General features: G+C 34.5%; 92 protein-coding genes and 1 tRNA gene (1 of these 93 running past the window's edge). 46 read left to right on the top strand and 47 right to left on the bottom strand.

The features are described from left to right. Positions 1-182: hypothetical protein (locus FA048_RS19835; RefSeq protein ID WP_205943498.1), on the top strand; the 182-nt coding region annotated here is incomplete at its 5' end. Positions 183-587: 405 nt separating this feature from the next. On the opposite strand, the gene FA048_RS14730 is transcribed toward FA048_RS19835, so the two are convergent. After that, positions 588-1,049 carry a hypothetical protein gene (locus FA048_RS14730; protein ID WP_205943497.1) on the bottom strand — a complete coding sequence of 154 codons (462 nt, stop codon included), beginning with the start codon at positions 1,047-1,049 and terminating at the stop codon, positions 588-590. Positions 1,050-1,176: 127 nt separating this feature from the next. Here FA048_RS14730 and FA048_RS14725 point away from each other — a divergent pair, with 127 nt between their 5' ends. Continuing rightward, the gene (locus FA048_RS14725; RefSeq protein WP_136842420.1) at positions 1,177-3,060 is read left to right on the top strand and encodes a TraB/GumN family protein; all 1,884 of its coding nucleotides are present in this window, start codon (positions 1,177-1,179) and stop codon (positions 3,058-3,060) included. After that, positions 3,002-4,426 (top strand): hypothetical protein, encoded by a 1,425-nt coding sequence (locus FA048_RS14720; RefSeq protein WP_136842418.1) that lies wholly within the window; start codon positions 3,002-3,004, stop codon positions 4,424-4,426. Before FA048_RS14725 ends, FA048_RS14720 begins: the two co-directional genes overlap by 59 nt. Before the next feature lie 557 nt (positions 4,427-4,983). On the opposite strand, the gene FA048_RS14715 is transcribed toward FA048_RS14720, so the two are convergent. Together FA048_RS14715 and FA048_RS14710 are read right to left on the bottom strand one after the other, a co-directional pair. Beyond that, positions 4,984-5,382, bottom strand: a complete 399-nt coding sequence (locus FA048_RS14715) for an endonuclease domain-containing protein (RefSeq protein ID WP_136842416.1) — start codon at positions 5,380-5,382, stop codon at positions 4,984-4,986. A 575-nt stretch (positions 5,383-5,957) separates the two neighbouring features. Then, on the bottom strand, positions 5,958-6,635 hold the full coding sequence (locus FA048_RS14710; protein ID WP_136842414.1) for an arylesterase: 678 nt from the start codon (positions 6,633-6,635) through the stop codon (positions 5,958-5,960). 104 nt (positions 6,636-6,739) lie between these two features. Between FA048_RS14710 and FA048_RS14705 the strand changes: the two genes are divergently transcribed. Further along, complete coding sequence (locus FA048_RS14705; RefSeq protein ID WP_136842412.1) at positions 6,740-7,429, top strand: ABC transporter ATP-binding protein; 690 nt, start codon at positions 6,740-6,742, stop codon at positions 7,427-7,429. Next, on the top strand, positions 7,422-9,962 hold the full coding sequence (locus tag FA048_RS14700) for an ABC transporter permease (RefSeq protein WP_205943496.1): 2,541 nt from the start codon (positions 7,422-7,424) through the stop codon (positions 9,960-9,962). Before FA048_RS14705 ends, FA048_RS14700 begins: the two co-directional genes overlap by 8 nt. A gap of 512 nt (positions 9,963-10,474) precedes the next feature. On the opposite strand, the gene FA048_RS14695 is transcribed toward FA048_RS14700, so the two are convergent. Next, positions 10,475-10,873, bottom strand: a complete 399-nt coding sequence (locus FA048_RS14695) for an endonuclease domain-containing protein (RefSeq protein ID WP_136842410.1) — start codon at positions 10,871-10,873, stop codon at positions 10,475-10,477. Between the two features lie 332 nt (positions 10,874-11,205). Continuing rightward, a complete protein-coding gene (locus FA048_RS14690; RefSeq protein ID WP_136842408.1) occupies positions 11,206-11,703 on the bottom strand; it encodes a very short patch repair endonuclease in 498 nt (165 codons plus the stop codon). A gap of 302 nt (positions 11,704-12,005) precedes the next feature. On the opposite strand from FA048_RS14690, the gene ku reads away from it, so the two are divergent. The 3 genes from ku to FA048_RS19755 all read left to right on the top strand — a co-directional run bounded on the left by ku (position 12,006) and on the right by FA048_RS19755 (position 14,054). After that, on the top strand, positions 12,006-12,779 hold the full coding sequence (ku, locus tag FA048_RS14685) for a non-homologous end joining protein Ku (protein ID WP_136842406.1): 774 nt from the start codon (positions 12,006-12,008) through the stop codon (positions 12,777-12,779). Positions 12,780-12,914: 135 nt separating this feature from the next. Then, positions 12,915-13,817, top strand: coding sequence for an SDR family oxidoreductase (locus FA048_RS14680; RefSeq protein ID WP_136842404.1), 903 nt, complete (start codon positions 12,915-12,917; stop codon positions 13,815-13,817). A 63-nt stretch (positions 13,818-13,880) separates the two neighbouring features. Continuing rightward, positions 13,881-14,054, top strand: coding sequence for a hypothetical protein (locus tag FA048_RS19755; protein ID WP_169306880.1), 174 nt, complete (start codon positions 13,881-13,883; stop codon positions 14,052-14,054). A gap of 23 nt (positions 14,055-14,077) precedes the next feature. On the opposite strand, the gene FA048_RS14675 is transcribed toward FA048_RS19755, so the two are convergent. After that, positions 14,078-14,437, bottom strand: a complete 360-nt coding sequence (locus tag FA048_RS14675) for a response regulator transcription factor (protein WP_136842402.1) — start codon at positions 14,435-14,437, stop codon at positions 14,078-14,080. 284 nt (positions 14,438-14,721) lie between these two features. Between FA048_RS14675 and FA048_RS14670 the strand changes: the two genes are divergently transcribed. Both FA048_RS14670 and FA048_RS14665 read left to right on the top strand, forming a co-directional pair. Beyond that, entirely contained in the window at positions 14,722-14,922 is a 201-nt protein-coding gene (locus FA048_RS14670) for a KTSC domain-containing protein (protein ID WP_136842399.1), read from the top strand. A 1-nt stretch (position 14,923) separates the two neighbouring features. After that, complete coding sequence (locus FA048_RS14665) at positions 14,924-15,673, top strand: DNA-formamidopyrimidine glycosylase family protein (protein ID WP_136842397.1); 750 nt, start codon at positions 14,924-14,926, stop codon at positions 15,671-15,673. Here the strand turns inward: FA048_RS14665 and FA048_RS14660 are convergent. Continuing rightward, on the bottom strand, positions 15,663-16,262 hold the full coding sequence (locus FA048_RS14660; RefSeq protein WP_136842395.1) for a hypothetical protein: 600 nt from the start codon (positions 16,260-16,262) through the stop codon (positions 15,663-15,665). The two genes, FA048_RS14665 and FA048_RS14660, sit on opposite strands and share 11 nt — an antisense overlap. A 133-nt stretch (positions 16,263-16,395) precedes the next feature. Here FA048_RS14660 and FA048_RS14655 point away from each other — a divergent pair, with 133 nt between their 5' ends. The 6 genes from FA048_RS14655 (at position 16,396) to FA048_RS14630 (ending at position 20,691) form a co-directional block, all read left to right on the top strand. Beyond that, the gene (locus tag FA048_RS14655) at positions 16,396-16,941 is read left to right on the top strand and encodes a YciE/YciF ferroxidase family protein (RefSeq protein WP_136842393.1); all 546 of its coding nucleotides are present in this window, start codon (positions 16,396-16,398) and stop codon (positions 16,939-16,941) included. 59 nt (positions 16,942-17,000) lie between these two features. Beyond that, a complete protein-coding gene (locus FA048_RS14650; RefSeq protein WP_136842391.1) occupies positions 17,001-17,672 on the top strand; it encodes a DUF6766 family protein in 672 nt (223 codons plus the stop codon). Positions 17,673-17,802: 130 nt separating this feature from the next. After that, positions 17,803-18,171, top strand: coding sequence for a SpoIIAA family protein (locus FA048_RS14645; protein ID WP_136842389.1), 369 nt, complete (start codon positions 17,803-17,805; stop codon positions 18,169-18,171). Positions 18,172-18,175: 4 nt separating this feature from the next. Further along, positions 18,176-18,610 carry a hypothetical protein gene (locus FA048_RS14640; RefSeq protein WP_136842387.1) on the top strand — a complete coding sequence of 145 codons (435 nt, stop codon included), beginning with the start codon at positions 18,176-18,178 and terminating at the stop codon, positions 18,608-18,610. Between the two features lie 24 nt (positions 18,611-18,634). Next, the gene (locus tag FA048_RS14635; RefSeq protein WP_136842385.1) at positions 18,635-19,195 is read left to right on the top strand and encodes a pyridoxamine 5'-phosphate oxidase family protein; all 561 of its coding nucleotides are present in this window, start codon (positions 18,635-18,637) and stop codon (positions 19,193-19,195) included. A gap of 29 nt (positions 19,196-19,224) precedes the next feature. After that, positions 19,225-20,691 carry a glycoside hydrolase family 130 protein gene (locus FA048_RS14630; protein WP_136842383.1) on the top strand — a complete coding sequence of 489 codons (1,467 nt, stop codon included), beginning with the start codon at positions 19,225-19,227 and terminating at the stop codon, positions 20,689-20,691. Positions 20,692-21,212: 521 nt separating this feature from the next. Here FA048_RS14630 and FA048_RS14625 read toward each other — a convergent pair. After that, complete coding sequence (locus FA048_RS14625; RefSeq protein WP_136842381.1) at positions 21,213-23,498, bottom strand: glycosyltransferase family 4 protein; 2,286 nt, start codon at positions 23,496-23,498, stop codon at positions 21,213-21,215. Between the two features lie 210 nt (positions 23,499-23,708). Between FA048_RS14625 and FA048_RS14620 the strand changes: the two genes are divergently transcribed. Next, positions 23,709-23,791 (top strand) — tRNA-Leu (locus FA048_RS14620). Between the two features lie 171 nt (positions 23,792-23,962). Here the strand turns inward: FA048_RS14620 and FA048_RS14615 are convergent. Both FA048_RS14615 and FA048_RS14610 read right to left on the bottom strand, forming a co-directional pair. Then, entirely contained in the window at positions 23,963-25,036 is a 1,074-nt protein-coding gene (locus FA048_RS14615; RefSeq protein ID WP_136842379.1) for a hypothetical protein, read from the bottom strand. Between the two features lie 244 nt (positions 25,037-25,280). Continuing rightward, entirely contained in the window at positions 25,281-27,188 is a 1,908-nt protein-coding gene (locus tag FA048_RS14610) for a DUF4365 domain-containing protein (RefSeq protein WP_136842377.1), read from the bottom strand. 457 nt (positions 27,189-27,645) lie between these two features. On the opposite strand from FA048_RS14610, the gene FA048_RS14605 reads away from it, so the two are divergent. Further along, positions 27,646-27,897 (top strand): FUSC family protein, encoded by a 252-nt coding sequence (locus FA048_RS14605; RefSeq protein ID WP_136842375.1) that lies wholly within the window; start codon positions 27,646-27,648, stop codon positions 27,895-27,897. 62 nt (positions 27,898-27,959) lie between these two features. Here FA048_RS14605 and map read toward each other — a convergent pair whose 3' ends face one another. After that, complete coding sequence (gene map, locus FA048_RS14600) at positions 27,960-28,718, bottom strand: type I methionyl aminopeptidase (RefSeq protein WP_136842373.1); 759 nt, start codon at positions 28,716-28,718, stop codon at positions 27,960-27,962. A 110-nt stretch (positions 28,719-28,828) separates the two neighbouring features. Between map and FA048_RS14595 the strand changes: the two genes are divergently transcribed. Together FA048_RS14595 and FA048_RS14590 are read left to right on the top strand one after the other, a co-directional pair. Further along, on the top strand, positions 28,829-29,659 hold the full coding sequence (locus tag FA048_RS14595) for a helix-turn-helix domain-containing protein (protein WP_136842371.1): 831 nt from the start codon (positions 28,829-28,831) through the stop codon (positions 29,657-29,659). A gap of 223 nt (positions 29,660-29,882) precedes the next feature. Continuing rightward, a complete protein-coding gene (locus FA048_RS14590) occupies positions 29,883-31,238 on the top strand; it encodes an alkaline phosphatase family protein (protein ID WP_136842370.1) in 1,356 nt (451 codons plus the stop codon). Positions 31,239-31,366: 128 nt separating this feature from the next. Here FA048_RS14590 and FA048_RS14585 read toward each other — a convergent pair whose 3' ends face one another. Continuing rightward, a complete protein-coding gene (locus FA048_RS14585) occupies positions 31,367-32,071 on the bottom strand; it encodes a LytR/AlgR family response regulator transcription factor (RefSeq protein WP_136842368.1) in 705 nt (234 codons plus the stop codon). A 16-nt stretch (positions 32,072-32,087) separates the two neighbouring features. Further along, complete coding sequence (locus FA048_RS14580) at positions 32,088-33,005, bottom strand: sensor histidine kinase (protein ID WP_205943494.1); 918 nt, start codon at positions 33,003-33,005, stop codon at positions 32,088-32,090. Between the two features lie 372 nt (positions 33,006-33,377). On the opposite strand from FA048_RS14580, the gene FA048_RS14575 reads away from it, so the two are divergent. Next, on the top strand, positions 33,378-33,833 hold the full coding sequence (locus FA048_RS14575) for a hypothetical protein (protein ID WP_136842359.1): 456 nt from the start codon (positions 33,378-33,380) through the stop codon (positions 33,831-33,833). 127 nt (positions 33,834-33,960) lie between these two features. Here the strand turns inward: FA048_RS14575 and FA048_RS14570 are convergent, their stop codons facing one another. Both FA048_RS14570 and FA048_RS14565 read right to left on the bottom strand, forming a co-directional pair. Continuing rightward, complete coding sequence (locus tag FA048_RS14570) at positions 33,961-34,665, bottom strand: M15 family metallopeptidase domain-containing protein (RefSeq protein WP_136842357.1); 705 nt, start codon at positions 34,663-34,665, stop codon at positions 33,961-33,963. A gap of 196 nt (positions 34,666-34,861) precedes the next feature. After that, positions 34,862-35,533: a response regulator transcription factor gene (locus FA048_RS14565; protein ID WP_136842355.1), complete on the bottom strand. Its 672-nt coding sequence runs from the start codon at positions 35,531-35,533 to the stop codon at positions 34,862-34,864. 92 nt (positions 35,534-35,625) lie between these two features. Between FA048_RS14565 and FA048_RS14560 the strand changes: the two genes are divergently transcribed. The 3 genes from FA048_RS14560 (at position 35,626) to FA048_RS14550 (ending at position 37,435) form a co-directional block, all read left to right on the top strand. Beyond that, a complete protein-coding gene (locus tag FA048_RS14560; RefSeq protein ID WP_136842353.1) occupies positions 35,626-36,027 on the top strand; it encodes a hypothetical protein in 402 nt (133 codons plus the stop codon). Positions 36,028-36,192: 165 nt separating this feature from the next. Further along, the gene (locus FA048_RS14555; RefSeq protein ID WP_136842351.1) at positions 36,193-36,663 is read left to right on the top strand and encodes a hypothetical protein; all 471 of its coding nucleotides are present in this window, start codon (positions 36,193-36,195) and stop codon (positions 36,661-36,663) included. Next, positions 36,653-37,435: a sensor histidine kinase gene (locus FA048_RS14550; protein WP_136842349.1), complete on the top strand. Its 783-nt coding sequence runs from the start codon at positions 36,653-36,655 to the stop codon at positions 37,433-37,435. Before FA048_RS14555 ends, FA048_RS14550 begins: the two co-directional genes overlap by 11 nt. On the opposite strand, the gene FA048_RS14545 is transcribed toward FA048_RS14550, so the two are convergent. The 13 genes from FA048_RS14545 to FA048_RS14485 all read right to left on the bottom strand — a co-directional run bounded on the left by FA048_RS14545 (position 37,436) and on the right by FA048_RS14485 (position 50,694). After that, positions 37,436-37,723: a DUF3817 domain-containing protein gene (locus FA048_RS14545; protein WP_136842347.1), complete on the bottom strand. Its 288-nt coding sequence runs from the start codon at positions 37,721-37,723 to the stop codon at positions 37,436-37,438. A 90-nt stretch (positions 37,724-37,813) separates the two neighbouring features. Continuing rightward, the gene (gene hscB / locus FA048_RS14540; protein WP_136842346.1) at positions 37,814-38,341 is read right to left on the bottom strand and encodes a Fe-S protein assembly co-chaperone HscB; all 528 of its coding nucleotides are present in this window, start codon (positions 38,339-38,341) and stop codon (positions 37,814-37,816) included. 88 nt (positions 38,342-38,429) lie between these two features. Further along, the gene (gene rseP / locus FA048_RS14535; RefSeq protein WP_136842344.1) at positions 38,430-39,824 is read right to left on the bottom strand and encodes an RIP metalloprotease RseP; all 1,395 of its coding nucleotides are present in this window, start codon (positions 39,822-39,824) and stop codon (positions 38,430-38,432) included. Between the two features lie 19 nt (positions 39,825-39,843). Beyond that, the gene (locus tag FA048_RS14530) at positions 39,844-41,010 is read right to left on the bottom strand and encodes a 1-deoxy-D-xylulose-5-phosphate reductoisomerase (protein ID WP_136842342.1); all 1,167 of its coding nucleotides are present in this window, start codon (positions 41,008-41,010) and stop codon (positions 39,844-39,846) included. A gap of 77 nt (positions 41,011-41,087) precedes the next feature. Beyond that, positions 41,088-41,306 (bottom strand): four helix bundle protein, encoded by a 219-nt coding sequence (locus FA048_RS20120; RefSeq protein ID WP_225872553.1) that lies wholly within the window; start codon positions 41,304-41,306, stop codon positions 41,088-41,090. 193 nt (positions 41,307-41,499) lie between these two features. Continuing rightward, positions 41,500-42,999, bottom strand: a complete 1,500-nt coding sequence (locus tag FA048_RS14520) for a GH3 auxin-responsive promoter family protein (RefSeq protein ID WP_136842340.1) — start codon at positions 42,997-42,999, stop codon at positions 41,500-41,502. Positions 43,000-43,102: 103 nt separating this feature from the next. Further along, positions 43,103-43,987: a glycerophosphoryl diester phosphodiesterase membrane domain-containing protein gene (locus FA048_RS14515; protein ID WP_136842339.1), complete on the bottom strand. Its 885-nt coding sequence runs from the start codon at positions 43,985-43,987 to the stop codon at positions 43,103-43,105. Further along, positions 43,984-44,952 carry a glycosyltransferase gene (locus tag FA048_RS14510; protein ID WP_136842337.1) on the bottom strand — a complete coding sequence of 323 codons (969 nt, stop codon included), beginning with the start codon at positions 44,950-44,952 and terminating at the stop codon, positions 43,984-43,986. Before FA048_RS14510 ends, FA048_RS14515 begins: the two co-directional genes overlap by 4 nt. 65 nt (positions 44,953-45,017) lie before the next feature. After that, positions 45,018-45,968 (bottom strand): glycosyltransferase family 2 protein, encoded by a 951-nt coding sequence (locus tag FA048_RS14505; protein WP_136842335.1) that lies wholly within the window; start codon positions 45,966-45,968, stop codon positions 45,018-45,020. 134 nt (positions 45,969-46,102) lie between these two features. After that, positions 46,103-46,657, bottom strand: coding sequence for a DUF4199 domain-containing protein (locus FA048_RS14500; RefSeq protein WP_136842333.1), 555 nt, complete (start codon positions 46,655-46,657; stop codon positions 46,103-46,105). Positions 46,658-46,674: 17 nt separating this feature from the next. Then, complete coding sequence (locus FA048_RS14495; RefSeq protein ID WP_136842330.1) at positions 46,675-47,349, bottom strand: hypothetical protein; 675 nt, start codon at positions 47,347-47,349, stop codon at positions 46,675-46,677. Beyond that, a complete protein-coding gene (locus FA048_RS14490) occupies positions 47,339-48,604 on the bottom strand; it encodes a dihydroorotase (protein ID WP_136842328.1) in 1,266 nt (421 codons plus the stop codon). Before FA048_RS14490 ends, FA048_RS14495 begins: the two co-directional genes overlap by 11 nt. Positions 48,605-48,633: 29 nt before the next feature. Continuing rightward, entirely contained in the window at positions 48,634-50,694 is a 2,061-nt protein-coding gene (locus FA048_RS14485) for a BatA domain-containing protein (protein ID WP_136842327.1), read from the bottom strand. 385 nt (positions 50,695-51,079) lie between these two features. On the opposite strand from FA048_RS14485, the gene FA048_RS14480 reads away from it, so the two are divergent. Next, the gene (locus tag FA048_RS14480; protein ID WP_136842325.1) at positions 51,080-51,853 is read left to right on the top strand and encodes a murein L,D-transpeptidase catalytic domain family protein; all 774 of its coding nucleotides are present in this window, start codon (positions 51,080-51,082) and stop codon (positions 51,851-51,853) included. 87 nt (positions 51,854-51,940) lie between these two features. On the opposite strand, the gene FA048_RS14475 is transcribed toward FA048_RS14480, so the two are convergent. Both FA048_RS14475 and FA048_RS14470 read right to left on the bottom strand, forming a co-directional pair. Then, positions 51,941-53,476, bottom strand: a complete 1,536-nt coding sequence (locus tag FA048_RS14475; protein ID WP_136842323.1) for a L,D-transpeptidase scaffold domain-containing protein — start codon at positions 53,474-53,476, stop codon at positions 51,941-51,943. Positions 53,477-53,512: 36 nt separating this feature from the next. After that, on the bottom strand, positions 53,513-55,093 hold the full coding sequence (locus FA048_RS14470) for a L,D-transpeptidase family protein (RefSeq protein ID WP_225872547.1): 1,581 nt from the start codon (positions 55,091-55,093) through the stop codon (positions 53,513-53,515). A gap of 271 nt (positions 55,094-55,364) precedes the next feature. Between FA048_RS14470 and hisG the strand changes: the two genes are divergently transcribed. The 10 genes from hisG to FA048_RS14420 all read left to right on the top strand — a co-directional run bounded on the left by hisG (position 55,365) and on the right by FA048_RS14420 (position 64,440). After that, a complete protein-coding gene (hisG, locus tag FA048_RS14465) occupies positions 55,365-56,216 on the top strand; it encodes an ATP phosphoribosyltransferase (protein WP_136842319.1) in 852 nt (283 codons plus the stop codon). A 68-nt stretch (positions 56,217-56,284) separates the two neighbouring features. Further along, the gene (gene hisD, locus FA048_RS14460) at positions 56,285-57,568 is read left to right on the top strand and encodes a histidinol dehydrogenase (protein ID WP_205943493.1); all 1,284 of its coding nucleotides are present in this window, start codon (positions 56,285-56,287) and stop codon (positions 57,566-57,568) included. Positions 57,569-57,650: 82 nt separating this feature from the next. Further along, entirely contained in the window at positions 57,651-58,691 is a 1,041-nt protein-coding gene (hisC, locus tag FA048_RS14455; protein WP_136842315.1) for a histidinol-phosphate transaminase, read from the top strand. Next, positions 58,691-59,824, top strand: coding sequence for a bifunctional histidinol-phosphatase/imidazoleglycerol-phosphate dehydratase HisB (gene hisB / locus FA048_RS14450; protein WP_136842313.1), 1,134 nt, complete (start codon positions 58,691-58,693; stop codon positions 59,822-59,824). The genes hisC and hisB overlap by 1 nt, the downstream gene beginning before the upstream one ends. Before the next feature lie 81 nt (positions 59,825-59,905). Continuing rightward, complete coding sequence (hisH, locus tag FA048_RS14445; RefSeq protein WP_136842311.1) at positions 59,906-60,499, top strand: imidazole glycerol phosphate synthase subunit HisH; 594 nt, start codon at positions 59,906-59,908, stop codon at positions 60,497-60,499. Position 60,500: 1 nt separating this feature from the next. Continuing rightward, the gene (gene hisA, locus FA048_RS14440) at positions 60,501-61,250 is read left to right on the top strand and encodes a 1-(5-phosphoribosyl)-5-[(5-phosphoribosylamino)methylideneamino]imidazole-4-carboxamide isomerase (RefSeq protein WP_136842309.1); all 750 of its coding nucleotides are present in this window, start codon (positions 60,501-60,503) and stop codon (positions 61,248-61,250) included. Positions 61,251-61,333: 83 nt separating this feature from the next. Further along, complete coding sequence (hisF, locus tag FA048_RS14435) at positions 61,334-62,089, top strand: imidazole glycerol phosphate synthase subunit HisF (protein ID WP_136842307.1); 756 nt, start codon at positions 61,334-61,336, stop codon at positions 62,087-62,089. A 46-nt stretch (positions 62,090-62,135) separates the two neighbouring features. Beyond that, positions 62,136-62,759, top strand: a complete 624-nt coding sequence (gene hisIE / locus FA048_RS14430; protein WP_225872546.1) for a bifunctional phosphoribosyl-AMP cyclohydrolase/phosphoribosyl-ATP diphosphatase HisIE — start codon at positions 62,136-62,138, stop codon at positions 62,757-62,759. Between the two features lie 86 nt (positions 62,760-62,845). After that, a complete protein-coding gene (locus tag FA048_RS14425; protein ID WP_136842305.1) occupies positions 62,846-63,742 on the top strand; it encodes a WD40 repeat domain-containing protein in 897 nt (298 codons plus the stop codon). A gap of 44 nt (positions 63,743-63,786) precedes the next feature. Next, positions 63,787-64,440: a YceH family protein gene (locus tag FA048_RS14420; RefSeq protein WP_136842304.1), complete on the top strand. Its 654-nt coding sequence runs from the start codon at positions 63,787-63,789 to the stop codon at positions 64,438-64,440. A gap of 164 nt (positions 64,441-64,604) precedes the next feature. On the opposite strand, the gene FA048_RS14415 is transcribed toward FA048_RS14420, so the two are convergent. After that, positions 64,605-65,015, bottom strand: a complete 411-nt coding sequence (locus FA048_RS14415) for a GxxExxY protein (RefSeq protein ID WP_136842302.1) — start codon at positions 65,013-65,015, stop codon at positions 64,605-64,607. A 208-nt stretch (positions 65,016-65,223) separates the two neighbouring features. Continuing rightward, positions 65,224-66,003, bottom strand: coding sequence for a C40 family peptidase (locus tag FA048_RS14410; RefSeq protein WP_136842300.1), 780 nt, complete (start codon positions 66,001-66,003; stop codon positions 65,224-65,226). Between the two features lie 98 nt (positions 66,004-66,101). Between FA048_RS14410 and FA048_RS14405 the strand changes: the two genes are divergently transcribed. Beyond that, a complete protein-coding gene (locus FA048_RS14405) occupies positions 66,102-66,545 on the top strand; it encodes a universal stress protein (protein WP_136842298.1) in 444 nt (147 codons plus the stop codon). Positions 66,546-66,675: 130 nt separating this feature from the next. Here FA048_RS14405 and FA048_RS14400 read toward each other — a convergent pair whose 3' ends face one another. Further along, positions 66,676-67,026: a 4Fe-4S dicluster domain-containing protein gene (locus FA048_RS14400; RefSeq protein ID WP_136842296.1), complete on the bottom strand. Its 351-nt coding sequence runs from the start codon at positions 67,024-67,026 to the stop codon at positions 66,676-66,678. A 77-nt stretch (positions 67,027-67,103) separates the two neighbouring features. On the opposite strand from FA048_RS14400, the gene FA048_RS14395 reads away from it, so the two are divergent. The 6 genes from FA048_RS14395 to dnaJ all read left to right on the top strand — a co-directional run bounded on the left by FA048_RS14395 (position 67,104) and on the right by dnaJ (position 72,999). Next, positions 67,104-68,123, top strand: coding sequence for an acyl-CoA reductase (locus FA048_RS14395; protein ID WP_136842294.1), 1,020 nt, complete (start codon positions 67,104-67,106; stop codon positions 68,121-68,123). 129 nt (positions 68,124-68,252) lie between these two features. After that, positions 68,253-70,181, top strand: coding sequence for a T9SS type B sorting domain-containing protein (locus FA048_RS14390; RefSeq protein WP_136842292.1), 1,929 nt, complete (start codon positions 68,253-68,255; stop codon positions 70,179-70,181). Between the two features lie 49 nt (positions 70,182-70,230). Next, positions 70,231-70,434 carry a fructose-6-phosphate aldolase gene (locus FA048_RS14385; RefSeq protein ID WP_136842290.1) on the top strand — a complete coding sequence of 68 codons (204 nt, stop codon included), beginning with the start codon at positions 70,231-70,233 and terminating at the stop codon, positions 70,432-70,434. A gap of 1 nt (position 70,435) precedes the next feature. After that, a complete protein-coding gene (locus FA048_RS14380; protein ID WP_136842288.1) occupies positions 70,436-71,119 on the top strand; it encodes a cell division ATP-binding protein FtsE in 684 nt (227 codons plus the stop codon). 128 nt (positions 71,120-71,247) lie between these two features. Beyond that, positions 71,248-71,820, top strand: a complete 573-nt coding sequence (locus FA048_RS14375) for a nucleotide exchange factor GrpE (RefSeq protein ID WP_136842286.1) — start codon at positions 71,248-71,250, stop codon at positions 71,818-71,820. 3 nt (positions 71,821-71,823) lie between these two features. Then, positions 71,824-72,999, top strand: a complete 1,176-nt coding sequence (gene dnaJ, locus FA048_RS14370; protein WP_136842285.1) for a molecular chaperone DnaJ — start codon at positions 71,824-71,826, stop codon at positions 72,997-72,999. Positions 73,000-73,114: 115 nt separating this feature from the next. Here dnaJ and FA048_RS14365 read toward each other — a convergent pair whose 3' ends face one another. Both FA048_RS14365 and FA048_RS14360 read right to left on the bottom strand, forming a co-directional pair. After that, a complete protein-coding gene (locus FA048_RS14365; protein WP_136842283.1) occupies positions 73,115-73,615 on the bottom strand; it encodes a hypothetical protein in 501 nt (166 codons plus the stop codon). Positions 73,616-74,016: 401 nt separating this feature from the next. Next, positions 74,017-75,393, bottom strand: coding sequence for a DUF3472 domain-containing protein (locus FA048_RS14360; RefSeq protein ID WP_136842281.1), 1,377 nt, complete (start codon positions 75,391-75,393; stop codon positions 74,017-74,019). Between the two features lie 345 nt (positions 75,394-75,738). On the opposite strand from FA048_RS14360, the gene FA048_RS14355 reads away from it, so the two are divergent. The 4 genes from FA048_RS14355 (at position 75,739) to FA048_RS14340 (ending at position 79,768) form a co-directional block, all read left to right on the top strand. Then, entirely contained in the window at positions 75,739-76,650 is a 912-nt protein-coding gene (locus FA048_RS14355; protein ID WP_136842279.1) for an ABC transporter ATP-binding protein, read from the top strand. Further along, positions 76,643-77,974, top strand: coding sequence for an ABC transporter permease (locus FA048_RS14350; protein ID WP_136842277.1), 1,332 nt, complete (start codon positions 76,643-76,645; stop codon positions 77,972-77,974). Before FA048_RS14355 ends, FA048_RS14350 begins: the two co-directional genes overlap by 8 nt. Before the next feature lie 175 nt (positions 77,975-78,149). Further along, the gene (locus FA048_RS14345; RefSeq protein WP_136842275.1) at positions 78,150-78,866 is read left to right on the top strand and encodes an SDR family NAD(P)-dependent oxidoreductase; all 717 of its coding nucleotides are present in this window, start codon (positions 78,150-78,152) and stop codon (positions 78,864-78,866) included. After that, positions 78,863-79,768 (top strand): Ppx/GppA phosphatase family protein, encoded by a 906-nt coding sequence (locus FA048_RS14340; RefSeq protein WP_136842273.1) that lies wholly within the window; start codon positions 78,863-78,865, stop codon positions 79,766-79,768. Before FA048_RS14345 ends, FA048_RS14340 begins: the two co-directional genes overlap by 4 nt. Positions 79,769-79,804: 36 nt before the next feature. On the opposite strand, the gene FA048_RS14335 is transcribed toward FA048_RS14340, so the two are convergent. The 12 genes from FA048_RS14335 to FA048_RS14280 form a co-directional block, all read right to left on the bottom strand. After that, a complete protein-coding gene (locus tag FA048_RS14335) occupies positions 79,805-80,374 on the bottom strand; it encodes a Maf family protein (RefSeq protein WP_136842271.1) in 570 nt (189 codons plus the stop codon). 75 nt (positions 80,375-80,449) lie between these two features. Then, a complete protein-coding gene (locus FA048_RS14330; protein ID WP_136842269.1) occupies positions 80,450-80,860 on the bottom strand; it encodes a hypothetical protein in 411 nt (136 codons plus the stop codon). Positions 80,861-81,034: 174 nt separating this feature from the next. Then, complete coding sequence (locus FA048_RS14325; RefSeq protein WP_136842267.1) at positions 81,035-81,562, bottom strand: KdsC family phosphatase; 528 nt, start codon at positions 81,560-81,562, stop codon at positions 81,035-81,037. A 35-nt stretch (positions 81,563-81,597) separates the two neighbouring features. Continuing rightward, complete coding sequence (gene iscX, locus FA048_RS14320; protein WP_136842265.1) at positions 81,598-81,843, bottom strand: Fe-S cluster assembly protein IscX; 246 nt, start codon at positions 81,841-81,843, stop codon at positions 81,598-81,600. 54 nt (positions 81,844-81,897) lie between these two features. Further along, positions 81,898-82,230 carry a 2Fe-2S iron-sulfur cluster-binding protein gene (locus FA048_RS14315; protein WP_136842263.1) on the bottom strand — a complete coding sequence of 111 codons (333 nt, stop codon included), beginning with the start codon at positions 82,228-82,230 and terminating at the stop codon, positions 81,898-81,900. 42 nt (positions 82,231-82,272) lie between these two features. After that, on the bottom strand, positions 82,273-83,031 hold the full coding sequence (locus tag FA048_RS14310) for a Rossmann-like and DUF2520 domain-containing protein (RefSeq protein ID WP_136842261.1): 759 nt from the start codon (positions 83,029-83,031) through the stop codon (positions 82,273-82,275). 2 nt (positions 83,032-83,033) lie between these two features. Further along, positions 83,034-85,496 carry a heme lyase CcmF/NrfE family subunit gene (locus FA048_RS14305; RefSeq protein ID WP_136842260.1) on the bottom strand — a complete coding sequence of 821 codons (2,463 nt, stop codon included), beginning with the start codon at positions 85,494-85,496 and terminating at the stop codon, positions 83,034-83,036. Continuing rightward, the gene (locus FA048_RS14300; RefSeq protein WP_136842259.1) at positions 85,496-85,912 is read right to left on the bottom strand and encodes a cytochrome c maturation protein CcmE domain-containing protein; all 417 of its coding nucleotides are present in this window, start codon (positions 85,910-85,912) and stop codon (positions 85,496-85,498) included. Before FA048_RS14300 ends, FA048_RS14305 begins: the two co-directional genes overlap by 1 nt. Positions 85,913-86,178: 266 nt before the next feature. Continuing rightward, a complete protein-coding gene (gene msrA / locus FA048_RS14295; RefSeq protein WP_136842258.1) occupies positions 86,179-86,820 on the bottom strand; it encodes a peptide-methionine (S)-S-oxide reductase MsrA in 642 nt (213 codons plus the stop codon). 397 nt (positions 86,821-87,217) lie between these two features. Further along, the gene (locus FA048_RS14290; protein WP_136842257.1) at positions 87,218-88,639 is read right to left on the bottom strand and encodes a Glu/Leu/Phe/Val family dehydrogenase; all 1,422 of its coding nucleotides are present in this window, start codon (positions 88,637-88,639) and stop codon (positions 87,218-87,220) included. Positions 88,640-88,784: 145 nt separating this feature from the next. Next, positions 88,785-89,003 carry a CcmD family protein gene (locus tag FA048_RS14285; protein ID WP_136842256.1) on the bottom strand — a complete coding sequence of 73 codons (219 nt, stop codon included), beginning with the start codon at positions 89,001-89,003 and terminating at the stop codon, positions 88,785-88,787. 4 nt (positions 89,004-89,007) lie between these two features. Then, positions 89,008-89,062, bottom strand: the 3' portion of a protein-coding gene (locus FA048_RS14280; protein WP_136842254.1) for a cytochrome c biogenesis protein. Its footprint extends 602 nt past the window's final position; 55 of the gene's 657 nt are visible here — the last part of the coding sequence; the start codon falls outside the window, past its right edge — the gene reads right to left on this strand; the stop codon is at positions 89,008-89,010.

Raw genomic sequence — 89,062 nt, 5'->3', positions numbered from 1 at the left:
TGAAAACGGAATTTGAACTGCACACTACCTTTCCATCCTATTCAACCGCTATTGGGCCCGTATGCAGGGCGATAGAAAAATACAATAACCTCAGGCTGCACCTGAGCTGTGATATGATGACACCGTCGGATCGGCACGGGCAGGAAATGAGGGAAGCACCACAACTTCACCAGGGGCTGTAAGGGCATTCCAGCTTGGAGAAAATGAAATGTAACGATATATCCGTTTATGTTTTTATAATTGTAAGTATTTAACCGTTTAACTATCCGCTTTTTGTAAGGGTAATCTAGTATAAGACATTCCGGACATTCGCAGACATTTTCGGACATTTTTAAAACCATTCCTTCGGTACTTCTTCGGTTGCTGTTCGGTCGCGCTTCGTCGTTTGTTCGGGTGGGCTTCGGTTAGGCTTCGTCTCTGCGTCGTGAAGTAGTCGTACCACAGTCGTGACTGCTTCGGTTCAAAGACGAAGAAAGGACGAAGGATGGTCGACCACAATAATACGCTGTTAGGATGCTGTTAGTATTCAGTCAAAACCCAAAGGCGAAAGAAACCCGATAACGAACCGAAGCTTGCTTAACCATCACTCAATTAATTGCGCAACCAGTTTGTTCAAATACAAACCTCGCCTTCTCATAATCAATAGGTACACTTTTGTCAAAAAAGCCTGAGCCCCATAAGGTCATCATTTCTCCAATGCCCATAGTTAAGGTGTTCTCTTTTTTTAATAAGGCTATAGGGTTTTTGTACCACTTATCTACCTTGTTTAACCTAAAAGAATAATAGCCCTTAAGCGTATCTCCTTTCATTACGGCTTTTACCAAGCCTTCATAGTGGTTTCCATTTTGATAAGTAAAGGTTAGCTCACCTAAAATATGCTGATTGGCAGTGTCTATCTTTAACCAAGCAGTGTCTCTTTGGTCTGTAGCGGTGTAGCAAATGGTGTGTTTGGCATCCATTTGGTGTTTAACAGCCTTTTGTTGGGTGCAGTTGCTCAATAGAAAAATAGCAAGGGTTATGGAGCATAGAAATAGTCGGTGTTTATTCATGAGAATTGGTTAGGGTTAAATGATTTGAACTAAGGATGCCAAAACCTAAACAATTGCATAATTTTTACCTATAAATTTAGTTTTTAAGACCAAATGTTTATCTTCACTTTTAAAAATTCGCTTTCACATGATCCTTAATCTTTACCGTCGCTCAATTTTAAAAATTGCTTTCCTACTCTTAACGTTTTTTGCAATTACCCAAAAAAGTTTTTCTCAAACACAAACTGGTTACACCCTCTTATGGGAAATTAAGGGTAAGGGCCTAACCAAACCTTCTTATTTGTTTGGCACAATGGATTTAAAAGATAAAAGGGCATTTAATTTTAGCGATTCTGTTTACATCGCTTTGGCCAATACTTCGGCATTTGCGATAGAAACGCATCCAGATTCTACTGCAAAATACATACCTCGTTCTGTTAAAAAAGCACCAAAAGCAAATGAGGATAACAATAACCAAGAGCCACCAAGAATGGCAGCAAAAGGAATTCATTCAATTTTTGCTAGTACTTACCTCTATGGTTTGGCCAAAACAAATAATAAAAAAGTTTTTGCCTTAGCAGAATTTGATATGAACGCTAATGAGGAAGAAACTGAAGCTGTTGATGAGGAAGAAGAATTGCAACAACAAGAAGACAAGGAAAGGCTAATTTCGGTCTATGCGAAAGGTAACCTTAATGAGCTTTGGGGAGAAATACGACAATATTATGAAGAAGATTATTTTACCGAACGTACTACTGAATTAAGTACAGAAATTGGTAAACTTTTACAAACGGAAAGTATATTTGCAACTATTGGCGCGGCACTTTTACCTGGCGAAGAAGGGCTAATTGCCAAACTCAAAAAAGCAGGTTATCAACTTCGTCCGGTTGGTGCCTCATTTACAGATTTAGCCAAAACCTATCAAATTGATTATACCAAAATGAACTGGTATACCCATAAAGATAACATCAACAATTTCAGTATTCAGTTTCCCTCAGCTCCCTTTACAGCTGAAAGTACTGCTGGACAAAAAATTGTAAACTACAATGATCCTATAAAAAATGTAATTTACACAGCTACAGCTTTATATACAGGACCACTAAACAATAATGTTGGTTCAACACAATATATAGATACTGTACTTAATAATTATATTAAACAAAGTAGCGCTAAATTGATTGCTTTAAATTATTTAGATTACAATGGTTTAAAAATTAGTGAAGCTCAATTAGAAAAAGATGGAAATTATTTTAGAGCAAGATTAATTCACACAAACAATACGTTTTACATACTTACCATTGAGAATGATGATAAAGATGTGTTACAAGAGAAATTTGCTGATCTCTTTTTTAATTCATTGCAGTTTACCAAACCTACTGCTATAGCTGCAAGCAATTGGATTCAATATCAAAATCCAGCAGGTGCTTTTAGTGTGAAATTGCCAATCGCTCCAGAAATAATTCAAAAAGAAGTTGCTAACCCTGTCTTAAAGGCCAGCCCGTACGTGATGAATATAGTGGTTGCAGCAGATAAAGTGAATTTAGTTAATTACATAATACGCTATAGTGATTACCCCACTGGGATGTATTTAGCTAATAAAGCTGCCGTATTCGATGCCATGTTTAAGGAGTTTGAAACAAAAGGTAAGGTTATTGGAAAGTCGAATACAATTTATAAAGATGGGTATGAAGGGAGAGCTACTAACATAATTATTCAAAATTTCTTAATGGAAGTTGTGGCGTATATTAAAGGAAATAGAACTTATTTACTTATACGTCAAAACATGAATGGAACTGAAAAACCTAAAAACGATCAATTTTTAGAGTCTTTTAGTTTTACACCGAATATGCCTTATAAGGAAGTGCCATTTAATTTAGGCAATATTACCTTAACTATTCCTGAGGATCCTTTGCTTATTGCCAAAACTGAGGAAGAAATAGAAGAGGAAAAAGCAGGAGAGTCGTTTTTAGCTGATGAGCAAACCTATTTCGCCGTTAACAAAAACACTGCCCTCAACCATTACCATAAGTAATAATAAGGGCTTAGAATTTATAACCACAGATAGTTTAGCGGGAACTAGCAAAAAGACTAGATTTTGGCTTCAGGGCAATAGTTTTTATTTGCAATCGCTCATTTCTACAAAAGATGAATTGACAAATGAACAAGGAAGTTCTTTTTTCAACTCTGTTAAAGCCAAAACTAGTGAACCTTTGTTCGACCTCAGCTCTTCTAAAGCGAAACTAATTGTTGCAGATTTAGCTAGTAAAAACCCAGAAACACATCAGAAAGCACTGGGTGCATTGTCTTTTTATAAATTTGAACTTGATGAATTGCCTTCTATTTATACGGCATTACAGCAACCTTATACAGATGATACCACTTCTAATGGTGCTCGATGTGTTTTGTTAGGAGAATTAGCCCAACTGAATGATGCACAGACACCTGCCTTTTTAAAAAAATTATATCAGGATAGTAAGGGCTTAGATTTAATACAAAGTCAAATTCTTGCAGTATTACCTGTTGCAGATTCGACAAGTTACGACTGGTACTTTAAAACACTAAGTGAGGCCCCAACATTTAAACTTAAAAGTTACTGGGACTTATTTGAGCCCTTAACAGACTCTATTTCTTTTGTTGCAGCGAACATAGATCAGGTTTTAAAACTAGGGAAAGAGGACAATTACAGACCAGTGGTTTTAGATTTGGTGGCTACCATGTTGGATAGTGACAATATCACAACTTACCAAGCCCTGTTAAATAGCAAAAAAGAAGTAATCACTGCACATACAATGCAAGATTTAGCCGCTGATTTTGTGAGGGTAAAGGAGGAGAAATATCCTGTTTCTCTTAATTATTACTTAGATATTTTACCAAAATTAAATGTACCGACCTTAACGGATAACTTTACTAAAAAAGTTATTGCATTAGATACTATCCCTTATTTAATAACCAATGCCGTAGCTGCTAGAATTAAGGCAAACTTGCCTGTAGACCCTAAACTACTAACATCACAATTGGATAGTTTAGACACAAGATATGCTATAATGCATGCTTATGAAAAAACGGGGAAAATTGCAGAGGTACCTTTAAAATACAGACAACATGATGAATTTGCAAAATTGTTGGTGTATGATTATTTTGGTGAAGAGTATGATTACCCGCAAGAAATTAAACTTTTAGGAAATATTAAGGAAGGAAAAGACAACTACTATGCTTTCGAATGCTTTTTTACTGAAGAGGGTGAAAAAAAATCTTATGTGGGTATTTGCGGGCCATTTGATAATGAAACCGAAAAGCTAAATTTTGAGAGCTATTACAGCTACTCGAAATTTGAAGCAAAGGAAAAGGATTGGGCCAAACAGGTTAAGGCATTAATTGCCGAAATGAGGGAGGAATAAATTATTATACTTGATAATCATCCAATGTCCTTGTAGGTTAGACGCCCAGTGTCCCCCGCTGGCGGGGGAATCAAAGGGGGTGGAATCTCAAAACTTTAGTTAAACTGTGATTGGGTGTAGATTCCTCCCCCAACCCCCTCCAGAGGGGGACATGCAGGGTGCAGATAGCATCTTGCACATAGCAAATCCCAATATTTAACGCTTGTAGGTTAGGCGCCCAGTGTACCCCGCTGGTGGGGGAATCAAAGGGGGTGGAATCTTTAAAAACTTTGCTACAAGGTGATTGGGTGTAGATTCCTCCCCCAACCCCCTCCAGAGGGGGACATGCGGGGTGTGGATAGCATCGTGCATAGAGCAAAATCCAATATTTATCGCTTGTAGGTTAGGCGCCTTGTGTCCCCCGCTGGCGGGGGAATCAAAGGGGGTGGAATCTAAAAAACTTTAAGTCCCAACTGCCATGATATCAATTCCTCCCCCACCCCCCTCCAGAGGGGGACATGCAGGATGCAGATAGTATAGTGCAAAAATCATGAAAATATTATAGCTTATAATAGGCATTATACATTCTCTTTTTGAAAATCTTCGATGTACACAATTATAGTTCGATTAACATTTTCCATGTCGTTTAAAACCTCGTCATCACGAAACCTTAGTACCTTATAGCCAATATTTTCCAATTGTTTTTGTCTAGCAATATCTTTTGGAATATTTTCTTCCCATTGATGTGTTAAACCATCACATTCAATAATGAGCATTAGTTCCTTGCACATAAAGTCGGCAATAAAATTAAGAACTGGCCTTTGTCTTCGAAACTGATATCCTAACATTTGACGTCTACTTAATAGATATTTCCAAATACAAGCTTCTGATTTGGTCATATCTTTCCTGTTAAGGTTTGCAAATCCTCTTAGGCTTTTGTTATAGTGCCATGTGTTATCTTTTTTGGCAGGTTCCATTAATTCTAAGATAGCATTATTTTTAGGCTTATTTAATTAAAATTCCTCCCCCAACCCTCCCGATGAATCGGGATAAACTCTCCAGAGGGGGACATGCAAGGTGCAAATAGCAAATTACATAGCAAAGATAAATACTAATCGCCTGTTAGGTAGGCGCCCTGTGTCCCCCGCCGGCGGGGGAATCAAAGGGGGTGGAATCTTTGAAAAACTCTAAGTTAAACCGTAACCAGGTGCAATTCCTCCCCCTACCCCCTCCAGAGGGGGACATGCAGGGTGCAGATAGCGAGTTGCATAGTAAAGTTAATTAATCGCTAGTTAGGTAAGCGCCTAGTGTCCCCCGCTGGCTGGGGAATCAAAGGGGGTGGAATCTAAAAACTTTAGTTAAACTGTGATTGGATGTAGATACCTCCCCCTACCCCCTCCAGAGGGGGACATGCAGGGTGCAGACAGCGAGTTGCATAGCATTTTTGGTTTTGAAATACTCAATTCCCTCCCAAACCCTCCCGATGAATCGGGATAAACTCTCCAGAGGAGAACAGGCAGGGTTCAGATAGTAAGTCGCATGAATTAGCTCCTTACAACACCCCTTTTAACTTAACCCACACATTTTCCGCTAAAATCTTATCGCCTTCTGCTGTTGGGTGAATGCCATCAGGCTGATTCAATTCGGGTATACCACCCACATTAGCCAATAAAAAAGGGATCAACTCCATGTTGTTTTTCTTGGCCAGTTTCGGGAACATCTCTTTAAAATCATTGGCAAAAGTACTACCCATATTTGGTGGCACTTGCATGCCTGCCAATACCATTTTTACATCCGGATATTTCGCCTTTACTTGATCGATAATAAATTGCAAGTTCTTAGTGGTTTCTGCTACAGCAATTCCCCTTAAACCATCATTCGCTCCTAATTCCAATACAAAAACATCAATCTTTTGTTTCAACAACCAGTCAATTCTAGCTTTCCCCGCAGCAGAAGTTTCTCCACTTAAACCTCCATTAATTACAGTATAAGGTAATTTTAAAGAGTCTATTCTTTGTTGAATTAATGCTGGGTAAGCTTCAGATGGGTCAAGACCGTAACCGGCAGTAAGACTCGTCCCAAAAAAAAGGATATTTTTCTTCACTACCGTTTTTGCAGCTGCCTTGGCGGTTGTATCTGAATTGGTTTGGTCGGTGTCATTTTTTGTATTTCCACACGCACTTAGCAAAGCGCACAAAACAATAATCGGCATAAAACGTTTTCGTAACATATCTATCTATTCTATCTCTAATTGTCAAATCCTATTATCTTTAACAGGTAATCAAACCAGCTATTTGATTTCAAATATAGCTAAAACTTAAATTAAGAAAGCCATTGGAAACGATACTCGATATTAAAAATGTAAGTAAAATTTATCAGAGTGGAAATCATTCACTCACTGTTTTAGATGATATTAATTTGTCAATTTCCAAAGGTGATACTGTTGCCATTACTGGTCCATCTGGTAGTGGTAAAACAACCTTGCTGGGTTTATGTGCAGGATTAGATCGTTCTACTACAGGTTCGGTTACTTTAAACGGTACAGCATTAGATTCATTAAGTGAAGATCAAAGAGCAGCGGTACGCAACCAATATGTTGGCTTTATTTTTCAGAATTTTCAATTGCTGCCTACACTTACCGCTTTAGAAAATGTAATGGTACCACTAGAGTTGCGAGGCTCAAAAAACAGCAGGGCCCAAGCGCTTGATTTGCTGGGTAAAGTTGGTTTGGCCGATCGTGCTGCACATTATCCGGTACAATTATCTGGCGGAGAACAGCAAAGGGTTTCTTTAGCAAGGGCATTTTCTAATCAGCCAGCCTTACTTTTCGCAGATGAACCTACGGGAAATTTAGATGCAGAAACCAGTGAAAAAATCATTAAGCTTTTATTTGATTTGAATACAGATGCGGGTACAACCTTGGTAATTGTAACACACGATTTAGATTTGGCCGCAAGAACAAATAGAATCATTAAAATAAAAGGTGGACAAATTATAGCCAACGAAAGCCCTACCTATGTCTAAGCACGAAATTCACCATCAGCCTATCGGTTTTTCTTGGCTATTAAAAATGGCTTGGAGAGATAGTCGCAAAAACCGCTCAAGGTTATTTCTTTTCATTTCTTCTATTGTATTGGGCATTGCGGCTTTGGTTGCTGTTTATTCTTTTAAAGATAATTTACAACGAGACATTGACCAACAGGCAAAAGAACTAACTGGCGCCGATTTAATTATAGAAAGTAGAAGAACAATTGCGACTCCAACCTTAAAAGCTATTGAAAACTTAGGAGACGAACGGGCACAGGAAAGAACCTTTGCCTCTATGGTTTACTTTATTAAAGATGGCGGAAGTAGGCTCATTCAAATAAAGGCCCTACAAGGGAAATATCCATTTTATGGGTCGATAGAAACTACTCCCGTTGCAGCGGCTAGCTCATTTCAGGACGGCAGAAACGCTTTGGTAGATCAAACATTAATGCTTCAATTTAATGCCAAAGTTGGCGATTCAATTAAAGTAGGTGAACTTCATTTCGCCATTGCTGGCATTTTACATAAAGCACCTGGGCAAACTGGAATTTCCTCAACCATTGCTCCTATTGTTTACATCCCCCTAACTTATTTAGAAAAAACTGGTTTAACTAAAATCGGCAGTCGGATTACTTATCGTTTTTATTATCAGTACCAAAATGCAGAATTACTTGCCCAAACCATTAAAAAGCTTGAGCCTAAATTAGAAAAAGAAGGTTTGGATATAGAAACGGTAGCTTCAAAAAAAGAAGAAACTGGTCGTTCTTTTAAAGACATGAGTAGGTTTTTAGCCTTAGCTGGTTTTATTGCTTTATTACTGGGTTGCATTGGTGTGGGTAGTGCCATACATGTATATATTCAAGAAAAGCTAAGCACCATTGCCACCTTACGCTGTTTAGGGTTAAAAGCTAGGCATGCTTTTTTAATTTACCTTATTCAAATTGCATTTATTGGTTTAATTGGAGCAGTATTGGGTTCCATTTTGGGTACTTTGATTCAGTTTTTGTTGCCTATGGTGCTCAAAGATTTTCTACCGATAGCAATCACTATGCAAATTTCTTGGTTAGCCATCATACAGGGTATTATTTTAGGGCTAATTATTTCTATTTTATTTACACTCCCTTCTTTATTGGCTGTTAGGAAAATTTCACCTTTAAATGCAATTAGGGCATCTTTTGAGCATACCACCTCTAAAAGAGATCCTGTAAAATGGTTGGTTTATTTGCTCATGTTAGGTTTTGTATTTGGCTTTACCTATTTACAAATGAAATCTGTAATACAAACCATTGCTTTTACAATGGCTATTGTTATTGCATTTTTATTGTTGATGCTTTTCTCTAAAATACTGATGTTTTTGGTACGTAAATTCTTACCAATGTCATGGAGTTATTTATGGCGACAAGGCTTTGCAAACTTATACAGACCTAATAACCAAACCTTAATGTTAACGGTTTCTATTGGTCTTTCTACAGCTTTTATTTGCACCTTATTCTTTGTACAAGGCATCCTAATTAGTAGGGTAACACTTTCATCAGGGGCAAATCAGCCTAATATGGTGATGTTCGATATTCAGAATACACAGAAAGAAGGTTTAAATACGCTTACCAAGTCGTACAATTTGCCTTTAATGAATCAAGTTCCGGTAATTACCATGCGGATTGAAGAGATTAATGGTAAAAAACTAGCCGCAGATAGTGGCAATGCTAGGGCTTTTAAGGGCGAAATTAGGGCAACTTATCAGGATACTTTAACTGCCGCTGAGAAAATTACGGCAGGAGTTTGGACAGGAAAGGTTGCTTCGGCTAATGCACCAATCTATATTTCACTAGATCAGGGTTATGCCAAAAGAATCAATGTTAAACTGAAGGATAAAATTTTGTTTAATGTACAAGGCATGTTGATTCCTACTATTGTAGGTAGTTTTAGGGAAATAAATTGGGGCAGAATGCAAACCAATTTCCGGGTAGTTTTTCCTGCTGGTGTTTTAGAGAAAGCGCCACAGTTTCATGTATTAATGACAAGAGTGCCTTCTAAAGAGGTATCGGCTAAATTTCAGGGCGATGTGGTAAAGGGTTTCCCGAATGTATCGGTTATAGATTTAGAGCTGGTGCTGCAATTGCTAGATGAGTTGTTGAGCAAAATTAGTTTTGTGATTCGTTTTATGGCTGGTTTTAGCATGGCTACCGGCTGGATTGTCTTACTTTCTTCTGTGTTAACAAGCAAAAACCAACGCATTAAGGAAAGTATTTTGTTGAGAACTTTAGGCGCAAGCAGAAAGCAAGTCTTAATTATTAATGCGGTTGAATATTTCTTTTTAGGTGTTTTTGCTGCTGGTGCAGGATTAATTTTAGCATTAAGTGGGAGTTGGCTCTTGGCTAAATTTAGTTTTGAAGCCTCTTTTAGTCCACCTTTATTACCAATTTTTGCATTATTTTCAATTGTAGTTGCTTTGGTAGTGGTTACTGGGGTTTGGAGCACAAGAGGTGTTTTAAATCAACCTCCTTTAAAGATTTTGAGGAATGAAGGGTAATTATTATTATTCATCGCTTGTAGGTTAGGCACCCAGTATCCCCCGCTGGCGGGGGAATCAAAGGGGGTGGAATCTTTAAACTTTAATTAATTTGATGCAGTTCCTCCCCCTACCCCCTCTAGAGGGGGACATGCAGGGAGCAAATAGCAAATTGCATAGCAAAGATAAATACTAATCGCCTGTTAGGTAGACGCCCTGTGTCCCCCGCCGGCGGGGGAATCAAAGGGGGTGGAATCTTTAAAAAACTTTAATTAAACTGTGATTGGATGTAGGTTCCTCCCCCTACCCCCTCTAGAAGGGGACATGCAGGGTGCAGATAGCGAGTTGCATAGTAAAGATGAATACTAATCGCCTGTTAGGTAGGCGCCCAGTATCCCCGCTGGCGGGGGAATCAAAGGGGTGGAATCTTTAAACTTTAATTAATTTGATACAGTTTCCTCCCCTGCCCCCTCCAGAGGGGGACATGCAGGGTCCAAATAGCGAGTTGCATAAGGCAATTTCATGGATAGGTATTATCTATTCTCTTTTTGAAAATCTTCGATGTACGCAATTATAGTACGGTTTACATTTTCTATGTCGTTTAAAACCTCGTCATCACGAAACCTTAGTACTTTATAGCCAATATTTTCCAATTGTTTTTGTCTAGCAATATCTTTTGGAATATTTTCTTCCCATTGATGTGTTAAACCATCACATTCAATAATTAGCATCAATTCCTTGCACATAAAGTCGGCAATAAAATTAAGAACTGGCCTTTGTCTTCGAAACTGATATCCTAACATTTGACGTCTACTTAATAGATATTTCCAAATACAGGCTTCTGATTTGGTCATATCTTTCCTGTTAAGGTTTGCAAATCCTCTTAGGCTTTTGTTGTAGTGCCATGTGTTATCTTTTTTGGCAGGTTCCATTAATTCTAAGATAGCATATTATTTTTAGGCTTATTATTTAAAATTTCTCCCCTCTAGATGGAGATATGCAGGTACGCATAATAAGTTATATAGTATTTGATTGATTGTAAGATATTCTATTCCTCCCCCTACCCCCTGCAGAGGGGGACATGCAGGGTGTAAATAGCGAATTGCATAGTAAAGCCAATATTTACAGATTGTAGGTTAGGCAACTAGTGTCCCCCGCTGGCGGGGGAATCAAAGGGGGTGGAATCTTTAAAATCTTTAATTAAAATTTGATACAGATTCCTCCCCCTGCCCCCTCTAGAGGGGGACATGCAAGGTGCATATCTTTATTCCTTAAAAGGTACAGTTGCAACTTTAGCAGATTCGATATATAGCATAACCTGATTTACACAAGCATTTAGGTTTGTTCTAACCTCATGTTCCCAAAACCGCATTACTGTAAACCCCATTTCTGTTAGCTGCTCGCTTACAAATCGATCACGTTGCATGTTACGCTCAATTTTTGGGATCCAGAAACTCTGGTTACTTTTTGGTTTCCGGATATGCCATTCGTAACCATGCCAGAAATCGCCATCTACAAAAACTGCCAATTTATATTTTTCGATGATAATGTCTGGCTTTCCCGGTAGGTTTTTGTTATGGATACGGAACCGCATGTTTTTTGCCCATAAGGCCTTACGCAATAAAAGCTCTGGAACGCTATTCTTCCCTCTAATTTTTGACATGGTTTTACTACGCTGTTTTGTAGTGTAAAAACCAGCACTTTCTTCAAATCTGGGGACTTGAATTTTATCTTTTTCTAAGGGATAGGATTTGACAGCCATGCTTAATAAACTGATTAAAATTACAAATTGTTTAAGTTTTATCCTTCGAGGAGTTCAGGATGACAGATTGTAAAGGATGACAACTTTAATCACTAAACAAACCCAAAGTCCATGTCACGTTGAGCCTGTCGAAACGTCTTATCCTTCGACAGGCTCAGGATGACAACTTCAATTACTAAAATAAACTTTGGGACTATGTCATGTTGAGCCTGTCGAAACGCTTTAATCCTTCGAAAGGTCCAGGATGACAAATCGTAAAACAATCAGTCTATAACCTTGTTTTATAGCTAAAATCGTTAATTATGAGATCAATTTGGAAAGGTTCTATTGGCTTTGGCTTAGTTAATATACCTGTTAAGTTATATTCTGGCGTTCAGAACAGCAATCTAGATTTAGATATGTTAGATGAACGGGATCATTCTAAAATTAAATTTCAACGGATTAATGAAGATACCCGAAAGGAAGTTCCGTATGAAAAAATAGTTAAGGGATACTTTCTTAAAGATAGATACGTCATTTTAGATGAGCACGATTTTGAAGAAGCTGCCCCTGAAAAGAATAAAATAATTGAGCTAGAAAACTTTGTAAACATTGCAGAGATTAACCCTATTTATTACGAGACTTCTTATTATACAGAACCCGAAAAGCAGGGCGCAAAGGCTTATGCTTTACTATTAAAAGCCTTAGAAAAATCTAAAAAAGCTGGAGTTGGCCGTTTTGTGTTGCGTAGTACAGAGAATCTTTGTGTAATACATCCAATGAATGGTGTGATTGTAATAACCAAAATCAGATTTCAACAGGAAATTAGGACAATGGATGAAATTAAAAAAGTAGATGACAAAGCCATTTCAAAAAAAGAAATGGAAGTTGGCTTGGCACTAATTAAACAATACAGCTCTGATTTTGATATCGCATCATTTAAAGATACTTATAGTGATGAATTACTTAAAATAATTAAGGCCAAAGCCAAAGGTAAACGTGTAGTTGTTAAAAAATTAAAACCTGAAAAAGCAACGAGTGATAATCTATATGATCAATTGATGAAAAGCTTAGGTGGCAGCAAGAAAAGAGCGTAAGCTATTCATCTGCCTTCAGGAGGTGATAATTAATTATGTTGCATAGGGCCTTATTACAATTAATTAAACAACATGGCATTTAAAGCGTTTAAGTATTGAAACACACTTAACATTGTTTTTTATAAAACCTACCTTATGAAATCGCAGAAAAAACAAGAAAATAAAGAAACTCCTGATACTAAATATCCGGTTCCTCCATTTCCAAAGCAAAAACAAGATCCACCAGGTACTGAAGCAGCATTAAAACCACTGGCAGATCATGGTGAAACTTCTTATAAAGGAAGCGGCAGATTAAAAGGCAAAAAAGCGATCATTACTGGTGGAGATTCTGGGATTGGAAAAGCAATAGCAATTGCATTTGCGAGAGAAGGTGCTGATGTATTGATTAGTTATTTAGGTGATGAAGAGACTGTAGATGCTAAAGATAGTGCAAAATGGGTTGAAGAAGCAGGGCAAAAAGCTGTTTTGGTAAAAGGCGACATTAGAAAAGAAAGCCATTGCATAAAAATTATAGAAAAGGCGGTTGCAGCATTCGGCCGAATAGATATTTTAGTTAACAATGCGGCTTTTCAAATGAGCAGGGAAACGATTATGGAAATCCCTACCGAAGAATGGATTAAGACATTTGATACGAATATACATCCGATGTTTTATTTAAGTAAGGCTGCACAGCCCTATATGGAAAAAGGGAGTAGCATTATCAATACTACCTCTGTAAATGCTTATAATCCTTCGGAAGTATTATTGCCTTATGCGGCTACAAAAGGTGCAATACAAAACTTTACAGCAAATTTAAGTCAGATTTTGTTGATGGAAGGTAAGGGAATTAGGGTTAATGCTGTAGCTCCGGGGCCTATTTGGACTCCATTGATCCCATCTACCATGCCTAATCCAGAAAAGTTTGGGCAAGACACTCCAATGGGTAGACCAGGACAACCTGTAGAAGTTGCACCAGCTTATGTTTTTTTAGCTTGTGATGAGGCAAGTTATATTTCTGGAGCAACCATACCTGTAACAGGAGGAAGAATAACAATTTAAAGCAGCAATAAACTACAACCCACCTAAGATTTCTTAGCTGGTAAAAAATTAATAAAAAATATTATGGAAAAGAATAAAAAAACAACCGAAAAAACCGTCGACAAAAGTAAAACTGCTGGAGATGCCAAAGGCAAAGCATCATTTGATCAGAATGGAGAAGGAGCATCACCAAGATACGGACAGGCAGGTGTAGATCCGAGTGAAACCAAAGAAGGTGCTAAAAAAGGAAAGATTTAAACTATTTAAATAGCCTGCAGAATTTAATTAAGCAACTTAGCTATTCTAGCTACTAAATCATCAATATCAAAGGGCTTAGCAATGAAATCATCTGCTAAGCTTTCTTTACTAATGTAATTTACATTGGTGTTTGCAGACATTAACAAAATGGGAATATCCTTGGTGGCTTCATTTCCCTTCACTTTATTGCCAACATCCATTCCATTTCCGTCTGGAAGCATTACGTCTAAAACTAGCATGTCTGGTTTAGCTACGGCAAACTGAGTATTAAAGTCTGTTACATTGGCAAAACCTGTAACAGCATATCCTTCGCTTTCCAGTAAATACTGAACAAGCTCTCTAATATCATCGTTATCTTCTACAACGTAAATATTTTTACTCAATGTTTATTGTTTTTAACTATTAGTTAAGTGTTATGTTTTACAAATATAAAAATATCAGCGTAGGTTGGAACAAAAACTAAAACCATTTTAATAAGATAATGTTTTCTAGCAAATACTAATGATCAGCACAATGGCAGAGCAACCTTTAAAACACGAAATAGCGAGGGATAGTGATACTAAAAGTCTTTGGCAAAAAACAGTTGAAAATGTAAATACTGAGGAAGCAAATGGAGTCTATTTTCGCCTCGCAAAAATTTAGAACAAATAGATATCAGTAAATAATTATGCCTTCTTCGGTAATTAGTCATTTTAGTTACGATGAAAAATCTAATACATTGAAAATCATCTTTGTAACTGGAATGGTCTATGCCTATAAAAATGTACCGAATAAAATTTACGAAATGTTAAAAGCGTCTGGCTCTAAGGGTCGGTATTTTAACTATTACATTAAAGATAAATTCAAGTTTAAAAAACTGGAGGATTAATATGCCAGAAGGACCATCGCTAGTAATTCTAAGAGAACTTGTTGAAGAATTGAAACTAGAAGGGAAAGAGATATTAAAGGTTACTGGAAATACAAAAATAGCTAAGGAAAGAATGCTTTACCAAAAGGTGGTAGGGTTTAAAACTTGGGGTAAGCATTTTCTAATTTGTTTTGATGGATTTGCCTTGCGTATTCACCTCATGATGTTTGGTTCTTACCGAATTAATGATAGAAAAGATGTTGAGCCTCGCATTGGTTTTGAATTTAAAAATGCCGAACTCAATTTTTATACTTGCTCACTAGAATTTATAGAAGGTGATTTGAATAAAGTGTATGATTGGCAAGTAGATATCATGTCTGATGATTGGGATACAAAAGCGACCATAAAAAAACTAAAAGCAGAGCCAGAAAGTTTAGTTTGTGATGTGCTTTTAAACCAACAACTATTTGCTGGGTCTGGCAATATCATTAAAAATGAAGTTTTATATCGAACTGAACTTCATCCTTTAAATAAAATTAGCTCACTTCCTGCAGCAAAACTGAAAGCTTTAGTTGTAAATGCAAGAGCTTATGCCTTTGATTTTTTGGAATGGAAAAGAGCATATGTTTTAAAGAAACATTGGCTTATTTATGGCAAGAAACTTTGCCCAAAAAAGCATGAGGTTCACAAAGAAGAGTTGGGCAAAAATAAGAGGATTACCTTTTTCTGCCCTATATGTCAAAAAAGATATAAGGTAAAGACTAGCGTTTAACCAGCCCCTCTGTTAAACCTTTCCACTGGGGATAAGAAAATCCCATTTTTGCGCCCCAACCAACTAATGTATTTCTTAAATTATCTACAAAAAAAGATGTTTTGTTATTGGGTGCTTCATTTCTACCATGCACTTCTGCATACACAGTATTTCCTTTTCGTTTAACCTGAAAAGTTGATGTTGCCTCACTCCAAAAAAAGTGAGCAGTTTCACTAAATGCTCGTAATGGATGATGCGAGGGTCTAACAGTTATACTTAAAATTTCTTCATCGCTAAATTCTTTTTCGGTAATGCTTTCCACTTTAACCCAATCATACCCCTCACCTATTTTTGTACCAGGACCAGGAATATTAATGCGGATATAATCATCTTCTTGTACCAGGCCTACAATTTCTTGTCCTTTTGCATTAATTAACCTAAACACAGATGAAGGTGTATTACAAATCTCATCCCACTGGTTTACATCTATTAATCTATTTTTCGCAACTTGAAAAAACAGCAATGCTTCTTCGATAGAATCACATACTGTACTCGAAAACAAGTCTAACTTGCTCCCTGTTTTCTGAGTGGGAATTAGTGCATTTTCCATTATCGTCGTGTTTTTGACTATAACAACGTAGACAAAAAATTGTTGAACAAATTGATTTTAAAAATCTTAAACCTTTTAAAAAATAAACTGTTCAAGCATTACAATAAGTAAAAAATATTAAAACCCTAATACCATGAAAACGACAACAAAAACTCAAAAACCAACCGGCAAGACAGGTAAGATGGAAGATTCGGAATTTCACGAATTCTTTGTAGATGAATTAAAAGACATCTATTGGGCAGAAAAGCATTTGGTTAAAGCTTTACCAAAAATGCAAAAAGCTGCAACCAGCCCTGAGCTAGCAGCAGCATTTGAAAAACATACCCAAGAAACACAAACTCACATTGATACCCTTGAGCAAGTTTTTGAATTGCTAGGAGAAAAAGCTGTAGCCAAAAAATGCGATGCAATGGCAGGCTTATTAGAAGAAGCTAATGGCATAATAGAAGATACTGATAAAGGAACAATGATTAGAGATGCAGGTTTAATTATAGCTGCACAAAAAGTAGAACATTATGAAATTGCAACTTATGGTACACTGCGCACTTTTGCAGAAAACATGGGACATACAGATGTTCAGAATTTATTGCAACAAACATTGGATAATGAAAAAAATACCGATGTAGCTTTAACAGAAATAGCAGAAAGTTTTGTAAACGAATCTGCTGCTCAAGAATAATAAAAAAAGGATGTCTAAAAATTAGGCATCCTTTTTATTTAAACTTAACTCTCTAAATTATGGCAAAAACAGGTAAAACTTTTTCATTTGTATATAGAAATAGTTTAACTATATTTTTCTTTTCGCTCTTTTTCATCACCCTCATCGCTCAAGCCTTAACAGGCTTTAATGTTCATAATCAAGAATTAGAAGAAGCTGGACATAGCGCATTAAACTTTAGCACCTATTTATGCTCTGGCCATTTCATTTCTGCAACTTTTGAGAATTTTGAAAGTGAATTTTTACAAATGGCAATGTATGTTGTGCTTACAATTAAGTTAAGGCAAATCGGCTCTGCTGAATCAAAATCACTGGACGAAAAAGAGGATGTAGATAGAGAACCTGTTAAAAGTAAAGATGCGCCATGGGCAGTTAAACAAGGTGGATGGATATTAAAAATTTATAAAAATTCTTTATCTATTTGTTTTATCACCTTATTTTTAATTAGTTGGTATTTGCATTTTTATGGCAGTTGGCAAGATTATAATGTAGAACAAGCATTAAAGTCATTACCAAAAGAAACCATGTTGGCTTACATAGGCAATCCCAATTTTTGGTTTGAAACCTTTCAGAACTGGCAAAGTGAATTTCTATCAGTTGCTAGTATTGTATTCTTTACTATTTTTCTCCGTCAAAAAGGCTCTCCTGAATCAAAACCTGTAGATGCACCGCACCTCGAAACTGGAAAATAATTTGCTTAAAGCACTATTTCTAAAGCTTAATTTAAGGTCTTAGGCAAGCTCAAAGATTGCTAAGCGAAATTCTAATCTAATAAAAACATTCACCTTAAAACTATTGTTATCCTTTAATAAAAATCAATCTATGCTATATGAGATAAAAAATCTTCCACCCTATGTATTTGGTGTTAAAGCAAGTGGTAAAGTTACCGCTGAAGATTTAAAAAACACTTTATTGCCAGGTCTAGAAGCTTTAAACAGCAAGTACAATGAAATATATTACATTTTGGTTTTAGAAACTGATGTAGAGAATTTTACTGCAGGCGCATGGTACCAAGACATGGTGGCTGGATTAAAACATTTAACAGCTTGGAAAAAAATGGCAATTGTAACAGACCAAAAAGCGGTAGAAAATTTTACAGATGCATTTAGTTATGTAACTCCTGGAGAAGCAAAAGGTTTTTCACTTGCCGAAGTAGAGGATGCAATTGTTTGGGTTAGTTTAAAATCATAAAATTATGGGCTTTATAAAAAATATTACCGCAGGTTTTGTGGGTTCTGTAGCGCTTACCGTTTTACATGAAATAGTAAGAAAAAATGCTACAAATGTTCCCAAAATAAACGTTTTAGGAGAAGAGGCTTTAAATAAAACACTAAGTAAATTTGGCACTCCAATTACTGATGAAGACGAATTATATCGTACAACTTTAAAAGCAGATTTAACCGCTAATGCCATGTATTATAGCTTAATAGGTGGTAACACAAAATGGATTTGGCCAAAAGCAGTTCTATTAGGTTTATGTGCAGGTATTGGTGCTTTAAAATTGCCAGAACCTTTGGGACTAGATCCTGAGCCAGTAACAAGAACAAATCAGACTAAGGCCCTTACCGTTGGTTACTACCTTTTTGGAGCTTTAGTAACTGGTCTTGTACTTAAAAAACTTTCAAAATAATTAATCTAATCATACCTAATCTATATGGAAAACAATGATAGCTCGCGTGACAGCTCAAACAACACGCAAAACACACAAGATCACATTAAAACACTTGAAGGAGCAGCAGCTGTAAAAAAGTTAAAAGATTTAGCTACTAGTGCAGAAAACTGCTTTTTCTGTACAAACATTAGAACTGGTTTACCTGTTTCTGTTAGACCAATGTCTGTGCAAGAAGTAGATGATGAAGGTAATCTTTGGTTCTTTAGTCAGATAGACAGCAATAAAAACGATGAAGTGGAGCGAGATCCTTTTACTCAATTATTTTTTCAAGAGAATAAAAATTCTGGGTTTTTGAGCGTTTATGGTATAACAGAAGTGGTAAAAGATCAAGCAAAAATTGATAAATTGTGGAACACATTTTTAAAAGTTTGGTTTCAAAATGGAAAAGATGATCCAAATCTTGTTTTGCTAAAAGTTATACCAACTAATGTTTATTATTGGGATACCAAACATGGCGAAGCAGTAGCCTTTATTAAAATGGCAGCTTCTATCATTACAGGTAAAACAATGGATGATTCTGTTGAAGGTAAACTTGAAGTATAGTTAAAACGATAATAATTTTTTTGTTAAGTATGAGAATTCCAATAGAGCGAAAGCACGTAAAAGTTTATCCAGATTCGAAAAGGGTAATTGCTAGATTTTTTTTTAACGGCGAGGAAAGAGCTAAAGACGTAATTACCAAGGTGCTTACACTGTCAAACGAACAGGTTTTTTCGATCATTTCTCCCTTATTACAAGAATATTCTAAAAGACACAGAAACATAACAAAAATTCTATCTAGACATTGCAAAAAGCTTAAATCACTTTTTGAGACAATGGATATCGATTACCATGAGTTAGAAACGCACCGAAAATTATTGATTGGGTCTTATTTTACACATGAATATTCGATTGAATCTGCTGCTTTTTTTAATCCTTCCATTGTAGAAGATCCAGATCAAACTGATTTAGAAGAAGGAGAAAAAAGATTAATCATCAGTTTTAGAGCTGTTGGCGAAGGCCATATCTCTTCAATTGTTTTTAGAAGAGCCCTAATTGACCGTCAAAATAACATTACTGTAATTCCGGTTGGCGATTATATTGATGAGGCCGAAGTAATTAGAAATGCTACTTACAATAAAAAGCTATTTCTAGCCAAAGGTTTAATGTCTTTGATAGATAAAGAGGTGCTCGATAAATTAGATGAGCAATTAGATGAGCAATTTGACTATGCTACCTTAAAAAAAATAATTGGTGAGGCCCAAGCATTATCAACAGACCCAGAGAAAGATGTAGAATTTGAAAAGGTACTTTGGTTATCTGATTCATATTATGAGATTATCTTTTCTATGGATACCGATATTTCTGATCGTGTTATTTTTCCGATTTCAGAATTCGAACGGAAAGGAATAGAAGATGCCAGGTTTACCAAGTTTACACATGATGATGGTAGTTTTGCCTATTATGCAACTTATACAGCTTATGATGGTCATATCATCATCCCTAAATTATTAAAAACAAAAGATTTTTATGATTTTACGGTAGGCCCTTTATTTGGCGATGGTGCACAAAACAAAAACTTAGCACTTTTTCCGCGTAAAATAAATGGGAAATATGCCATGCTTTCTCGTATAGATGGGATTAACAATTACATCATGTACTCAGATAAAATTAATATTTGGGAAAATCCGGTTAAGTTTCAAGAACCTAAATATAGTTGGGAGTTTGTACAACTAGGTAATTGTGGTTCGCCAATAGAAACTGAAGATGGTTGGTTGGTGGTTACCCATGCCGTAGGCCCAATGCGTAGGTATTGCTTAAGTGCTTGCTTATTGGATCTAGATGATCCAAGTATAGAAATTGGCAGATTATCTGAACCTTTATTAATTCCAAACCCTGATGAGCGTGAAGGTTATGTACCTAACGTAGTTTACTCTTGTGGTTCGATTATTAACAACGGCCAATTGATTATTCCTTATGGATTATCAGATTATTCGTCTTCTTTTGCTACTGTTGATTTGAAGGCCTTATTAGATAGGTTAAAAAATTCAACTGATTAACAACAATAATGTCACGTTGAGCTTGTCGAAACGACTTTAAAAATTATCCTTCGACAAGCTCAGGATGACACTTCAATAATAATGTCACGTTGAGCCTGTCGAAACGACTTAATCGTGATGGTGTTAAATTAAAAGACAAAGATCAAGAAGTTAAAGTATTGGACATTGCTGAAAATTACTGCAAGGGTTAATGAGCTTTAAATTCCAAACCGTCACTTCGAACGAATTCTTCATGAGGAGAGTCTCTATGTTATGAGCACAGGATCTAAAGCAACAGGAAAGAGATATCTCATCGCTGCGCTCTGTCGATATGACGACAACTTCGAAATTATTCTTCGACTACGCTCAGGATGACACTTCACTAATAATGTCACGTTGAGTTTGTCGAAACGCTTTAATAACTATCCTTCGACAAGCTCAGGATGACAACCCAACTAATATGTCACGTTGAACTTGTCGAAACGACTCTAAAGAATATCCTTCGACTACGCTCAGGATGACACCTTAATGCAAAAACAGCATTATTTATCAATTGTAATAAGCTTTACTTCCTTTTTCAAACCATTTAACTGGTTTTCATATTTTACAGCTTTAAGCACTGTTAAATGTGATATTAAATAAGCAAGTGTGCTTTCTGCTCCTTGATTTCTATTTACCCCTCCACTTTGTAATCCATCCGCACAACCTTTTGTGTCACTATCATACAAAGGAATTCTCAATGAATTTTCGCCCAAGAACCATAAATAGCTAGTAAACATTTTTTTCATGTATTCACTTTCTCTAGTAACTACATAAGCTTGGTGATACATCAATACCATAGCCATGATCTCAATAGCTTGCTGGTCATACATTGGGGTAACACTATTACCTCTAATGTGCCAACCATTGTTACCAACCGGGTTTACTGTACTTAAGCTAAACGTGATTTTCTCTAAATAAGAAAGCGATTCATGCGCAATTTTCAATACTTCTTCATTGCCAGTTATTTCTGCAGAATGAAATAGTGCAAGGGGGAATATGGCGTTATCATAAGTTAAATGATCTTCAAACCAATGCCATTCCTCATCTTTGGTATTTTGATAGGATGAGATTAATTTAGTTGTTAAGGTATTTAATTCAGCTAAAATCCTTTCATCATAAGGATGTGTTTTTAAATAATAACTCACCCCTGTTATTGCATTGCATATGCCACGCAAGTGCGTTAAATTTTTAAAATGTTGCACAGACTTAAAGAACAATTCGTAACCGAATTCTGTATAGGAACGATTTGGTGAGGCATTAATTAAATAACCCAATGCCCAAACTGTTCTACCAAATGAATCATCAGAACCCTCCTCATCTAAAAATTGTCTGCTAAAGCTGGTAAAGTTTCTAAAGTTTCCATTGTCTAGCTGTAGATCATGAATGTAGCTTAAATAAACAGGTAATAAATTTAATGCATCAGGGTTTTTATCTTCTTGATAAGACATTAGTGCCATAATCAATGCCCTAGAATTGTCATCTATGCAATACCCTTCTTTTCTATTCGGAATGCCAAATTTAGCATGCTGAAAAATTCCGGTATCATCAGTTAGTCGTTTTACATAAGACAAATCAAATTCAGGAATTAGACTTCTATCTATAATTTGCCTTAAAATCTTATCGCTATAATCTGGGTGTTTAGCTGCTTTTTCAATTACATCTATAAAAGATTTTCCAATTTTCGGCCACCTTAAGTTTAGTCCATATTGATATGCATTTCTTTTTAATGCTTTCAATTTATCTGGATGTTCTAATAATTGATTAACAATATTTGCCAAGCCAACATCGTCTTTAAAGTTAAATAAACGGCCTCTATTGTTATCTAATAATTCTTGTGCATGCCAATATGGGGTAGAAACAACAGCAGCACCTGCACCTACTGCATAAGAAAGTGTGCCACTAGTAATTTGGGCCTCGTTAAAATATGGAGTTACATAAATATCAGCAGCTGTTAAATAATCTATCAACTCTTCTTCCTCAACAAATCTATTCATGAAAATTAAATGCTTTGAAACATTTAAATCTGCAGCCAATTGTTTAAGGTAATCTCTGTATTCTTCTCCCGAATTTTTAACTACTCCAGGGTGTGTATTACCAAGCACAACATAAACTACATCAGGGTGGTTAGCTACAATAGCTGGTAAGGCTTTAACAACTGTCTCTAGCCCTTTATTTCTACTAATTAACCCAAAGGTTAATAATATTTTTTTGTTCTTTAATTCTTCAATTTGCTTAATCGGATTAACAGTTGGAGCTTCTAAATCTGGCACCCCATGTTCTATCACTTGTATCTTATCTTTAGAAATCTGGTAAATATCTTGTAAAAAGTTAACCGCTTTATTGCTCATTACTACAATTTTTGCAGAACGTTTTGCTATTTCTTTAATGATAGATTTTTGCAGATAAGTTGGTGCATTTAAAATGGTATGGAGAATTGAAATAATTGGTTTTTCAATTTGGTTGATAAATGGCAATACATAAATACCGCTTTCTCCCCCAAAAATTCCAAATTCATGTTGCAAAATGCAAGCATCTACATCACTTTCATTAATGAATTTTGCTGCTTGGATATAATCGTCTTGGTTATTTTGTCTAATTACGAATTTAACTTCTTTAGGGTAATTATATTCCTCAACATCGTCAGAATTATTCATAGCAATAACCATACTGGTTTCCATTAACGATTGATTTTCAAAATTAGCAGTTATTGCTTTAATCAAATTGTTGTTAAATGTTGCTAATCCACATTCACGGGGCGGGTAGGTAGAAATATATGCTATTTTCATATTGGAATTGAGCTAAATAATTAAGGAACAATTGCGTTAGACAGCTAGTTAACAACTATTAGACTGAGTTGTTTTTGAAAAAAGGCTGATATTATGATAAAATGACATTCCTAAAAGGAGAGAATTTTACTGCTTTTAAATATTTAAAAGAAAATAAGTTTGTTTTTTCGCTGTCTAAATGATAGATTTGCGTCCCGCTAAATAAGAAATGCCCAGTTGGCGGAATTGGTAGACGCGCTGGTCTCAAACACCTGTGGGAAACCGTGCCGGTTCGACTCCGGCACTGGGTACCAAGCCGGAGTTAGTTCTAATTTTAGTTCTAACTCCGGTTTTTTTATGCGATAACAAGCTGTTAATCTGATAGATAAGTTACACAGTAAGATTGACTTACCGGTTCGATCTTGCCTTTGTTTTCATTGTTGTAATTAATAGATATTTGCTGAAAATCTAAAAGCAGGCACTATCTAAAGATAAATTCCTCGCAAATCTTTGGCGAATTCTAAATCAGAGCCTGTCGGCGGATCACGGAACACTAAATCATCTGTTAATAGAGCTAATACTCCTATAAGCATGGCAGAATTTTTTCTATGTTGATCCATCAGCGTTTCAAAAATTTCACCAATTGGCGAAGTAGATAGATCGCTATCCATGTAACTATGAGGTTGTAGTTTGGAGACTCCCTTTTTATGATTAATTCCAGTTCTCAAATTATTCAGCTTCTCCAGCTCTTCCGGCTGAATAAATTTCCAGATAAACCCGAAATAAGGTTGGGCTTTAGCTTTTGGAGGTAATTTTAAATCAATGGCTTTAAGCTTTTGTTGATGTTTTTTATAAGTTTCGAGGTTTGTGACCTCGAAGGTAAATGCAAGTATTAAAACTATTTTTTCTACTGAGGATTTTAGGTAATTAATGATTAGGTCACATTCAGATATAGCATCCATTTCATAGATAGACAGTTTGGTTTCACCCTTTTTCTGTTGCACTTCATTCATGCGGCTTAAGAGCCTATGGAATGAACTAGCGATTTTTTGCTGAATCAGCAAAGTATCATAAATGTATGCGATAAGTTCATCCGCCTGGGGATGTTTCGCTTGACGAATAGAATTAAAGGTGAAATTCTCCTGTAACTCTATAGCAAACAACATTGAGACAACGGGAATCTTCAAAATCATTGGAATGCATAACGAGCATATCATCGGATTGTAATGGACAAGTTGCAAATTCAAATATTTATTTGTACCCACGACTGCATGCTTTTGGGCAATTAACATTCTCATCCCAGCTGATGCGTTAACTTTCTGTTCATCCTGTTCGGTAAGGGAATCTAAATTCCATAATCGATGGTGGTGTAATAAGTTGATATCAAAGAGTACATCTCCAAAGTCACTTTCATCTCCAAACATCTCCAGTCGCAAAACTTTTTCCGCTGCGTCTAACATATCTTGGTTGTCTGGTTTCCAGTTGAATGTAAGTATCGCCTTGATTTTCCTTGCAAAACTTTGTTTCGACCAAATGGGTAAGACTTCTACCTTCGACATTAGACTGTATTTTTGATCAAATTTTCCGAATGGAACGTAGTAAGAATCATTAAGCCTAAAGTAGTATTTCAAAAATAGTTTTAAGATTGATTCTCTGGTCATTTTTTGTTGTATTTCTTACTCCAATATATTCATTAAAATGATTGTCATTCCTCCAATTTAATAGAGGATAGTCATTGCATTTACTGGTTCAGGTAATTCACACCATGTAATGTTTTCTAAACCATGTCTATTCCAGTAAATATTATTTTTTTAAGTAAAGAGGCACGTAGGTTTGCTCATCTTGAAAAAAACGTATTAAGGCGGGTCTTTCAGGTGTTTTTGGTAAAGTTCTATCCAAAAGTTCCATGATGATATTTCGGTGCTCATCATCGGTTTGGCTCAGTGCTTGAAAAACTGAATTCACATAGTTTTGACCATTGAAAAAGTGTGCCGTTTTTATTACATAAATCAAAAAGGTCTTATCGATAGTTTCATTCAGGCTCAACATGGTTGCGTTTGTCCAAGCAGAAATATCCTTATTGCAAATTGTACCCGCCATTGCAAATGCGATAAATGCCGAGTAATCGTTACCAGCATTGGCATCTGTCACTCCTTTGTTGAACCACGCCAAAGGGCACAGCATATCTTCCATGAGAGCATTGTCATATTCACCTTGGGCGGCTAGAATATCAGATTTTTCAGAATTTCTAACTTGAATTTCAGGATAACCATGGTCCAATAATGTCTGAAGACAACTATATTTTAAGTACCATTCATCTATGTTCTCTGTTTTATCGTGTTGTTCGAGCAGAAATTCATCCAATTGCTCCGCTCCTAGCTTATATCGCCCAGAACATATCATACAATCTGCTATCAGTGCTTTTACCATGAAAGAATTTGGATCAAGTGCCAATGCTTTTCTGTAACAGGATTCAGCAAACTTATATCTTCCGATAAGAAACAATTGACCAGCAAGCTCGTGAAAATAATAGGCATGTTTTACATATATAGTATGGTGTTTCCTAGCCTCAAGATAGTATAATACGGCAGCTTCATGCGCATTGATTCCGCGATAGAAATTTGCCAAATTATAGCAGCTTATTCCAATTCCCATTGGAGTATTCCATTTTTTTGCTTGCAGTAGACTTTGTAATAAAAACTCCTCTACAAGCTCCAACTGTTCATCATCTAAATTATCTCTTTCTGAAAGCATGAACATATGTACTATACCCTCAATAAAGTTATCCTGCTGTTCCTCTTTTAAAAACTTGTTTAATAAACGCATGGTCTTCGTCATCTCAGGGCCAGATAAAAGATGCGGCAATAAATCTGAAAGATAGGAAGGTACTTGGCTTGCAGTTGGAAAGAGATCTTCATTGAAAAATACGGCGCTTCCTAAGTCTTTTCTATGAAGTTCGAATAAGCTGGCACAGAATGTCACCATGATATACTTAAGGATATTATCTTCTCTTGTGGTCGATAGGGTGGAAAAGTCTAATCCCAGTGTAGCAAATGCAAGGTCTGTAAATGAAAAGACAATTTGTTGCTGTTCAATGTTTATTTGCAAAAGTGCATCTGATTCGTCATTTGTAATTGTGAAATAGTTACTTTTAGCTGAAATATAATTTTTGATTAACACAAGATTTGAGTAGGGGACTGTCGAACTAAGATCTAATGGTCGCCTTTGCAAAAAGGTCTTTATTGGAAATCTTATCCCACCCTGTGATATTGTTTTTTGTCTGCAGAGATAATTTTTAATTTTTTCCGGAGTACTTTTGTCCCACTCGTCCTGATCCAAAAAAGAAATTTTAGTGTTTTTACCTTCACGGTTTAACCTGTACACACTGTTTGCCCACCTGAAAAAGATGGTTTTATTCATGCTTGAATATCGGGCTATCAGTACTGGTAAATTATAATTTCTGAACTGATCCAGTTTCTCATTTTTGAAAGAGAATTGTTGGGTTACTTTTATATCGTTAGAAGCTGTTCCCTTTAATTGCACCCAAAATACAAGACCCGTCAGATTACCTTTCTCATCAAATATCTCAACTTCGCAATCAATGCCATAGTCTTCCGACTTGTCACGGCATACCCACATGCTCGGCAACAGACTTTTAAAAAAAAGTCTAGATTCTTCTTCGATAATATGGTTCTGCGTTCTTGATCCCATTTTGGTGATTTAAATAATTTACGAAAATAATTAAGTTCAGTGGAATTTTATACTAGTTTGATTTATCAGTTGAACTTGATATTTCTGGACGAAAAGCAAAAATGAATATCTTTTACATAATCAGCAAGTTCATAAACATAATAGTAGAAAATTAGAGTGATCCACCATTTTCATTTACGTATGCAAAAATAAACTATCTTAATTATCTTACTAGCATAGAAGCTATTACATTCAATTCTTTAAACTGGTTCGATTTCAGTACGTCTGGGGGTACTAACAGGAATTGAACATCAATTCCTGTTTTTTATGTCATTTCTGAGGTAATCGGTAATTCAATAAACATCCGTTCAGTTAGTTAAATACAATTCCAGATTTTGAGTAACCAAGTCTATTATTTATATTTGAGAGTTAGTTATGAACCTATCGACAGGGTGATTATTTTCAAAAATCAGGAGAAATGACAAAAAAAGAATTAGCAGAATTAACAGACCAAGAATTGTTACAAGAAGCAAAAAAATTGAAATCAGCTTCCATAACTAATGCTGTATTAATTGGATTTTTGATAGGAATTGTATTTTACAGCGTTATAAAAAACAGTTTAGGATTTCTCACTCTAATCCCTTTGTTTCTTGCTTATAAATTGATTAATAATTCGAAATATAATACCAAAGAATTAGAAGATCTATTAAAAGAGCGAAATTTGAAGTAAAGACCTAACTGGGTCGCTTTTTAAAGCGCATTAGAGAACGGTATTTATTTCAGCATTACTACTTATATTCCATTCGCTGCTGTTAAAATTATGGGTTTGCCAGACGTTATCAATATCGTATGTTCATGTTGGGCTACAAATCCACCTTTATTGCCTACAAAAGCCCAACCATCTTCCATCGTTTCAATAAATGCAGATTTGGTAGAAATAAAGGTTTCAATAGCAACGGTAGAATCCTTTCTGAACCGTCTTTTATCATCACGGTCATAATAATTCATTATCGCATCTGGCTCTTCGTGTAAACTTCGTCCAACTCCATGACCACCTAAATCTCGAATAACGGTATATCCTGCTTTTTTGGCTTTGGTTTCCATCAGCTTTCCAATATCAGCAATTCTTACTCCGCCACTAATTTGAGCAATTGCATCAAGTAATATTTCTTTTGAAGTATCTATTAAATGTTGTACGCCTTGCACATCTTCTCCAACAATAAATGAACATCCATTATCAGACCAAAAGCCATCTAGTTCTGCAGATACATCAATATTAATTATGTCGCCATTTTTTAAATTGACTTTATCTGATGGAACGCCATGAGCAAATTCCTTATTAACGCTGATGCAGCTATAACCTGGGAAACCATAGGTTTCGAATGGAGCAGACTTTGCACCGAGATTCTCTAATAATTGTCTTCCGTATTCATCTATATCTTTTGTAGACATACCTATTTGAGTATATGCTTTCATTTTCCCTAAGGTAAGTGCAACAGCCTCACTCACTTTCCTTATACCCTGTAGCTCTTCTTCCGTTTTTATAATCATAAATAATATCCTTCAACTGTACAAAGCTAGGGGTATTAAAACTGTGCTCATAGTAAATATTAGACATGGTATTATGCGCCATCGATTGAGATTTCTCGTAAATTTGCCATATGCCAATAAATTATCTGAAAAAGATACAATTAGGGGAATTTAATGAGGATGGCTATAGAATTAGCCCTTCAAAAGAGCTTGAATCTGTTATAGAGGGATTTTATGTTTTCTCTAGAGATCCAAAAAACAATACACAGCTTATTTTCAATGATGGCTTTCCGGTGCTTGTATTTTTGCAAAGTAGTGAGGATACAGTAGCGGTAACAGGGGAAAATGACACCTTCGAAATTAAAGCTGCATGGGCAAGTGCTGGCTCAATTAAGAATGTGTATGTGAAATACAACAATAACACAAATCAGGTTTTCATAGTTCGTTTTCATCCAAGTGCTTTCTATCAGTTGTTTGATTTAAATGCTCAATATTTTAGATATAATCCAGTTACTCCATTTGAATGTATCGCTAAGAACAATAACTTCAGCATAGCAAAATTTTTTAAATGCGGTTCTGTTAACGAAAAAGTAGCATTTGTGGAAACATACATTCAGCAAACTTTTACAGCGATAGAAACACCTACAATCTTACAACGAACATTAGATTATATCCATAAAATAAAAGGGAAAAGCACTGTAAGAAGTGTGACCAATAATGCTGGTGTAAACTATAAGTGGTTGGAAAGAAGTTTCACACAACATATCGGACTCTTACCAAAAGAATATATTCAACTCCAACGTTTTATTAATGCGTACCTTGAGCTGGTTGGAAGTAAAGATGTGGATTTGATGCGCATAGCAATATCAAACGGGTACTATGATTCGAATCACTTTTTAAAAGACTTTAAAGTTTATACTGGAAAAACACCACTTGAATACTTGAAGTTTCAAGCACACTAATCTCTATCATATTAGCCAGTATAAGCTATATGAATTTCTTGTAGTTTTAATATCCGATTTAAAGCATTACCCACTAGGCAGTTACCATATTCATTAAGTCAGATTTTCTTATATTTATTGTATCTAAACTGGTTCGTAAACATTGCTAATATTAATATTTTCTTAATATTTATAAAACCTTAAAAGCATGTTAAACAAATACCTTCGCCTCAAATAATATAATATGAAAAAAATAATCACCCTAATAACGTTAATCTGGTTTTCAGCTGGATATCTATCGGCTCAGGAAAATCACGTAGTGTTAATTAGCATAGATGGTTTACGACCTGAATTTTATTTAGATCCGCAATGGAGCATGGTTAACTTGCGCCAAGGCATGCAAAAAGGCGCTTATGCTGAAGGTGTAAGAGGGAGTTTTCCTACGGTAACTTATCCTTCTCATACAACAATGGTAAGTGGTGTATTACCTGCAAAACATGGCATTTATTACAATACCCCTGTTGAGCCTTTAGGCATTACGGGTAAATGGTTCTGGTATTACAAAGATATTAAAGTACCTACGATATGGACTGCGGCTAAAGACGCAGGTTTAACTACTGCAGGTGTAAGCTGGCCGGTTACTGTAGGTGCACCTATTAATTACAATTTACCAGAATATGTAATTCTTCCGCAGGGAAAAGGAGAAAAGAAAGATGAGATCAAAGCAATGTCTCAGGAATCTAACCCTCCAGCACTGTTCCAAGAAGTTCAGGATTATGCAGTTGGTAAATTTGCCGAATATGGTGCTACAATTGATTACTATACAAGTGATCAAAATAAATCAAGAATGGCTGCCTATATTTTAAGACGCTATAAACCAGCCTTCTTAGCGGTACATATCGCACTTGTTGATCATTTTGAGCATGAACAAGGCCGTGACGGTGATAAGGTTAGGTCTGCTGTTGCAGGTGCTGATGTTGCCGTAAAGACCATTATGGATGCAGCAGAAGCTGCCGGTATTAGTAAGAATACAACTTTTATCATCACAGGTGATCATGGTTTTGTGGATATCCACACACAGTTTAAGCCTAACGTTATGCTAGCCAAATTGGGCTTGTACGATGATGCCAACAAGGATGCATGGAAAGCGTATTTTCAGCAAAGTGGTGGATCTTCATTTTTACATCTTAAAGATCCAAAGGACAAAGCGAGCCTAGAAAAAATAAAACAGGCACTTCTTCAGCTCCCAGAAGGTATGCAGAGGATGTTTCATGTATTGGATAAAGAAGCATTAACCAAAGCCCAGGGTGATCCTAATGCTTTTATGGCATTGGCAGCAAATCAAGGTTTTAGCTTTGGTGCCTCTGCTATTGGCGATATAATTGCACCAGTAAGTGGAGGTACCCATGGATATCTTCCTACAGATTTTAAAGAGATACAAACTGGTTTTGTTGCTTTTGGTAAAGGGATTAAACCTGGAACAGTGTTACCATTAATGGGCCAAGAAGATATTGCACCGCTAATTGCAAAGCTGTTAAATTTGAACCTTAAAACAGACGGCGTATTGTATCCTGGGTTACTTGCTCCAGCAAAAAAATAATTTACATAAATAGATTAGCGCCTCAATTGTCATCTAAGTTTTGTGTAGACCGTAATTTTACTCCCGCTGATTTAACAGCTAAAGCAGATTTAAAAGAGATCTGGCTAATTGTTTAATATGCGGGAGAATTACAACTTAAGTTTTTTCTCTACCTCCTCACGGTAACTTCTTCCAATGGGGATCTGATGGTTATCGATGATGATTCGGTTGCGCTCTATGTGCTTAATTACTTTATTAGACACCAGAAAAGATTTATGCACCCTGATAAAAAGCGCCTGCGGAAACATTTCTTGTATCATTTTTATGGACCCCTTGGTTACAATTCTTTCTTGTAGTGTATGTATAATGGCATAATCCTTTAGTCCTTGAACATGGGTAACTTGGTTAAAATGAAGTTTGATTCTTTTTACTCCGCTTTTCACAAAAATAAATTCCGGAGCAGGTTCACCAGTTTCCAATTGTGTATCGTGTACTTTAAGCGCAAGAAAATCTCTTACCTTATCAATTGCCGCAGAGAATCTGGCAAAGGAGATCGGTTTTAACAGAAAATCGATTACACCCAATTCAAACCCTTCAAAAGCATAATTGCGGTAAGCTGTAGTGAAAATTGTGAGTGGTGGATCTGATAGTGCTTTTAGAAAGTCAATTCCAGTCATTTTCGGCATTTCAATGTCAAGCAGCAGTACATCTGCTTGTTGATTTTCCAAATAACGTAGAGCATCTCCTGCATTGCTAAACAGTGATACAGAATGTACATCATCCATTCTTTTTAGGTAGCCGTCTAATACTTCAAGTGCAAGTGGCTCATCATCTACAACAACAAATTTTAGCATCTTTCAATTCGTTACTTTATAATTCAATGACCAGTTTGGCCATAAAGCTGTTTTTTTTGTCCTCAAGCTCAAGCTGATGTTTGCTCGGATAGAGTAATTCTAGTCGTTTTCGTAAATTGTTGAGCCCTATCCCTCCTTTACTTTTGCTGATAGCTGAAGTGGGTTTGGCATTTTCTATATTAATTTTCAATGTTGATTTTTCCATTTTAATATCAACGGTCAACCAATTATTTTCAGTTTGTTTACTCAACCCATGTTTAAAAGCATTTTCTACCAAGGGCAGTAAAAGCAGGGGTGCAATTTTATGCCCTTTCAGTTCATGATGGATATTAAGAGCTATGGTAACCTGACCATCGAATCTGAGCCTTTCTAATTCAATATAGTTGTTGAGGTAAATAACTTCCTTTTCTAGCAATACTTTTTCATCAGTACTGTCATACAACATATACTCCATCATTTCTGATAGCTTGAGCACGACATCGGGTGCTAGCTCCGATTTTTTAAGCGTAAGCGCATACAAATTATTTAATACATTAAACAAGAAGTGTGGATTTACTTGGGCACGAAGAAAATCAACTTCTGCGTTTAATTTTTCTACGGTAATCTTTTGAATGGTGAGCTGCTGCCCGTACCAATCTAAACTCAATTTGAGTGCAAGCATTAATCCAAGGTACCATAACGTGCTAAAAAAGTTGTAAGACAATGCTTCCATTAAATGGCTGTTGCGCATTGGCCCTACCACATATCCATATAAATAAAAATCAAACAGGCTTTGAACTACCAGATACCCAGCCACTGAAAGAATAACTAAAGCGAAATAAGCAAGATATTGTTTTTTTAAAAGGTATTTAGGTAAAAAGTATTGCAGGTTAAGGTAGGCGATTACGATGAGTAATATAATTCGTACGCTCACACAAGCTACAAAATAAGGCATACTAGCCTTATGGATGAGGTACTTTTTCTCAAAAATGAAGAATCCTGTAATCAACAACCAATAGGTACAATGAATAAGGGCATATTTTATAGAAACCTTGCGATTAGAAAACGGTAGCTTAAGCTGTTTATCCAGAATGTCCATTTTCTATTGGTTAAAATGAGTATAATCAATGGTGATTATCAAAAGAAAGGAAAAGCATTAAGTCTTCAAAATTATATCGACAAACGACACAAAAAGTAGATGAATATAATGATAAAAAAACTGATGTCTACTATTCTGGTTGTTGGTCTACTATTTTTCGGCCCCCTATCTCAATAGCTTAATATTGTGTTGCAAGACTTATATATTTTTTAATTTAAAACTAAAAATATGAAAAAAATCACATTCAATCAGTCGTTTATTAAGCTATTTACACTGATTACTTTATGCATTACCACGTTTGGTTTTACCACAAGATTTGGACTGGACAGTTATGAGATTTATTTGAATAACAAGCTCATTTTAAAGCAAGCGGTGAACCAACCTTTAAATTTGAGATTGCTACAACTAGATAAAGCAAAGGATAGTGACCAATTACGGATTAGCTACACACATTGTATGATAAAAGGTGCTGGTACTGGCAGAAGCATCTCCTTAAAAGATGAAAAGGGAAATACATTGAAAAAATGGATGTTTGCTGATGCCACAGGTTCGGATTGGAAAATGACAATTGCTGTAAAAGAAGTCTCACAGCTACAAAAGAAAAATGCCAACAGCGAATTGAGTCTTCATTATACGGCCCGTGAACTTCCCAAAGGCGAAACACTAGCATTTCTTCGCCCTTAATGAGTTTTCCCATTTTCTCTAGCCATATATTATATCGTATATGCAAAAAACCTTCAATTACTCGAAGGTTTTTTTGTTTCTACAATCTTGCAATCATAGAAAGTTTGTTGATTATTGAGAGCTTGTATTAGAGTATGGCTAATAAATTGATGTTTTCTTTCTTTCTTCTACATAACTCTTTTACCATATCAACTTCTTTCATTCTTACTGCCCAAGCTGGTCTTAGTACAAAATCAGTTGCAGTAGTATATGCTTTTTTGTTGCCTGTCCAGGTTAATCCAATTGATTCTCCTAGCTTGGCTATCTTTTCATAATGGGGAGAATCAGACTCAGGTTCATCAGCTACAGATTTTTCTAAAATTTTAACATCGAAAGCTAAACCAAAATTATAGATGGAGTAATTTCCTTCATTACCCGTAAAATTTGAATCCTTTGGAACGAATTTATTTTTAGTGTTATTGGTTATCCTAATAGTTATTCCATGATCTGCAGCAAGTGTAATTAACTCTTTAGCAAATGGGACAACTTCCTCGGGCAAGTTGTCCAACATTTCTTCATTATGTAAATCTATTGATTTATTTACGTCACTTTTTTCTGCCTTTACTATCAATAAATCATAGAGTATATCCCAAGTTTTATGCCAGGGATAACCATCTATCCTAACCTTTATTTTCTTTTGTATAGATTTAATTATCGAATCTATATTGATATCATAGGGCAATGATCCAAACAATAAATAATGAATATTTAACCAAGTTTTTGATGAAACGATACCATCTGCTTCTATTCCGGCTTTTGCTTGTAGCGCTTTAATTTTATCTATATGTTCCATTGTTTGTTAAATAAGGTGCATTGGGCTTAAAAGCTAAGCGGATAATGTTCCTTATCACAACAAAGGTTAAATCATTGCTCGTTTAGCGATGCTAAGTGACAATAATTTTAAAATGATTTTGAGCGTAGTTTTGCCTTGTATTGTTTTCGGGTAAAAACACGTGGCAAACAGGTAAAAATACCTAGTTGAAAAATAATTAAGAGAAAGAAAAATTAGCTAAGTCGATGATTTTGTGCTTTAAGGCATATAATACAAGTCCGGCTGTATTTCGACTACCAGTTTTTAGAAGTAAATTATTTCTGTGCCCTTCTACCGTTCTATTACTTAGAAATAATTTCTCTGCAATCTCATTGCTACTAAACTGTTTACAAATTAACTGGAGTACCTCTTTTTCTCTTGCAGTTATATTATCTTCATTTTCAAATGTTACTGGCTGTATTTTTTTCACTAAACCCTTACGCATAATTTCAAGCATCGGCAGTGTAAAATGGAAATCGTTTTTATATACCTCTCTAATAGCTAATTCTACTTCCTCTGGTTCAGCATTTTTTGCTAAATAGCCATTTGCTCCTGCTTGTATCGTAGCAAGAATAAAATTTTCTGCTTCGTGGATAGTTAAAACAATTACCCCTAATTTTGGATATTTCTCTTTTAATATTTTCAATGCATCTAATCCATTCAACTCAGGCATGGAAAGATCAAGCAAAATAATATCTGGTTTTATAACAGCACTTTCGCAAAGTGCAAGCAATTCTTTACCGTTTTCTGCTTCGAAAATTAGCGACATATTTTCGAAAGAACCAACTAGGGCAGCCATCCCTTTTCTAAATAGTTTTTGGTCGTCTGCTATAGCAATATTGATATTCATTTGAGCGTGATTTGAAACCTTGAAATTATAAAATTTGTGCGCTATAAGTGTACAATGTCGTTTTTTTTTTAGATTAGTGAAAATTTAAAATTATGAAACCAATTAACGTTCCCACCATTCCACTCAATGCTGCTATAGCAAGAGTAACCCGTTTCAGAGATCAAATGAAAGGTCAAATTCCGGATACGAACATCCCGAGAGCAATTTTAATTCCCATTAGTGATCTTATGGCGATTGTAGAAAAATATTCATCATTAGATGATGATGGAAATATTACGAACTCGCTTCAGGGTGTAAGGGCTTATTTTGCTGTTAAGCTAACTGACCAACAATTAGATGATGATGTAACTGCACTAATTGTTGCAGTTGATAAGGAAGGAAAAGATCTTATACCCACGTCTGATGAACTACAAGGTGGGGATTCTGAAATCTATGATTTCACCAAACCATGTCCGGATGTTTGTGACCCTGAAAGCCCATTGTTTGTTCCTTAATCAATTATGTTTTTAACCTATATTGTACCCCTTAGTATATTGATACCTATACTATTTGGGGTACTTAATTTTAAGACTGCCAAAGCTGGTCCTAAACTTCTTTTTTATTATTTGGTAGCGTCAGGTTTAATTAATCTTGCAGCAATAATTTTTATTGTGTATAGAATGAAGAATTTGCCTTTACTACATTTATATACTATTGTAGAAGCTATTCTCATTTTAAGCTATTTTCGAACGCTATTTACTGAACCGTTAATTAAAAAAGTACTGCTTTACTTTACCATTCTCTTCCCAATATTGTGCATTATAAATTTCACTTTTATACAGAGCATATATACATTTAATACTTATACCAGACCTTTAGAAGCTATTTTAATAACTTTTTTCTGTTTACTTTATTTATACAAAAGTGGTTTTACAGAAAACTGGATTCAAAAACCCACCAGCTGGTTTAATATTGGTATTTTAGTTTATTTCCCAGTAGTATGTATTATTTTTATCTTGTCTAACTACATTGTATTTGTAACCAAAAACAAGGAAATGAATTTAATAATTTGGTATTTTCATGGTGCCATGTCGATGATTATGTATCTGGCTTGGGGAAGAGGTTTTAGCTTAATCAAAAATGATAGATAACATCTATTTACTCATTTTTTATAGTGTATTGGCCATTTTTATATTGGTTACTTTTTTCTTGGTGTTATATATCAAAAACCAAAATATGGTTTGGCAGCAAAGAAAATTATTCCAAGAAACAGAAATACAACAACAAAAACAACTACTTAGCGCAGTAATCGATTCACAAGAGATTGAGCGGAAAAGAATTGGCGAAGACTTGCACGATGAGGTTGGCGGAACATTATCTGCCATAAAATTGATGCTAAATGCGGCAATGCGGCAATACAGCCAATCCGATCAAGACGTTATTTTACCAGCTAAACAATTGATAGATAAAATGATTGTTGATGTAAGGAACATTGCACACGATCTTTCTCCTCCTGGTTTGGCCATGTTTGGGCTATATACTTCTATCGAAGGATTTGTTTCGCTCATTAACAAAGCAGACGAAATCGAAATTGTACTTTCCAATGAATTAGAAACTGAAGAAAAACTACTTTCTGAAAAGGCAGAATTGGCATTATTTAGGGTAATTACCCAGTTAATAGCAAACACATTAAAACATGCCAAAGCCACTAAAATTGATATTCATTTCAAGCAAAATCAAAATAGGCTTGAAATTACTTATCAAGACAATGGACAAGGTTTTGATATTGCTGTTTTAAATGAGAAAAAGGGTATTGGAATGCAAAATATCATTAGTAGAATACAAATGATCAACGCAACTTATACAATTGCAACCAGTGTAAATAATGGCTTTAAAATTACCATCAACTGCATAGTTGAATAATTACCTTTTTTCCTCTCCTAGCTTCTTATCAACTATAAATGGAGCAAATGGCAATAATGAGGCTAAGAAAATTAAAACTGCCTTACCAAATTTCCATTTGGTTTCCTGCCAAGCCATCACCAAACAAGCTGCATAAAGCACAAAAAGCAAACCATGTGCCCATCCAGTATATTTAACAGCAAGAGGCATATCTGCCCAGTATTTTAGAGGCATTGCAATAAATAGCAATAAAAGATAAGAGATGCCTTCTGCAACGGCTACTTTTCTAAAAAGATTTAATGAGGTCATAATGTTGGCTTTGCAACAAATGTAATTAATGCCATTTGCATAAAAATTGTTGATTTGCTTTTTTACAATTAGCAAACCTTCTAACTCAATTTAAGAAGCAATACGAGCTATACTCTCTTTAATGCGCCACAAGTATTTATTTCTGTAATAAATATCTTTAATAGCCTTTAAAAGCCCGTCATATTCATTTGTAGTACTAACATCAAAAGTTGAAGTTAATGTAGTAAGCTCATTTGCTAAAGATTCCTCAAACGCTGCAATGTCTGTTTTAACTTGGGTTAACTTTGAAGTATCGGGTTCGAACTCTAAATCCATTAAAGCTTCATTTACATCCATCATTTCCATTAAAAAGCTTTGGGGCAAAGCATAATTTTCACCCTCAACCAATTGCCCTTTTAAGTCCAGGATATAATGTAATCTTTTTTGAGGATCTTTTAAAACTTGAAAAGCTTTATTATTGAGTGTTGAGAGCTCTAAAACCTCATCTTGCTTTTCTTGGCTTTCATTGATATAGAAATCTGGATGGTATTGTTTGCTTAGCGCATAAAATTTGGTCTTTATGAGCTGTTGATCAGGATTGAAGCTAACTGGTATACCGTAAAGCTCGAAATAGTTCATCTGTATCACTTTATATTTTAAGCCACAGATGCGTAGATTATATTAAATCTGCGCATCTGTGGCTATTTTTTTATTAGTTTATTTAAAACTATTTCCCAAATAGTTTTAGAATATCATTTCCAAAGGCAAACACCATTAAACTCAATAAAATAACGAAACCAACTACTTGAGCACGTTCCATAAATTTATCACCTAGTGGCTTACCTTTAATCATTTCGATAATTAAAAACACAACGTGACCACCATCTAAAGCTGGAATTGGTAGTAAGTTCATAAAGGCCAATGCCATAGAAATTAATCCAGTTAGGCGCCAGAAATTTTCCCATTCAAAATCACTTCCATAAACCTGGGCAATACCAATTGGACTGCTAATGTTTCTAGCACTTACTTTACCTGTAATCATTTTCCAAATACCCTTACCATTATCAACAAAGGTAGTCCAAGCTTTAGTTGTTCCAACTGAAAACGATTCCATGAAACCATAATTAACATGTGTTTCTGGTAAATTTTTAAGTCCAAATAAAACTCCTATTGTTCCATCAGCTGCAACTTTAGGTTTAAAGTCAATTACTTTACCATCACGCCAAACAGTTAATGTTATTACTTTTCCTTTTGAATTTTCTGCTGTAGTATTTAACTCGTCTCTAAAACGAACTGGTTTACCATTAACAGCAAGAACACTATCACCAGCTTTAATTCCTGCATCAAAGGCTGGAGCAATAGTTTTGGCGGGTTCTGCACTAGTAAACCAACCTTTTATGCGTTGCACTAATGATAATTTCGCTGGAGTGTGGTCAACTACAGCTTTAATTTTCTGCGTTTCAAATCTAGGTGCAACAAACTCTCTAATGCCATATTCACTTATGCTATTTAAAACTGTTTCTGGCACTTTTAAATCTACAGCTTGTCCATTACGAGAAACCGTTAATTTTGGGCTACCCAATAAAACTTTAGAGCTAATTAACTCTTCAAAACGAACAACTCTATGCCCATTTATTGCTAAAATTTTGTCGCCTGTTTTAATGCCTATTTCTCTACCAATTATACCAGGATTAACCCCGTTAACCAATTGATCATTCGGAGTATATGTTTCACCATACTTAAAAGTTAATATCCAAAAAATGAATATGCCTACTGCAATGTTCACAATAATACCGCCTAACATTACAATTAAACGTTGCCAAGCTGGTTTAGATCTAAATTCCCATGGTTCTGCAGGCAAAGCCATTTGTTCGGTATCCATAGACTCATCTATCATACCAGCTATTTTAACATAACCACCTAAAGGCAACCATCCTACTCCGTATTCTGTGTCACCAACTTTAAAACTAAACAGCTTAAAGCCCCAAGCGTCAAAGAAAAGATAAAATTTTTCAACTTTTATTCCGAAAGCACGGGCTGCTAAAAAATGTCCTAATTCGTGTAAAATTACTAGTATCGATAATCCCAGCAAAAGCTGGCCCGCCATAATCAGTCCGTCCATATAATATTATAGTGTTGTTTTATTTTAGATTTATTAAACTTTGTTTTGTTACGAGTTCGCTGGCAAATATACGTGTCTGCTTGTCGGTTTCTAAATAATTATTAAGTGTTGGTTGCCCTATAAAATTAATTTCTTGCATACATTCCTCAATTACGTCACTCATCTGCAAGAAGCCAATTTTATCTTTTAAAAATGCCTCAACAACAATTTCATTTGCTGCATTGATGATACAAGGCATGTTACCACCCTTTTTCATCGCTGTAAAAGCAAGCTCAAGATTACGAAAACTTTTTGTATCTGCTTGCAAAAATGTGAATTCTGGGTGTTTTAAAAAGCTAAACCTTTCAAAATTACTGGTAACTCTCTGAGGGTAAGCCAAAGCATAGTGAATTGGCAACTTCATATCGGGCAAACCCATTTGCGCTTTGATAGAGCCATCGGTAAATTGCACCATAGAATGAATAATAGACTGTGGATGAACCACTACTTCAATCTGCTCGGCTTCTATTCCGAATAACCATTTTGCCTCAATGGCTTCCAATCCCTTATTCATTAGCGATGCTGAATCGATGGTTATCTTAGCTCCCATCACCCAGTTTGGATGCTTTAAGGCCTCTATTTTAGTAACGGTTGATAAAAAGCTCAAATCTTTTCCTCTAAATGGCCCACCAGATGCTGTTAAGAAAATCTTCTCTATTGGGTTATTTTCTTCACCTACCAAGCATTGAAATATGGCAGAATGTTCTGAATCAACTGGTATTATTTTAACACCGTTGTCTTTTGCCAATTGCATCACTAACTCTCCTGCCACCACTAGGGTTTCCTTATTGGCAAGACCGATGTCTTTTTTAGCTTCAATGGCGGCTATAGTAGGCTTTAAACCTACAGAACCCATTATTGCAGTTAGTACCAACTGGGTTTGTGGTAATTGTACCGCAGCAATTAAAGCGTCTTCACCACACAGCACTTTTACATTTGGTAGCGCTTGTTTTACGGTTTGGTAATGATCTTCGCAAGTAATTACCACCATTTCTGGCTTAAATTCTAGAGCTTGCTCAATCAATAACAACGCATTATTTTGTGCCGTTAAAGCATTTATTTTATATAATTCAGGATTTAAACGTACAACCTCTAAAGCTTGTGTCCCGATAGAACCTGTACTACCTAGTATGGATATGTTTTTCAATTAATTGTTGTATTTTAGAAGATTGCTGCATTGTTAAATTGTTATATTGTAACTATATAACGGAAAAAATTATAATGCTAAATCTTTAATTTATCATTTGTAAACTTTATTAATTGGTGTATTTCTTTTGGTAATGTTTCCAAAACACCAAAAATCTTAATATAAACTTCTTCACTTATTAATTTTCTCACTTTTGCCTTTTCATTCCAATCTAAACATTCTTTTACCGAACCAAAACTGTAATAATAAAATTTCACCTTATCCTTTTTATGATATCTACCAAAACCTTCAGCAATATTTGCTGAAGGTTTTGGTATAAGCAGTTATTTGATTTAACTGTAAATAATTCTTTTCCATAGATAGTTGTTTTTCATATGGAAGTTAGAATTTTAAATTTACCTCATCAATAATTCTACAATTTTAACAATCAAACATTTTTAATATCTATACTAACAATTGAACAATCTAACAATTCCACAGCGTTAACAACTAAGCAATATACTTCTCTAAAACTTCTGCTAACTTCCTATCATTACTTAATCTAGGTACTTTGTTTTGTCCACCAAGTTTACCTTCTGCCCTCATGTAATTTACAAATGCATCTTTCTTTAACGAGCGGATAATTAGTTTTTGTAAAATTTTTCCTTCGATAAGATCAAAATAGTAAATATTTTTCTTTTGCAAAGCTAAATCTACCTTTTCGCTAAAGGCTTTCAGGTCTTTTGGTTCATTTGCAAATTCTACAAACCATTCATGATAAGGTAATTCACCAAAGGCTGGATTTACTTGGGGAGCAACAGTAAACTCCGTAATTTCTACCCCTTCTTCATTAGCAACAGCCAAAATTGCTTGCTCAACTTCTTCACCAATCACATGCTCGCCAAAAGCAGATATAAAATGCTTAATGCGCCCAGTAACTAATATTTTGTAAGGGTTTTTAGATACAAACTTAACTGTATCACCAATGCTGTAACCCCATAATCCAGCACTTGTATTCAAAATCAATGCATAATTTTTCTCCAATTCTATTTCTGCTAAACTTAAACGAGTTGGATTTTCATTATAGTATTCTTCTGCAGGAATAAATTCGTAAAAAATACCAGCTTTAGCCAATAAAAGTAAGCTTTTATCTTTTTGTGTATCTTGGTAAGCGATAAAACCTTCTGAAGCTGGATAGGTTTCAATGGCGTCTATTTTCTTTCCAATGCTAGCTTCTATTTTAGCCCTATAAGGTTCGTAATTCACCCCACCATATACAAATAGATTAAAATTCTTAAAAATATCTTTGATTTTTTTTCCTCCAGATTTTTCACTCAACTTGTCGAAATACATTTGTACCCAAGGTGGTATTCCAGAAATCAAGGTCATATCTTTATGCAGCGTTTCCTCAACTATTGCATCTACTTTTTCTTCCCAATCTTCAATGCAGTTGGTCTCATAAGATGGTAATCTGTTTTTTTGCAAATATCCAGGAACTAAGTGTGCTACGATACCCGATAAACGACCAACATTAATTCCATTCTTCATGGTTAAAATTGGACTTCCTTGTAAAAAAATCATTTTACCATTTACAAATTCAGCTTTACCAGTTTCATGAATGTATGTCAAAAGCGCATTTCTAGCAGCTTTAATATGCTCCGGCATTGATTCTTTAGAAATAGGAATATACTTTACCCCAGATGTGGTACCAGATGTTTTAGCAAAATATTTCGGTTTTCCCTTCCACAAAATATCACTTTCACCAGCCACCACTCTATCAATATATGGCCTAAGCGCTTCGTAATCTCTTACAGGTACATTTGCCTTAAAATCCTGATAAGATCTAATCTCTGAAAAGTGATGATCTTTACCAAAAACTGTATGCGAGGCTGATTTTAAAAGCGAATGAAAGGTTTCTTCCTGAGCTTTTAAAGCATTCTGTTTCCATTTTTTAATCCCTTTTACCACTAAGACAGCAAATGGTTTACTTAGTGCCGCTTTTAATCCCATAACTACCCAAACCCTAAAGGGGCTTCTCCTTTCTAATGTTAATATTTAAGCTATTGTTTATCCACATCATTAAACAATGTAAAGACCCTTATTGATTTAAGGATTAAACTATATTGTGTATAATATCTGGATGCTCATCTCCTTTGTATTCATTCATTATTTTCCTGTATGCAACCGCAAAAAAAGCCGTGGTAAAGGGAACAATAACAAATGAACTAAATACAACAACAATTAAAGAAACATATTGATTTATATCATAATCAAAAAAGTAATTAACTAAGCGAAATCCTGTTAAAACTACAATATAAAAGAAGCCAAAAACGATAGCTTGCACCAAAACCAAACCTGCAAGAATAAATAACAATTTAATGAAGTTACCTTTAGTTGTAGCTAAACTTAATTTTATAGATTCAAATGGTGTGCAGTGCTTATCGATAATAAAAAATGGAAAAAATACTATCCTGATGAATGTAAAAAAAATGCTCAACATCCCAATTGCTACCGAAATGTTAATGATTATTTTTGCGCCGGCTCCTCCTCTAAAACTCTCTATCCAACCCTGGTTTACAGCAAATTGTAAAGTAACGTCAAGTATATACAATACGGGCATTAACAATATACCAACAAAGAATATGCTAATCCCAAAATATATGGTTCCTATTAAAAATCTAACTATTTCTAACCTCGTAGGCAGGGTATCTATAATTTTGATATCAATGTCATTTTCATGATCTAGTAACCTGAAGATATATTTAATCATACAGAGTTCTACCACACAATAACTCATAATGAAAATAAGCATCATGATAATTTTAATACCAATATTTAAATCGCCCATAAAAAAGGCCATAAACGTTGATGTTGATGCCGTTATAAAAATCAAAAAGCATAAGGTAGCAATAGAAAAATAGTTATCTCGCGTAACATGCCAAGCTTGCATAATCACATCTTTAACCGCGAAAGTGCTTTCTTTCAAATAATCTATCATGATTGTTTAAATAATACTCTTTTAAAAAAATCTTGTATAAAACCGAAACCATAAGCGGTTAGTTGTATAAAAGATGCAATAACACTCAAAAATGCAATTTTTATTGATTTATTAACCTGCCAAGCATGAAAAAATATCAACACAAAAAACAATAGAAAAAAGAAATTGCAGATATAGCCAAATGGTGGAAAAAACACATTAGACAAAAGTAATACTCCTAAGCCGAGCACAAACATGGCTGGAAAAAAATGGACGGCTTTTAACTCTTTAGGGAAATGTTTGTAAATATTGATGCGAGCCCTACCAAAAAAGTGCAATTGTTTATAAAATTGAGCAAAACTTGTACGTCTTTTATGGTAAACTTTAGCAGCTGGAATTAACCCGATTTTAAATCCATTTTCATGAATTCTTATGCTATATTCGATATCCTCACCCAAGCGGGTTAAAATAAAGCCTCCAACTTTTTCCCAAACTTCTCTAGAAACACCCATATTAAAACTACGGGGATGAAACTGGCCGATGTGCTTTTTATTGCCTCTAATTCCACCTGTTGTAAAAGGCGATGTCATGGCATAACTAATGGCTTTTTGAACTGGGGTAAAGGTTTCATGTGCCGCATCTGGTCCGCCATAAGCATCTAGCTGATGTTCGAAAAGATAGTCTTTAACTGTTTCTAAATAATCTTCTGGGATTAAACAGTCTGAATCGAAAATTACAAAATAATCTCCCTTAGCTCTTTCAAAGCCAAAGTTACGGGCAAAACCCTGACCAGCATTTGGTTTTACAAAATACTTAATATCTAGTCTATCTGCATAAGAGGCAACAATATCAGCTGCATCATTTATCGAACCGTCTTCAATCACCAAAACCTCAAACTGCATATAAGTTTGTTTGGTTAAGGTAGCTAAAAGTTCATCAATTTCTTGAGGACGGTTATAAAGAGGAATGATAATGGAGAAAAACATGTCTTAAGGCTAAAAACCGAAAAGACCAAAGACCAAGCAATTAAGCTTTAGCTTTAGCCTTTAGCTTATATTATTTCTTTTTCTATTAAGTATTGATTTCTTTCTGGCGCATTACGACCTACAAGTTCTGCAATAAATCCTGCTAAAAACATTTGAGAACCTACAATAATTGCAACTAGGGCTAAATAAAACAAAGGTTGTTCTGTAGCATCACGATAAGACAAATTATTCCAAATTAAAATTTTCTTTTCTATCATGATGTAAAGCGCCATAATGATACCAATTATGAAACTTAAAACCCCTAAAGAGCCAAAAAAGTGCATTGGGCGTTTACCAAATTTACCTACAAAGAAGATAGAAAGTAAATCTAAAAAGCCATTGATAAATCTGCTGAAACCAAATTTAGTTGTTCCATATTTCCTAGCTCTATGCTCAACAACCTGTTCTCCAATTTTATTAAAACCAGCCCATTTTGCAATTACAGGAATGTAACGATGCATTTCGCCATAAACTTCAATGGTTTTTACTACATCGCTACGGTAAGCTTTTAAGCCACAATTAAAATCGTTTAATTGAATACCGCTCATTTTGCGTGTAGCTGCGTTAAACAATTTTGTAGGAATAGTTTTAGTAATAGGGTCGTATCTTTTCTTTTTCCAGCCAGAAACAATGTCAAAACCTTCTTCTTTTATTCTACGATATAATTCTGGTATTTCATCAGGGCTATCTTGCAAATCTGCATCCATGGTTATAATCACATCACCTTGTGTAACCTCGAAAGCAACATTTAATGCAGCAGATTTACCATAATTTCTTCTGAACTTGATGGCTTTAATTGTATTGTAGCTCTCTTTTAATTGAGTAATTACAGACCAAGATTTATCTGTACTACCATCATCAACAAGTACAATTTCGTATGAGAAATTATTCTCGCCCATTACTTTATCTATCCAAGAAACCAACTCGGGTAGCGATTCGTCTTCATTATATAGTGGTACTACAACTGATATATCCATTTATTGAGTATAGAGTATTTAGTATCAAGTATCAAGACTTACAGTCTGAACAAAATACGCTTAAAAAACAACGTGCAAATTTCATCAAATAAATTGATAAAACCTGCACGTTCATAAACTTATGTTATTGAGTTTTATTGTGCATCATTAAAATGCACTGGACGATCTTTTTTAATAATTGCAGCAGTAATTAAACTGATTACCAATCCGACAAGGGCATACATAATTGCAGCACCAAAAACAGTAAAAACAATCATGTATTTAGACATCATTTCTATGCCTTTTATTTTATTTTCATCACCCTCTGCTTTAGCAATTGCATTGTCCATAATTTGTGTAATTGCAGCTGGATCAATAAATTGATAATAAATAAACATTAGAATACCTATGAATAAACCAGCATAAGCAGCTACTTTAAAACCTGTAGAAAATGCTCTTCCATAAGTAATAAAACCTCCCAAATCTTGCTTGTGTTTATTTTGGGCATAATAAATAGCAAAAATAAAAGTACCCCAAGCTAGTAAAACTGATAAAACTGTTTGATAAACGGGTACATTTATTGCCTGAGGATCAATTTTTAATATTCTCATCACAACTGTAAGAATCAAAATGTAAATAGCAAAGCTGATAGCTACCTGAAATGCTAATGCATTAGGTTTTTTCTGTTCTTGTAATAATTGTTGTTCCATTTTGTTTGGTTTTAGGTTTATCTATTTTTATTAAAATTAGTAATTAAAGTATATACTGCAACATCAAAACTTTTGTTGTTACTAAATTTAATCAATTCTTGTTGTGTGGCCTCATTTGTATTTGGCTGCAAGAAGAAAGTCATGAAAGGCACAAAAAGCTCTTCCATTTCTTCACTTAAATCTAACAAATCAGCGTTGCTACAAATATCTTCAACACTACTTTCGGCCAATTGTTGATTGCTAATTAGATCTTCATAGATATGAAATTCATCTTGAAATTCATCTTCCTCAACCAATAAAAACTCTTTTAAGAAATCTTCTAAGCCTGGTTTAATTTCTTCATCATGGCATTCATTAATGTATAATAACAAATTCAATAATTCAGTTCCACGATCAATCGTCTCTTCTTCAATATTTTCCCATTCTTTAGATTCTAAATAATCTTCTTCCAGTTTATTTACATCGCTTGTAAAGAAATTAATCATTAACAAATCAAAGAAAACTTCTCTTAGTTCATCAAACTTTGGGTGTTCATCAAAAACTTCATCAAACTCTGCAACTTTCTCTAAAAAATTCATGTCTTTGCCAAAAACTTCAACCAATCTTTGCTCAATAGCAATTGAATCTATATTATTAGCTGCTGCATATTGGTCTAATGCCGCTACCAGCGCTTGTTCTACACTACTGTTCATATTTCTGAAATTGATTATTGTTATACACTAATTCGACTTTCCCTGTTAAGGTTTTACCTAACAAAGGTGAATTTTTAGATTTTGAGGCATTATTACTCACATTATATTCCCATTTCTTAGCAGGATTATAAATCACAAAGTTTGCTATTTCTCCCTTTTTGATGGTAGAAGTCGGCAAGTTTAATATCTTTCTAGGATTTATAGCTAATTTTTCTGCTATCAAATTGGCATCTAATCCAGCTTGCAACAACAATGGTAAAACGGTTTGCAAAGCTATAATTCCATAAGATGCAATTTCGAACTCTACATCCTTAAACTCAATTTCATGTGGACGATGCTGTGAAGAAACCGCATCAATGGTACCATCTTTTAAACCAGCAATTAAAGCTTTGTTATCAGCTTTGCTACGTAATGGAGGTTTAACTTTATAGTTGCTATCAAAATCATTTAAAAGTTCTTCTGTAAACACCAATTGATGAGCGGCAACGTCGCAAGTTATTTTAACACCATCTCTTTTTGCTTTTTTAATTAAAGCTACAGCCCCTGCAGTAGATATATTACTGATGTGAATTGGTGCATCATGATAAGTTGCTAAAAATATATCTCTAGAAATCTGCATTTCTTCGGCTAATGCCGGAATACCCTTCATTCCTAATAAAACATTATTCTTGCTTTCATTAATTTGAGCTTTGCCTGCGATAGATTTATTTTCTGGATAAAGCATTAACAAGCCACCAAAACCTAAACAATATTGTAAAGCTCTACTAACGAAACCATCATCCTGTATCGCTTTGCTCCCATCAGAAAAAGCAACTGCGCCAGCATTTTTCATATCAAAAAGCTCTGCTAATTCTTTTCCTTCTAAATCATGACTTATTGCACCAATTGGAAAGACATCAACAAGGTTATTCTTTGCCCTATTGAGAATGTATTCTACTTCACCTTTGGATTGTACAACAGGTTTAGTAGTAGGTAAAACTGCCAAACCAGTAAATCCTCCTGCTTTTGCAGCCGCAGTTCCTGTTTGGATATCTTCTTTTGTTTCTAAACCTGGATCGCCGATCATGCAGTTTAAATCAAAAAAACCAGGAGAAAGTATAGCGCCATTTGCTTCATATACTTCCTCGCTTTTTGCTGGCGACAAGCTTTTTTCAATGGCAGTAATTTTTCCTTGTTCAATTCTTACATCCCAAGTTTTTTGATTAAACTCGCTATTAGGATCTGCAATTGTAATTCCCTTTACTAAGAGGTTCATGAATTTGTATGTTTATTGATTAGCATATGTTATTTTTTAGTATCAATGAGCTCGCCAGCTCGGTTTTGGATATGATAAAATCGGACCAATAATATTTCAACCGCTATAAAAACTAATGCCAAAATTAGGCAAAGTTTCCATAACTCTGTTCCATTATTTTTTGCGGAAACGGCAGAGGCTATACTATCAGATTTTGGGTCTAAAAATGCAACCTGCTGCTTACCAAATATTTTTTTCAACTCTGATTGGGTGGTATAATGCATATCAGATTCTATTCTATTGTCATTAAAAGCCGCAATCGCTAAGAGTGAATCGCCTTTTTTAACATCATAAAAACCAGCCCTTTTAACTTGGTCGGCAATATATAACAACGTTTTTCCATTGCTTTGACGAATTTCTGGAATAACTTCAAAATTATCTGCTACTAGCTTTAAAGATTGGTTATTTCCTAAGTTGATTTTTTCACTTTCCAATATATTATCCTTCATTGCTGTATAATAAATTGGTTTCTCTTTTGCACTTGCAAAGGCAATTTTATACATTAAAGGCACAAACACCGGATGTTTTGCAAAGTTGCTGTCTTTGTTTTCTAGATTTGTAGCCGACAAATAAACTTGTCCGTTGCCCATAGTATACCTTGCAAAAAACAGTTTATTTGCTGGCAATTGAAGTAGGTTTTCTTTATTACTGTTATTACTTTCTACAAACTCAAAGTAACGACTAACTTGAGGCAAATCTAAATTTTGAGGCAGGGTTTCGAATACGTCTTTAAATAATGGATGTTTAAGCTCTATGCTGCTAACCTTAGTAGGTGTTGTATTTAAACTAGCTAAAGCAGGAAGATTTAATGTCCCTAAAAAAGTAGAATAAACTTGCTTATCTGCATCCAGATCTGGAAAAACAACTACAGAACCTCCATTTGATATATATGATTTCAGTTCTTGAGCTAACCCACTAGAAGGGCTATTCAAACTATTTAAAACGACTAAGCTATTATTTTGCAGGGCAGCATAATTAATGTTAGCCTCTGGCATTTCTGTTAATTTAAAATAGGCATCTGCACCAAATAAAGCTTTGATGTACCTTCCTCCTTGTTGCCCATTAATGCTTAACACCTTTTGTTCTGCGCTAACTTTGAAACTAAAGTTCAGTTCATCATCAAAAGTTAAAGGGAAATCTTTAATGCTCACTACTCCTTTTTGCCAGCCTAAACCTAATCCACTATAAGAAAGTGTGTCGGCAGCTGTTTTACCTGCTAAAATATTTAAACTGCTAATTGCTTTTTGCTGCTTATTGATATTTAATTTTACTGAAATGTTTTTTGCATCTTCATCTCCATAATTACGCAATTGTATAACTAATTTCTCTGTTGCATTAGCCTGATGTACGGGTGACAACAACCAAATACTATCTACAGCTACATTGGGTAAATCATTTGCATTTAATTTTACAAGGGAAACGTTTGTATTTGCATCGGTTTTAATTAACTCCTCTCCGGCAAATCCTTTTTGAAAATCAGAAATTACGTAAACAAAGCGATTGCTTGTACCATTAAATACACTTTGCTGCCGGTTAATTACCTGTTGTAATTTTCTACTAGCTGAGGAAATTTTAACTTCATCAACTGCTTGTATAAATTCATCAGCATTTAACAATCGTTGATGCTTTCCTTCAAAATCATTGGTTAGCAACTGGAACCTATCGTTTATCTGAAAAGCTTTAACAACTTCCTTTGCTTTGCGTTTGGCTTCATCTAATAAATTCCCTTCCTTATTTACAGCTTCCATACTGTAAGAGTTATCAATATAAATACTAACAACATTCCCTTTGTTTTGATCTATCTTACCTCCTAATGGCAAAAAAGGACGAGCAAAAGCCAGTACTAAGAATAATATGGCTAAAATTCGACTAAGTAAAATGAGTATGTTTTTAAGTTTTTCTTGAGATGAAGTTTGCTCTTTAATCTCCTTTAAAAAGGCAACATTACTGAAATAAACCTTTTTAAATTTCCGAAAATTGAATAAATGGATAATGATCGGGATCACGACCGCGAAAAGTGCAAAAAGAAAGCCCGGGTAAAGGAAATTCATTAAAAATCAAAGATAGAAAAATAATGGTATTTAGCGAATTGGTAATTGAAAACTTACTGGATTAACTCTTTTTCTAGTGCCACTTCAACCTTTAATTAAAGTTTAGTAGAAAATCAAAAATACGCAGGCCGATTAATTAATAATTAAAATTTAATCTCTATTGGAGTATACTCCTTTTAAGAATAAACAGCTCTTCTAAAACATAAAAGACTTATTTTCAACTAATTAATAAAGTCATGGAAAGGTAATCAAACACCTAATAAAGCAGAAAGTTTACAACTATTGAGTATATTTGTACTAATAATTAATATTTTTAACCATAACTATTAAGCCTATACAAGAACTCATACTATAAGATTATTGTGAACGAGATACCGAAAAAACTATGAGAAAATACATTTTAGGAATAACTGGATTACTATCCATTGCTTTTTGTTTAACTATTACTAGTTTTAAATCAACAAACAAAAACATAAACCCCACTACAACTGTCATTTCAACGGACAGTATTTATATTAACCATATAAATGCGTTGTATGCTACTGCCCATTTAAAAGAAGCGGGATTGAGCTTTTCTGTGTTCGAAAAAGCAGTTACTGGTTTTTATAATTTAAAAAAATCTGGCCAACTTTCAAATAAGTCAGTTTTAACTATTGCTGACTTTGATCAGTTAAGTACTAAAAAGAGATTATATATTATCGATTTGGATAAAAAAGCAATCTTACTAAATACTTGGGTTGCCCACGGACAAAAAAGCGGTAATGATGACGCCATTAATTTTTCAAATAAAAACGATTCTTTCACCAGTAGTTTAGGTTTTTATGTAACTGGAGAAGTTTACAGAGGCATGCACGGCAGATCGCTTAAACTAGACGGAATGGATTTAGGCTTTAATGACAATGCTAGAAGCCGTTCTATTGTTGTTCATGGTGCCCCTTATGTTAGCGCTGGTACAATTAATGCGCTGGGTAGATTGGGTAGAAGTCAGGGTTGCCCTGCAGTTGCTCCAGAAGTAGCAGATGAAGTAATTAATACCATTGGCGATAAAACAGTATTATTCATCAATAAAAGCGTCGGCAACTACTCGTCTAAATATTTAGATGAAACATTAGCTGCAAATTTTGCTTTAGATACAGCAGCAACACATTTAATGGACTAGTATATTAATTAGCAGCGTCTGTAAAATAAATTAATCATATAGGCACATAGATTTAACAAGCGTATTGTTTTCTATGTGCCTATAGTTTTATGCTAGCCTTTGTAAGTAAGTGAATAATACAATATCCAACCCGTAAACATCTTTTCTAAATTGCAGTTTACCATTTTCATCTGCCCAACATGTAAAGTAGGTTAAATACACAGGAACTTGTTTTGGTAAACCAATATCTGTAGCAACTGGATCGGCACTTTGCATGCCTGCCTTTATTTTATCATATTTAGCACCTTGACCAAACAAGACTTCTGCCAATTCAAGCGGTTTTTCTAAACGCACACAGCCATGGCTTACCGCTCTCATTGTATATTTAAAGGGCTCTTGAGCTGGGGTATCATGTAAATAAACACTACTTTCATTATTAAATAAAAACTTAATTTTACCCAAAGAGTTGTCATCCCCCGGCCTTTGTTTAAAGGCATATTTTTTGCCAGCATCACCAGCAGACCAATCAATGGTTTCTGGATCTTCGATTATTTGTCCATTTTCAAAAACATCAATGTTATTATTTGCTAAATAGTATGGATCTTTTGCTGCTAATTTTGAAATCTCATTAGTTGCAATGCTTTCGGGTATATTCCAAACTGGATTTACCTGTACACTATGAATCATGCTTTTTAATTGAGGTGTTTCTCTATTAAAGGGCCTGTCTTTTTTAAGGTCATTCTCATCGTACTCCACTAAATTATCTAAGTTATTTTTATTTCTACCCTCTCCTACACAAACTTTCATGTTCAAGATCGACTTTCCATTCTCCATTACATCCAACTTAAAATCAGGGATATTCACCCACACGTATTTATCTTCAGTTGGTAAATTCTTCCATCTTAAACGCTCTAGGTTTACTTTTAAAACTCTTTCTGTTTCTTCCTGACTTATACCAGGTAGTGTAACTCTATCTTGCAGGGCTTTTTGTAAGGCTACATATTGTTTCTCCTGAGGCTGAATACTATCTAAAAAGCTCTTAATATCCTTTGTTTGAAAAACCTGTAAAAAACTAACACTATCAGGTCGTTTTGTTGCTGTATAATATTGCGCATAAATCTTTCTAGGACTGATTATACCAAATTGCAAAGCATTACTATAATTTGTAAGGGAATTGGCTGCAGAAAGCTCTAAATCAATTAACACTTGATAAGCTTCATCAAGTGTTTTAATTTCTTTTTTATTATACGTTTTTTCAATTAGGTCGTTTAGTTCACTTGTTTTAAATATTGACGGATCTAAACCATGAACAGAAGAGTTGTTAAGTACGGCAACTGCGTCCTTAAGTTTGTCGTCCGTTAAATTTTTCATTAATAGTACAGGCTCAAAATCAGTTGATTCGTAAAGCGCTCTTAAGAATTTAGGGTTTCTATATTTACTCTCCTGTTTGTTAAAAGTCTCTTTGAATTTTTCAATAAAAGTTTCGGTTTCTATATCTTTAAAGATCTTATTTCTGGTCTCTTTAAAAACTATTTTACCGATGTCTGAATGACTTTTTTTACACGATTGGAAGGTAAATAAGAACAATACGCCAAGTATAAAAAGTTTTTGGGCTATAAATTTTGGATGGGTTTTTATTATCATATAGACTTAATCAAATTAAGTCCTTTTTTGTTTGAATTATTGCATATATTTTTTGATGGCATCCCAAAGAATTGCATCATACTCATAAACATCAGGCCTAAATTGTACTTTTCCATTTTCTGCCCAAGCTGTATAGTAGCCAATTACAACCGCCACATTTTTCCTGGTCGAAAACCAAGAAGGTTTCAATTGAAAAGCCTTATTGGGATCTGATCTTCTAGCCAATATTTTTTGGTATTGCTTGTTTTTATTCGTATCAACTGGTGGCAAATTAACCTCCATACGCAATTGATCATACTGGTATTTGTCTTTAACCATTAACCTTGCAAACTTTAATGGATCTTGAATACGTACACAGCCATGGCTTATTGCTCTATTAGCCAATTTAAATCCATACTTGTTATTTGTATCATGTAAATAAATACTAGAACTATTATCAAATATAAACTTGAATTTACCTAAAGCATTTCCTTCTCCAGAGCCTTGCTTAAATGTAAACGGTAATTTGTCTCTCGAATACCTACTCCATCGTATAGTATCTGGTTCATAAATTTGCTTGCCCCTGTAATAAACTTTAATATTACTATTCGACAAGTAGTAAGGATCTTTTCTGGCCATCCAATAAATTTCACTTTGTGCAATACTTACCGGAATATTCCATATTGGATTTACTTGTATTGAATTAAAAACACTCACCAATTGAGGGGTCTCGTGATTTTTTGGCTTGTCATCTAAATTTCCAGTTTTTAAGAAAAGCTTCATTCTCTCTCGATATGTCGACTCCCTCTTTCCACCAACACAAACATTCATATGCGCTAGTGTATCTTCTTTATTAAACCAGGTTAGTGAGAAATCTGGAATATTAACCATAACAGCTTCATCAGTTTTTATTGGCAGTTTCCAACGTAAACGCTCCATATTAAGTTTGATGATTTGAATCGCTTGATCATTTTCATTTTTAATACTATCTCTATAAAAGGCCAACATCGCTTTCAGATCTACGTAACTTTTAGCTGTGGGTTGGGCATTTTTCAAAGAAGACACGATATCTGAAGTATTTAAAAGTGAATCCATTCTTAAACTATCAGGACGAAGCACATGGATATAATATCGATTGTATATTTTACGCGGGTTGATACTACCGTATTTAATGAAACTAACATATCTTAACAATGCATCTGCCGTTTTAATTTCTAATTCAGCAATTAATGGATAAACCTCATCAATGTTTTTAAACTTGTTCGCATCTAAAACTGCTAAAAGCTCCTTCAATTCATTAATCTTAAATGTTTCGGGCTTAAAGCCATCAGCTTTACTTCTTTCAATGTAGTTTTTTAAAGTATCCAATCCACCATTGGTATAAAACTTAGTAATTAGCAATGGATTATTTTGATGGGCTAAATAAAATGCCTTTGTAGTTTTCGGATTGGATAGCGAACTACCCAATTCGTCCAACTTTTTACTGAAAATGGGATTGTAAAATGCGGTATCGAATTTATTATATAGCTTATTATCGAAATGCTTTGTCAATAGGATAGCTATTTCTGGCTTAGCTTTAAACCATCCACAAGAACTTAGAAACAAACATAGCAGGGCAAAAAGGAACGTTTTCTTCAATTTAGTATTGATATTTTGTAAGCTAATCTTATGATTAACTATGAATATACTTCAAATTAAATGCCATATTCTTTTGATTTTAAATTTACAAAGCTATATTTGCATTATCTTCTCAATAAAATTACGGAAAGACAAGCAATATAATGATCCAAGTTTTAAACCATCACGTACATTTACATCATCGCCATTGTGGCGATAGATAGTAGTATGTTTTGTACGCAAAACGGTTTTTAAACAGATTCAATATTTCTTATTCCTAATTTTATAACAAGTGAAAACACTTAAAATCGCTATCCAAAAATCGGGTAGGTTAAACGAAAAATCAGTAGAAATTCTTAAAAATTGTGGTCTTTCTTTCGAAAACTACAAAAGTTCATTAATAGCAACAGTTGCTAATTTCCCTCTAGAAATTCTTTTTTTAAGAGATGATGATATTCCAGAATATGTTCAAGATGGCATTGCCGATTTGGGTATTGTTGGCGAAAATGTAATCATCGAAGCGGGTGCTGATGTATCTTATTTACAGCCCTTAGGTTTTGGCAAATGCACCTTAAAAATTGCCGTTCAAAGCACTAGTAATATTACCGAACTTTCGCAATTAAACGGTAAAGCAATCGCTACTTCTTATCCAGTTATTTTACAAAAATATCTTTCAGAAAACAATGTCGATGCACAGATTAGAAACATCTCTGGATCTGTAGAAATTGGTCCAGGTTTAGGCTTAAGTGATGCCATTTTCGATATCGTTTCTACAGGCGGAACTTTAAAAAGTAATGGCCTTAAAGCATTCAAAAATGTAATGGATTCTCAAGCCATGTTAATTGCTAGCAAGGGTATGGAATTGAATCCTGAAGTACTAGAATTGCTGCAAAGAATTCAATCTGTACTGAGAGCAAAAGCCACAAAATATGTAGTGCTAAATGTGGCAAAAGAAAATCTACAAGCTGTGGTAGATTTATTACCTGGTGTAAAAAGTCCTACTGTAGTTCCGTTGTTCGAAGAAGGTTGGGTTGCCGTACATTCGGTAATTGCGGAAGAAGATTTTTGGGAAAAAATCAACGGCCTAAAATTAGCAGGGGCTGAAGGAATTGTAGTGATGCCAATTGAAAAAATCATTACTTAAAATAATCAAAAATAGATTTAAACGCTATATTTTATATTAACTAATAGTTAAATTAAAAACATAACATATTGAAACTCTATAATTATAAAGATTTAACTGAACAAAAAATTGAAGAATTGTGTTCTCGTAAAGCAGAAGATGATAATTTAATCTTTTCTAGGGTAGAAAACATCGTAAATTCAGTAAAAACTGATGGCGATGTAGCACTCCTCTCCTACGCTGAACAATTTGATAAAGTTAAGTTATCTTCATTATTTATTGGTAAAGAAGAGTTAGCAACGTTAGCTAAACAAATTCCATCGGCAGTAAAAAGTGCCATTGATGTTGCCTACCAAAACATCTATAAATTTCACGAGGCCCAACTCAAAACTGAAGCTAAAATTGAAACAATGCCAGGCGTAACTTGCTGGCGAGAAGCTAGAGCAGTTGAAAAAGTTGGCTTGTATATTCCAGGTGGAACAGCTGTTTTACCGAGTACTTTTTTGATGCTTGGCATACCTGCAAAAATTGCTGGCTGCAAAGAAATTGTAGTGTGTTCTCCTCCACAAAGTGATGGTAAAATCAACACCTACATTGCCTACGTTTCAACCTTGTTAAACATGGAAAAAGTTTACTTAGTTGGTGGTGCGCAAGCTGTAGGAGCAATGGCTTTTGGAACTGAAACAATTCCTAAAGTTCATAAGATTTTTGGCCCTGGAAATCGCTACGTAACTGAGGCAAAAAAGTTAGTACAAAACACAGTTGCAATTGATATGCCTGCCGGCCCATCTGAGGTTTTAGTGATTGCAGATGAAACTGCTAACCCATCATTTGTTGCAGCAGATTTACTAGCACAGGCCGAACACGGAATTGATAGTCAAGCGATATTAGTTGCTACTTCAAAACAGATGATAGATGATGTAATTTTAGCTATTGAAAAACAGTTAATTGATTTACCGAGAAAAGATATTGCAGCCAAGGCAATTGAGAATTCTTACATCATTTATGCAGAAAATCTAAATGAGGCCATGGACTTTAGTAATGCCTATGCTCCAGAGCATTTAATTTTAGCAACAGCAAATTTTGAAACTCTTATCCCATCAATTATCAATGCGGGCTCTGTATTCTTGGGCAACCTAACACCGGAAAGCGCAGGAGATTATGCATCAGGCACGAACCACACTTTGCCTACAAGCGGTTTTGCAAGAGCATTTTCAGGAGTTTCAGTAGATACTTTCCTAAAGAAAATCACTTTTCAGCATCTTACAGCTAAGGGTTTACAAAATATAGGTCATACTGTGGAAGTTTTAGCGGAAGCCGAAGGACTGCAGGCACATAAGAATGCAATAACAATAAGACTTAAAGAATGTTAAAATAAACACATAGAAACATAGAAAACATAGCTTAAATAAAAGTCTATGTCACCTCTGTGCCTATATGGTAAGCTGACAAAAAATGGATATTAAAGAATTACAAAGAGAAAATATAAAAACACTTAAGCCATACTCTACCGCTAGAGATGAGTTTAAAGGGAAAGCAAGTGTCTTTTTAGATGCAAATGAAAATAGTTATGGTTCACCATTACCAGCAAACTACAACCGTTACCCAGATCCTTTACAGTTAGACCTGAAGGATGCAATTAGCAAAATAAAAGGTGTTCCGATAGAAAACACATTTTTAGGAAATGGTAGCGATGAGGCAATTGACTTATTATTTAGAGCATTTTGCAACCCTGGGAAAGACAACGTAATCATTCTTCCTCCTACTTATGGAATGTATGAAGTATCAGCAAACATCAATGATATTGAGATTAGAAAGGTTAACTTATTGCCTAACTTCCAGTTAGATTTAGAAAAAATTGCTGAAGCAATTGATGCAAACACTAAGTTGATTTTTATTTGTTCGCCAAACAATCCCACCGGCAACTCTATCAACAGAACGGATATAGAAACAATTTTAGCCAATTTTAAAGGTCTAGTAGTAATTGACGAAGCTTATATCAATTTTGCTAAACAGAAGACTTTTATTCAAGAATTAACTGAGTATTCGAATTTGGTTATCCTTCAAACATTTTCTAAAGCTTGGGGTTTAGCGGCGTTGCGATTGGGAATGGCTTTTTCATCAACACCTGTGATAGATATTCTGAATAAAGTTAAACCACCTTATAACATCAATCAGGCAACACAAGATTTGGCTTTAGCGGCTTTAGAAAACATCCAACAGGTAAATGAATGGATTAAAATCACTGTTTCAGAAAGAGACAGGTTAAGTACGGAACTGGCTAAAATTCCGTTAGTTAAAAAAGTTTATCCATCAGACGCTAACTTTATCTTAGCAGAAGTAAACGACGCCTTAGGAACTTACAATCTATTGGTAGATAAAGGCATAATTGTTCGCGACCGTTCAAAAGTATCGCTTTGCGAAGGTTGTTTAAGAATTACAGTGGGTACTGTTGAAGAAAATAATCAGTTAATTAGCATTTTAGGAAAGATATAATGAAAAAAGTATTGTTTATAGACCGTGATGGCACATTAAACATCGAACCAGATGATGAACAAGTAGACAGTTTTGCAAAACTGAAATTTTACCCAAGGTCATTATATTATCTTTCTAAAATTGCAACAGAGTTGGATTTTGAATTGGTAATGGTAACCAATCAAGATGGATTGGGAACTCCTTCAAACCCTGAAGAGAACTTTTGGCCCATACACAATTTTATGCTAGATACTTTTGCTGGTGAAGGTGTGGTTTTTAGTGAGATTGTGATTGATAGAACTTTTGCCAAAGACAATGCCCCAACACGTAAACCTCAAACCGGCTTATTAACGCATTATTTTGGTGAAGGTTATGATTTGAAAAACTCATTTGTAATTGGCGACCGTTTAAACGATGTTATTTTAGCAAAAAACTTAGGTGCAAAAGCTATTTTCTTACGTCAGAATGATGCTTTAGGTTCTACAGAAGCATTGGATAAATACGAAACGCTATCTGACGTAATAGCTTTAGAAACTCAGAAATGGGAAGACATTTATACCTTTTTAAGAGCAGGTGCTAGAAAAGTTCATCACGTTCGTAAAACAAATGAAACAGATATTACAATTGGTTTAGATTTAGATGGAACAGGAAAAGCGACTATTAAAACTGGTTTAAACTTCTTCGACCATATGTTAGACCAAATTGCCAGACATGGTAGTATGAATTTAGAGGTAATTGCAAATGGCGATTTACATATAGATGAGCACCATACCATTGAAGATACTGGAATTGCATTGGGAGAGGCATTTGCACAAGCTTTAGGCAATAAATTAGGTATAGAAAGGTATGGTTTTTGTTTACCAATGGATGATTGCTTAGCACAAGTAGCAATTGATTTTGGTGGTAGAAACTGGATAGTATGGGATGCGGAATTTAAACGTGAAAAAGTTGGTGATGTACCTACCGAAATGTTCTTCCACTTCTTTAAATCTTTCAGTGATGCTGCTAAATGCAACTTAAATATAAAAGCAGAGGGTGAAAACGAGCACCACAAAATTGAAGCTATCTTTAAAGCTTTTGCAAAAGCAATTAAAATGGCAGTGAAAAGAGATGCAGAGAAGATGGTTTTACCGAGTACTAAAGGGGTGTTGTAAATGAGTAATGAACAAGGATTAAAGAGCAAAGATTAGCTCAATATCTTTTATCCTTGTTCATTATTCTTTAATCTAAAATAAATGATTGGAATAGTTAACTATGGAGCGGGAAACATTTTTTCCTTAACCGCAGCTTTAGAAAGGCAAAACATTGCTTACGGAATGGTAAATACAGAGGCTGATTTAGAAAAATACAGTCATATCATTATTCCAGGGGTTGGTCATGCAGGTGCAGCAATGAAAAAACTAGAGCAAACTGGTTTAGTGGATGCTATTAAAGCATTAAAAAAACCAGTACTTGGAATCTGTGTGGGTATGCAACTTATCACCAAACATTCTGAAGAAGGAGATGCTAATCTTTTGAATATCATTCCTTTAAACACAAAACTTTTTAACAAAGATTTAGGCATTAAAATCCCCCATATGGGATGGAATAATGTTGATTTTAAAAACAATCCTTTATTTCAAACTGTTCCATTCGATACACAGTTCTATTTTGTGCATTCTTATTTTATAGAATATAACCCTACATTTGATATCGCATCTGTTAATTATGGAAACAAATTTTCGGCAGCTATACAAAAAGATAACTTTTATGGCGTTCAATTTCACCCAGAAAAATCAGGTGAAGCAGGAGAACGCTTATTGAAAAACTTCTCAAACCTTAGTTTATAAAATGTACATTATACCAGCAATAGATATTTTAGATGGCAAAGTTGTCCGCTTACGTGAAGGCGACTATAACCAGAAAACAGAATATGATGTTTCAATTGAAGAAATGATCGAACGTTACCGTTCTAATGGAACCGATTTTATACATATTATAGATTTAAATGGCGCCAAAGGTGATTTTACTAATCAAAAAACCTTATTTGACATTATTAAAAAAACCGATATGCGGGTTCAATATGGTGGTGGGATAAGAACTATTGACCAAGTAAACAACCTTCTTGATTCAGGCATTCATCGGGTAATAGTAGGCACACAGGCTATAAGCAATCCTGATTTTTTACCAGAACTAAGCAAAGCATTTGTTAAAAAAGATGGCTATGCAAACAGAATTGTAATTGCAATTGATGTTTTAGACGAGGTAATTAAATATTCAGGTTGGATGGAAAGTTCTCCAATTAAGTTAATGGACTATGTTGATAAATGCCTTGCTTTAGGTTTTTTCCGCTTTTTGTGTACAGACATTAATAAAGACGGGAAATTAGGTGGTGCTGCTGTAGATTTATATAAGAAACTATTAGACCATTCGCCATTTATCAAGCTAATCGCATCTGGCGGAGTAAGCTCTATGGAAGACATTTACGAATTGGCCAAATACGACATTAGAAGTGTGGTAGTAGGTAAAGCAATTTATGAAAACCGAATTTCTATTGAAGAAATTAAGGAATGGAACTTGAAGGCGTTGAGTTCGATTTAAACCCATAAACATTTTGTCATTCTGACGAAGGAAGAATCTCTAAATGAGATGCTTCGTAAACTCAGCATGACAAACGCAAAAATATGCTGAGTAAAAGAATAATCCCTTGTCTTGATGTTAAAGATGGTCGCACTGTAAAAGGTATCAACTTTGTTGATTTACGTGACGCTGGCGATCCAGTTGAATTGGCTGCGCAATACGCCCAACAAGGTGCAGATGAACTAGTGTTTTTAGACATCACTGCTACCCATGAACGTCGTAAAACGATGATTGAAATGGTAAAATCTGTTGCTAGACAACTGAATATACCTTTTACTATTGGTGGTGGAATTAGCGAAATTGCTGATGCTGAAGCACTATTAAATGCTGGTGCAGATAAAATAAGCATCAACTCCGCAGCGGTTAAAAACCCCAAATTAATTGAAGATCTAGCCAAAAATTTTGGAGTTCAATTTGTGGTTTTAGCGGTAGACACTAAACATATTGATGGTAAAAATATAGTCCACTTAAATGGAGGAAGATTAATTACCGAATTAGAAACCGAAGCTTGGATTAAAAGAGCAGAAGATTTAGGTGCTGGAGAAATTTTGTTAACCTCTATGGATCATGATGGCACTAAAGCTGGGTTTGACTGTAATTTGTTAGGCAAAATAAATAAGATGATTAACATTCCAATCATCGCATCTGGCGGAGCCGGGAAAACTGAACATTTTACAGAAGTTTTTCAAAAAGCTCGTGTTGATGCTGCATTAGCTGCATCTGTATTTCATTACGGCGAGATCTTAATACCAGATTTAAAACAAGAATTGAGAAGAAACGGAATTCCTGTTAGGATTTAAACCCCTAAATCCCCTAAAGGGGACTTTAGTTAATGAATAAAATTAAATGAGTGATAATAAAATAGATCTAGGCCAGATAGACTTTGGCAAAACTCCCCCTTCAGGGGGTTGGGGGGTCCCTGTAGTGATACAAGATGAACAGACTTTAGAAGTTTTAATGTTAGGCTACATGAATGCCGAAGCATTTGAAAAAACGCAGGCTGAAGGTAAAGTAACTTTCTTTTCTCGCTCTAAAAACCGTTTATGGACTAAAGGTGAAGAAAGTGGTAATTTCCTTTTCGTGAAATCTATTCATATCGATTGCGATAATGACACCATACTCATTAAAGCAAATCCTGTTGGTCCAACCTGCCATACTGGAAGCAGAAGCTGTTTTAAAACAGATTATAACCAGAACTTTATTTTTGAGCTAGAAAACATCATCAATGACAGGTATAATAATCCTGTAGAAGGATCATATATCAATAAAATGCGCAATAAAGGTTTAAATAAAATTGCCCAAAAAGTAGGTGAAGAAGGCGTTGAAACTGTAATTGCTGCATTAGCAGAAACTGAAGAAGATTTAATTGGCGAAGCATCTGATCTTCTTTTTCATTTAATGTTCTTATTAAAAGAAAAAGGATTATCTATTCAAGATATTGCTAAGAAATTAGAAAGTAGACATAAGTAAGTTACAAGTTAAGGGTTACATGTTGTGGGGCAAATCACTCAACCGCCTTGATCTGTAACTCATAACACACAACCCATAACTCAATTATGCTCAAACACCTACACACGTTTTCTGGTCACCAAAACCCTGTTTATGCCTTAGCTAACGCTGATGAAAATGATGTTTTCTTTAGTGCTGGAAATGATAAAGGAATTGTGGAATGGTCATTAGAAACAATGGCATTTGTGAAGGTAAAAACGCCTGTACAAAGTTCTGTTTATAGTCTGGTTAATTACGATAATTTACTGTTTATTGGAGAAAGAAGTGGTGCATTTAGCGTTTATGACTTAACTAAACTAGAAATCATTGCTAGAATTAATGCGCATCCAAAACCAATATTTGATATCCAAGTAGTAAAAAGTAAAAACGAATTGTTAACCACAGGTGAAGATGGCGCTGTTGCAGTTTGGTCACTAAATGATTTCTCAGAAATATATCGTTTTCAAGTGACTTATGACACAGTTAGATGCATTGCAATTTCTCCGGATGAAACGGAAATTGCTTTTGGCTGTAAAGACCATTTAATTCGGATTTATAATTTATCTGATTACAGCTTAAAACAAACGTTGGAAGGTCATTCATTGCCAGTTACTTCTTTGGCTTATCATCCTACTGGAAAATATTTAATTTCTGGAAGCCGAGATGCTCAGTTAAAAATATGGAACTTGCCTAATTATGAATTGGCGCAGACCATTCCTGCACATATGTTTACCATCTACAATATTGCCTTTCATCCTACCTTACCTTATTTTGCAACGAGTAGTCAGGATAAAAGCATTAAACTTTGGGATGCAGAAAACTTTAAACTCTATAAAATTTTAAACCTAGAAAAAGCTGGGATTGGACATACACACTCTATCAATAAAATTATCTGGTCTAATGATGGAAAATATTTAATTTCTACAGGAGACGATAGGAAAGTTATAGTTTGGGAAATGGAATAATTATATTTTATTTCAATTTTAATGAATTAATATATCTTAGCCTCATGGATACACCAACGAAATTACCAGTATTAGATGCAGCACAAATCAGAGTTTTAGGTGCTTTGATGGAAAAATGCAAAACTACACCAGACTATTATCCAATGACAATGAATGGATTAACTGCTGCGTGTAATCAAAAAACATCTCGTAAGCCTGTTGTACAATACGATGATTCCACAGTAATCAGTGCATTGAATTCATTAAAAATTGCTGGATTAATTTCTACTGCAACTGGTGGTTCTATCAGAAACATTAAATACAAACATAATTTCGCCATTGTTTTCCCTGTTTTGCCTGCAGAAGTAGCTGTAATGTGTTTACTATTTTTACGCGGGCCACAAACTCCGGGCGAAATCAATACCAATTCTGGAAGATTATATGAGTTTGAAACCTTAGAAGAAGTTCAACAAGTATTAGAGAAATTAGCATCAGAAGAGCCTGCTTATATTAAACAATTACCTCGTAAACCTGGGCAAAAAGAACAACGTTATATGCATCTCTTTTCAGGAGACGTAGAGACAGTTGAAGAAGAATATATTGCTGACGAAAGTCCGAAAAACAATAGTGAACTAGAAGCTCGTTTAACAAAAGTTGAGGAAGAATTAGCAGAGCTTAAAACCAATTTCGATAAACTGATGAAAGAGTTAATGGGGTAGTTTACCGCATTAGAGATAAAGTAAATTAGTCAATAAGCTATTCATAAAGTCCCTCTTTTACTCCTTTTTCAAAAATGTTTAACCTTATATTTTCTTAAATCTTATATGGTTCATTACTTAATATTTACCATATAAGAATATATAAGTTTCATATAAGCTACCATTTAATAAATCTCTTCATAAAATTCATTTACATAAGTCTTTTGCCCTTCAGTATAAATATGAGAACAGTTAAAATTTATCATTAAACCAATCGGTAATTTTAATAACTTCATATAAGTCATTAGTTGTGCAATGTGAATCGGGAGTATTTTTTCAACTGATTTAAATTCTACTACTAAAGAATTCTCAATTAACAAATCACATCTTAATTCTACATCAATATTTATTCCTTTATAGTTTACAGGTATATAAAATTCAGATTTGAAATTGATATACCTCAATTGTAATTCGTGAATCATACACCTATGATAAACACTTTCTAATAGACCTGGACCTAGGGCTTTGTGTATTTCAATGGCAGCTCCATTTACTTTATAAATTAAATCTGTAAGGTAAGCTTTTGTCAATTCCATATGCTTTTTTTAAACAATATAGAAAGATAAAATTGCACTCAGTGAGTGCTCAGACTTATATTTTATTAAATTAACTACGTAATTAATTTAATATCTTTAAACAAAAATTCTTTAATCTTTGGTTTACTATACTCGATATTAACTCACATATTTTAAGATAAAAATGATTACTCTTATATTACCTCAAATGTCTTATATGGTTATGTTACTAAAAGAATCTTTTTATAATCCTTAATTTATGCGTGTATTTCCCTAACTCTACGTTATAAATACCTTGATCGTCTATTGGGTCGATACGAACCTTACCTGCCGAATGGATTATTTTATCATTACTCAACATTAAACCTACGTGAGTTATTTTTCCATCTTCATTGTCAAAAAAAGCTAAATCGCCTAGTTGAGCTGAAGCTAAAAAATCAACAATTTCTCCTTGTTCGGCTTGTTGAGAAGCATCACGTTTAAGCTGAATTCCATTTAACCTATAAACTGTTTGTACAAAACCAGAGCAATCTATACCGAAAAGAGTTCTTCCGCCCCACAGATATGGGGTATTTTCGAAAAATTTTGCTGTCTGCTCAGCATTTAATTTAAAATTGTCTTTGCTTGGAGTAAAAGCTTCTGAGGTAACTTCAAATTTCTCATCGCCTAAAGCGCAAAAACCATTTTCAAAATAAGGTAAAATACTCCCCGGACTTAAATAATATTTTGTACCATTGTTAGCAATTAACGTATTGTCTAATTGTAAAGGAGTTAAATAAGTATAAGCTTTTTCATCACGAAATTGCAGGTCAGAAATTTTCTGAAGTTGCTTATAATCCATCCAACCTTCATAATTATCATGAAGAGTCTTGATCAGACACCATTTTTCAGTTTTTTCTAAAACTTCAATCCTATCTCCAAATAACAGTTGGGAAACTATTTCACTTCTATCAGAAGGTTCTTTTCTTATTGGTGCAACTGCAACTCTGCAAACGTGGTAACTGTCCATATTTTAAATGTATGTGTAAAAATAGTGATTCAGGACACAACACAAACATATAAGCTCAAAATTTGTTATATTTATATAAACACCTAAATGCTTATATCATGGACTTTAAAAAAATATTAATTGCTGTTGATAACAGTACATGTTCAGAAAAAGCAGCTAAAACTGGCTACGAAATGGCAACCAAATTTGGTTCTGAAGTAGCACTTCTAAATATTATTGAACCTGCTCCAGCAACTGTAAATCCAGATTTTACACTGGCACCTGTATTTATGGAAATGTATGACAATAGTGAAGAAAATAGTCAGCTATTATTGCAGCAGATTGCCAATAATTTTGGAAATGGAATTCCAACCACTTATTTAACAAGTTTAGATACAGCAACCCACGGCATTATTCAGCAAGCAGAAGAATGGGGTGCAGAATTAATAGTAATAGGAACTCACGGCAGAACTGGCCTTTATCATTTTTTAATGGGAAGTGTAGCTGAACATGTAGCAAGAAAATCTGCCTGTCCTGTTTTGATTGTGCCTAATAGGGATTAGTCAGTTTTCAGTTAGCAATTTTCAGTTGGTAAACAAAATTCATACTTAAAAACTACAGAACATAAAAAAGAGATTTAAATTAAATCTCTTTTTTTATAATATTTGAAAATTGTAAACTGATAACTGTAAACTATCCCTCCTGGTGTAACCAAGCTTTTTTAGCTAATAATTCCTCTTCAGTTTCACGAACATCTTCATCATCAACACAGCAATCTACTGGGCAAACCGCAGCACATTGTGGCTCATCATGAAAACCTTTACATTCTGTGCATTTATCAGAAACTATGTAATAAACCTCATCAGATACTGCTTCTTGTGAAGCGCTTGCATCCATTTGTTCACCACCAAAGTCAATGATACCATCTAAATTCGTACCATCAGAAAATCTCCAGGCTGTACCTGCGTCATATATTGCATTATTTGGGCATTCTGGCTCACATGCTCCACAATTAATACATTCGTCTGTTATTTTAATCGCCATGTCTTCGTGTATATCTATTGCTAAGTTTAACTTTGCGTTGCAAATATAACACATATTCATTTATAATAGTTCTAAATATGTCATCACTTACTAAAGGAAATTTAATTATTGCGCTCCAGAAGTTGAGCGAGTTCATGGCTAATCCTAGCGATGAGTTCAATTTGGTTATGGAATCCGCTTGCCACAACAACGCTTGGTTTTCTTTAGATGAAGTTAAAAAAGCGTTGAATTCCCTAAGTAAAATGTTAAATGATAATGACTTAAGCCAGTGGTTTAACAATATTCAGCTGAGTGAGAAATCAAAAAAAGTAGGGCTAATTTTAGCAGGAAATATTCCATTGGTTGGTTTTCATGATGTACTTTGTGTATTAGCTACAGGAAATATCGCCTTGATTAAAATGTCATCAGCTGATGATAAATTATTACCCGCACTCTTAAAGCAATTAATTTCTTTTGAACCTGAACTATCAAATCATATTGAATATGTAGAAAGATTGAAAGAATTTGATGCCATCATCGCCACTGGCAGCAATAATACTTCAAGGTATTTTGATTATTATTTTAGCAAAGTACCTAACATTATCCGCAAAAATAGAAATAGCGTTGCAGTTTTAAGTGGCAATGAAACAATAGCAGAATTAGAAAATTTAGGTCATGACATTTTTGATTATTTTGGATTGGGATGTAGAAATGTTTCAAAAATCTATATACCAACAAATTACGATTTAAAGAATTTTTTTGAACCTATCGAAAGATATCAACCAATCATTAATCATTTTAAATACAACAATAACTACGATTACAACAAATCCATTTATTTAGTTAATGGTGTGCAACATCTAGATAATGGTTTTTTATTGGTTAAAGAAGATGAGAATTTCGTATCACCTTTGTCTGTACTTTTTTATGAGAAATATACTTCCATCACTGACGTTGAAGAAAAGTTAAATCAACAAGATGAGCAGATTCAATGCGTAGTTTCAAATTTACCACTAAACATCAATAAGGAAAAGATAGGTTTTGGTGATAGTCAAAACCCAAAACTTTGGGATTATGCTGACAATGTAGATACTATAGAATTTCTGAATAAGTTATAGACCATACTAACAGCAGTTTGATATTAGACAAATATGGAGCAAATACCCCAACATTAACACAACATCAGTATTCTAACAACCTTAGCTCATAAAAAATTGCTACTTTGTTTAAAATTTACCAAATAGCAATTGACACAAGCATACTGCAGATATTTTACTGCACTGATTTTATTTCTTTCTTTTTTAAAAGCCGAAGCACAACAAACTTGTGTTGGGGCACTTGGTGACCCTGTAATTAATATAGATTTTGATAGAGGAGCAAGCAACATTGGACCTTCCATTAATGAAACAAATTATTCTTATGTCGCTGGAAACCCTAATGATGGTCAATATACAATTGTTAAAACGAGTGCTGGTTTAAATCCTGGGTGGCATCAAAACGTAATTAATCATACTCCAAATGATCCCAACGGTTATTTTATGTTAGTTAACGCAGATCTAAACAAAGGCATATTTTATCAAACACAAATTACTACTCAACTTTGCCCGAATACTACGTATGAATTTGCGGCTTATATCATAAATATTTTAAGGAATAGTGGTGTTAAACCAAACATTAGATTTACTATTACAAATAATGGCTTACCCATACCTGGAGCAGATTTTTTAACAGGGGATATTCCAGAAGGCTCTGCTACAGATTGGATAAAAAGAGGAGGAACATTTATAACTCCTGCTAATTTGGGGATAATTAAACTGGTCATGACTAACGAAAATCCAGGTGGTAATGGGAACGACCTTGCAATAGATGACATAACTTTTAGAGCATGTGGCCCTATCATCACCTCTACGGTTACCAATGCCAATAATTTTAATAATAATACAGCCAACATTTGCGTTGGAGATACCAGAATATTAATTCTTTCGGCTAAAGCTAGTCCAGGCACTTACACATCGCCACAATATCAATGGCAAGAATTTGATGGAAATAACTGGGTTAATAGCACAAAACCTGGGGCACAATCTCCAGATTTAACTGTAAATTTTGTAAATGCCTCCTTAGGTAATTATAAATTTCAAGTTTTAGTTGCCGAAAACGGCAATATCAACTCAACTACTTGCAGAGTAATATCTTCTCCAATTACAGTAAATGTAAATAACAAACCTAATCCCACTGCTAGTAATAGTGGTGCTGCTTGCATTGGAAGCAATGTACAACTCAATGTAGATCAAGGTGTTTCTTTTAGCTGGACTGGCCCTAACGGTTTCAGTTCTACAGTACAAAATCCAACTCTACCTAATGTAAGTTTAAGTTCTGCTGGAACTTATATTGTTACCGTCTTTAATGTATCTGGCTGCTCTAACACAAGTCAAACTCAAGTGCAAGTTTTACCACCGGTAATTGCAAACACCAACATTACAGCTGGTACAATCTGTCAAAATGAAAGTGTTGATTTGATAGCAAGTGGAGGCTCATCTTATTCTTGGTTACCAATTGATGGATTATCAGATCCTAATATTGCTAATCCAACTGCTTCGCCAAAACAAACAACAACTTATACTGTATCTGTTTCTAATGGGACTTGTTCGGTAACAAAAAATATTACAATAACTGTTTTAAAAAGTGCATCAGCATATGCTGGAGAAGATAAAAAAATGCTATTTGGGCAATCTGTTACTTTAAATGGAAATGCCATAGGCGATAACATTACTTATCTATGGTCGCCCTCAGATTATTTAGAAGATCCAACTAAATTAAATCCAGTAGCAACGCCTCCAGTTGATATGACATATACACTAACCGTACAATCAAACTGTAATGTAAGCATGGATAATGTTTTCGTGAAAGTATACCCAAAAATAGAAATACCTTCTGCATTTACTCCTAATGGCGATGGCATTAATGACACTTGGAACATTCCGTCTATTGCTTCTTTTACAAACCCCAAGTTAAAAGTAGTAAACAGAAATGGGCAATTGGTTTTTGAAAGTACAAATACACAATCTTGGGATGGAAAATTTAATGGTAAAGGCCTACCAACTGGAGTATATTATTATACACTTTATTTAAATGAAGGTGTCAAAATCTATTCGGGTTGGGTTTTATTAACTAGATAAAATCGATTTTTCAATTCAACTATCAGCTAGAAATGTTATTTTTGGACAAATGTATATCATAAAAGTAAAAGGCATTGCCAAAATACCAGATTACGTACAATTAAGAGATGAAAAATTTACACTCTTAGCCTACTTTAGAGTAGATCGTCCTGATAAATCATTAGATAAATTAGGTTTAGGTGATAAACAAGATTACATTATGAACATTATTAATGATTTGCCTTTTGGGCAGGTTACTAAACTAGATATTTAACATGGCAGAAAACGTAGTTATCAACTTGCAAAAAGTAGATGTTTTTCAACAAAAACATTTAGTGCTCTCAAACGTAAATTTAGATATAGCCAAAGGCGAATTTGTCTTTTTAATTGGTCAAACAGGATCTGGAAAAAGCAGCTTGTTAAAGATAATTTATGGCGATTTGCATATAGGCAATGGAGCTGGCGCAGTTGCTGGTTTCGACCTTAAAAACCTTGCTGATAAAGATGTTCCATATTTACGCAGAAAATTAGGTATCGTTTTTCAAGATTTCCAATTGCTAAGCGATAGAACAGTTGAGCAGAATTTAGAATTTGTATTAAAAGCTACAGGTTGGAACGATAAGAACCTAATTAACGAACGTATTAAAGATGTTTTAGAAAAAGTAGGTTTACGTTCTAAAATTAAAAAAATGCCTCATGAAATTTCTGGCGGCGAGCAGCAACGTGTGGTAATTGCTAGAGCACTATTAAATAATCCAGAAATTATTTTAGCTGATGAACCTACTGGAAACTTAGATCCAGATACATCTGAAGAAATTGTATTGTTATTAAAACAAATTAGCCAAAGTGGAACTGCTGTTTTAATGGCAACTCATGATTATCATATCATCCGTACCTTCCCTTCTCGAATTATAAAATGTGAAGGTGGTGTAGTGCATGAAGATGCGCAAATTGCTTAGTCATTTCTGACAAAATATTATATTTCAGCCATTCTGTTCAGTTATTGTTTAGTTAAACTGACAGCATGGCTGATTTTTGTTATTGGCAAAACTTTTGAGTTTCAACACAAAAAACACGAATACAAAACATGTTTAATAAGAAGAAAAAGGAAGAAGAACCGATTATAGAGAATAATCAGACTGAGCAAGAAATAGTTGATGTACAAACCGAAGGCACAGAAGCTGCACCGGTAGAACCTGTTATCGAACTTTCGCCAGAAGAGAAATTAAAACAAGAAAACAGCGAGTTAAACGATAAATATCTGCGTTTATTTGCTGAGTTTGACAATTACAAACGCAGAACTCAAAAAGAGCGCGTAGAATTATTGCAAACTGCTGGTAAAGATGTAGTTGTTTCTCTTTTACCTGTTTTAGATGATTTTGAAAGAGCACTTAAAGCTACTGAAAATGCAACTGAAGTAAGCGCAATTCGTGAAGGAATTATGTTAGTACAAACTAAACTTAAAAGCATTTTAAACCAAAAAGGTTTAAAGGAAATGGAAAGTTTAAATACTGTTTTCAATACTGATATACATGAAGCAATTACTAAAATACCTGCGCCTAGCGATGATTTAAAAGGTAAAGTGGTTGATGAATTAGAAAAAGGATATACATTAAACGACAAAGTTATTCGCTTTGCCAAAGTGGTAGTAGGTAGTTAAATAATGAGCAAAAGAGATTTTTACGATATACTTGGCGTTACCAAAAGCGCATCGGCGGAAGAAATTAAAAAAGCTTACCGCAAGCTGGCTATCAAGTATCACCCAGACAAGAACCCTGACGATAAAGCTGCAGAAGACAAATTTAAAGAAGCAGCAGAAGCTTATGAGGTTTTAAGTAACCCTGAGAAAAAACAACGTTATGATCAATATGGTCATGCCGGTGTGGGAGGTGCTGCAGGTGGTGGCGGTGGCTATGGCGGCGGCGGCATGAACATGGAAGATATCTTTAGTCAATTTGGAGATATTTTCGGTGGTGGCGGCGGTAGTCCTTTTGATAGCTTTTTTGGCGGTGGTGGTCAATCTCGTGGTGGCGGCGGACGTAGGGTTGCAAAAGGAAGCAATTTGCGTATCAAAGTAAAACTAACACTTGAAGAAATTGCTAATGGTGCAGAGAAGAAAATCAAGGTTAATAAACAAATCACTTGTAAAACTTGTGATGGATCTGGAGCAAAAGATAAAGGTTCTGTAAGCACTTGTAAAACTTGTGGTGGTAGTGGCGCTGTACGTAGGGTTACGAATACCATTTTAGGTCAAATGCAAACTACTGCAACTTGCCCTACTTGTCATGGCAGTGGTCAGCAAATCACAGCAAAATGTGGCGCTTGTCATGGTGAAGGAACTGTTCGTGGTGAAGAAACAATTACCATTAATATTCCGGCAGGCGTAAGTGAAGGCATGCAATTAAGCATGGCTGGAAAAGGTAATGCAGCACCAAATGGAGGTGTACCAGGAGATTTAATCATCTTAATTGAAGAATTACCTCACGATACATTAAAACGTGAAGGAAACAATATTGTTTACGATTTACATGTAAGTATTGTTGACGCCGCGTTAGGTTATAGTGCAGAAGTGCCTACAATTGATGGAAAAGCTAAAATTAAAATTGAAGCCGGAACTCAAAGTGGCAAATTGCTGCGTTTAAAAGGCAAAGGTATTCCAGAAGTTAATTCTTATCATAGAGGCGATCAAATTATACATGTAAACATTTGGACACCTAAAGTTTTAAATGCTGAAGAAAGAGCAATTTTAGAAAAGCTAAAAGACTCTCCGAATTTCAAACCACAACCTGGTAAAAATGACAAGAGCTTCTTCGATAAAATGAAAGAATATTTCGAATAAAAATTAATAAAAAACAAAAAAACCGGTGCAAATTGCATCGGTTTTTTTGTTTTACGTCTATTATAATTGCAAGGCTTGGCAAACTCCCTCTACTAAGTTTGCTTTCGCCCTACAATTAAATATTTAAATGGTATATAGTTAATCCCAAATCAGTAGCTATTTTACCAGTATCTTTTGGCGCTTCCTTTTTGTCTATCAATACTTTTTCTACTTTGTTTAAGTTGGAACTTACTTGTAAATTAATTTCATAAGGAAGTTGGTTTCCTAACTTCAAATAAAAAGTATGATCAATCGATTTGGCTAATATTGCAATCTCTTGTGATAATAATTGATGGTAATTAAACTTTTCAGCATTAAAAGTTATAGGCGGGCGTATCGAAAAATTGATTTGTTTAATATTACCATTAGCATCTTTAGCATACAGTTGAATTTGGTTCTGCGCAAATGAGCCTGTAACATTCGAATTCAACAAATCATTTCCTGCAGCATTCTTTACAACTAAATTTAAATATCCTGTTGATACTGGAGAACAAGCACAAACTGGTTGATCTATTATTTTTTTGCATCCTAGGTTTACAATAAATACGATTGCAAAAGCAATTATAAATTTTTTCATACTATAGTTTGTTTTTAGTTGTGGTTTGTTATTAGGTTTATAATGCTATACGAGCAAACATTAGTATTCGCTACAATTTCTAAAAAATAAATTCATAACTAACTTCAGTTTGAAACATGGCGTCGCCCATCAGCTTAAACATTTATACAAAAACTTGTTAAAGTCAAAAGGATTGTCTTAAAATTATACATATAAACATTTGGCACCTAATCTTTAAATGCTGGCAAAAGAACAATTTAGAAAAGCTAAAAGCCTCTCTCAATTTCAAACTTCAACCTGGTAAAAACGACAAGAGCTTCTTTTATAAAATGAAAGAATATTTTGAATTAGAATCCGTTAAAAAGAAAATCCCGAAAGTTTCAGCCAACGGGATTTTTTTTTGAAAAGAGAATGATCCTTGGTTATTTATTTTTCTTGAACTTTTCTTGGTTACTGACTTCATTTTTTAAGGCCAATAAAATACGTTCTTCAAAAGGTTTTAAATCAATAACAAATGATTTAGAAGCTAATGGAATTTCATTCGCAGTTTTCACAGTCTGTGTATAACCACCAGATGACATATAAAACCTATCTGCAAACTTAGCCGAAACACCTTGCTCAAAATCTATACGTTGTCCTACTTTACCATCAGTATTAGAAAAACTAACTTTATTAAAATTTATCCATTTTCCAGTGGCCGCTTCTTTTCCCCAAGCATTGTAATAATATGCTTCACGACGCAATTGCCCATTGGTATAACCAAAATTTTCTAAAAAAGAGTAAAATCCATCAAACATTCGATGTTCTTTCGGCGCTCTCCAGGTCGCAACATAATTCCAAGCTTGTCCTTCCAATTTATACCAAGCAGATAACAATACTGAATTGTTATCCAGCGCTTTTACATTCATAATAAATTTAATTGGCTCGCCGGTTTTCCAACCTGCTGTTTTCACATAAGATTGTCCTCCTGTACCCTCATTACCAAAACTATTTATCATTGTTGTTTTGCCTTTATCAACAAACGAAACAAAATCTTGCTTAGTAATGGATTTATCATTTTCAGCATCCTTACTATCCCATACAGAAAACAATACTCTTCTTTCTGTAGTAGAATTGGTTTGTATGCCCATGTAACCACGATAAAAGCCCAAACTCATGTAATAAGTTGCCAAGGGATCTCCGCCTTTTGGCACTAAAATCTCTTGATAAATCCAATTGTAAGCTTTCGTTGTTGGTGCAGTTGTACTGAAACTTAAGTGCACTGAGGGTGAAGATTGGTAATCAGTTTGATTTACTTGCCCATTTGACTTAAGTGACTTAAATACTAATGAGTTAATTTTAATAGCACCTTCTGGATTTGAAATGGGCCTTAGTTCATATCTGAAATATCCGGTATTAGGAACCACGATATTAGCGACAAATAAACTATCTGATTTACCCGTACCTTTGAAGATTAGTTTTTTCTTCAAGTTTTTGAAACCTACCATAGGATATGTTGGTGTAACAGTAAGCTCAAATTCCAAAGTCTTGTCCTTATCTACAATATCGTTAAAGGAAAAATCATAGCTCCCAGTTGTTTGGTAGAGATACCAAACCACACTTTTATTTTGGTCTCGCCAATTAGATACTATTCCCTTATCTTCAGGATAACCTACCGGAATAGAAACTCCAGGCCATCCAGGTACAAAAGGTGTGGCATACGCCTTATTTGCCGGAATAATAAATACTTGATTTTGTTGCGCAAAGCTATCATTAGATAAAATAAGTAGGGCAATAAATAAACTTAAAATTGGTTTCATTTTTTGTTAATTATGTATTTAGCAAAATAACAGATTATTAAATTTTAAAAGGTATGCTTTTGATAGCATACACAAACGTTTGCGTAACCTTTCTCTGAAAAAAACAACTATTTTAAGCCATCAATTCTAATTCTTCAAAACAGTAATATTTTAATCAACCTCGCATCTTATTTATTAAGAATATTAAATTTAAAAGCTATGCTTTTGGCAAGCAGACACAAACGTTTGTGTAAACTTTCCCAAAAACAACTGTTTATTTAAATAATCAATCCTAATTCTTCAAAAACAGTAACATTTTAATCAACCTTGCATCTTATATTTACTAAACTCAAAACAACATTATAAATGCTCAGCGTAAAAAATATTGTAAAGCAATATGCCACGCACCGTGCTTTAGACCAAGTTAGCTTGGAAGTAGAAAGCGGAAAGATATTTGGTCTCTTGGGTCCGAATGGTGCAGGCAAAACCTCTTTAATTAGAATTATTACTCAAATTACCGCTCCAGATAGTGGCGAAGTGCTTTTCAATGGCGAACGTTTAAACAGCAACCATATTTCACAAATTGGTTATTTACCAGAAGAACGTGGTTTGTATAAAAAAATGGAAATTGGCGAACAGGTCTTATATCTATCTAAATTGAAAGGATTAAGCACTGCTGAAGCTACCAAGCGCATTAAATTTTGGTTCGAGAAACTAGAAATGGAAAATTGGTGGAGTAAGAAGGTGGAGGATTTGAGTAAAGGAATGCAGCAAAAAGTTCAGTTTGTGGCAACCGTTTTACATCAGCCTGAACTAATCATCTTAGATGAACCTTTCTCTGGTTTCGACCCTGTAAATGCAGATATTATTAAGAACGAAATCTTAGAATTGAATAAACAAGGTGCAACTTTTATTTTCTCTACCCATAGAATGGAAAGTGTGGAAGAACTTTGTGATCATATTGCTTTAATTGATCGTTCTAAGAAAATTTTAGATGGTAGCGTTGATGAAATTAAATCAACTTATCGCAACAATACTTATTGGATTGAATACGAAGGCGACTACGAAACAGCTAATGCAAAAGAAATTTTTAATGTTTTACAAGCTGAAAATATAAAAGGTAAAACACTCCTTAAAATTCAATTGCAAGAACATAAAACAGCAAATGAAGTGTTATCAGCCTTGTTGCCTTATGTGGCAATTCATCGCCTTGATGAGGTAATACCAACCATGAATGATATTTTTATTGACAAAGTTAAAAGACAAGATTATGAATAAGGTTTTACTCATTATAAGAAGAGAATATTTATCGAGAGTGAAGAAAAAATCATTCATCATCATGACTTTTTTAACTCCACTTTTAATAGCTGGAATTTACGGTTTAATTGGTTATTTCACTTACAAAGGCATAAAAGATACACATGATAAAATTGCCGTAGTTAGCACCAATAAAACATTAACAGATAAACTAGTTACTGATAAAAACATTGAATATAAATATGTAGATCAGGCATTAGATGTGATGAAAAAATCACTAAAAAAATCAGATTATGATTATGTCTTATACTTACCAGAATTTAAGTTAGAAGATCCAAAAGGCATTGAACTCTTTGGTGAAAAACAAGCTGGATTGTCATTAAATGGACGCATTTCTAGAGATATTGAAGAATTAATTCGCAATCAGAAATTAAAGGAATCTGGCATTTCGCAAAATGATCTGGATCAGTTGAAAACATCCGTTAACATTGAAACTAAAAAAATAGCAGCAGAAACTGGAAAGGAAGAATCCAGCAGCGCAGGAGCAAGTACAATTATTGCTTTTATTGCTGGTATTTTAATGTTTATGTTCATTATGCTGTATGGGATCCAAGTGATGCGTGGTGTAATTGAAGAAAAAACAAGCAGAATTATTGAGGTGATGATTTCTTCTGTAAAACCATTTCAGTTGATGATGGGAAAAATTATCGGTATTGCACTGGTTGGACTTACCCAATTTATATTATGGATTGTTTTAACATTTACCATAAGTACAATTGCTGCTACGGTTTTGATTGATAAAGCTGATGTTAAAAAGATAACTACAAGTGCAGAGGGCAACCAAATTGCAAAAGGAACAGAAGTAGTTACACAAACTCAAGGACCAATAGGAGACATACAAAAAAACTTGGCAGGATTAGATTTTGGCAAAATTATTTCGGTATTTGTTTTCTTCTTTTTAGGAGGATATTTGTTTTATAGCGCCCTCTATGCTGCCATTGGCTCTGCTGTTGATAGCGAAACCGAAACACAGCAATTTATGATGCCGGTAATGATGCCACTCCTCTTAGGCTATGCTTTATCTTTGAGTGTGGTTACCAATGATCCGTATGGCAATGTAGCTTTTTGGCTTTCAATGATACCATTCACCTCTCCTATTGCCATGGTTGTACGTATGCCTTATGGCGTACCTGGTTGGGAATTGGCTTTATCAATGACCATTTTAATTATTGGTTTTATTGGAACCGTTTGGGTTGCAAGTAGAATTTACCGCGTTGGTATTTTAATGTACGGTAAGAAAACTACTTTTAAAGAAATGTTTAAGTGGTTTACTTATAAAAATTAAACGCTTTTAACACTGAGAAAAAGAGAAAATCATAGAGAACACAGTAAATTAACCACCAAGACACCTAGGAAAACCAAAGATTTATAGCTAAGGTTCCCGTTGGTTTTCTTTGGTGGTTTACACAATACTCCATTCTTATATGTTCTTATACTTCTTAGATGGTAAATTCTAAAATATGCAAAAAGCAATAATAATAGGTGCTACATCTGGTATTGGAAAAGCTTTAGCTTTACTACTGGCAGATAATGGCTATAAAGTTGGAATCACTGGTCGCAGAGAAAATCTACTGGCAAAATTAGACAATGAAAAACCTGATAGTTTTTGCTATTTAGCTTTCGATATTACCGCCGAAAACCTAAAAGAAAACCTAAATACCATAACGGAAAAATTAGGCGGATTAGACTTATTGATTTATAGCTCGGGTGTTGGAGAATTAAATGCAGATTTAAAAATAGAATTAGAATTACCTGCAGTAGATGTAAATGTAGTGGCTTTTAACAAAGTAATGGTTTGGGCTTATCAATATTTCGCACAACAACAAAGTGGGCAAATTGCAGTAATAAGTTCTATTGCTGGATTAAGGGGTGGTGCTGCAGCGCCTGCTTACAACGCTAGTAAAGCTTACCAAATTAATTATTTAGAAGGATTAAGACAAAAAGCCAAGCAACAGAAGCTAGTGCTTACCATTACAGATATTAGACCAGGTTTTGTAGATACCGCAATGGCTAAAGGTGAAGGAAAGTTTTGGGTAGCAAAACCTGAAAAAGCTGCAACTCAAATTCATAATGCAATTAAAGCTAAAAAAACCGTTATATATGTAACCAGGAGATGGCGAATTATCGCCTGGTTCTTAAAAATATTACCCCGCTTTTTATACGAAAGAATAAGATGAAAATAGCCGCAATTGACTTAGGAACAAACACTTTCCATTTAGTTATCGCTGAACAGAACGGGCCTGAACTGCAAATAATTTACAAAACCAATAAGCCAGTAAAACTAGGTGAAGACATTACAAAGGATAATTTGATTATTCCATCAGCCTTTAATAGAGGTATAACATGTTTACAAGAGTTTAAAGCTGAGCTTGATAAACATAATATCGATATTGTAAAAGCAACAGCTACCTCTGGTGTTCGTAGCGCAACAAATGGCCAAGATTTTGTTAGTGCTGCAAATGAACAAGCAGGTATTGAAATAGATATTATTGATGGAGACGAAGAAGCTCAATTTATTTATGATGGTGTAAAATTGAGTGGAGCCATTACTAGCAAATCTTTAATTATGGATATTGGTGGTGGTAGCACCGAATTTATTATATGTGACGAAGAAGAGTTAATATGGAAGAAAAGTTATAATATTGGTGCAGCGAGGCTCATGCAGCGCTTCTTTAAATCAGATCCCCTTAATGAGATTGATAAACAAAAAATTCTTGATCATATAGAAAATGAGCTTAAAGCACTTCGCATCATTTGTGAAGAATATCAACCTGAAACCTTAATTGGTTCTGCAGGCGCTTTTGAAACATTTATTCAAATGATTTCTCCAACCATAGCTATTAAAGAAATTAGCACAGCTGATATTTCTTTGCCAGAATATGAGAAACTAGCCAATCTGTTAATTAATTCATCCCATCAGGAACGGGAACTAATGGACAATCTTATTCCACTTCGAGTAGATATGATTGTAATGGCAAGTTTATTAACCAATTATGTGTTACAAGAGTTCGGAATTAAAAAAATTAAACTATCTACTTATGATCTGAAAATGGGAGTTTTACACAGTTTGAGAAGTTAGACTATATAAATTAAAGAGGTCAGACTGACAATTGTGTTACTTCAAATCGCTTAATGCTTGATATAATTTTTCTGTTGGCAAGCCCATAACATTGGTATAAGAGCCATGAATTCGCTCTACTACTACTAACCCCCACCAATCTTGTACACCATAACTTCCAGCTTTGTCAAATGGTTTATAATTATCTATGTAGAAATCAATTTCTTCAGCAGTAACTTCTCTACAAAACACTTCAGATAAATCATAAAAACTTACCGTACGGTTATTTTTAATCAAAGTTACCCCAGTATAAACTTCATGCTTACGACCAGAAAGTTTACTTAACATTTCTTGTGCATGAACTTTATCATTTGGCTTACCTAAAATCTCTCCATCTAAAGCAACAATAGTATCTGCTGTAATTACAATTTGATTTTCTGTAGCTGTAAAAGCTGTTGCTTTCTTCTCAGCTATATATATGGCAATCTCAGCAGGGCTTAAACCATCAGGGTAACTTTCATCAATATCTTTAAGTTCAATGGTAAAATCTAAACCCATTAGCTTCATTAATTCCTGTCTGCGGGGTGATTTTGAGGCTAAAATTATCGGGAATTCCTGCTTATACATAATTGAATTTAAATTTGTGCTAAAATAACAAAAGCGACCGAAAAGTCGCTTTTGTTATTTATAAATTGTGCTTAATTATTGACCACCGCCAGCTTGACGCTCTTTCATTGCTTTTTCTCTAGCAGCTTTAACCTCATCTTGCCAAGTTTTGTAAGCTTTTTTCTGATCTTCAGTTAAAAGTGCAGTGATTTTAGTATCAGTATCAGTGTTCATTTTTTGAAATTTCGCCATCATTGCCTGTCTATCACCTCCACCAGCTTGAGCTTCTTCACGAGCTTTTTTCATTTCATCAGCCGCTGCTGTATAAACTGCAGTAACTTTAGTTTTTTGATCGTCAGTTAATTTAACTTTTTCGTCTAATTGTTTAACTCTCTCTTCTGGAGTAGCCATCATTCTACGTTGACCGCCCTGACCACCACCTTGTTGCGCATTAGCGAAAGATACTGTAGCGAATAATAATCCGCAGATAATCATTAATTTTTTCATAATTTTTTCTTTTGTTGTTTTTGATTTTACGTGTTTTTGAATCCCTTAGGTTTATTAGAGATTTCTGGTGTTATTTATGGTTCTTAGAACGTAAAAATATCAGAAAGTTTAATTGATTGCGGTAACTTAATTGTTGCAATTTTAAGTAGTTATAACACAACGGTATAAAGCAATTTATTTGCTAGAAATAGCAGCATCTGGATTAAGATCGAACCATTTTTGCTGAACCTTAAGTACTTTTTCAATTACATCTCTCACAGCGGTATCGCCACCTCTTTTAGGCGAAATGTAATGTGATATTTGTTTAATTTCATCAACGGCATCAATTGGGCAAGTGGCAATGCCAACCAATTTCATTACATAATAATCAGGCATATCATCGCCCATATATAAAACCTGATCAGGAGAAATGTTATTTTCCTTTAAGTAGCTTTCAAAAACTTCAACTTTATCGCTTACTCGCAAAAAAACATCAGGCAAACCCAAGTTTTCAAAACGTTTAGTAGTTGCAGCTCCTCCACTGCCAGAAATGATACATATTTTGTAACCCTTTTTTAAAGCCAATTGCAAAGCGTAACCATCTTTAATGTTAAAGGTACGCAGCAAATCACCAGATTCTGAAGCAATAGCAGTTCCATCAGTTAAAACGCCATCAACATCAAAAATGAATGTGGTAATATTTTTAAGTTTTTCTAGAAACATAGAGACTAAGGTTGAAAGTTAAGGTATTATTTAACTTAATCTTGATTATCTCTCCACTCGTATACCCATGCAGATTGAATTTGCTCTAGATGACCTTCATTACTTTCTTCTCTAGTGCCTTTAAAATTAGGAAGTTCAAGTACCCATTCTAATAATTCTGTAAATCTGATGCGGTATATCTTAGATTCACCAAATTCATTACCAAATTTCTCATAGAGCTCTTGAGCAATATCTTCGTGGTCGTTCCAGTAAATTGGTAAAGCAAATTTATCGTTGTTCATAATTTTTGTTGTAAGGTTGAAATGTTAACTGGTAATTGAAAACTGCAAACTGAACTAGTGTCCTAAAAATTCTGATTGATCTGGAATAGTTACTTCAATATCACCATCTAAAATTACACATTGACATGCTAAACGAGAGGTAATACGAGGCCTAACGGCTCTATCAATAAAATCCTCCTCTTTATCAGAAATTTCTTGAATGTTGTCCATCCCTTTGTTCACATAAATATGGCAAGTACTACATCCGCAAACTCCGCCACAATTGTGCTGTAGCTCTATTCCATTGTCTAAGCAAATATCTAAAACATCTTCTCCAGCAGCAATGGGTAGTTCCACAGGCAATTTACCGGCTTCTTCAAAATTTATTTTTAATTTAAAAATACTCATAATTCGTTGCAAAAGTAAGGAGCTAAAACGGCAATATTACAATTATCTCGTTTTTTTAATGCTCTCACTTAAAGTTTTATAAATCTCTAGCAATTCGGGTTGATTTTTTAACAACTCTTCATGCTTTTCTATTGTCTCTTTATCCTCTCTAATTGCAGGTCCAGTTTGTACCTCAGCTGGTAATGCATTTTGTACCTTGTTAGCTGTTTCAGCAATTAAGGGTCTAATGATATCAAATGCTAATTCATTTGCTTTTAAAATTTCATCAGCCATTGCGTACAAATGATTGGTAAAATTACAGGCAAAAACCGCAGCCAAATGCAAAATTTTTCTTTTTTCACTGCTAACTTCTAGCACATTGTTACTTAATCTACTGGCAACATCTTTTAAAATGGCTAGTGTTTTTCCATCATTTGCTTCTAAACAAAGTGGAATATTTGAAAAGTCTACTTCTTTATTTTTTGAAAAAGTCTGTAAAGGATAAAATACCCCATAAGCTGTTAAATCTACAAATACATCAATATTTACCGAGCCAGATGTATGTACAATTATGCCTTTACATAAGCTTAAGTGCTTTACCAGCTCTGCAATTGCATCATCCTTAACAGAAATTAAATAGATATCAGCATCATTATCAAGTTCAGCTAAATCCTTAACTGCAATGGCATTAATTTCATTAGCTAATAACAGTGCATTTTCATAATGATAAGACCAAACTTGTGAAATCTGCACATTTACGGCTTTTAAGGCCTTCGCAATATGTGTAGCTACATTTCCGGCACCTATAATTACAACTTTCATCTTTAGCTCGTGGTCAGTTCTTTTCTTCTTCTAAAAATAGAGATTACAAAACCAACAACCATTACAATAGTACCAACCCAATATAAATTGATATAAGGAAATTCTATCGATTTAAATACTAGCCAATCTTTTGCTTGTTGAGGTTTTTCGTAGATCTGAATTTCAAATTCACCTTGTTCTGGGATAATTTTAGTAAATCTCACTCTCAACCCTAACTCTTCAATTTTTCTTGCAAAATCGAAAGTATTGTTCCCTTTAACCATAAATAATGGCTCAGCTTTATAAATTTTGCCACTCACATTTACTTCCAGTGGTAATGCAACAGCTAAATCGCCTGGTGCTAAAGTTAAATCTTTAACAACTGGTTTGCTATTTAAGGCGCCAACTGTTAAAACTCCGCTACTAACGTGAATGGTATCACCAACTTTAACGTTTAATATTCTTGGCGCTTTATAATTTTCTTCTTCCGAATGACCTTCATGGTCACCATGTTCTTCTTTTTTACTTGCCGCTTGAGTGATGTGGGTATAAATATCAGAAGTTAAATAATGTTTGGTATCAGGAGAAGCGATTAAGCCCATTTTTTCATTTTCCTGAATGCTAGGGTTTAAATCAAAATCTTCCTTTATTTTACCCGCGGCATCAATTACCTTAAAATTAAGTTTGTAAAAAGTATTTGGTGCTACTATAGTATCACTTACATAAGTTATAGTGTACTTACCCATTTTTTTAGGTTCGTTTTTATACAACATAATGTTTTCACCAGGTTTGGCAAATTTTTCAAAATCCTTAACAGGAATAAACTTAGATGCGTTAATAGAGATTGGATTACTAGTTGCTGCAGCAACCAATGCTCCTAACAATAAAACTGCAAAACCAATATGCGCTACTGCAGAGCCTAACATTTTATTGCTCTTACTAAATACACCACCCAATAACCTTGCATTAGATAATATAGCAAACAAACAGCTAAAAGTTAAAATAATATATAATAAATTGGTATAAACCCCAGTTAGCCAAACAAAGCCAGCAGTTAAAACTAGTGCAAATACTACAGAAGAAACTAAGCTGCTATAAAACTTACGAGGTTCGGTTCTCTTGTATTTTAAAAACTGAGAGAAACCAGAAATTAATGTAACGAACACCGCAAATACCGCTTGCCACTTGTTATAATATTGCATAGGATTTTGCAATACTTTAGAGGTACCGAATGCTTTGTTGAAAACTGGATATGAAGTAGTTACTATAACCTGAATACAAGCTACAGTTAAAACTAATGCGCCAATAAACATCCAAAATTCACGAGAATAAGTTTCCTCATCTTTATTCGTAATAGGTAAGCTACGCCAACGAGTTGCTACAAAATAAACAGACAGGATTAAGAATGCAATGATAAAAATGATCAATTGGCCCGACATCCCTAAATCTGTAAATGAGTGTACAGATGTATCACCTAAAATTCCGCTTCGTGTTAAAAATGATGCGTATAAAACTAAAAGGAAACTAATTAGAATAAGTGCAATTGCTGTAAAGTATGCGTGACCAGTATTTTTGAAAACTATTAATACGTGAACACCAGCAATTAATGTTAACCAAGGAATAATAGAAGCATTTTCTACTGGGTCCCATGCCCAAAAGCCGCCAAAGTTTAGCGCCTCATAAGCCCAAAAAGATCCCATTATAATTCCTGCTCCCAAAATCATTACAGCGAACAAAGCCCAAGGTAAAACCGGTTTAACCCAATCTTTAAAACGTCTTTGCCAAAGCGCAGTAATTGCATAAGCAAAAGGAACAATCATACTAGCAAAGCCTAAAAATAACGTTGGTGGATGTATAACCATCCAATAATTTTGCAATAATGGATTTAAACCTTTACCATCAACAATAAACTTAAGGTAGTTTTTAAAATTCTCAGGATCATTAAAAACTACTGGCGCATACTCTTTTAAATTAACTGCCTCTCTTAACAGGATAAATGGCGAACTACCAACATGGGCACCAAAAATTTCTACACCTAGTAACATGGAGGTTAAAAAAACCTGCGAAAATGCTATTACAGTCATTACGCCATTTTCCCAAGTTTTGGCTTTCCAAATTAATATAGCTCCTAAAATTGATTGCCAAAAAGCCCATAACCAAAAACTGCCCTCTTGTCCTTCCCAAAAGGCAGAAACAATATAATAAACAGGCAACTCTTTAGATGAGTGATTGTAAACGTAATTATACTCGTTGTAATGATTTAAGATCAAATAAAAGAGTGTAGCTCCAATCCCAATAATACTTGCAACATTGATTATAAAGCCTGCTCTACCAATGTTAGTCCAAGATTTATCTTCTAAATTTTTGTTTTTAGTTGCAAAGAAATAAGCAATAGTAGAAAGTAAAGAGGCCGAAAATGCCAATACAATAAGAAACTGACCTATTTTACCAGGAAGGAGGTTTTCTCCGTAAAATTGAATATCCATTAAGATTTTTTGACTTGAGTTACTGTTCCATCTTGATTAACTTCAACCATATTGTCGTTGTATTTAGAAGGGCATTTCATTAATATTTTGGATGCATAAAAGGTGTCATTTTTCATTTCACCGATAATCACCAGTTTTTCAGAACGTTCAAAGTCTTGTGGTTTTGAACCATTTAGCACAACTTTATTTACTTTTCCTTTTTCATCTTTCATAAAAAAAGCAAAGTGATTTGGGTCTTTAAGTGCATCGTAATGCATACCCTTATTTTTTTCCCAATGGCCAATAACATGTTCTTCTTTATTAGATGATGATGCTTGTGTAAAGTTAGAATATGAAGCAGTTTCTGCATTTAAGCTTACCAAAAGACCAATACAGATGGCAATTGTGATTAAACCGATTATAGCACTTTTTCTCATGTTGGTTTGAATTGAAAAATCTTGACAACAAAGATAAAAAAACTAGGCGTAGCTAAGGCAATTTGGCACGTTTGTAATGCGTATCATGACAATTAATTGATAGTTCTGATTGAAAATGTTCAATAGTCATCTGTTCATTAGTTCATTTACTAATATCATTGGTTGATTTGTCATTGGTTCATTAGTTCAGCTGCAAAAAAAGAACTCATGAACTAGAAAATTAAAGTCATCCGATGAATATAAACTTTGCAAACCCAATGAACTAATTATTTATACTCATCTTTTAAAAGTTCTGGAAAAGCTTTTCTTAATTTTTCAACTTTTGGCCCACAGACATTAGCAACGTAGGCGCTTGATGGATTTAGTTTATAATAGTTTTGGTGATAGGCTTCAGCTGGATAAAAAATATCAAATGCCTTTATTTCTGTTACCACAGGTTCTAGGTGCAATCCAGACCTATTAAATTTTAAAATAGCTTCTTCTATTTTCTTTTTTTCCTCTGCATTGTTGTAAAAAGCTACTGAACGATAACTTGTACCAATATCTGGTCCTTGCCTATTCAATTGCGTTGGATCATGCATAGTGAAAAAGGCAGCTAACAATTGCTCAAAACTAATGGTATTTGGATCATAGATTACCTGTACAGCTTCTGCATGCCCAGTTTGTTCTGCACTAACCTCTTCATAAGTAGGATCTTTTTTTGCCCCCCCAGCATAACCACTTGTAGATTTAATTACACCTTTAAGCTCAATAAAGCCTTCCTGCATGCCCCAAAAACATCCACCCGCAAAAGTTGCAATTTCTTGCCCCACTTTAGCTTTTGGCAATGCAGTTTTAACTTTTTGGTCGCCATTATTGCAAGAAGTGAAAACAATTAATGTAAATAAAAATCCGATTATACTTTTCATATTACAATATACGCAGTTAAAAGAGTTTTGTTTTTAGGGATTTGTCATCACTTCATAATTATTTGAAGCGCAATAGCTGTACTTAAATGAATGGCAGTCCAACTTTCCGCTAAATCTTTTACCTCTAAAGGGGGCTTGGTAAAAAGTATACCGCTGCAATTTGGGCTATCTAACTTGGGCTTGTGCTAATAAAACCCCTCATAGTTGTACAACCCATTGTTTGTAAACCTGATTGAAATGTAAATCCTTTTTTGGAACAAAAAAGATTGTAATGGAAAGCAAGGCTACGCTTTCAAATGAAATGCTGGATTAGCTTTTCAAAAAAAATCCCTGCAATTATAAAACTACAGGGATTTTTATGTTATTAATCCTTCGATAAGCTAAGGATGACATATTATTAAGGCCAGATACCTAAGTTCATGTAAGAAACAGCAATTTTATCGATTGAATTTACAAAAGCTGCAGTTCTTAAAGTTTTTACTTGAGGTTTGTTAAGCCAAGTTTCTCTAATTTCTCTGTAAGAGTGAATCATAGTATCTTCTAAACCAGAGTTTACCAATTCCATTTCAGACGCTCCTTTAACAATCATTAAACGGTTTTCTGCTGGGATTTGTTTACCAGTTAAACTTTCTAAAGTATTAATCAAGTTTGCATTTGAATTCTCAGCATAACGACTTTCCATACGCCCAAAAGCTACGTGAGAAAGATTTTTTAACCACTCGAAATAGGAAACAGTAACACCACCAGCATTACAATACATATCTGGAATAATCATTCCACCCATTTCTGTAAAGATTTCTTCAGCTTCTGGCGTACATGGACCGTTTGCACCTTCAGCAATAATTTTTGCTTTGATATTACGGATGTTTGCTTCAGTAATTTGATTTTCTAATGCAGCAGGAACTAAGATATCACAATCTTGCTCTAAACCTTCCATTGAATTTTTAAAATCAATAGCTCCAGGAAAACCTAAAATAGAACCAGTGTTTTTACGATGTGCAAAAACCTCATCTATGTTTAAGCCATTAGCATTGTAAATTGCACCTTCAAATTCGCAGATACCTACAATAATTGCCCCAAATTCTGCTAAGAACTTAGCTGAATGGTAGCCTACATTACCTAAACCTTGTACAATTACTCTTTTACCATCTAAACCAGCAGTTAAGCCAACTTTAGCCATATCTTCTGCAAAACTAACGCATTCACGTACAGCATAAGCAACACCACGACCAGTAGCTTCTTTTCTACCACGGATACCATGTAAAGCAATTGGCTTACCTGTTACACAGCCTAAAGCATCTAACTGACCTGGATTCATGGTCATATAAGTATCTGCAATCCAGCTCATTTCACGCTCACCTGATCCATAATCTGGAGCAGGAACATCAATACCAGGGCCAATAAAATTCTTTTTAATTAATTCTGTTGTATAACGACGAGTAATAGTTTCTAGCTCTGCAACAGAATAATTCTTTGGGTTGATACAAATTCCACCTTTGGCACCACCAAAAGGAACGTTCACAATAGCACATTTATAGGTCATTAAAGCTGCAAGTGCCATAACCTCGTCTTCATTAACCATTTCGCTGTAACGAATACCACCTTTAGTTGGACTCATGTGGTGTGAGTGTTCTACACGCCAAGCATCGATTACTTCGAAACCATTTCCTCTACGAATAGGGAATTGGAAACGGTATACACTGTTACATGCTTTAATTTGGGCCAATAAACCTTCGGGATGGTTGGTAAATTGTGCGGCACTATCAAAGTTCTTACAAACATCTTGAAAGAAACTTGTCTCGTTTGCTGTATTAGCCATTATTTGTTAGTTTTATAAATTGTAGTTATCTTTTTACGGATGCAAAATTGCATTAAAATACACCACTATTGCAAGTATAATTTTGCTTAGTGTATCATAAACACCTATTAAAAAGGCAAAAAGATTAGGCTTATGATGTTTAAAATTAGTTTTTGTCAGAAGATTTTTTTTCTAACATTTTTAATCTTTTGTCTAACGCAAAGAGATAGGCTAATAAACCAACTAAAATTAATACAATAACAGCAACTACAACATATATTTTCCCATTGCTACGTAAAGCATCGGCCATTTCTACATCATTGTTTTGTGCAAATAGACTTAGGGTAGTCATCAGCATCATTAAAGTAAAAGCGATCTTTCTCATATGGTTAAAGTTGTTTGTTTTCTAATGTTCTAATTCTAAAGCGGATAGTATAAATCCAA

This window comes from Pedobacter polaris, assembly GCF_005116505.1.
GTDB lineage: Bacteria > Bacteroidota > Bacteroidia > Sphingobacteriales > Sphingobacteriaceae > Pedobacter > Pedobacter polaris.
The sequence above is the reverse complement of the archived record's forward strand: the minus strand, read 5'-3'. Positions and strand labels throughout refer to the sequence as shown.

Coding starts and splice junctions, on each gene's coding strand:
- FA048_RS14730 (WP_205943497.1), bottom strand. CDS start 1,049: ATGAATAAACACCGACTATTTCTATGCTCCATAACCCTTGCTATTTTT.
- FA048_RS14725 (WP_136842420.1), top strand. CDS start 1,177: ATGATCCTTAATCTTTACCGTCGCTCAATTTTAAAAATTGCTTTCCTA.
- FA048_RS14720 (WP_136842418.1), top strand. CDS start 3,002: ATGAGCAAACCTATTTCGCCGTTAACAAAAACACTGCCCTCAACCATT.
- FA048_RS14715 (WP_136842416.1), bottom strand. CDS start 5,382: ATGGAACCTGCCAAAAAAGATAACACATGGCACTATAACAAAAGCCTA.
- FA048_RS14710 (WP_136842414.1), bottom strand. CDS start 6,635: ATGTTACGAAAACGTTTTATGCCGATTATTGTTTTGTGCGCTTTGCTA.
- FA048_RS14700 (WP_205943496.1), top strand. CDS start 7,422: ATGTCTAAGCACGAAATTCACCATCAGCCTATCGGTTTTTCTTGGCTA.
- FA048_RS14695 (WP_136842410.1), bottom strand. CDS start 10,873: ATGGAACCTGCCAAAAAAGATAACACATGGCACTACAACAAAAGCCTA.
- FA048_RS14690 (WP_136842408.1), bottom strand. CDS start 11,703: ATGGCTGTCAAATCCTATCCCTTAGAAAAAGATAAAATTCAAGTCCCC.
- ku (WP_136842406.1), top strand. CDS start 12,006: ATGAGATCAATTTGGAAAGGTTCTATTGGCTTTGGCTTAGTTAATATA.
- FA048_RS14680 (WP_136842404.1), top strand. CDS start 12,915: ATGAAATCGCAGAAAAAACAAGAAAATAAAGAAACTCCTGATACTAAA.
- FA048_RS19755 (WP_169306880.1), top strand. CDS start 13,881: ATGGAAAAGAATAAAAAAACAACCGAAAAAACCGTCGACAAAAGTAAA.
- FA048_RS14670 (WP_136842399.1), top strand. CDS start 14,722: ATGCCTTCTTCGGTAATTAGTCATTTTAGTTACGATGAAAAATCTAAT.
- FA048_RS14665 (WP_136842397.1), top strand. CDS start 14,924: ATGCCAGAAGGACCATCGCTAGTAATTCTAAGAGAACTTGTTGAAGAA.
- FA048_RS14660 (WP_136842395.1), bottom strand. CDS start 16,262: ATGGAAAATGCACTAATTCCCACTCAGAAAACAGGGAGCAAGTTAGAC.
- FA048_RS14655 (WP_136842393.1), top strand. CDS start 16,396: ATGAAAACGACAACAAAAACTCAAAAACCAACCGGCAAGACAGGTAAG.
- FA048_RS14650 (WP_136842391.1), top strand. CDS start 17,001: ATGGCAAAAACAGGTAAAACTTTTTCATTTGTATATAGAAATAGTTTA.
- FA048_RS14645 (WP_136842389.1), top strand. CDS start 17,803: ATGCTATATGAGATAAAAAATCTTCCACCCTATGTATTTGGTGTTAAA.
- FA048_RS14640 (WP_136842387.1), top strand. CDS start 18,176: ATGGGCTTTATAAAAAATATTACCGCAGGTTTTGTGGGTTCTGTAGCG.
- FA048_RS14635 (WP_136842385.1), top strand. CDS start 18,635: ATGGAAAACAATGATAGCTCGCGTGACAGCTCAAACAACACGCAAAAC.
- FA048_RS14630 (WP_136842383.1), top strand. CDS start 19,225: ATGAGAATTCCAATAGAGCGAAAGCACGTAAAAGTTTATCCAGATTCG.
- FA048_RS14625 (WP_136842381.1), bottom strand. CDS start 23,498: ATGAAAATAGCATATATTTCTACCTACCCGCCCCGTGAATGTGGATTA.
- FA048_RS14615 (WP_136842379.1), bottom strand. CDS start 25,036: ATGTCGAAGGTAGAAGTCTTACCCATTTGGTCGAAACAAAGTTTTGCA.
- FA048_RS14610 (WP_136842377.1), bottom strand. CDS start 27,188: ATGGGATCAAGAACGCAGAACCATATTATCGAAGAAGAATCTAGACTT.
- FA048_RS14605 (WP_136842375.1), top strand. CDS start 27,646: ATGACAAAAAAAGAATTAGCAGAATTAACAGACCAAGAATTGTTACAA.
- map (WP_136842373.1), bottom strand. CDS start 28,718: ATGATTATAAAAACGGAAGAAGAGCTACAGGGTATAAGGAAAGTGAGT.
- FA048_RS14595 (WP_136842371.1), top strand. CDS start 28,829: ATGCCAATAAATTATCTGAAAAAGATACAATTAGGGGAATTTAATGAG.
- FA048_RS14590 (WP_136842370.1), top strand. CDS start 29,883: ATGAAAAAAATAATCACCCTAATAACGTTAATCTGGTTTTCAGCTGGA.
- FA048_RS14585 (WP_136842368.1), bottom strand. CDS start 32,071: ATGCTAAAATTTGTTGTTGTAGATGATGAGCCACTTGCACTTGAAGTA.
- FA048_RS14580 (WP_205943494.1), bottom strand. CDS start 33,005: ATGCCTTATTTTGTAGCTTGTGTGAGCGTACGAATTATATTACTCATC.
- FA048_RS14575 (WP_136842359.1), top strand. CDS start 33,378: ATGAAAAAAATCACATTCAATCAGTCGTTTATTAAGCTATTTACACTG.
- FA048_RS14570 (WP_136842357.1), bottom strand. CDS start 34,665: ATGGAACATATAGATAAAATTAAAGCGCTACAAGCAAAAGCCGGAATA.
- FA048_RS14565 (WP_136842355.1), bottom strand. CDS start 35,533: ATGAATATCAATATTGCTATAGCAGACGACCAAAAACTATTTAGAAAA.
- FA048_RS14560 (WP_136842353.1), top strand. CDS start 35,626: ATGAAACCAATTAACGTTCCCACCATTCCACTCAATGCTGCTATAGCA.
- FA048_RS14555 (WP_136842351.1), top strand. CDS start 36,193: ATGAAGAATTTGCCTTTACTACATTTATATACTATTGTAGAAGCTATT.
- FA048_RS14550 (WP_136842349.1), top strand. CDS start 36,653: ATGATAGATAACATCTATTTACTCATTTTTTATAGTGTATTGGCCATT.
- FA048_RS14545 (WP_136842347.1), bottom strand. CDS start 37,723: ATGACCTCATTAAATCTTTTTAGAAAAGTAGCCGTTGCAGAAGGCATC.
- hscB (WP_136842346.1), bottom strand. CDS start 38,341: ATGAACTATTTCGAGCTTTACGGTATACCAGTTAGCTTCAATCCTGAT.
- rseP (WP_136842344.1), bottom strand. CDS start 39,824: ATGGACGGACTGATTATGGCGGGCCAGCTTTTGCTGGGATTATCGATA.
- FA048_RS14520 (WP_136842340.1), bottom strand. CDS start 42,999: ATGGGATTAAAAGCGGCACTAAGTAAACCATTTGCTGTCTTAGTGGTA.
- FA048_RS14515 (WP_136842339.1), bottom strand. CDS start 43,987: ATGATAGATTATTTGAAAGAAAGCACTTTCGCGGTTAAAGATGTGATT.
- FA048_RS14510 (WP_136842337.1), bottom strand. CDS start 44,952: ATGTTTTTCTCCATTATCATTCCTCTTTATAACCGTCCTCAAGAAATT.
- FA048_RS14505 (WP_136842335.1), bottom strand. CDS start 45,968: ATGGATATATCAGTTGTAGTACCACTATATAATGAAGACGAATCGCTA.
- FA048_RS14500 (WP_136842333.1), bottom strand. CDS start 46,657: ATGGAACAACAATTATTACAAGAACAGAAAAAACCTAATGCATTAGCA.
- FA048_RS14495 (WP_136842330.1), bottom strand. CDS start 47,349: ATGAACAGTAGTGTAGAACAAGCGCTGGTAGCGGCATTAGACCAATAT.
- FA048_RS14490 (WP_136842328.1), bottom strand. CDS start 48,604: ATGAACCTCTTAGTAAAGGGAATTACAATTGCAGATCCTAATAGCGAG.
- FA048_RS14485 (WP_136842327.1), bottom strand. CDS start 50,694: ATGAATTTCCTTTACCCGGGCTTTCTTTTTGCACTTTTCGCGGTCGTG.
- FA048_RS14480 (WP_136842325.1), top strand. CDS start 51,080: ATGAGAAAATACATTTTAGGAATAACTGGATTACTATCCATTGCTTTT.
- FA048_RS14475 (WP_136842323.1), bottom strand. CDS start 53,476: ATGATAATAAAAACCCATCCAAAATTTATAGCCCAAAAACTTTTTATA.
- hisC (WP_136842315.1), top strand. CDS start 57,651: ATGGATATTAAAGAATTACAAAGAGAAAATATAAAAACACTTAAGCCA.
- hisB (WP_136842313.1), top strand. CDS start 58,691: ATGAAAAAAGTATTGTTTATAGACCGTGATGGCACATTAAACATCGAA.
- hisH (WP_136842311.1), top strand. CDS start 59,906: ATGATTGGAATAGTTAACTATGGAGCGGGAAACATTTTTTCCTTAACC.
- hisA (WP_136842309.1), top strand. CDS start 60,501: ATGTACATTATACCAGCAATAGATATTTTAGATGGCAAAGTTGTCCGC.
- hisF (WP_136842307.1), top strand. CDS start 61,334: ATGCTGAGTAAAAGAATAATCCCTTGTCTTGATGTTAAAGATGGTCGC.
- hisIE (WP_225872546.1), top strand. CDS start 62,136: ATGAGTGATAATAAAATAGATCTAGGCCAGATAGACTTTGGCAAAACT.
- FA048_RS14425 (WP_136842305.1), top strand. CDS start 62,846: ATGCTCAAACACCTACACACGTTTTCTGGTCACCAAAACCCTGTTTAT.
- FA048_RS14420 (WP_136842304.1), top strand. CDS start 63,787: ATGGATACACCAACGAAATTACCAGTATTAGATGCAGCACAAATCAGA.
- FA048_RS14415 (WP_136842302.1), bottom strand. CDS start 65,015: ATGGAATTGACAAAAGCTTACCTTACAGATTTAATTTATAAAGTAAAT.
- FA048_RS14410 (WP_136842300.1), bottom strand. CDS start 66,003: ATGGACAGTTACCACGTTTGCAGAGTTGCAGTTGCACCAATAAGAAAA.
- FA048_RS14405 (WP_136842298.1), top strand. CDS start 66,102: ATGGACTTTAAAAAAATATTAATTGCTGTTGATAACAGTACATGTTCA.
- FA048_RS14400 (WP_136842296.1), bottom strand. CDS start 67,026: ATGGCGATTAAAATAACAGACGAATGTATTAATTGTGGAGCATGTGAG.
- FA048_RS14395 (WP_136842294.1), top strand. CDS start 67,104: ATGTCATCACTTACTAAAGGAAATTTAATTATTGCGCTCCAGAAGTTG.
- FA048_RS14385 (WP_136842290.1), top strand. CDS start 70,231: ATGTATATCATAAAAGTAAAAGGCATTGCCAAAATACCAGATTACGTA.
- FA048_RS14380 (WP_136842288.1), top strand. CDS start 70,436: ATGGCAGAAAACGTAGTTATCAACTTGCAAAAAGTAGATGTTTTTCAA.
- FA048_RS14375 (WP_136842286.1), top strand. CDS start 71,248: ATGTTTAATAAGAAGAAAAAGGAAGAAGAACCGATTATAGAGAATAAT.
- dnaJ (WP_136842285.1), top strand. CDS start 71,824: ATGAGCAAAAGAGATTTTTACGATATACTTGGCGTTACCAAAAGCGCA.
- FA048_RS14365 (WP_136842283.1), bottom strand. CDS start 73,615: ATGAAAAAATTTATAATTGCTTTTGCAATCGTATTTATTGTAAACCTA.
- FA048_RS14360 (WP_136842281.1), bottom strand. CDS start 75,393: ATGAAACCAATTTTAAGTTTATTTATTGCCCTACTTATTTTATCTAAT.
- FA048_RS14355 (WP_136842279.1), top strand. CDS start 75,739: ATGCTCAGCGTAAAAAATATTGTAAAGCAATATGCCACGCACCGTGCT.
- FA048_RS14350 (WP_136842277.1), top strand. CDS start 76,643: ATGAATAAGGTTTTACTCATTATAAGAAGAGAATATTTATCGAGAGTG.
- FA048_RS14345 (WP_136842275.1), top strand. CDS start 78,150: ATGCAAAAAGCAATAATAATAGGTGCTACATCTGGTATTGGAAAAGCT.
- FA048_RS14340 (WP_136842273.1), top strand. CDS start 78,863: ATGAAAATAGCCGCAATTGACTTAGGAACAAACACTTTCCATTTAGTT.
- FA048_RS14335 (WP_136842271.1), bottom strand. CDS start 80,374: ATGTATAAGCAGGAATTCCCGATAATTTTAGCCTCAAAATCACCCCGC.
- FA048_RS14330 (WP_136842269.1), bottom strand. CDS start 80,860: ATGAAAAAATTAATGATTATCTGCGGATTATTATTCGCTACAGTATCT.
- FA048_RS14325 (WP_136842267.1), bottom strand. CDS start 81,562: ATGTTTCTAGAAAAACTTAAAAATATTACCACATTCATTTTTGATGTT.
- iscX (WP_136842265.1), bottom strand. CDS start 81,843: ATGAACAACGATAAATTTGCTTTACCAATTTACTGGAACGACCACGAA.
- FA048_RS14315 (WP_136842263.1), bottom strand. CDS start 82,230: ATGAGTATTTTTAAATTAAAAATAAATTTTGAAGAAGCCGGTAAATTG.
- FA048_RS14310 (WP_136842261.1), bottom strand. CDS start 83,031: ATGAAAGTTGTAATTATAGGTGCCGGAAATGTAGCTACACATATTGCG.
- FA048_RS14305 (WP_136842260.1), bottom strand. CDS start 85,496: ATGGATATTCAATTTTACGGAGAAAACCTCCTTCCTGGTAAAATAGGT.
- FA048_RS14300 (WP_136842259.1), bottom strand. CDS start 85,912: ATGAGAAAAAGTGCTATAATCGGTTTAATCACAATTGCCATCTGTATT.
- msrA (WP_136842258.1), bottom strand. CDS start 86,820: ATGAAAAGTATAATCGGATTTTTATTTACATTAATTGTTTTCACTTCT.
- FA048_RS14290 (WP_136842257.1), bottom strand. CDS start 88,639: ATGGCTAATACAGCAAACGAGACAAGTTTCTTTCAAGATGTTTGTAAG.
- FA048_RS14285 (WP_136842256.1), bottom strand. CDS start 89,003: ATGAGAAAGATCGCTTTTACTTTAATGATGCTGATGACTACCCTAAGT.